This is a genomic window from Candidatus Magnetaquiglobus chichijimensis, from assembly GCF_045865675.1.
Classification (GTDB): domain Bacteria; phylum Pseudomonadota; class Magnetococcia; order Magnetococcales; family Magnetaquicoccaceae; genus Magnetaquiglobus; species Magnetaquiglobus chichijimensis.
Window position 1 is genome coordinate 173,015 of sequence record NZ_BAAFGK010000002.1, and the last position, 115,343, is coordinate 288,357.

At 61.8% G+C, this 115,343-nt stretch carries 86 protein-coding genes, 1 tRNA gene and 1 pseudogene (2 of these 88 running past the window's edge); 52 read left to right on the plus strand and 36 right to left on the minus strand.

What is annotated here, in order from left to right; translation table 11 throughout:
* From ACOY6C_RS02770 to gspK, 9 genes are all read left to right on the plus strand, one after another.
* Nucleotides 1-1,425 carry the 3' portion of a two-component system response regulator gene (locus tag ACOY6C_RS02770; protein WP_420903954.1) on the plus strand. Its footprint begins 633 nt before the window's first position, so the window shows 1,425 of its 2,058 coding nt (coding positions 634-2,058); the start codon falls outside the window, past its left edge; the stop codon is at nt 1,423-1,425.
* A gap of 46 nt (nt 1,426-1,471) precedes the next feature.
* Nucleotides 1,472-2,233: a formylglycine-generating enzyme family protein gene (locus ACOY6C_RS02775; RefSeq protein ID WP_420904251.1), complete on the plus strand. Its 762-nt coding sequence runs from the start codon at nt 1,472-1,474 to the stop codon at nt 2,231-2,233.
* A 220-nt stretch (nt 2,234-2,453) separates the two neighbouring features.
* Entirely contained in the window at nt 2,454-5,105 is a 2,652-nt protein-coding gene (ppdK, locus tag ACOY6C_RS02780) for a pyruvate, phosphate dikinase (protein WP_420904252.1), read from the plus strand.
* Between the two features lie 441 nt (nt 5,106-5,546).
* Nucleotides 5,547-6,764, plus strand: coding sequence for a type II secretion system inner membrane protein GspF (gene gspF / locus ACOY6C_RS02785; protein ID WP_420903955.1), 1,218 nt, complete (start codon nt 5,547-5,549; stop codon nt 6,762-6,764).
* Nucleotides 6,765-6,775: 11 nt separating this feature from the next.
* On the plus strand, nt 6,776-7,255 hold the full coding sequence (gene gspG, locus ACOY6C_RS02790; RefSeq protein ID WP_420903956.1) for a type II secretion system major pseudopilin GspG: 480 nt from the start codon (nt 6,776-6,778) through the stop codon (nt 7,253-7,255).
* Nucleotides 7,227-7,760: a type II secretion system minor pseudopilin GspH gene (gene gspH, locus ACOY6C_RS02795; RefSeq protein WP_420903957.1), complete on the plus strand. Its 534-nt coding sequence runs from the start codon at nt 7,227-7,229 to the stop codon at nt 7,758-7,760. Before gspG ends, gspH begins: the two co-directional genes overlap by 29 nt.
* Nucleotides 7,757-8,137: a type II secretion system minor pseudopilin GspI gene (gene gspI, locus ACOY6C_RS02800; protein WP_420903958.1), complete on the plus strand. Its 381-nt coding sequence runs from the start codon at nt 7,757-7,759 to the stop codon at nt 8,135-8,137. Before gspH ends, gspI begins: the two co-directional genes overlap by 4 nt.
* Before the next feature lie 76 nt (nt 8,138-8,213).
* Nucleotides 8,214-8,900: a type II secretion system minor pseudopilin GspJ gene (gene gspJ / locus ACOY6C_RS02805; RefSeq protein ID WP_420903959.1), complete on the plus strand. Its 687-nt coding sequence runs from the start codon at nt 8,214-8,216 to the stop codon at nt 8,898-8,900.
* The gene (gene gspK / locus ACOY6C_RS02810) at nt 8,897-9,955 is read left to right on the plus strand and encodes a type II secretion system minor pseudopilin GspK (protein WP_420903960.1); all 1,059 of its coding nucleotides are present in this window, start codon (nt 8,897-8,899) and stop codon (nt 9,953-9,955) included. The genes gspJ and gspK overlap by 4 nt, the downstream gene beginning before the upstream one ends.
* 53 nt (nt 9,956-10,008) lie before the next feature.
* On the opposite strand, the gene ACOY6C_RS02815 is transcribed toward gspK, so the two are convergent.
* Nucleotides 10,009-11,994 (minus strand): TonB-dependent receptor domain-containing protein, encoded by a 1,986-nt coding sequence (locus tag ACOY6C_RS02815; RefSeq protein ID WP_420903961.1) that lies wholly within the window; start codon nt 11,992-11,994, stop codon nt 10,009-10,011.
* A 595-nt stretch (nt 11,995-12,589) separates the two neighbouring features.
* On the opposite strand from ACOY6C_RS02815, the gene ACOY6C_RS02820 reads away from it, so the two are divergent.
* Nucleotides 12,590-13,192, plus strand: a complete 603-nt coding sequence (locus ACOY6C_RS02820; RefSeq protein ID WP_420903962.1) for a TMEM165/GDT1 family protein — start codon at nt 12,590-12,592, stop codon at nt 13,190-13,192.
* Between the two features lie 70 nt (nt 13,193-13,262).
* Here ACOY6C_RS02820 and nifA read toward each other — a convergent pair whose 3' ends face one another.
* On the minus strand, nt 13,263-14,861 hold the full coding sequence (gene nifA / locus ACOY6C_RS02825; protein WP_420903963.1) for a nif-specific transcriptional activator NifA: 1,599 nt from the start codon (nt 14,859-14,861) through the stop codon (nt 13,263-13,265).
* A gap of 463 nt (nt 14,862-15,324) precedes the next feature.
* Between nifA and ACOY6C_RS02830 the strand changes: the two genes are divergently transcribed.
* Nucleotides 15,325-16,650: a DEAD/DEAH box helicase gene (locus ACOY6C_RS02830; RefSeq protein WP_420903964.1), complete on the plus strand. Its 1,326-nt coding sequence runs from the start codon at nt 15,325-15,327 to the stop codon at nt 16,648-16,650.
* A gap of 85 nt (nt 16,651-16,735) precedes the next feature.
* Here the strand turns inward: ACOY6C_RS02830 and nifV are convergent, their stop codons facing one another.
* Genes nifV through nifE form a run of 6 tightly spaced genes read right to left on the minus strand, consistent with a single transcriptional unit; the run spans nt 16,736 to nt 21,997 of the window.
* On the minus strand, nt 16,736-17,908 hold the full coding sequence (nifV, locus tag ACOY6C_RS02835) for a homocitrate synthase (protein ID WP_420903965.1): 1,173 nt from the start codon (nt 17,906-17,908) through the stop codon (nt 16,736-16,738).
* Between the two features lie 58 nt (nt 17,909-17,966).
* The gene (fdxB, locus tag ACOY6C_RS02840; RefSeq protein WP_420903966.1) at nt 17,967-18,278 is read right to left on the minus strand and encodes a ferredoxin III, nif-specific; all 312 of its coding nucleotides are present in this window, start codon (nt 18,276-18,278) and stop codon (nt 17,967-17,969) included.
* Between the two features lie 34 nt (nt 18,279-18,312).
* Nucleotides 18,313-18,783, minus strand: coding sequence for a NifX-associated nitrogen fixation protein (locus ACOY6C_RS02845; protein ID WP_420903967.1), 471 nt, complete (start codon nt 18,781-18,783; stop codon nt 18,313-18,315).
* Nucleotides 18,784-18,823: 40 nt separating this feature from the next.
* The gene (locus tag ACOY6C_RS02850) at nt 18,824-19,258 is read right to left on the minus strand and encodes a NifB/NifX family molybdenum-iron cluster-binding protein (RefSeq protein WP_420903968.1); all 435 of its coding nucleotides are present in this window, start codon (nt 19,256-19,258) and stop codon (nt 18,824-18,826) included.
* Nucleotides 19,233-20,630, minus strand: coding sequence for a nitrogenase iron-molybdenum cofactor biosynthesis protein NifN (gene nifN / locus ACOY6C_RS02855; RefSeq protein WP_420903969.1), 1,398 nt, complete (start codon nt 20,628-20,630; stop codon nt 19,233-19,235). Before nifN ends, ACOY6C_RS02850 begins: the two co-directional genes overlap by 26 nt.
* Nucleotides 20,627-21,997, minus strand: coding sequence for a nitrogenase iron-molybdenum cofactor biosynthesis protein NifE (nifE, locus tag ACOY6C_RS02860; RefSeq protein ID WP_420903970.1), 1,371 nt, complete (start codon nt 21,995-21,997; stop codon nt 20,627-20,629). The genes nifN and nifE overlap by 4 nt, the downstream gene beginning before the upstream one ends.
* Before the next feature lie 299 nt (nt 21,998-22,296).
* Between nifE and nifB the strand changes: the two genes are divergently transcribed.
* The 3 genes from nifB to draG all read left to right on the plus strand — a co-directional run bounded on the left by nifB (nt 22,297) and on the right by draG (nt 25,435).
* Nucleotides 22,297-23,259: a nitrogenase cofactor biosynthesis protein NifB gene (nifB, locus tag ACOY6C_RS02865; RefSeq protein ID WP_420903971.1), complete on the plus strand. Its 963-nt coding sequence runs from the start codon at nt 22,297-22,299 to the stop codon at nt 23,257-23,259.
* A 626-nt stretch (nt 23,260-23,885) separates the two neighbouring features.
* Nucleotides 23,886-24,482, plus strand: a complete 597-nt coding sequence (locus ACOY6C_RS02870; protein ID WP_420903972.1) for a nitrogen fixation protein NifQ — start codon at nt 23,886-23,888, stop codon at nt 24,480-24,482.
* Complete coding sequence (draG, locus tag ACOY6C_RS02875; protein WP_420903973.1) at nt 24,479-25,435, plus strand: ADP-ribosyl-[dinitrogen reductase] hydrolase; 957 nt, start codon at nt 24,479-24,481, stop codon at nt 25,433-25,435. Before ACOY6C_RS02870 ends, draG begins: the two co-directional genes overlap by 4 nt.
* 78 nt (nt 25,436-25,513) lie before the next feature.
* Here draG and ACOY6C_RS02880 read toward each other — a convergent pair whose 3' ends face one another.
* Nucleotides 25,514-26,359 carry an NAD(+)--dinitrogen-reductase ADP-D-ribosyltransferase gene (locus ACOY6C_RS02880; RefSeq protein WP_420903974.1) on the minus strand — a complete coding sequence of 282 codons (846 nt, stop codon included), beginning with the start codon at nt 26,357-26,359 and terminating at the stop codon, nt 25,514-25,516.
* Nucleotides 26,360-26,526: 167 nt separating this feature from the next.
* Here ACOY6C_RS02880 and nifH point away from each other — a divergent pair, with 167 nt between their 5' ends.
* From nifH to ACOY6C_RS02920, 8 genes are all read left to right on the plus strand, one after another.
* The gene (nifH, locus tag ACOY6C_RS02885; protein WP_420903975.1) at nt 26,527-27,423 is read left to right on the plus strand and encodes a nitrogenase iron protein; all 897 of its coding nucleotides are present in this window, start codon (nt 26,527-26,529) and stop codon (nt 27,421-27,423) included.
* A 31-nt stretch (nt 27,424-27,454) separates the two neighbouring features.
* Nucleotides 27,455-28,906 (plus strand): nitrogenase molybdenum-iron protein alpha chain, encoded by a 1,452-nt coding sequence (gene nifD, locus ACOY6C_RS02890; RefSeq protein ID WP_420903976.1) that lies wholly within the window; start codon nt 27,455-27,457, stop codon nt 28,904-28,906.
* A gap of 85 nt (nt 28,907-28,991) precedes the next feature.
* Nucleotides 28,992-30,563 (plus strand): nitrogenase molybdenum-iron protein subunit beta, encoded by a 1,572-nt coding sequence (nifK, locus tag ACOY6C_RS02895; RefSeq protein ID WP_420903977.1) that lies wholly within the window; start codon nt 28,992-28,994, stop codon nt 30,561-30,563.
* Between the two features lie 11 nt (nt 30,564-30,574).
* Nucleotides 30,575-30,787, plus strand: a complete 213-nt coding sequence (gene nifT, locus ACOY6C_RS02900; protein WP_420903978.1) for a putative nitrogen fixation protein NifT — start codon at nt 30,575-30,577, stop codon at nt 30,785-30,787.
* 151 nt (nt 30,788-30,938) lie between these two features.
* Entirely contained in the window at nt 30,939-31,667 is a 729-nt protein-coding gene (locus tag ACOY6C_RS02905; RefSeq protein ID WP_420903979.1) for a NifB/NifX family molybdenum-iron cluster-binding protein, read from the plus strand.
* An 856-nt stretch (nt 31,668-32,523) separates the two neighbouring features.
* The gene (locus ACOY6C_RS02910) at nt 32,524-33,048 is read left to right on the plus strand and encodes a GNAT family N-acetyltransferase (RefSeq protein WP_420903980.1); all 525 of its coding nucleotides are present in this window, start codon (nt 32,524-32,526) and stop codon (nt 33,046-33,048) included.
* A 38-nt stretch (nt 33,049-33,086) separates the two neighbouring features.
* Entirely contained in the window at nt 33,087-33,725 is a 639-nt protein-coding gene (locus ACOY6C_RS02915; RefSeq protein ID WP_420903981.1) for a phage tail protein, read from the plus strand.
* Nucleotides 33,726-33,817: 92 nt separating this feature from the next.
* On the plus strand, nt 33,818-34,138 hold the full coding sequence (locus ACOY6C_RS02920) for a DUF6916 family protein (protein WP_420903982.1): 321 nt from the start codon (nt 33,818-33,820) through the stop codon (nt 34,136-34,138).
* Between the two features lie 142 nt (nt 34,139-34,280).
* Here the strand turns inward: ACOY6C_RS02920 and ACOY6C_RS02925 are convergent, their stop codons facing one another.
* Nucleotides 34,281-35,078 (minus strand): hypothetical protein, encoded by a 798-nt coding sequence (locus tag ACOY6C_RS02925; RefSeq protein WP_420904263.1) that lies wholly within the window; start codon nt 35,076-35,078, stop codon nt 34,281-34,283.
* Here ACOY6C_RS02925 and ACOY6C_RS02930 point away from each other — a divergent pair.
* Nucleotides 34,998-36,461 (plus strand): annotated as a pseudogene (locus ACOY6C_RS02930) (DUF4347 domain-containing protein); the annotation flags it as partial. The gene ACOY6C_RS02925 and the pseudogene ACOY6C_RS02930 overlap by 81 nt on opposite strands.
* A gap of 65 nt (nt 36,462-36,526) precedes the next feature.
* Here ACOY6C_RS02930 and ACOY6C_RS02935 read toward each other — a convergent pair.
* Nucleotides 36,527-36,742, minus strand: coding sequence for a hypothetical protein (locus tag ACOY6C_RS02935; protein ID WP_420904264.1), 216 nt, complete (start codon nt 36,740-36,742; stop codon nt 36,527-36,529).
* Between ACOY6C_RS02935 and ACOY6C_RS02940 the strand changes: the two genes are divergently transcribed.
* On the plus strand, nt 36,648-49,646 hold the full coding sequence (locus tag ACOY6C_RS02940) for a Calx-beta domain-containing protein (protein ID WP_420904253.1): 12,999 nt from the start codon (nt 36,648-36,650) through the stop codon (nt 49,644-49,646). The two genes, ACOY6C_RS02935 and ACOY6C_RS02940, sit on opposite strands and share 95 nt — an antisense overlap.
* A gap of 331 nt (nt 49,647-49,977) precedes the next feature.
* Here the strand turns inward: ACOY6C_RS02940 and ACOY6C_RS02945 are convergent, their stop codons facing one another.
* The 3 genes from ACOY6C_RS02945 to ACOY6C_RS02955 form a co-directional block, all read right to left on the minus strand.
* The gene (locus ACOY6C_RS02945; RefSeq protein WP_420903983.1) at nt 49,978-50,427 is read right to left on the minus strand and encodes a YaiI/YqxD family protein; all 450 of its coding nucleotides are present in this window, start codon (nt 50,425-50,427) and stop codon (nt 49,978-49,980) included.
* Nucleotides 50,428-50,575: 148 nt separating this feature from the next.
* On the minus strand, nt 50,576-50,779 hold the full coding sequence (locus ACOY6C_RS02950; protein ID WP_420903984.1) for a DUF4351 domain-containing protein: 204 nt from the start codon (nt 50,777-50,779) through the stop codon (nt 50,576-50,578).
* A 30-nt stretch (nt 50,780-50,809) separates the two neighbouring features.
* On the minus strand, nt 50,810-51,082 hold the full coding sequence (locus tag ACOY6C_RS02955) for a hypothetical protein (RefSeq protein ID WP_420903985.1): 273 nt from the start codon (nt 51,080-51,082) through the stop codon (nt 50,810-50,812).
* Between the two features lie 264 nt (nt 51,083-51,346).
* Between ACOY6C_RS02955 and ACOY6C_RS02960 the strand changes: the two genes are divergently transcribed.
* The 5 genes from ACOY6C_RS02960 to ACOY6C_RS02980 all read left to right on the plus strand — a co-directional run bounded on the left by ACOY6C_RS02960 (nt 51,347) and on the right by ACOY6C_RS02980 (nt 59,047).
* Nucleotides 51,347-51,727, plus strand: a complete 381-nt coding sequence (locus tag ACOY6C_RS02960) for a hypothetical protein (RefSeq protein WP_420903986.1) — start codon at nt 51,347-51,349, stop codon at nt 51,725-51,727.
* Nucleotides 51,728-51,980: 253 nt separating this feature from the next.
* Nucleotides 51,981-54,467 (plus strand): MASE1 domain-containing protein, encoded by a 2,487-nt coding sequence (locus tag ACOY6C_RS02965; protein ID WP_420903987.1) that lies wholly within the window; start codon nt 51,981-51,983, stop codon nt 54,465-54,467.
* 163 nt (nt 54,468-54,630) lie between these two features.
* On the plus strand, nt 54,631-58,308 hold the full coding sequence (locus ACOY6C_RS02970; protein WP_420903988.1) for an ABC transporter substrate-binding protein: 3,678 nt from the start codon (nt 54,631-54,633) through the stop codon (nt 58,306-58,308).
* A gap of 261 nt (nt 58,309-58,569) precedes the next feature.
* Complete coding sequence (locus ACOY6C_RS02975; protein ID WP_420903989.1) at nt 58,570-58,719, plus strand: hypothetical protein; 150 nt, start codon at nt 58,570-58,572, stop codon at nt 58,717-58,719.
* Between the two features lie 16 nt (nt 58,720-58,735).
* Nucleotides 58,736-59,047, plus strand: coding sequence for a hypothetical protein (locus tag ACOY6C_RS02980; RefSeq protein WP_420903990.1), 312 nt, complete (start codon nt 58,736-58,738; stop codon nt 59,045-59,047).
* Nucleotides 59,048-59,193: 146 nt separating this feature from the next.
* On the opposite strand, the gene ACOY6C_RS02985 is transcribed toward ACOY6C_RS02980, so the two are convergent.
* Nucleotides 59,194-61,170 carry an ATP-binding protein gene (locus ACOY6C_RS02985; protein WP_420903991.1) on the minus strand — a complete coding sequence of 659 codons (1,977 nt, stop codon included), beginning with the start codon at nt 61,168-61,170 and terminating at the stop codon, nt 59,194-59,196.
* Nucleotides 61,171-62,221: 1,051 nt separating this feature from the next.
* Nucleotides 62,222-62,297, minus strand: a tRNA-Ala gene (locus ACOY6C_RS02990).
* Between the two features lie 209 nt (nt 62,298-62,506).
* On the opposite strand from ACOY6C_RS02990, the gene ACOY6C_RS02995 reads away from it, so the two are divergent.
* Nucleotides 62,507-63,280: an NRDE family protein gene (locus tag ACOY6C_RS02995; RefSeq protein WP_420903992.1), complete on the plus strand. Its 774-nt coding sequence runs from the start codon at nt 62,507-62,509 to the stop codon at nt 63,278-63,280.
* A 38-nt stretch (nt 63,281-63,318) separates the two neighbouring features.
* Here ACOY6C_RS02995 and hflX read toward each other — a convergent pair whose 3' ends face one another.
* The 3 genes from hflX to ACOY6C_RS03010 form a co-directional block, all read right to left on the minus strand.
* Nucleotides 63,319-64,653 (minus strand): GTPase HflX, encoded by a 1,335-nt coding sequence (gene hflX / locus ACOY6C_RS03000; RefSeq protein ID WP_420903993.1) that lies wholly within the window; start codon nt 64,651-64,653, stop codon nt 63,319-63,321.
* Between the two features lie 33 nt (nt 64,654-64,686).
* A complete protein-coding gene (gene miaA, locus ACOY6C_RS03005; protein ID WP_420903994.1) occupies nt 64,687-65,622 on the minus strand; it encodes a tRNA (adenosine(37)-N6)-dimethylallyltransferase MiaA in 936 nt (311 codons plus the stop codon).
* A 381-nt stretch (nt 65,623-66,003) separates the two neighbouring features.
* Nucleotides 66,004-69,159 (minus strand): Rne/Rng family ribonuclease, encoded by a 3,156-nt coding sequence (locus tag ACOY6C_RS03010; RefSeq protein WP_420903995.1) that lies wholly within the window; start codon nt 69,157-69,159, stop codon nt 66,004-66,006.
* Nucleotides 69,160-69,400: 241 nt separating this feature from the next.
* Here ACOY6C_RS03010 and ACOY6C_RS03015 point away from each other — a divergent pair, with 241 nt between their 5' ends.
* Complete coding sequence (locus tag ACOY6C_RS03015) at nt 69,401-70,552, plus strand: RluA family pseudouridine synthase (protein ID WP_420903996.1); 1,152 nt, start codon at nt 69,401-69,403, stop codon at nt 70,550-70,552.
* Here ACOY6C_RS03015 and rapZ read toward each other — a convergent pair.
* The 6 genes from rapZ to ACOY6C_RS03045 are packed head-to-tail and all read right to left on the minus strand — an operon-like array spanning nt 70,549 to nt 76,129.
* Nucleotides 70,549-71,424: an RNase adapter RapZ gene (gene rapZ, locus ACOY6C_RS03020; protein WP_420903997.1), complete on the minus strand. Its 876-nt coding sequence runs from the start codon at nt 71,422-71,424 to the stop codon at nt 70,549-70,551. The two genes, ACOY6C_RS03015 and rapZ, sit on opposite strands and share 4 nt — an antisense overlap.
* A 19-nt stretch (nt 71,425-71,443) precedes the next feature.
* Nucleotides 71,444-72,910, minus strand: coding sequence for an RNA polymerase factor sigma-54 (locus ACOY6C_RS03025; RefSeq protein ID WP_420903998.1), 1,467 nt, complete (start codon nt 72,908-72,910; stop codon nt 71,444-71,446).
* Between the two features lie 27 nt (nt 72,911-72,937).
* Nucleotides 72,938-73,663: an LPS export ABC transporter ATP-binding protein gene (lptB, locus tag ACOY6C_RS03030; protein WP_420903999.1), complete on the minus strand. Its 726-nt coding sequence runs from the start codon at nt 73,661-73,663 to the stop codon at nt 72,938-72,940.
* Between the two features lie 8 nt (nt 73,664-73,671).
* The gene (locus tag ACOY6C_RS03035) at nt 73,672-74,550 is read right to left on the minus strand and encodes an LptA/OstA family protein (protein WP_420904000.1); all 879 of its coding nucleotides are present in this window, start codon (nt 74,548-74,550) and stop codon (nt 73,672-73,674) included.
* Nucleotides 74,547-75,170: an LPS export ABC transporter periplasmic protein LptC gene (gene lptC, locus ACOY6C_RS03040; protein ID WP_420904254.1), complete on the minus strand. Its 624-nt coding sequence runs from the start codon at nt 75,168-75,170 to the stop codon at nt 74,547-74,549. Before lptC ends, ACOY6C_RS03035 begins: the two co-directional genes overlap by 4 nt.
* A complete protein-coding gene (locus ACOY6C_RS03045; protein ID WP_420904001.1) occupies nt 75,170-76,129 on the minus strand; it encodes a KpsF/GutQ family sugar-phosphate isomerase in 960 nt (319 codons plus the stop codon). The genes lptC and ACOY6C_RS03045 overlap by 1 nt, the downstream gene beginning before the upstream one ends.
* Nucleotides 76,130-76,340: 211 nt before the next feature.
* Here ACOY6C_RS03045 and ACOY6C_RS03050 point away from each other — a divergent pair, with 211 nt between their 5' ends.
* Both ACOY6C_RS03050 and ACOY6C_RS03055 read left to right on the plus strand, forming a co-directional pair.
* On the plus strand, nt 76,341-77,471 hold the full coding sequence (locus ACOY6C_RS03050; protein ID WP_420904002.1) for a CBS domain-containing protein: 1,131 nt from the start codon (nt 76,341-76,343) through the stop codon (nt 77,469-77,471).
* Nucleotides 77,472-77,506: 35 nt separating this feature from the next.
* Complete coding sequence (locus ACOY6C_RS03055) at nt 77,507-77,938, plus strand: CoA-binding protein (RefSeq protein WP_420904003.1); 432 nt, start codon at nt 77,507-77,509, stop codon at nt 77,936-77,938.
* Nucleotides 77,939-78,065: 127 nt separating this feature from the next.
* On the opposite strand, the gene ACOY6C_RS03060 is transcribed toward ACOY6C_RS03055, so the two are convergent.
* From ACOY6C_RS03060 to ACOY6C_RS03070, 3 genes are all read right to left on the minus strand, one after another.
* The gene (locus ACOY6C_RS03060; RefSeq protein ID WP_420904004.1) at nt 78,066-81,719 is read right to left on the minus strand and encodes an SLBB domain-containing protein; all 3,654 of its coding nucleotides are present in this window, start codon (nt 81,717-81,719) and stop codon (nt 78,066-78,068) included.
* 153 nt (nt 81,720-81,872) lie between these two features.
* Nucleotides 81,873-82,361, minus strand: coding sequence for a copper chaperone PCu(A)C (locus ACOY6C_RS03065; protein WP_420904005.1), 489 nt, complete (start codon nt 82,359-82,361; stop codon nt 81,873-81,875).
* Nucleotides 82,361-83,044: an SCO family protein gene (locus ACOY6C_RS03070; RefSeq protein ID WP_420904006.1), complete on the minus strand. Its 684-nt coding sequence runs from the start codon at nt 83,042-83,044 to the stop codon at nt 82,361-82,363. The genes ACOY6C_RS03065 and ACOY6C_RS03070 overlap by 1 nt, the downstream gene beginning before the upstream one ends.
* A 215-nt stretch (nt 83,045-83,259) precedes the next feature.
* Here ACOY6C_RS03070 and ACOY6C_RS03075 point away from each other — a divergent pair, with 215 nt between their 5' ends.
* Genes ACOY6C_RS03075 through ACOY6C_RS03085 form a run of 3 tightly spaced genes read left to right on the plus strand, consistent with a single transcriptional unit; the run spans nt 83,260 to nt 85,745 of the window.
* The gene (locus tag ACOY6C_RS03075) at nt 83,260-84,249 is read left to right on the plus strand and encodes an MDR/zinc-dependent alcohol dehydrogenase-like family protein (protein ID WP_420904007.1); all 990 of its coding nucleotides are present in this window, start codon (nt 83,260-83,262) and stop codon (nt 84,247-84,249) included.
* Nucleotides 84,250-84,288: 39 nt separating this feature from the next.
* Nucleotides 84,289-84,984, plus strand: coding sequence for an HAD family hydrolase (locus ACOY6C_RS03080; protein ID WP_420904008.1), 696 nt, complete (start codon nt 84,289-84,291; stop codon nt 84,982-84,984).
* A complete protein-coding gene (locus ACOY6C_RS03085; protein WP_420904009.1) occupies nt 84,981-85,745 on the plus strand; it encodes a retropepsin-like aspartic protease family protein in 765 nt (254 codons plus the stop codon). Before ACOY6C_RS03080 ends, ACOY6C_RS03085 begins: the two co-directional genes overlap by 4 nt.
* Here ACOY6C_RS03085 and ACOY6C_RS03090 read toward each other — a convergent pair.
* Entirely contained in the window at nt 85,723-86,181 is a 459-nt protein-coding gene (locus ACOY6C_RS03090) for a hypothetical protein (RefSeq protein WP_420904010.1), read from the minus strand. The genes ACOY6C_RS03085 and ACOY6C_RS03090 overlap by 23 nt on opposite strands.
* Nucleotides 86,182-86,210: 29 nt before the next feature.
* Nucleotides 86,211-87,149, minus strand: coding sequence for an exopolyphosphatase (locus ACOY6C_RS03095; RefSeq protein ID WP_420904011.1), 939 nt, complete (start codon nt 87,147-87,149; stop codon nt 86,211-86,213).
* A gap of 453 nt (nt 87,150-87,602) precedes the next feature.
* Between ACOY6C_RS03095 and ACOY6C_RS03100 the strand changes: the two genes are divergently transcribed.
* The 3 genes from ACOY6C_RS03100 to ACOY6C_RS03110 all read left to right on the plus strand — a co-directional run bounded on the left by ACOY6C_RS03100 (nt 87,603) and on the right by ACOY6C_RS03110 (nt 91,606).
* Entirely contained in the window at nt 87,603-88,808 is a 1,206-nt protein-coding gene (locus tag ACOY6C_RS03100; protein WP_420904012.1) for an O-succinylhomoserine sulfhydrylase, read from the plus strand.
* Nucleotides 88,809-89,051: 243 nt separating this feature from the next.
* Nucleotides 89,052-90,026 (plus strand): malate dehydrogenase, encoded by a 975-nt coding sequence (locus ACOY6C_RS03105; RefSeq protein WP_420904013.1) that lies wholly within the window; start codon nt 89,052-89,054, stop codon nt 90,024-90,026.
* 383 nt (nt 90,027-90,409) lie between these two features.
* Nucleotides 90,410-91,606, plus strand: coding sequence for a cofactor-independent phosphoglycerate mutase (locus ACOY6C_RS03110; protein ID WP_420904014.1), 1,197 nt, complete (start codon nt 90,410-90,412; stop codon nt 91,604-91,606).
* Nucleotides 91,607-92,278: 672 nt separating this feature from the next.
* Here the strand turns inward: ACOY6C_RS03110 and rpmB are convergent.
* A complete protein-coding gene (gene rpmB, locus ACOY6C_RS03115) occupies nt 92,279-92,575 on the minus strand; it encodes a 50S ribosomal protein L28 (RefSeq protein ID WP_420904015.1) in 297 nt (98 codons plus the stop codon).
* Nucleotides 92,576-92,910: 335 nt separating this feature from the next.
* On the opposite strand from rpmB, the gene ACOY6C_RS03120 reads away from it, so the two are divergent.
* The 4 genes from ACOY6C_RS03120 to ACOY6C_RS03135 all read left to right on the plus strand — a co-directional run bounded on the left by ACOY6C_RS03120 (nt 92,911) and on the right by ACOY6C_RS03135 (nt 97,171).
* On the plus strand, nt 92,911-93,129 hold the full coding sequence (locus ACOY6C_RS03120) for a DUF1858 domain-containing protein (RefSeq protein ID WP_420904016.1): 219 nt from the start codon (nt 92,911-92,913) through the stop codon (nt 93,127-93,129).
* Between the two features lie 468 nt (nt 93,130-93,597).
* Entirely contained in the window at nt 93,598-95,418 is a 1,821-nt protein-coding gene (locus tag ACOY6C_RS03125) for a tetratricopeptide repeat protein (protein WP_420904017.1), read from the plus strand.
* Complete coding sequence (locus ACOY6C_RS03130) at nt 95,415-96,227, plus strand: lipoprotein insertase outer membrane protein LolB (protein ID WP_420904018.1); 813 nt, start codon at nt 95,415-95,417, stop codon at nt 96,225-96,227. The genes ACOY6C_RS03125 and ACOY6C_RS03130 overlap by 4 nt, the downstream gene beginning before the upstream one ends.
* 5 nt (nt 96,228-96,232) lie before the next feature.
* Complete coding sequence (locus ACOY6C_RS03135) at nt 96,233-97,171, plus strand: 4-(cytidine 5'-diphospho)-2-C-methyl-D-erythritol kinase (RefSeq protein ID WP_420904019.1); 939 nt, start codon at nt 96,233-96,235, stop codon at nt 97,169-97,171.
* A gap of 6 nt (nt 97,172-97,177) precedes the next feature.
* Here ACOY6C_RS03135 and ACOY6C_RS03140 read toward each other — a convergent pair whose 3' ends face one another.
* Nucleotides 97,178-97,687, minus strand: a complete 510-nt coding sequence (locus tag ACOY6C_RS03140; protein ID WP_420904020.1) for a prepilin-type N-terminal cleavage/methylation domain-containing protein — start codon at nt 97,685-97,687, stop codon at nt 97,178-97,180.
* 309 nt (nt 97,688-97,996) lie between these two features.
* Here ACOY6C_RS03140 and ACOY6C_RS03145 point away from each other — a divergent pair, with 309 nt between their 5' ends.
* From ACOY6C_RS03145 to ACOY6C_RS03160, 4 genes are read left to right on the plus strand one after another with little or no spacing between them, the layout of a single operon-like run.
* The gene (locus tag ACOY6C_RS03145; protein ID WP_420904021.1) at nt 97,997-98,536 is read left to right on the plus strand and encodes a hypothetical protein; all 540 of its coding nucleotides are present in this window, start codon (nt 97,997-97,999) and stop codon (nt 98,534-98,536) included.
* 41 nt (nt 98,537-98,577) lie between these two features.
* Entirely contained in the window at nt 98,578-99,933 is a 1,356-nt protein-coding gene (locus ACOY6C_RS03150) for a hypothetical protein (protein WP_420904022.1), read from the plus strand.
* A complete protein-coding gene (locus ACOY6C_RS03155) occupies nt 99,930-100,232 on the plus strand; it encodes a hypothetical protein (protein ID WP_420904023.1) in 303 nt (100 codons plus the stop codon). The genes ACOY6C_RS03150 and ACOY6C_RS03155 overlap by 4 nt, the downstream gene beginning before the upstream one ends.
* Before the next feature lie 25 nt (nt 100,233-100,257).
* Nucleotides 100,258-101,304, plus strand: coding sequence for a lysylphosphatidylglycerol synthase transmembrane domain-containing protein (locus tag ACOY6C_RS03160; RefSeq protein ID WP_420904024.1), 1,047 nt, complete (start codon nt 100,258-100,260; stop codon nt 101,302-101,304).
* A 3-nt stretch (nt 101,305-101,307) separates the two neighbouring features.
* Here the strand turns inward: ACOY6C_RS03160 and ACOY6C_RS03165 are convergent, their stop codons facing one another.
* Nucleotides 101,308-102,426, minus strand: a complete 1,119-nt coding sequence (locus ACOY6C_RS03165; RefSeq protein WP_420904025.1) for a glycosyltransferase — start codon at nt 102,424-102,426, stop codon at nt 101,308-101,310.
* 455 nt (nt 102,427-102,881) lie between these two features.
* Between ACOY6C_RS03165 and ACOY6C_RS03170 the strand changes: the two genes are divergently transcribed.
* From ACOY6C_RS03170 to arsJ, 4 genes are all read left to right on the plus strand, one after another.
* Nucleotides 102,882-103,379, plus strand: a complete 498-nt coding sequence (locus ACOY6C_RS03170; RefSeq protein ID WP_420904026.1) for an arsenate reductase ArsC — start codon at nt 102,882-102,884, stop codon at nt 103,377-103,379.
* A gap of 99 nt (nt 103,380-103,478) precedes the next feature.
* Complete coding sequence (gene arsB, locus ACOY6C_RS03175; RefSeq protein ID WP_420904255.1) at nt 103,479-104,498, plus strand: ACR3 family arsenite efflux transporter; 1,020 nt, start codon at nt 103,479-103,481, stop codon at nt 104,496-104,498.
* A 32-nt stretch (nt 104,499-104,530) separates the two neighbouring features.
* The gene (locus tag ACOY6C_RS03180; RefSeq protein WP_420904027.1) at nt 104,531-105,544 is read left to right on the plus strand and encodes an ArsJ-associated glyceraldehyde-3-phosphate dehydrogenase; all 1,014 of its coding nucleotides are present in this window, start codon (nt 104,531-104,533) and stop codon (nt 105,542-105,544) included.
* A gap of 137 nt (nt 105,545-105,681) precedes the next feature.
* Entirely contained in the window at nt 105,682-106,908 is a 1,227-nt protein-coding gene (arsJ, locus tag ACOY6C_RS03185) for an organoarsenical effux MFS transporter ArsJ (RefSeq protein ID WP_420904028.1), read from the plus strand.
* A 104-nt stretch (nt 106,909-107,012) separates the two neighbouring features.
* Here the strand turns inward: arsJ and ACOY6C_RS03190 are convergent, their stop codons facing one another.
* The gene (locus ACOY6C_RS03190; RefSeq protein ID WP_420904029.1) at nt 107,013-108,596 is read right to left on the minus strand and encodes a formylglycine-generating enzyme family protein; all 1,584 of its coding nucleotides are present in this window, start codon (nt 108,594-108,596) and stop codon (nt 107,013-107,015) included.
* A 388-nt stretch (nt 108,597-108,984) separates the two neighbouring features.
* On the opposite strand from ACOY6C_RS03190, the gene ACOY6C_RS03195 reads away from it, so the two are divergent.
* On the plus strand, nt 108,985-111,108 hold the full coding sequence (locus tag ACOY6C_RS03195; protein WP_420904030.1) for an AMP-binding protein: 2,124 nt from the start codon (nt 108,985-108,987) through the stop codon (nt 111,106-111,108).
* A 35-nt stretch (nt 111,109-111,143) separates the two neighbouring features.
* On the opposite strand, the gene ACOY6C_RS03200 is transcribed toward ACOY6C_RS03195, so the two are convergent.
* A complete protein-coding gene (locus ACOY6C_RS03200) occupies nt 111,144-112,088 on the minus strand; it encodes a diguanylate cyclase (protein ID WP_420904031.1) in 945 nt (314 codons plus the stop codon).
* Between the two features lie 62 nt (nt 112,089-112,150).
* Nucleotides 112,151-115,343 carry the 3' portion of a PAS domain S-box protein gene (locus tag ACOY6C_RS03205; protein WP_420904032.1) on the minus strand. It continues 992 nt past the right edge of the window, so only the last 3,193 of its 4,185 coding nucleotides appear in the window; its start codon lies beyond the right edge, outside the window — the gene reads right to left on this strand; its stop codon occupies nt 112,151-112,153.

A 115,343-nucleotide genomic window follows, 5' to 3' on the forward strand; every position in this document is an offset into this window, starting at 1 on the left:
CGCCGCAAGGATGGCACCATCTATCCGCAGTGGGCCAACATCTCGGCGGTGTTCGCGCCGGGGGGACAGGTCGAAAACTACATCGCGGTCTTCTCCGATCTCACCGAACTGCGCGAATCCCAGGAGAACCTGCTGTATGTCACCGGCCACGACGCCCTGACCGGTCTGCCGAACCGCCATCTGTTTCACGAGCGGCTGAGTTTCGTGCTCGACGAGGCGCGCGAGGTCGGCTCCATGGTGTGGGTGTTGCAGCTGGATCTGGACCGCTTCAAGGTGGTCAACGAAACCATGGGTCACGATGTGGGCGATGCGCTGATCGTGGAGGTGAGTCGCCGGCTGGGGACGATTCTGGGCGGACGCGGCAGTCTGAGCCGTCTGGGCGGGGATGAGTTCGGGGTGATCCTCTCCAAGACCGAGGACTCCCAATCCGTGGCGCAGTTGGCCGGGAATCTGCTCGAGGCGATGCGCGTGCCGCTGGTGATCCACGACGTGGAGTTCTTCGTCGGCGCGAGCATCGGCATCGCCGTCCATCCCCTCGACGGCGAGGATACCAAGACCTTGATGAAGAACGTCGATGCCGCCCTCTATCACGCCAAGGAGCGGGGTCGGAACAATTTTCAGTTCTACCGCAACGAGATGAATTTCCATGCCCTGGCGCGCATGCGCATGGAGGCCAGTTTGCGCATGGCATTGGATCGGGAGGAGTTCGATCTGTTTTTCCAGCCGCAGATCGATCTGGTTTCGGGAGGGGTGGCCGGGGTCGAGGCGCTGATCCGCTGGAAGCGCCCGGGACATGGGATGGTGGCGCCCGCCGAGTTCATTCCGCTCGCCGAGGAGACCAAATTGATCATCCCGATGGGCAACTGGGCCCTGGCCGAGGCGTGTCGTCGCGCCACCCGCTGGTTCGCCGCCGGGATCCGACCGTTTCGGGTGGCGGTGAATCTCTCCGGCATCCAGTTCGAACAGCCGGACTTCGTGGAGCGGGTGACCGAGACGTTGCATGCGAGCGGTCTGGACGCCACCCTGCTGGAGTTGGAATTGACCGAAAGCATTGCCATGGGCGATGCGGTGGAGACGCTGGTGAAACTCAAATCCCTCTCCGAGGTGGGGGTGCGGCTTTCGATCGACGATTTTGGCACCGGTTTTTCGTCGTTGAAGTATCTGAAGAGATTTCCGATCGACAATTTGAAGATCGATCAATCCTTTGTGCGCAACTGCGTGGAGGATCTGGAAGATGCGGCGATCATTCGCACGGTGATCGCCCTGGCCCACGGTTTGGGGCTGACCGTGATCGCGGAGGGGGTGGAGACCCAACCGCAACACGATTTTCTGCGTAGCCACGGCTGCAACGAGGTGCAGGGGTATTTTCACGGCAGGCCGATGTCCGAGGAGTCGCTGTTGGAATTCTTGCGTCAGAGGGGATGAGGCGATGGGTGGGGGGTGGTGGCGTGGGATCGTTCTCTTGTTCGCGATGTTGATCATCCCGCCGCTTTGGGCTGGAGCGGGCATTGAGGAGCGTGAATTTGCCGGCATGCCGTTCGTGCATCTGTCGGGTGGCTGTTTCTGGATGGGGAGTCCGGTGGGGGAGGCGGGACGGGATATCGACGAGGGTCCGCGACACGAGGTGTGTCTGGACGGCTTCTGGATCGGACGGCATGAGGTGACCCAGGGGGAGTGGCTGCGGGTGATGGGCAACAATCCGGCCCACTTCGGCGTGAGTGAACACCATCCCGTGGAACGGGTGAGCTGGGTGGATGTCCAGAAGTATATCCTCAGGCTCAACGAATCGGGCGAGGGGGGATTCCGGTTGCCGACCGAGGCGGAGTGGGAGTATGCCGCGCGTGCCGGCACGGAGTCGCCGTTTGCGTTCGGTGCCAGCCTGGACGCCGGGAAACAGGCCAATTTCCGCGATCAAACCCTGCTCCATCCCGAGGGGATCTTTCGCCGCACCACCACCCCGGTGGAGCGGTTTCCCCCCAATGGTTGGGGTTTGTTCGACATGCACGGCAATGTGACGGAGTGGGTTGCGGATTGGTATCTGGTTGATTTTTATTCAAAGTCATCGCCTCGTCAAAAAAATCCCATCTGCAACGACAGTTCGAGCGGCCTGCGTGTGTTGCGCGGCGGGTCGTGGTACGACAAGGCGGTTAATCTGCGTGCCGCGGATCGCGGCTGGAGCACCCCGGACAACCGGCATGTGAGCATCGGCCTGCGCCTGGCACGCTCGGAGTGATCCGGACCGCGTGGGATATCGATCCGGGAAACGGGTTGCGTTTTGGGGCGTATGAGAGTAGCATTATTGCGATGCGGTAATCTCGGGCTGTGTTTTTGGCCTGGCACGCCCCCGATGGCATGCCAGGGGGTGGGTCAGGGGGGGGATCCCCATCGTGTACGTTATCCAACCTTCGAAAAAATCCTCGCAGCGCAAGGGATCGACAACAGTGAAAAAACGGATGATCTATTTCTTCGGTAACGGCGAAGCGGATGGCAAGGTCACCATGAAACCCATTCTGGGTGGCAAGGGTGCCAATCTCGCCGAGATGTCCAGAATCGGTATTCCGGTCCCGGCGGGGTTTACCATCAGTACCGAGGTGTGTACCTATTTTTTCCATCATGACGGCGCCTATCCGGAGAAATTGCGCGAGCAGGTGGACAAAATGCTCGCCAAGGTGGGCAAGGCCATGGGCAACCGTTTCGGCGACGCCAAGAATCCCTTGCTGCTGTCGGTTCGTTCCGGCGCGCGGGTCTCCATGCCGGGCATGATGGATACGGTATTGAATCTGGGTCTGAATTCGGAGACCCTGCAAGGACTGTTGAAACAGTCTGGAGACGAGCGGTTCGTGTATGACTGCTACCGCCGTTTCATCCACATGTACTCCAATGTCGTGCTCGACCTGCCCCATGAGCGGTTCGAGGAGGCGTTGACCCACATGAAGAAGAGCCTCGGCAAGCAGCAGGATATGGAGGTCACCGCCGAGGAGTGGAAAGGACTGGCCGAGCAGTACAAGGCCGTGGTGCTGGAAGAGACCGGCAAACCCTTCCCCGAGGATCCTCTCGAACAGTTGTGGGGGGCCATCGGCGCGGTGTTCCACTCCTGGAACTCCGACCGGGCCAACACCTACCGTCGGCTCAACAACATCCCGCATGACTGGGGCACGGCGGTCAACGTTCAGGCCATGGTTTTCGGCAACATGGGCATGGACAGCGCCACCGGCGTGGCCTTCACCCGCGATCCGGCCACCGGCGACAACCGTTTCTTTGGCGAGTTTCTCATCAATGCCCAGGGCGAGGATGTGGTTGCCGGCATCCGCACTCCCCAGGAGATCACCCTGGATGGAAAAAATCGCGCCAAGTCCCCGCATCTGGCCATGGAAGAGGTGATGCCCGAGCTGTACCAGGAGTTGGTCACGGTCTACAAGAGACTCGAGGGGCATTTCCGCGACATGCAGGATCTGGAGTTCACCATCCAGAAGGGCAAGCTCTGGCTGCTCCAGACCCGCAACGGCAAGCGTACCGTGCAGGCGGCGTTGCGCATCGCCCTGGACATGGTGAAGGAGGGGTTGATCAGCCAGCGCGAGGCGATTTTGCGCGTCAAGCCCGAGGATCTCAATCAACTGCTCCATCCGATGCTGGATGGCAAGGTGGCGCGCAACGTCATCGCCACCGGCGTGCCCGCCTCGCCGGGCGGCGCGGTGGGCGAGGTGGTTTTCACCCCCGAGGATGCGGTGCAGTGGGTCGCGGAGGGGCACAAGGTGATCCTGATGCGCGAGGAGACCAGCCCGGAGGATATCCACGGCATGCACGCCGCCCAGGGGATCGTCACCGCCCGTGGTGGCGCCACCTCGCATGCCGCCGTGGTGGCCCGCGGCATGGGGCGTCCCTGCGTCTCCGGCTGTCATGATCTGGAGATCGATCAGAAATCCCAGACCTGCACGGTCAAGGGACAGGTGATCAAGAAGGGTGATTGGATCACCATCGACGGGGATCAGGGGCAGGTGATTCTGGGTCGCATTCCGATGATCGAGCCGCAACTGACCGGTGATTTCGACAAGTTCATGAAAATGGCCGACACGGTGCGTCACCTCAAGGTGCGCGCCAATGCCGACACCCCCGTCGATGCCGAGAACGCGGTTCGTTTCGGCGCCGAGGGGATCGGTCTGTGTCGCACCGAGCACATGTTCTTCAAGGACAATCGCATCCTGGCGGTGCGCGAGATGATCCTGGCCCACGACGAGGCCGGGCGTCGTGCCGCCCTCGACAAGATCATGCCGATGCAGCGTTCCGACTTCGAGGAGATTTTCCGCGTCATGAAGGGGCGTCCGGTAACGATCCGTCTGCTCGATCCCCCGTTGCACGAGTTTTTGCCTCACGAGGTCAAGGAACAGACCGATGTCGCCCAGGTGATGGGGGTCGAACTCAAGGAGATTCAGGCGCGCGTGGGGGCGCTCAAGGAGTTCAACCCCATGCTCGGCCATCGCGGTTGCCGGTTGGGCATCACCTTCCCGGAGATCTACGAGATGCAGGTTCGGGCCATCATGGAGGCGGCTTGCAATCTGGTCAAGAACGAGGGGTTTGCCATTATTCCGGAGATCATGATCCCGTTGGTGGGTCTGCCCCAGGAGTTGAAGTTCCTCAAGGAGCGCACCTTGAAGGTGTGCGCCGAGGTGATGGAGGCTTCCGGCGTGAAGATCGACTATCTGGTGGGCACCATGATCGAGTTGCCGCGTGCGGCGTTGGTGGCGGATGTGTTGGCCGAGGATGCGGAGTTCTTCTCGTTCGGTACCAACGATCTGACCCAGACCACCCTGGGCATCTCCCGTGACGATGCCACGCCGTTCATCACCGCCTATCTCGAGAAGGGGTTGGTGGCTGTGGATCCGTTCGTGTCGTTGGATCAGAGCGGTGTGGGTCAGTTGGTCGAGATGGGGGTCAAGAAGGGGCGTGCTGTGCGCAAGTCCATCAAGGTGGGGGTGTGTGGCGAGCATGGCGGGGATCCGGCTTCGATCGGGTTTTTCGAGAACGTGGGGTTGGATTATGTCTCCTGTTCGCCGTTCCGGGTGCCGGTGGCGCGGTTGGCCGCGGCCCAGGCGGTGATTGCGCGGTAATCCCTGTCGCAGGGGACGGGGGACCGAAGGTCCCCGGGGCGGAGGTCCGGAGGCAGAGCCTCCGGGACTTTGCTTTTGAATTTGTCTTGCTGCTTTTGAATGTGTCTTTAGCTTTTGGCGCGCTCTTTATAAAAAAGCGATTTTCACGCCCTTTGTGAAAATCGCTTGCGCGCAGCCTTGGTTTTGTTTGATGTTTTGCGGTTTTTGCAAAACATCAAACAACAGCATCGCCAGAACAGGCCGCCGAATCTGGGTTCTGACAGGTCATGCGCCCCTGCCATGAACGTCGGGAGCGCATGAGACCGCGCGAACGGCAAAAGACAAGATCGAAAGTCAAAGTCGTGGGGCGCCGCCCAACCCCCCGCCGGGGACCTTCGGCCCCCGGTCCCCCGTAAACGTTTTTTTCCCCGTAACGGTTTTGCCGCCACCGGGAGAGCGGATTTGAGTACCTTCGAATACACCGCCCTCGATGGCCGGGGCCGCACCAGAAAAGGGGTCGAGGAGGGGGATTCCCCCCGCGAGGTGCGCGATCGCCTGCGCGAACAAGGCTTGACCCCCCTCACCCTGCAAGAGATCCACAAGGGGAACACGCACCCCCAATCCAGCCTGTTCTCACCCACGCGCGGCATCGGCGGCGCGGAGTTGACCCTGGCCACCCGTCAACTGGCCACGCTTTTGAAGGCCGCGCTGCCGGTCGAAGAGGCGCTGAATACCGTTTCCCAACAGACCGATCACAAGAAATTGCGCGTCATCCTGCTCGCCGTGCGCGCCCGCGTGCTCGAAGGCCGCTCCCTGGCCACGGCACTCGATGACTATCCCGACCTTTTCAACGATCTCTATCGCGAAACCATCGCCGCAGGCGAAAGCTCCGGACAACTCGACCAGGTGCTGGAACGACTCGCCAATCACCTGGAAAAAAGTCGCAAACTCAAATCCGGCGTGGGCCTGGCCTTGATCTATCCGGCGGTGGTGGTGTTTTTCTCCCTGCTGGTGGCCGGAGCGCTGGTCACCTACGTGGTGCCGGAGGTGACACGGGTGTTCGAGGATTTCGGCCAGGATCTGCCCCCCCTGACCCGGGGTCTGATCGCCCTGTCGGAGTTTTTGCGCCATTACGGCGCCTGGCTGCTCGTCGGCCTGTTCGCTGCGGTGGTGGCCATGCGCGCCCTGCTGCGTCGCGAGGGACCGAAACGGGCCTGGCATCGGCTCCATCTGCGCCTGCCGATCGTCGCCGCCCTGACGCGGGGCATCCATACCGCCCGGTTTGCCCGCACGCTGGGGATTCTCACCGGCAGTGGGGTGCCGATCCTGGAAGGGCTGCGCATCGCGGCACGCGGGGTGGGGAACCTGCCGATGCGCGAGGCGGTGAATCGCGCCGCCGAACGGGTGCGAGAGGGGGGAACGGTCCATCAGGCGCTGGCGGAAAGCCGCATCTTCTCCCCGTTGGTGGTCCACCTGATCGCCAGCGGCGAGGCGAGCGGCAATCTGGCCAACATGCTCGATCGCGCCGCCGAGGCCCAGGAACAGGAGGTGGAGAGCCTGGTGGGGGTGCTGACCGGCATGCTCGAACCGTTGTTGATTTTTCTGATGGGCGGTATGGTGTTGACCATCGTGGTGGCGATCCTGCTGCCGATATTCAATCTGAACCAGTTGATCCAGTGAGGTTTAAGGCGATGAGAAAAGGAACGAGCCACACGAGGCGTCCCGGAGATGCCGGTTTCACCCTGATCGAGATCATGGTGGTGGTGGTGATCCTGGCGGTGCTGGCCACGCTGGTGGCCCCCAAGATCATGAGCCGTCCGGGCGAGGCGCGCCTGGTGAAGGCCAAACAGGATATCCTGGCCCTGGAGGCGGCCCTGAACCTCTACAAACTGGACAATCATATCTACCCCACCACGGATCAAGGGCTCGATGCCCTGGTGAAAAAACCGACCCAGGAGCCGCTCCCGCCGAACTGGCGTGAGGGGGGGTATCTGGCGCGTCCGCCCAAGGATCCGTGGGGACGGGCCTATCTGTATCTGAGACCCGGCGCGCATGGCGAGTTCGATCTTTATACCCTGGGCGCGGACGGCGTGGAGGGGGGCGAGGATGTGAACGCGGATATCGGCAACTGGAATCTGGAGGGTGGACAGCGTGAGCCGGGGCGGCGTTGAGCGCGGTTTCACGTTGCTGGAGATCCTGGTCGTTCTGCTGATCATCGGTGTGATGATGGGCATGGTGGTGCTGTCGGTCTCCCCGCGCGATGCCGGCAAGGTGGCGCGCGAGGAGTTGGGGCGGCTCAAGGGGATGCTGGAGCTGGCCTCGCGCGAGGCGGTGCTGGAGGCGCGCGAGTGGGGGATGCGTTTTGGCAAGGATGGCTACGAATTCCTGGTTCAGGATGAGAAGAGAAAATGGCAGCCTCCACCTGCGGGGGAGAGAGTCTTGCAGGCGCGGACTCTGCCCGAGGGGTGGCGGATCGAATGGAACGTGGAGGGCGAGAAACAGGAGAAGGGGGTCAAACCCGAGGATCCGCCCCAGATTTTGATCACCTCGGATGGCGAGATGACCCCGTTCGAGCTGGAGGTCGAGGTCGAGAAACGACGCGGCGTGCTGGAGCGCTATCGGTTGAGCGCCGGGGTGACCGGTCGGGTGCGCGTCGAGAAGGTGGAGCGGCCATGAACGCACGGGGGTTTTCGTTGCTGGAGACCGTGGCGGCATTGGCGGTGCTGGCTGTGGCGCTGGCGGCGTCGATGCGGGTGGTGGGGGAGCATGCCCGCAATGCGGCCTATTTGAAGGAGCGCACGTTGGCCCACTGGGTGGCGATGAACCAGGCCACCGAGTGGCGTTTGCGCCACGAATGGCCCGAGCCCGGCATGAAACAGGGGTTGGAGCGGATGGCGGACCGGGATTGGCATTGGCGGGTGCTGATCTCCACCACTCAGGAGGAGACGGTGCGTCGCCTGGAGGTGCTGGTGCGCACCGAGGAGGGGGAGACGACTCAACCCCTGGCACGGCTGGAGTCCTATCTGGCCAGGCCCGAGGAGGTCAGGAAGTAGGGAATGGATGTTGCCGCACCCACCCCGTTGGTCTGATGCATACCGTTTTCGATACTCCCATCCCTTGTCCGCACCCATGAATTCATCGCGCAAACAACACGGCTTCACCCTTCTGGAATTGCTGGCGGCCCTCGCGGTGTTCGCGGTGATGGCGACGTTGGCCTATGGGGGGCTGGGATCGCTGGTGCAGACCCGTCAGGAGTCCATGAAGCGCAGCGAGGAGTTGGCGGCGCTGCGGAGTTTTTTTCTGCTTTTCGCCCGCGATGTGGAACAGAGCCTGCCGCGTGGCATCATCGACGGCACGCGCACGGCGCGCGCGCCGTTCATCGGCAACGACGGGGCGGAACGGTTTCTGGAGTTGACGCGCGGAGGACGCCCCAATCCGCGTGGTCTGGCGCGCAGCTCCATGGAACGGGTCGAATACGCCCTGGAGGAGGGGAAGATTCTCCGGCGCGCCTGGCCGGCGCTTGACCGGGTGCAAGAGGAGATCCCCAAGGGTGAGGTGGTGCTGGAAGAGGTGGTGGAGGTCGAAATTCGATTTTCAGGCGCGGATGGCAAATGGCGCGGCACCTGGCCCTCACCCCCTCCCCAGCCCGGCCAGCCCGGCCAGCCCGGCCAGCCCGGCCAGCCCGGCGGTCCCCAGGGACAGACCTCGACCGCGCTTCAGGAGACGCCGCCTCCGCCGGCGGTGGAGATCGTGGTGCTCAAGAAGGGGTGGGGCAGGATTCGCCGGGTGTTCGAGATTGCGGGAGGGGCGGGATGAGTCCGGGGGCGCACCTGTTTTGCCGGGTCGAGGCGGCACGGACCGAAGCGCCGGGATGGCGGGCCGGGATCCGGCAGACGATGGACGTTCGCGCGCCGGGATGGCGGGCCGGGATCCGGCAGACGGTGGATGCGCGCGCGGGGGGGCGCGGAGCGGCGCTGTTGACCGCGCTGTTGATCGTCTCCGTGGCTGTGGCGCTCGCCACGTCGTTGTTGTCCGCGCAGCATCTGGAGATTCGCGCCAGCGCCAATCTGTTGGATCGGGATCGGGGCATGCAGTTTGCGCTCGGCGGCGAGGCGTGGGCCATGGGGATCTTGAACCGCGACGCGGCGGATAGCCAATACGACCACCTTAACGAGACCTGGGCCGGGACGCCACCCCCGGTGCCGGTGACCGGCGGTTCGGCGACCGGACGGATCATCGATCTGCACGGGCGGTTCAATCTCAACAACCTGTTGCTGGATGGCAAACAGAGTCCGAACGATTGGGCCCGTTTCGAACGGCTGCTCAAGGTGGTCGGCCTCGAGCCGCGGGTGGCCTTCGCGGTGATGGACTGGATCGATCCGGATGGTCTGGTGAGCGGACCGGGTGGGGCCGAGGAGGAGACCTATCTGGGCAGGCGACCGCCCTATCGTCCGGCCAACCGTTTTTTTGTCAGCACCAGCGAGTTGCGGCTGGTGGCGGGGTTCAACGAGGAGATGACCACCCGTCTGCTGCCGTTCGTGACCGCCCTGCCGGAGCGGACCGAGATCAACATCAACACCGCGCCGATCGAGCTGCTCATGACCCTGGTCGAGAACATGACCCGCGCCGAGGCGCAGGTGTTCGACGACAAACGGCGTCGGGAGAATGGTTACAAAAGTGTGAGCGCGCTTCTGGAAGAGCCGTCCCTCAAGGGCAAGGGGGTGTTGTCTGCGGGTTTGACCGTCAATTCCCGTTATTTTCTGGTGGAGAGCGAGGTGACGCTGGGCCGGGGGCGGACGTTGCTTTCCAGCGTGTTGCTGCGCGGCGGTGGTCACGCCAAGGTGGTGCGCCGTACCCGCGAGGGAGGGTGAGGGTCTCTCCCCAGGGGCAGGAGCGCCGCCGTGCGTTGGATCCGGTTTGACGGTCAGAACGCCGCCATCAGGCGCAGCAGAATGGTTCGACCCGGTGCGTAGGGATTGGTGGTGGTGGGGGTTTGCGGCGGCTCGGCGATGAACTCCCGATAGTTCCGGTCGAACAGATTGGCAAGCTCCAGGGAGAGGCCGAGGTTCTTGGCGGGTTGATAGCCGCCGTACAGATCCATGGTGGCGTAAGAGCCCATGGGGCCGGTCGAATCCTGACCGGTTCCGGTGACCGCCGAGCTGTCCGTGGCCCGTTTGGCGCCCACCCAGCGCAGTCGCGCGCCGGCATTCCAGAGCGTTTCGCTGCCGAACAGATCCACGAACAGATTGGCCTCCAGCGGGGGCACCTGATACAGAGGGTGGCGATCGGTGAGGTCGCGACCATGCTGGCCGACGAGATGCAACCGCAACGCGAGCCAGTCGAGCGCGTTGTGACGCAGATCCGCCGTCACGCCGGTCAACACCGCATCCATGTTGCGATAGATGAATCCCCCGTCGTTGGCGATCGTGCCCGATTGACCGCGCGCATGGTCGAGGAGGATGAAATCCTGGATGTGGTCCGCGAAACCGGAGAGCGTTATCTGGGTGGATCCGGAGGTTCCTCCTCGGCCATGGCGCTTGTAGCCGTTTTGGTGGAGTCTGGCGCCGATCTCGACCTTGTGATGTTTCTCCGCCTCCAGTTCCGGGTTGCCGATCTGCAACAGGACGCCGGTTCCGGTGTTGGCGTAATAGAGTTCGGGCAGTTCCGGCAGACGGACGGCACGACGCAGATCGAAAAAGAGCGTGCTCTCTGGCGCCACGTCGTATTCCAGTTTCAGCCGCGCGCCGATCTCGTGGAACGACTGGTCGGTGTCGCCGGTGAATCCGTAATACTTTCGATAGAGATCGCGCGGGGTGAGGTTGTAGACCACGCCGGCGGGTCCGGGCACGTTCGGGCGGGTATTTGCTTGGGCGATTTCGGTGCGTCGCAGATCGGAACGGATGGCCGCCTCGATCCGCGCGGGGGAGGCTTGCCATTGATGCCCCACCTCGAGCGCCAACTGATCGGCCTGGGCGTCGGGAACCCGGATCGCGGTGATCTGGTTGGGACCGTACTCCCGCGCCAGTCGGTCGGCATCGTAGCGCTCCCGCGATCCCTCCAGCGTGAGCCAGCTCCCACCCGGCGCGGTCAGGCGCGAGGAGAGGAACAGGGTGCGGATTTGTGCGTCCAGGGCGATCCAGGTGTTGATCCTCGGACGCAGGGAGTGGTTGTCCGCGTCGATTTCGACCTCGGTCCAGGTGGCCTTGAGATCCAGACGGTTGAAGAGCCCTTCCAGGGGGATGGCCTCCCCGGAGATCGCCAGGTACATGCGTTCCAGACCTGGGGCGTCCAGGTTGTAGTGGGGAACCTTGCCGTCCGTGAACTGATCCCGGACGGCGATCATTTTGATTTGCGACGGTTTGTCCAGGTTGAATCGGGCGATCAGGTACTCGGAGTCCCGTTTCAGGCCGGTCTGGACCCGTTGGTCCGAAGGGGTTGTGTAGCTGTGCTGCCACTCGTGACGCACGGCGGTGACCAGGGTGAGATCCTGCCAGGCCGCCTGAAGGCGGGTCGCAGCGATGCGCGTGCCCGCCAGTCCGGTTTGGCCGGAAACGGTCAGCGGCAGGTTGACCGCGCTGGTCTCCTCCAGGGCTGGAAGCCAGGGCTCGGCGGCGGGATGGGAAAAGGTGACGGTGCCGGGCGCGGTCAACACCTTGGAAAAGGGGATGACGTCGGGAAAATCCTGCGAGCCGTGCCGCTTGAGCGTCTTGGGCAGAGCCAGGGAGTACTCTTCGCCGTGACCGGTCTGGGAAACGGTGAGCAGGGACAGAAGGGAGAGTGTGCACCAGGGCAGCCGGATCGAGGGTCGTCGGGCTGGTCGGGTGGAACGCACCGCTGGCGAAAGGCGACTCATGTGGGTTGGTTTGGCGCGCAACTCCGGGATGTCGCATGGCTGGGTACCTGAAGCCAAGGACTCCGGATCGGATTTTGGTGGTCTGTATTCAGAAGCAGGAACGAGCATGGAACGATCTATAGGGGAATTCTCGGCTCAGGTCAATGCCAGGGCATGCGCATGGACGGATGCGCGGGCGTCCGAGAGGGGGCGCCGCGTCGCCCTGTCGGTGCATCGCGATCGTTTCGCTTGACAGGCGTGGGGGAAAGGCTTTAATCTTTCAGGGTCTCAAGGGGAGTAGTCGCCTTTCCGCAACGGGAAGGGCATGCGTCAACATGCTTGTGTCGGGTTCCAAACCGACCATGGCGCATGCGGTCGCCTCCGGCTGTCAAGTCAGCCGTGGGGTGAACATGGCGAGACCTTGGATGTGGCGATACGTCTGGCTGGGGGCTGGGCGAGTCTCGCCCCATTCCAAGGTTCGACCATCGCCCGCCCCCCTGTTTCCATCCCATGTATCCATCTCGTGATTCCCCACGCCCGCTCCTGGACCGCGCGTTTTGTCGCGCGCGTTCCATTCTTGAATCCCGGCTCTCCTTCGGTGGGAGTCTCCGGGACCGTTGTGCTTCCGATCTTCAATCCTGTCCCGAAACCACCTTATCAGGAGAATGCAAAGATGTCTGAAGTTGAAACGGCATCCCAAATGGGCATGCTGACCACGATTTTCACGTCGTTCGGGTTGATCTTTCTGGCGGAGTTGGGCGACAAGACCCAGCTGGTCTGCATGACCCTGGCGGCCAAGCACCGTCCCAGGCCGGTCTTGTTCGGGGCCATCGCCGCCTTTATCGTGTTGAACGTTCTGGCCGTGGTTTTTGGGGCGGGTCTGGCCAAGCTCGTGCCGGAGAGGATTCTGGCGGGACTGGTCGGGGTTCTGTTCGGCGTGTTCGGCATTCTGTCGCTGCGGGCCAAAAGCGACGAGGGCGAGGACGAGTCGGTGGAGGAGAAATCCGGGCATGGGATCTTTGTCACCACCTTTTTGATGATCTTTCTGGCGGAGATGGGGGACAAGACCCAGTTGTCGGTGGCGGGACTGGCCAGCACCTTGCCGTTGGTTCCGGTCTGGATCGGTTCGACACTGGCGCTGTCCGCCTCTTCGCTGATGGGCGTGGTGGCGGGGCGCACCCTGTTGACCCGCATCCCCTTGCATCGCCTGCATCAGATCAGCGGGGTGTTCTTTTTGATCCTTGCCGCCTTGGCCTTCTACGAGGCGTTGGGGTGAGCCGGTTTGCCGGCAGTCGTCGTCACGGCGGCGCTGGTGGGATCGGGGAGGTCGGCGCGGTATCGGAACGTCAGAACGACTGGGTTTCGATGCCGTGGATCTTGATGCGGTAGGCGATCTGGCGCGGGGTCATGCCGAGCAGGCGAGCGGCCTTGGCCTTGACCCAGCCGCTTTTGCGCAGGGCGTGCAGCACCCGTTCCCGTTCATCCACCTCGCCGGGGGAGGGGTCCCCGATCTCCCCCCCCTTCAGGGACGGGGGCGGCAGGGGGCTCTCCCGAGTCAGGCTCGCGGGCGCGGTCAGGGAGAGATCGATCTGAATGAAATCCGGGGTGACGGTGGTGCCTGGACAGATCACCGCCGCCCGCTCCAGACAGTTCTCCAACTCGCGCACGTTGCCCGGCCATTCGTGACGCACCAGCAGCCGCAGGGCGGCATCGGTGAGGATCAGCCGTCGTCCCTGGCGCTTGGAGATGCGCGCCATCAGGAAACGGGCGATGTCCGGGATGTCCTCCCGGCGTGCCCGCAGGGGCGGCAGAACGATGGTCATCACGTTCAGCCGGTAGTAGAGATCGCGCCGGAAGGTGCCGCGCAGCACCGCCTCTTCCAGATGACGGTGGGTCGCGGCGATGATGCGCACATCCACCTTGATGGTGTGCTCGCCGCCGACCCGTTCGAACTCCCCTTCCTGCATCACGCGCAACAGTTTGGCCTGGAACACCGGCGAGATCTCGCCGAGTTCGTCCAGAAAGAGCGTGCCGCCGTGGGCGAGTTCGAAGCGTCCCTTGCGGGTGGAAAGGGCGCCGGTGAAGGCCCCTTTCTCGTGTCCGAAGAGTTCCGACTCGAGCAGGTTGTCGGAGAGGGCCGCGCAGTTGAGCTTGACGAACGGGTGGCGCGCGCGCGGTGAATGATAATGGATGGCGTGGGCGATCAACTCCTTGCCGGTGCCGGACTCGCCGCGGATCAGCACCGTGGTGTCCCAGCGCGACACCAGACGGGTCTGCTCGAAGATCTGCCGCATGGCGTCCGAGCGCCCGATCATGTTGTCGAAACCGTAGCGGTTGCGCACCTCGCGCAGCAATTGATCGCGATGATCGGCCAGTTCGCGCTTCTCCTCGGCCACCTTGCGCGCCAAAAGGATGCTCTGCACCAGCAGATGGGCCACCATCTCCAGAAACGCGACATACTGCAACAGCCGGTCTCCATCCATCCAACCCGGCTGGGCCGCCAGCACCCCGACCAGTTCGTGATCCCCGACGCGAATCGGCACGCCGATGAAGGGAAGACGGCGGTCCAGGCGTCCGGACTTGTTGAGAAAACGGGGTTCGTCGCCGGCGCGCGGGATCATCACCGTGCGTCCAGCGGTCAGGATCATGCCGAGCACCCCTTCGCCAGGGCGATAGCGGACGGTATCTTCGCTCAGGGGGTCCATGCCGTCGGGATGGGCGGCGTGGATCGCCAGGGCGCCGGAGATCGGATCGACCAGGGTGATGACCGCGCTGCGCAGATGGGCGTGACGATGCAGTTCCGCCACCACGGCGCGCATGGTGCGTCCGGGGTCCGGCGACTGGTGCAACGCCTGACTGACATGGAACAGGGTGCGCATGAAGATGGTGTTCACCGGAGTGTCCGTCAGGATGTGATCCTCGGTCACGGGTTCCAACATTTTCATGTTGAGCTTCCTTGGTGTGTTGCGGATATCATGAGATCAGAAGCCTGATCTGCGCAAAAGTTCGACATGACAGATGTGACATGATTCCAGCTAGCAATGGTTGTGCCGCGATTTTTTTGTTTTTATTATCCGTTGTTTACACGATAAATAAACAAAAATCTGGGATGAGAGGCAAAAAAATGCATAAGAATTACTCACAATTTTATCAGCTCTGCATGCCAAATCCGAATATTTGATTAAATTTTAGACTGTCATGGGCGGATGTCAGGCCGGTCCGTGGGATCGAAACGGCCCGGCAACGGGTCTGCCGCACGGTTGAGTGAAAACAGGCTTGACAGGGATCCTCCTTATGCTGTATAAATCATTTTTTGTCTGCGTCAGCTTCTTGGCATTTCCTTTCGTCTGTCCCTGTCGCTCCATTCCATCCGAACACCTCGTGTTTCCCAGCCATTAAGGGTCTTTTGTGTCCGAATTCAATCAGTTGAACCTCGTTTCCTCCCTGCGGACCGCCATCCAGCAAGCCGGTTTTCAAGCACCCACCCCCATTCAATCCCAGGCCATTCCCCATCTGCTGGACGGGCATGACCTTCTGGGGATCGCCCAGACCGGAACCGGCAAGACAGCCGCTTTCGTTCTGCCGATTCTCAACCGTCTGATCAGTCAACCCCGGCGTCCCCGAGCGGGCGAGACCACGGTCCTGATCCTCACCCCGACCCGCGAGTTGGCCTCCCAGATCGGCGCCACCATCGAAGCCTTTTCCGCCACGCTGCCGATCCGGCACACGGTGATCTTCGGCGGGGTGGGGCAATATCTCCAGGCCAAGGCGATGTCCAGGGGGGTTCACATCCTGGTGGCCACGCCGGGCCGTCTGCTGGATCTGATCAATCAGGGGATCGTGCGTCTTGCCAGCTTGCAGGTTTTCGTGCTCGACGAGGCGGACCGCATGCTCGACATGGGGTTCATCCACGACATCCGCCGCGTCATCGCCCTGCTGCCCGCAGACCGCCAGACCCTGCTTTTTTCGGCCACCATGCCCCCCGAGGTGGAGGAGTTGACCAAGGGAATCCTGCGCGATCCGGTGCGGGTCGAGGTGACGCCCCAATCCACCACGGTGGAGAAGGTCGATCAGAAGGTGCTGTTCGTGAACAAGGAGAACAAACGGGCGCTGTTGAAAAAGATTCTGGAACAGCAGGATATCCAGCGCGCCCTGGTTTTCACCCGCACCAAGCACGGCGCGGATCGGGTCACCGAGCATCTGGAAAAGAACGCCATTCCGGCCATGGCCATTCACGGCAACAAGTCGCAGAGTGCGCGGGAGAAGTCTTTGGAGTTGTTCAGGAATGGCGAGGTGCGCGTGCTGGTGGCCACCGACATCGCCGCCCGTGGCATCGACGTGGCCCACATCAGCCATGTGATCAACTTCGATCTGCCCAACGAGCCGGAGAGCTACGTGCATCGCATCGGGCGTACGGCGCGTGCCGGCAACGACGGCCAGGCTATTTCCTTCTGCGATGCCAGCGAGAGCCCCTATCTGCGCGATATCGAACGGATCATCCGTCAGAAGGTGCCGGTGGATCGCGATCACCGCTACCACTGCGAGATCGCGGCGGGGATGTTCCCGGAACCGCAGCGTGGCCCTTCTTCCGCCAGGCGTCAGGCGCCCACCCCCACCCGGAGCGCCGCGCCCGCCAAGGGGCGTCGTCCGCCGCCGGTGGTGGCCAGGCATGCCGAGCAGACCGCCCGTCCCCAGGGACAGCGCAACAAGGCCCCCAGGGTTTCCGGGGGCTGAATGATCCGGTTGGGCCGAAGCGCCGTCCGCTCTGGTGGCGGCGTCGGCCTTTCGGGATGGGCGTGACCGGCGGCCAACCCGGCCTTCAGGACGGGGCCCGCTCGCCGGCGCTCCGTTCGCCGGCGGACCCCCTGGACAAAGAGATCAACGCATGCAGGGTGCGCAGCTCCTCGGGCAGGGGGGTGCGTTTCAAACGCATGGCGAAGCGGCGCAGATGGGGCAGCAGCGCATCGGCCTCGCTGGCGGTGATGGCGATGCCCAGCCGCGAGTAGGCCCAACGCACCCCATGCCGCCCCGAGTGCTTGCCGAGCACCAGCTGGTGCTCGCGTCCCACCAGATGGGGATCCAGCCCCTGGTAGTTGAGCGGATCCTTGAGCAGTCCATCGACGTGAATCCCGGATTCGTGCGAAAAAACCCGCTCCCCGACCACGCTTTTGAGCGGTGAGACCGGCATGCCCGAGGCCCGCTCCACCAGCTTGGAGACTGCGGGAAACCGCTTGAGATCGATGCCGGTCTCCAGGCCGTGCAGACGGGAGAGGGCGGTGACCACCTCTTCCAACGGGGCGTTGCCGGCCCGTTCCCCCAGACCGTTCACCGTGGTGTTGACAATCGTCGCCCCGGCCTGGATCGCGGCCAGGGTGTTGGCGGTGGCCAGCCCCAGATCGTCGTGGGCATGCATCTCCAGATCGATGTCCACCCCGGCGCGCAACCGTTTGATCCGTTCGTACAGACCAAACGGCTCCAGGATGCCCAGGGTGTCGGCAAAACGGAACCGCTCGGCCCCGGCCTGTTGCGCCGCCTCGGCCACCTGGAGCAGAAAATCCCCGTCCGCCCGCGAGGCATCCTCCCCCCCGACGCAGACCGACAGCCCCTCGTCGCGGGCGAATGCCACGCAACGCCGCAACCGATCCAACAGCCAGCTCCGATCCCGGTTAAGCTTGTGGCGGATCTGCTGATCCGAGACCGGCAACGACAGATCCACCATCTCCACGCCCAGGCCGCGACAGGCGCGGATCTCCTCCTCGCGCATCCGACACCAGACCAGCAGACGCGCCGAAAGATCCGCCCGCGCCAGATGACGGATCCCCTCGCGCTCCTCGGCGCCCATGGCGGGAATGCCGATCTCCAGCTCCGGCACCCCCATGCCATCCAGCGCACGGGCGATGGCCAGCCGCTCATCCAGGGTGAAGGCCACGCCAGCGCTCTGTTCCCCATCCCGCAGGGTGGTGTCGTCGATGATCACGGTGGGTCTGTTCATGGCCTCTCCTCCTGGCATCCCGGCTTCCATCCGGCGGTCATGGCGACCGCCGTTCCGATCACGCGGCCATCGGCAGGGCCGCATGGGTGTGGCACTTCTTGGGACAGACCCGCGCGCAGGCCGCGCAGCCGATGCAGTCATCCCCGTCGTGAATCACCATCACCTTGTGGGGATCGTCCGAAAAGCCATCCCCCTCGTCATCGTCGTCGTCCGCCACCATCTCCCGATCCACCAGATCGAACACCTGACGCGGACACACCTTGAAACAGCGGCCACAGCCGATGCACCGCTTGCCGTTCAACGCGGTGACATAGGTCGGCGTCCAACTCCGTCCACCCCGGGTGGTTCCCGTCATCACGGCTTGCAACATGGTTCGTCTCCCTTGTCGTGTTTCGAACCCGATCTCACAGCCCGGCCACCACGCCGTGATCGCCGATGCGTTGGAGGGCCACGGCCAGCAGTTTGTCCGCCTCGTCCTTCATGCGCGACAGATCCGCGAATCCGAAGCGGTGCACATCGCGCAACACCCGATCCAGGGCAACCAGCTTGCCCACCACGATCATCATCACCCCGAACCCCTCGTGATTCATGTCGAGCAGGGGACGGGCCATCAGACCGCACTCCTTTTCGATCAGCACCGCGATGGCGTTGTAGAAACAGCGCAACCGCGCCATGGTGGCGTGGGAGGGATCCCCGATCACCGGGATTTCGCGCCGTTTTTCCGGCGACAACAGAAACGGTTCGAGCATCTTGCGCATCGAGGTTCCCTCCGACACCCCGCCATGGGACAACAACTGTCGGCGCATCTCCTGGAAAAAGTCCGTGGCCAGCAGGCGCTCTTCTTCGTCCAGGCCGTTTTCATCCATGTTTTTCATGATTTCTCTCCGGATAGTCTGTTGATGGATACAAGAATCCCTACTCATCCCAACCCGCGGCCAGCATGGCCTCGTAGCGGTTCTCCACCGACGGGGCGACCCCGCCGCGCGGCAGCAACCGTCCGCGCAACACGGGATCGGCCAGACGGGTGAGCAGATCCTGCACGGCGCGGCCCTCCTCGACCACCACGGCGGTGATGCCCGCCCCGGCCAGGCGGCGTCGCGCCGACTCGCCCACGGCCACGCAAAAGAGCGCCCGGCACCCCTGCAACGCCTCCACGCGACGGGCGATCCGCGTTTCGTGCTCCTCCTGGCCATCCACGTTCCGTTCCGCGATGAAACGATCGCCATCGGGGTGGATATCGTGCAGCAGGAAGCGGCTGGCCGTGCCGAAATGGGCATCGACCCGCAACCCGTCGCCGCTGGCGAAGGCGACGGTCAGGGTGGAATCAAGGGTATTGGAGGGTGCCATCATCGTTCGAGGCTCCTTTGTCGAGTTCCGAGCGTCGCGGTCCGGTCAGGCTTGGTGGAATGCCGTGGGGCTGGTGGGCGAGCAGCAGGTTGGCCAACTCGAACAGGGTATCGCGCGCCCCGCGATATCCGACCCGCACCCGGCGGAATTCGCCCAACCGGTCGAAGATCGGATAGCCGGCCCGATGCAGCGGAATCTTGAGACGCCGGGCGCTCTCTTCCAGGGGGGATCCGCCGATCAGAAGCTGTGCGGCGCGCTCCCCGGCCAGTCGCTCCAGATCGTCCAGATCCCCCACCATCCAGCTTTCGTCCGCCGTCATCTGCCCGTCGCGGGGCCACTCCGGCACCACGCAGGCCACGCTCACCGCCCCCATCTCGGCCAGCAGTTGCCGGAATCCCAGCAACAGTTCCGCTTCGCCGGCCAGGGCCACCCGTTTGAGACCCAGATAAAAATGGGTGTCGAGCATGGCGTCGAGCAGTTGCCGGCGCCACCGTTCGATGCGCGCCATGCCCCACCCGTCGCAAAAGGGGATGAGTTCGGAAACCAGGCGATCGCAGGCATCCAGCCCCATCAGGTGATCGAAGCGCAACACCGGCATGGGACAGCGCGACTGCAACAGTTCGGCGGCGGGAAACAGGGGATGACCGATCACCAGCGTGGCCCGTGCCCGATGGAGCATGTTGAAGAAGGTGAGCGGCGTGCCCCCGGAGGTCAACGCGCCGTGGCTCCCGTCGGCCAGATGACCATCCAGCGACGCCGCGAGATCGGGCAGAAACACCGCCTGCAACCCCAACGCCTCCAGCAGCTCGGCGATCTCCTCCAGATCTCCCGGCGTGAGGGTGGACGAGGCCAGCACATTGACCATCGGCAGGGTCTGGTCCGCCTGCCACGGCCTGGCCTCGACCAGCTGGTCGATCATGGCCATGACCGCCGCCGCGTGGCCGTCGCTCATGGAGCCCGCGAAATCGGGTGCCTGCACCGGAATGACCGGGATCTGCCGCCACTGGGGGTAATCGGCGCGGAACTGCTTGATCGCCCGGTTCAGATCGCTGCCCGGCAGGGCGGTCAGACCGGTGGAGACCACGCCGATCAACGCCGGATGGTGTTTGGCGGCCACGGTATCGAGGGCCTCGATGAGGTTGTCGTCCCCTCCCATGACGGTGCTGGTTTGATCCATGGCCGTGGTCTGGATGGCGATCGGCTCGCGGAAGTGGCGCACGAACATCACCTTGGTGAAGGCGCTGCACCCTTGCGAGCCGTGCAGGATCGGCATGGCGCCGGCCATCCCCTGGAACGCCAGCACCGCGCCCACCGTGGGGCTGGATTTCAGGGGTCGGACGGTCAAGGGTTTTCGTTTGCGGATCGGACCGTTCATGACTGCCTCCAGGGGGGCGGACGGCGAACCCGCTCCCAAATTGGGTTATGGAGCGTGACGACCATCTGCCGTGCCAGCTCCACCAGTCCGGCATAGCCGGCGTAGGCGTGTTCACGCTCCTGGTTGATGTCCAGAAACGGCAGGCGGGCCTTGAGGGCGGTGAACATGTTGCGACCTCCGGCCATGAAGAGGTCGGCCCGTTCGGCCTGGAAGATCTCCAGCATGCGCGCCGGATTGCCCTCTTCGATGAGCACCGCCTCGTCGCCCATCAACTCCTGGATCCGCGCCCGGTCCTGCTGGGTGGATTTTTTCACCCCAGTGGCCACCACGGTCATGCCCAGGTCCTGCAACGCCGACACCACGGACCAGGATTTGACCCCCCCGGTGTACAAAAGCACCCGCTTGCCGTGCAACAACGGCAGCCAGGGTGCCAGTCGTGTTTCGAGGAGCGCCTCTTCGCGGGCGATCACCGCTTCCACCCGTTCGGTCAGGCCGGGATCGTCGAGCAGGGCGGCGAAGTGGCGCAGCGCCGCCGAGGTGTCGCGTCGTCCATAGAAGCTTCCTTCGAACCAGGGGATGCCGTAACGGGATTTCAGCCCTCGAGCCACGTTCAGCAGCGCCTTGGAGCAGACCACCATGGTCGCCTCGGCGCGGTGCATGGCCGCCACCTCGGCATAACGGGCGTCGCCGGCCAGGGTGCAGCGCACCCACAGTCCCACCTCGTCGAGCAATGGGGCCACATGCCAGAACTCGCCGGCGATGTTGAACTCGCCGACCAGGTTGATCGCATGCCAGGTGATGCCGGGTCGTTCCGGCATGGGTTCGGGTTCGCGGGTGCCGATCACCTGTTTGAGCAGGGTTTCGCCGGCGATGCGGTTGCCGAGATTCTTGGTGCCGTAGAAGCCCGCCGCGTCCACCGGGATCACCGGCATCCCGAAGGATGCGGTCGCCGCCCGGCACACCCCTTCGAGATCCTCGCCGGTCAGGGCGGGCACGCAGGTTTGATAGACGAATATGGCCGCCGGTTTCCATCGTTCCGCGGTGGTGCGCAGTGCGAAGAGCAGTTTTTTCTCTCCGCGTCCCATGATGATCTCCAGCTCGCTCAGATCGGTGGTCAAGCCGAGGCGGTGCAGCTCCGGGCCGGAAGAGAGGGCGCCGCGTCCGTTCCAGGAACTGCCCGCGCAGCCGATCGGACCATGCACCAGGTGGGCGGCGTCGCTGATGGGGAACAGGGTGATCTGTGCGCCGTCGAAACTGCATCCACCGGCGGTGGCGCCGGGTTTCAGGCGGGCGCAGGTGGATTTCTCCGGGGTGTTGTGCTCGCATGCCGGTTCGTCCAGCAGCGCGGCGATGTCGGCTTGTCGCATGGTGTGGATGCTCCTCGGTGCGGGTTCGAGTGGCTTTCGACAAACAAGGAGCGCAATGGCTGTGCCATCGTTAACCATTTGTTTTATATGATTGTTGAGTGACGGAGGCGTGTCTCGAACCCTACCTTGTCCAACAACGTGGTCCGGTTTGAGACAAAAAGCACACAAAATGTCGTGAAAAACCGGGAGGTATTTTGATAAACTTTATGAAAATCATATAATTGATCGCAGGCATGCCTTTTGCGGACGCTTATGGCAAGCGAAATCGACCCAGTTACCCGAGGTCAAGGAGAGCGGTCATGAGAATCATCCCAGAGAGTGGAATCGGGCCCACCAACGGCCTGATCGACGAGCATCCCTGTTATTCGGAGGGAGCTTCCCATCGGTATGCGCGTTTGCATTTGGCCGTGGCGCCGGCCTGCAACATCCAGTGTCGTTATTGCAACCGTCGTTTCGACTGTGTGAACGAGTCTCGACCTGGCGTTGTTTCGGCGTTGTTGACTCCGGAGCAGGCGTTGGAGCGGGTGCGGGAGGCGCGGCAGCGATTGCCGATGTTGCGGGTGATCGGCATTGCCGGTCCGGGGGATCCGTTGGCCAACCGGGAGCGTGTGTTTTCCACCTGTCGGTTGGTGCGGGATCGGTTTCCGGATTTGCATTTATGTTTATCGACCAACGGATTGAATCTGGTTCCGGACACGGTGGACGAGATTGTTTCGTGTGGCATACGGCATGTGACGCTCACCTTGAACGCCTTGGATCCGCGTGTGGGTGCGAAGATCTACGCCTGGGTGCGTTGGAAGAACTTCAAGATCGAGGGGGTGGAGGGGGCGGGGATGCTTTTGGAGCGGCAGTTGATCGGTTTGCATGCGTTGATCGCCCGTGGGGTGTTGGTGAAGGTGAACACGGTGTTGATTCCGGGCATCAACGCCGATCAGATTGGACCGATCAATCGGTTGGTGAGCGAGGCGGGTGCTTTCAGTCACAATGTGGTGCCGATGATCAGTGCGCCGGAGCATGGAACCGAGTTTGGACTGGCAGGGATGCGTGGTCCGACTTCGGATGAGTTGCAACGGGCGAGGGAGGCGTGTCGGGGTTCGGCGCGGGTGATGACCCATTGTCGGCAGTGTCGTGCGGATGCGGCGGGTTTGTTGGGTGAGGATCGGCATGCGGAGTTGACGGTGCCCGAGCCGAGGCGGGGAAGGGGGCGGTTGATCGCGGCGATTGCGGGTGGGGCGGAGGTGACGGTGCCGGTCATGGCGTGAGGGGGGGGTGTGATGTGGCTGTGGAGGTAACGTGCATGAGGGAGGAGAACCCCTCTCACCCCTCGTACCATGGACCGGAAGGGGAGGTCCATGGTAACTAACTGGCGGGGTCCAGGGGCCAATGGCCCCTGGTGGGGTTCGGGGCGAAGCCCTGAGGTTTTGATTTTTTGTTTTTTATTCTTTTATGACTTTATCCTTTCGCGCGCTTTTCACGATAAGCGATTTTTCGCGTTTTTTGCGAAAAATCGCGCAAGCGCGCGGTCTTATGTGCCCTTTGTCGTTGCCGCTTTTGGGCAACGACAAAGGGCGAATTGCGCTTGGCGGCCCATGCCGCCTCCTGCGGCCTGTTTGGGGCAAGGCGAAGCCGGGTCGTTTTGCCAACACCGCAAAACGACCCGGCTTCCAAGGCTGCGCGCAGCGATTTTCACAAAAGGCGTGAAAATCGCTTTTTTGTAGAGCGCGCTAAAAGCAAAAGCAATCTAAAAAGAAAAAGAATAAAGAAAAAGAAAAGGATAAAAAACAAAGGCAAAACCTCGGAGGCGCTGCCTCCGAACCTCCGCCGGGGACCTTCGGTCCCCGGACCCCTGCGACAGTTGGAACGATCCATTGGCCCCGGGAGCCAGACCATGCAACCTCTCCTTCAACCCACCGTCATTCCACCCAACGTGGTTCGTGCCCGCTCGGCCCCCTATCTGCAACTCTCCATGACCGCCCGCCCGCAACCGCATGGCGAATGGCTGGCCCGCATCGTCGCCTCCTGGCTGGGCGGGGATACCCCCCTGCCACGCTACATGGGATTGGGTGCCGAACAGTGGCGCGCCTTCATGCGCCACCACTTCCCGGAGGTGGAACCCGCTACGCCGAACCGCATCGGCCAACCCGCCGACGCACGTCGCAATTGGGAACGCCAGGCACTGGTCGAGCTGTTTTTGAACCACGCCTCCATCGATCCGCGCGAGGCGACCTGGCTGGCCCGCATCCTGGCCGAGGCGTGCCTGGGATCGGAACACCTGTGGCGCGATCTGGGACTCTGGTCGCGACAGGATCTCTCCAGCCTCCTGAACCTGGCCTTTACCCCCCTGGCCCAGGCCAACACCCGCGACATGAAATGGAAGAAGTTCTTCTATCGCCGCCTGTGCGAGGCCGAGGGGCTGCGGTTGTGTACCGCGCCATCGTGCGAGAGTTGCGCGGATCTGGACCTCTGCTTCGGACCCGAAACGTGAAAATACCCAGCCATTGGAGCCTGGCACGCCAACGGGCGGTGGGGGCCTATCTGGGATTGGCGGTCGGCGATGCCCTGGGGGCCACCGTGGAGTTCATGACCCCACGGGAGATCCGAACGGAACGTGGGGTACACCGGGAGATCGCGGGTGGGGGGTGGCTGCGCCTGAAACCGGGTCAGGTGACCGACGACACCACCATGAGCCTCGCCCTGGGCGACGCCATCCTCTCCGAGGGGCGGATCGATCCCTGGATCGCGGCACGGTCGTTCGATGGCTGGATGCGTACCCGCCCGGTGGATATCGGCAATACCGTGCGCCGGGGAATCCTGCACTTTCGCCACAAGGGGATCCCCTGCGCGCCTCCCTCGGAATACGATGCCGGCAACGGCTCGTGCATGCGGGTGTTGCCGGTGGTGCTGGCCTGCCAGGGGGGATCGGTGGAAAGCCTGACCCTGGCCTGCCTGCATCAGGGACGGGTGACCCATCACAACCCCCTCGCCGAGGCGGGTACTTTGTGCGTGGCGCGCATGACCCGCCTGGCCCTGGAAGGGGCATCCGTGGAGGTGATGCTGCGCGGACCGGTCAAAAATCTGCTCGAGGCCCATCCCGACTTCAAGTTCCGGGTACTGCCGGAGATCTCCAACCCCTCCGGCTACATCGTCGAAACCCTGCGCGCGGTGTTCCAGGGGTTCATCGACTCGGACAGCTTCGAGGAGTGCCTGATCAAAGTGGTCAATCTCGGCGGAGATGCCGATACCACCGGCGCCATCGCCGGCATGCTCGCCGGTGCCCGACACGGCGTCCAGGGGATTCCAGGCCGTTGGCTCGATGCCCTGCAACCGGAGGTGGCCGCCTCCTGCATGCAACAGGCGCTCAACCTGCTCGCCCGCTCCCCGATGCCGGTCATGCCCGCCGAAGGGTGGTCGCAACCCGAACGACGCCCGGCAGCCTGATTTTGGATCACGCCGGGGGATCGCTCGCCCCTTTTGGCCGCACCAAGGGGGCGTGTCGGGTTGTCTCCCCCAGGGTCGTCAACCCGACAACGCCACCTCGTGCAGCCCGCCGATCACCAGATACTCCTCCTCGCCCTTGAGCACCCCAGGCAGCAGCGAACTGTAAAACAATACCTTCACCCGTGGCGCACGCATTTTCAGGATCCGGTCGCCGAACTCGTCCGCGCGCTCGCGGTTGGGGGTGAAGGAGTTGAGATTGTTCAACAACACCACCACACGGTTGCGATCCAGACGGGCCACGATGTCGTGGGATTCCAGCCGGTTGACCCCGCGATAGAGGGTCAGCCAGCGCGCCTCGGGATCCTCCTTGAGCAGCGCGTATTGGCAGAAGGTGTACAAAAGATCCAACTGCGATTCCAGCGCGTTGGCGTTGTAGACCCCGGCCCCCTGCTCGGCCAGAAACCGTTGATACCCCTCGCTGTCCGGGGCTACCCGTCCGCCGAAATAACGCGGCAGCAGCCCGAAACGGGAGGCTACCCACCCCTTCATCACCGCCCCCTCCCGTCCATCGGGATTGAACAGCCAGCCGCGCAGCAGGCTTAAATAATCCGCCTTGTCGCGCCGCACCCGTGAACGGAGGTCGAAACCGGCCTTTTCCGGTGCGTCGAGCTGAAAGTGGACGGTCATGTAATCCTTGAATTGCGCAGCGCGCGCCTCGAGGGTATCCAGCCGTTCCAGACGGCGGAACAGATCCCGGTGCGGAATCATCACCCCGTCGAGTTCCAGAGGCAGAGGACGCTCCTGAAAATCCAGACAGGCGATCACCGACGAAGGGATGTTGCAACGGTTCAAACGCACCCAGCAGTCGCGTGGCGGACGCCAGTATTCGTGGGTTGGGGTCTGTACGCTATCGGACACAGCCATGTGGGTTGTCGGATTGCGGACCTGTTCAGAGAGGGGTTCGTTTATCATAATATTGTTATAAATCATGATGTTGAAATAAATTCCACAATTGGCTTGGTAAATGCGCCATGGAAACGTAACGTTGGTCGCATCGCAACCCCCAGAAACATAAGGAAAGGAGTTCCCCCATGGCAATTCGGCAATGCGCGATTTATGGCAAAGGCGGCATCGGCAAATCCACCACCACGCAAAATCTTGTGGCGGCCCTGGCCGAGGCTCAGAAAAAGGTGATGATCGTCGGCTGTGATCCCAAGGCCGACTCCACGCGCTTGATCCTGCACGCCAAGGCGCAGAATACCATCATGCACCTGGCGGCGGAAGCGGGAAGCGTCGAGGATCTGGAGTTGTCCGACGTGCTCAAGAGCGGCTACGGCGGCATTCGCTGCGTGGAGTCGGGCGGACCGGAACCGGGCGTGGGCTGCGCGGGTCGTGGCGTGATCACGGCGATCAACTTCCTGGAAGAGGAGGGGGCCTACGAGGAGGATCTGGACTTCGTGTTCTACGACGTGCTCGGCGACGTGGTGTGCGGTGGATTCGCCATGCCGATTCGCGAGAACAAGGCCCAGGAGATCTACATCGTGGTCTCCGGCGAAATGATGGCCATGTACGCGGCCAACAACATCGCCAAGGGTATCGTCAAATATGCCAATTCCGGCGGCGTGCGTCTGGCGGGTCTGATCTGCAACTCGCGCAACACCGATCGCGAGGCGGATCTGATCGAGGCGCTGGCCGCGCGTCTGGGCACGCAGATGATCCACTTCGTGCCGCGCGACAACGTGGTGCAGCGCGCCGAGATCCGTCGCATGACGGTGATCGAGTATGACCCGGCTGCCGCCCAGGCCGACGAGTATCGTCAACTGGCCCAGAAGATCATCCACAACAAGAAGCTGGTGGTGCCCAAGCCCCTGACCATGGACGAACTCGAGGAGCTTCTGATGGAGTTCGGCATCCTGGATGAGGAGGATGCGAGCATCATCGGTCGCACGGCGGCCCAGGAGGCCACAATTCCGCTGGTTGCCGCCTGATACCGATACAAACACTCGAAAGGTCGGGAGAATGACCATGTTGACCACGCATGAAGCGGAAACATTGATCAAGGAGGTGCTGGCGGCCTATCCGGTGGAGTCGGGCACGGAGCGGGCCCAGCATCTGGCGGTGCTGGATCCCGAGGCTGGCCAGGAGGGGAGTTGCGTCACGGCGAATCGCAAGTCGCTGCCCGGCGTGATGACCATTCGCGGTTGCGCCTATGCCGGATCCAAGGGGGTGGTGTGGGGTCCGATCAAGGACATGATCCACATCTCCCACGGTCCGGTGGGGTGCGGTCAGTACTCCCGCGCCGGACGGCGCAACTACTACATCGGTCACACCGGGGTCAACACCTTCGGAACCATGAACTTCACCTCGGATTTCCAGGAGAAGGACATCGTGTTCGGCGGCGACAAGAAGTTGGCCAAACTGCTCGACGAGGTGGATACCCTCTTTCCCCTCAACCGGGGGATCACCGTGCAGTCGGAGTGTCCGGTGGGTCTGATCGGCGACGACATCGAGGCGGTCTCCAAAAAAAGTGCCGTCACCCTCGGCAAGCCGGTGGTTCCGGTGCGTTGCGAGGGGTTCCGCGGGGTGTCGCAATCCCTCGGCCACCACATCGCCAACGACACGATCCGGGATTTCATCCTCGATCGTCCGGGAGCGGGCGAGGGGTTCGAGTCCGGACCGTATGACGTGGCAATCATCGGGGACTACAACATCGGCGGCGATGCCTGGTCCTCGCGCATCCTTCTGGAGGAGATGGGGTTGAACGTGGTGGCCCAGTGGTCCGGCGACGGCACCCTGGCCGAACTCGACCGCACCCCCAAGGCGCGCATGAACCTGGTGCACTGCTACCGGTCCATGAACTACATCAGCCGGCACATGGAGGCCAAGTACGGCATTCCGTGGATGGAGTACAACTTTTTCGGTCCCACCAAGATCGCCGAGTCGCTGCGTCGCATCGCGGCCAAGTTCGACGAAACGATCCAGGCCGGGGCCGAGGCGGTGATCGCCAAATACCAGCCGTTGGTGGATGCGATCACCGCGAAGTTCCGTCCGCGTCTGGAGGGCAAGCGGGTGATGCTGTATGTGGGCGGGTTGCGTCCGCGCCATGTGATCGGCGCCTATGAGGATCTGGGCATGGAGGTGGTGGGCACCGGCTATGAGTTCGGCCACAACGACGACTACGAGCGCACCACCGAAGAATTGACCAGGAACACCACGCTGATCTACGACGACGTGTCGGGCTATGAACTCGAGAAGTTCGTCGAGAAGATCCGTCCGGATCTGATCGGTTCCGGGATCAAGGAGAAGTATGTCTTTCAGAAGATGGGCATTCCGTTCCGACAGATGCACTCCTGGGACTATTCGGGACCGTATCACGGTTATGACGGCTATGCCATCTTCGCCCGTGACATGGACATGACCCTGAACAACCCCTGCTGGAAAATGATGACACCCCCCTGGCGTCAGGCGTGATGCGTGACGCGATCGACCAGGTGCCATACGACACCACTCGAACGAAATTCCGCGCCGCGGATGGGCGGCGCGGATGGAGGACGACATGAATCAAACCGTCGAGAAGATCATTCCCTGTTATCCCCTGTTCCAAACCGATGACTACCGCGCGAGTCTCAACAAGAAGGGCGCGGAGTTCGAGGCGCGGGTGCCGCGCGAGACCATCGACGAGACCTTTTTGTGGACCACCTCGCCCGAGTACAAGGCGCTCAATTTCGGACGCGAGGCGTTGACGGTCAACCCGGCCAAGGCGTGTCAGCCGTTGGGGGCGGTGCTTTGTGCCTTGGGATTCAAGAACACCCTGCCGTATGTGCATGGCAGTCAGGGGTGTACCGCCTATTTTCGCACCTACTTCAACCGTCACTTCAAGGAGCCGGTGGCCTGCGTTTCCGACTCCATGACCGAGGACGCGGCGGTGTTCGGCGGACAGAAGAACATGTTCGCCGGCTTGAGAAACGCCAAGGCGCTCTACAATCCGGAGATGATCGCCGTCTCCTCGACCTGCATGGCCGAGGTGATCGGGGATGATCTCAACGCCTTCATCACCAACGCCAAGAAGGAGGGGAGTCTGCCCGACGACTTTCCGACCCCGTATGCCCACACCCCGAGTTTCATCGGCAGCCATCTGACCGGCTGGGACAACATGCTCGAAGGGATCCTGCGTCACTTCACCCTCAACAGCATGGAAGGCAAGTCGCCGGGCAAGAACGGCAAGGTCAACCTGGTGGCCGGCTTCGAGACCTATCTGGGCAACTACCGGGTGATCAAGCGGATGATGGCCGAGATGGGTATTTCGTCAACGCTGCTCTCCGATCCGTCCGCCGTGCTCGATACGCCGGCGGATGGCAAGTATCGCATGTATGCGGACGGCACCACCCAGGACGAGGTGCGCGATGCGCCGAACGCCATCGATACCCTCTTTTTGCAGCCCTGGGGCGCGGACAAAAGCCGGAAGTATGTGAAGGAGACCTGGAACCATGCCGCGACCGCCATCGATGCGCCGATCGGTCTGGCGGCCACGGATCGGTTTCTGATGGCCCTGTCGAGTCTCACCGGGAAGCCGGTTCCTACCTCCCTGGAGCTGGAACGCGGGCGTCTGGTGGACATGATGGCCGACTCCCACTCCTGGTTGCACGGTCGCAAGTTCTCGGTTTACGGCGATCCGGACTTCGTGATGGGCATGGCCCGTTTTCTGATGGAACTGGGCGCGGAGCCGTTGCACCTGCTCTGTCACAACGCCACCAAGCGTTGGGGCAAGGCCATGGAGACCCTGTTGGCCAGTTCTCCGTATGGCAAGGGCGCGGAGGTCCATTTCGGCAAGGATCTGTGGCACATGCGTTCGTTGTTGTTCGATCGCAAGCCGGATTTTCTGATCGGCAACTCCTACGGCAAGTTCTTGCAACGCGATACCCTGCGCAAAGGACGCGAGCACGAGGTGCCGTTGATCCGGATCGGTTTTCCGATCTTCGACCGTCACCATCTGCACCGCCAGAGCACGTTGGGTTACGAGGGGGCGATGACCCTGCTCACCACGCTGGTCAACGCGGTGTTGGAGCGACTCGACGACGACACCCGCGTCATGGGCGAGACCGACTACAACTACGACCTCATTCGATAGGGGAGACGTCGATGCCGGAGATCATGTTGCGACGCAACGATCAGGGACAGCTTCTCTGTTACGTGCCGAAAAAGGATCTGGAGGCCGTGGTCAACGGCATCGAGTTCGACGGGGACGAACAGTGGGGTGGCACCTTGAGTCTGGCCAATGGCGAACGATTCTTTCTCACCCCCTTGCCCGCCCGGCCCAAGTTGCCGTTGACCGCGCGGGTGAGCAAACTGTGACCGCAGCCCCCCGGCATGCCTGACGGCGTGCCGGGGGGGACTCCTGCAATCCTCTTTAACTTGCATGATGGGGGGAGATCCCCCTCACCCCTACCGTGGAGTTCCCTGACGGGCGTTCCACGGTAAAGGTTGGAGCTTAAAGGAGACGACCATGATCCCATCCCGTTTGCCAGCCGAAGAGTTCGACTGGCGTTTGCGTCAGGCCGCCCTCGAATTGGCCCCCTTGAGCGTCGAGGCGTTGTTGGGGCATCTCAAGGCGCTCTGCCAGGATCGGCCCGAGGATCCGGAACGGTTGTCCAAGGTGACTCCCTGTCTGTTGCGGCCCTTGTTGCAGGAGACGTTGCCGGGGATCAACGGCAAGAAGGTGAAAGGGGCGCTGCGCTGGTTGACCGGCGAGGCGGCGTCTGGGGCCGCAATGACGGAGTTGGCGGACGAGGCGCGCGACGACCTGGACGACCAGCCGATTGAAATCGCCGCCCAGCCGCCGGCTGGGGTGGTGCGGGTGGCCATTGCCGACACCCTGGATGGGGGCGCGGAGGGCCATTTTGCCAGCTGCTCCCGGTTCACGATTCACGATGTGGCGCCTGGTTCGACCCGGCGTTTGACCTCCCGGGTCGTGCCCGTGCCAGGGGAGGGCGGGGACAAGGTGGCCGGACGGTTGGAACAGATCCGCGATTGTCGGATCCTGGTGGTGAATGCCATCGGCGGGCCGGCGGCGGCGCGGGTGAGTCGCGCCGGGGTGCTGCCGATCCGGGTGGCCAACGGCATCACCCCGGAGCAGTGGCTGGAGCAGTTGCGTCAGGTGCTGCTCGGCAATCCACCCCCCTGGTTGCGCCGTTGCCTGCTCCCTGCGGAGGCGGCGCGCGGCGCGTGGGGATGAGGTTGGACATGGCCTGCTGATGGATTGCCATCGCACGATTGCAAGGTGCCGGGGGCGATGATCGCCCCCGGTGGAAACCAAGGGCGTTGTCCCTTGGTCTTTTTGTCCGTGGAGCGGGTTTGCGGACGTTCCACGGGAAACCTGCCTGATGGCGGGGATCTCCTCTTCTTCCCCCTGTCGTGGAACGGCCTTGCCGGAGTTTCACGGCAGGAAAGATGTCTCAAAGATCACTCTCCTTGACGCCTCCTGCGTCAACGACCTGCCCGGAAATCTCCCAGACCATCCGTGTGTCGCACCGCAATCCCATTCAGAGAGTGGATCGGATGGGTGCGTGGCGCTTATCCCCTTCCATCGCGACCACGCCGGAAGCGCGCCCGCTGGACATGTGCCCCGGTTTTTAATCCTGGGAAGGCGGAATTGCGACTCCATCAATATCTTAATTCATTAAAATGATGCTGCTTAAAGCATCATGGCAGCGGTAGAATATATTACAATTTTTAATCGTTCTCTTGATATATTCCTTGCCATGTATCATTCAAAACAGCTAATATTGATACGGTATCCAGATTTGTTGGCCTCTTCGGGTGCGTCATGATCTTTAATATCATGTTTCCATTCACTTGAGAGCGCAAATGTGTGGACCCGAAAAACAACTGACAGATGCGGTCTGTGCGCGCCGGAAAAGACGCAGGGTGAACCGATGCAACATGGAAGGTGGTGTGTCTCGCCCTGGTGATGTCTGACCATCGAAGCGCAAAGCATCCTCCCATCTTGTAGCAAACATGCAATGGAGGCTGGGGGGTGCATGCGACCAGGAGTCCCATCCATCCGATGAAGGCAAGGGAGAATCAGCCACATGCTTCCAGGTGTCCAGTCACTGCCCGAGGGATTGCGGTTGCGTCCGGCGACCAGCGCGGATGCGGCTTTCCTGGCCTCGTTGTACCGTTCGACGCGCTGGGATCTGCGTCTTGTCGATGCGGAGCATGAGCGTATCGAATCGTTGATCGATTTCCAGCAACAGGCCCAGACATCCGGATATGGGGAGAGCCATCCGGACGCTTTCACCTTCATCGTCGAAAAACTCGGCGATCGCATCGGACGCGTGATGGTGCTGTTCGGGGAGCAGGAGGTGCGCATTCTGGATATCTCCCTGATTCCAGCCGTTCAGGGGCGCGGATTGGGGGGTGCGGTGCTGCAGGCGTTGCAACGGGCCGCCGAACAGGTCAAGACCCCGTTGACCCTGTGTGTCTGGCGTCTCAATCCAGAGGCCAGGCAGTTTTATGTCTCTTTGGGTTTCCAGCGGGTCTCCCTTGACGCCGTGATGGAGCAGTTGGTGTGGTTGCCAAGCCTGCTGCGCCAAGGTCGTCCGGTGAACCGTTGATCCATCCGCTCATCAACTTGAACCAAAGGAGATTCACCATGGCTGAACCGTTTCTGGGTATGATACTGCCGTTTCCTTACGCCTTCGCCCCCTACAACTGGACCTTCTGTCATGGGCAATTGCTGACGATTGCCCAAAACAACGGCCTGTTTTCCTTGCTCGGCAAGGCCTATGGCGGAGACGGGATCTCCAACTTCGCGGTTCCGGAGTTGCGTGGACGCATGATCGTTGGCGCGGGACAGCGCGCCAATGCGTCCGTTTACCCGTTCGCGCAATATGGTGGCAACGAGACTGTATCGCTCAACTTGGCTCAAATGCCAATCCACAGCCATCCGGCCACCTTCACCGGCACGGGGGGTGGGTCCGGATCCCCCGTCTCCGTGACGGTGAACGTCTCCAAGAATACGACCGGGAATCAATCCAGCCCGGATGCGACCCACGCCTATCTGGGTCCGGTGGAGTCAATGAATGGTGACAGTCTGACCATGTGGTCTGGCACGCTCACCAACCCGGTCAACCTGGCCGGGGTCACGGTTTCCGGCGGTGGGGGCGGAATCACCGGGGGCACGGTCGCGGTTGGCACCGCCGGTGGGGGAGCGTCGGTCAAACTGCTCAATCCCTATCTGGCGCTCAATTTCTGCATCGCCTTGGGTGGAGTGTTCCCAACATCCCAATAGATTCTGTCTGATCATCATGCGGCGCGTCGCAATGCGCGTCGCATGATGACGCTTGAGAACCGTTACGCCCCAGCAAGGAATGGATCATCCCTATGCTCGACACCCTCCGCGCCACCGATTTCACCCCCTTGCTCAACCAATCCGGAACCATGACCACCCCTTCCGGTCTGGATATCCCGGTTCAGGTCGAAGAGGTGACCGAGAACCCGCGCGCCATGCCCTGTCGCCATGCTCCGGAACGACGCATCCCTTTTTCACTCCTGCTCACCTCCCCCCTCTCCGCGCCTCCCTTGACCGATGGCTTGTGCCGTTTGAACCTGGATGGCCTGTCGTTGTCTGATGTTTATGTTGTGCGAATCGTTCCACAGGATGAATCAAACCATCTTGCATGGTATCAAATTGTTTTCAACTGAATTGGGCTGATTCTGACGAATTGTGTCTTATTTGATACCAACTCAACGGTTGTCTCATGTGACAATATTCTTTAATGGTCTCGATCTCCCCCCCTTGTCCCCGTAAAAACCGGCCTGCAAGGCCCTTGATGATCACTCCTGATCAGCATTCCAAGAAATCGTATTTCATATATTGATCATGGATTGTCGATGTGTTTGCTTGCATGGCCTGTCTTTCTGGTCTATGCTTATAGTATTTATTGTGGATATCGTTTTCACTTTGTTTATCATTCCACAAAATGCTCTGCCCCTGACATCGCGCGGGACTGGTGATCCCATGAACAAATTTCTGTTTGCCGGCGGGTTGTCCAGCTTGGGCCCCTTGCCTCAGATCGCCCCGCGCATGCCGTGTGTGAAGTGAGGGCTTGGTGGAAGATGATTGACAACAGCTCCTGGGAAGGCTGGAAGGTTGACTCGGATGGGTGGCGCCTTCGATCCATGTTTTCATAAGACAACCGTATTTCAGGTTTCCCCTTTGTTTTCTTGATGAAACGGCCAATAAAAATGGTGTTTGACGGGAGAAGTCATGAAGAATCGTTTCTTTCTGGCGGGTTGTCTGGCTTTGGAGCCGAGGTTGATGTTCGACGGCGCGGCGGTGACCACGCTGGTCGATTCCGGGCACGATCCCGCCCATGATGCCGCCCCGGCGGATGTTCGGCACGACACCGCGAGCGACTCCGCCCAAAGCGTCGCACCCGCCACCGAGGTTCACCCGGCACTGATCGAGGTGCGTGGCGTGGATCCAAGCCAGAACCAGGGGCGCAAGGAGGTGGCGTTCATCGACACCTCGGTGGCCGATTACCAGATACTGGTCAACGGGGTGCGGGCCGGGGTGGAGGTGGTATTGATCGATGGCGCTCAATCCGGTCTGGCGCAACTGACCCAATGGGCTGACACCCATTCAGGCTACGATGCCATACACCTTCTGTCGCACGGCTCAGAAGCTACAATCCGCCTTGGTACCGACTCTTTAACCAACAATTCTATTGCCACGACATTGATCCATGCGGAACTGACGATTATTGGTCATGCCCTTAAGTCGGATGGTGATCTGTTGATCTATGGTTGCGATGTCGCTGCTGGTGTGAATGGAACCAATTTTCTCAACACCCTTGCTTTGGAAACTGGAGCCGATGTTGCCGCGTCTACAGACAATACCGGAGGAAAAGGCGATACAGGCAATTGGATTTTTGAAAAAACCATAGGAGAAATAAAATCATCTGTTGTCATTGCTGAAGAATCACAGGCAGATTATACTGATATATTAACGGCAAGCTGGTCAAATGCCACCACCATGAATGGAACAACGGCAACGCTGAGCTCCTCCACCCGTTGGGTTCCTGGCGATTTTGATGGGGATGGAGATGTCGATGTCCTTTATCAAACCACCAACACATGGGGTACAGGCATACATTTACTGACAAATAATGGTTCTGGGGTCTTTACTGACCTCCTGGCTGGCACATCGGGCTTTACGAGCGGCATTTTCAATGGGATCAATCTTGGATCTGTGGGGGCCGGTTTGTTAAATCCGGCAGACTATGACAATGATGGTGATCTGGATCTCGTGCGCGTATGGTCCTCTTCCACCAACATGTCGGCTGCATCTTTCGAGTATTTTGAAAACAAGGGCACTTATTTCACCTCATCCACCACCATGAATGGAACAACGGCAACGCTGAGCTCCTCCACCCGTTGGGTTACTGGCGATTTTGATGGGGATAGAGATGTCGATGTCCTTTATCAAACCACCAACACCTGGGGTACAGGCATACATTTACTGACAAATAACGGTTCAGGGGTCTTTACTGACCTCCTGGCTGGCACATCGGGCTTTACGAGCGGCATTTTCAATGGGATCAATCTTGGATCTGTGGGTGCCGGTTTGTTAAACCCGGCAGACTATGACAATGATGGTGATCTGGATCTCGTGCGCGTATGGTCCTCTTCCACCAACATGTCGGCTGCATCTTTCGAGTATTTTGAAAACAAGAGCACTTATTTCACCTCATCCACGACCATGAATGGAACAACGGCAACGCTGAGTTCCTCCACCCGTTGGGTTCCTGGCGATTTTGATGGGGATGGAGATGTCGATGTCGTTTATCAAACCACCAACACCTGGGGTACAGGCATACATTTACTGACAAATAACGGTTCAGGGGTCTTTACTGACCTCCTGGCTGGCACATCGGGCTTTACGAGCGGCATTTTCAATGGGATCAATCTTGGGTCTGTGGGAATCGGTTTATTGAGTCCGGCAGACTATGACAATGATGGCGATCTGGATCTCGTGCGCGTATGGTCCTCTTCCACCAGCATGTCGGCTGCATCTTTCGAGTATTTTTCTCAGGCAGCTTCTCCACCGACTTTGACCTCTTCAACCCCAGCCGATAATACAACCAATTTTTCAACATCCGGGAATCTGGTATTGAACTTTAGTGAAAGTGTCACCAGTGGTTCTGGGACCATGGATATTGTCCGCAGTTCAGACAATACAGTTGTCGAAACAATCGCCACAAATTCCGCTCTGGTCACAGGAGGTGGCACATCGACCATCACCATCAATCCGGCCAATGATCTTGTCAGCGGAACATCTTATTATTTGCGTTTCAGCGAAGGGGCATTCAAGGACCAGGATGGGGAGATTTTTGGTATCTTGCTTGGCTTTGAGCGAACTGCCCTCACCTCTGCCACTTTCCTGAATTTCACCGTCATTTCCTCAGACCCCACCGTCTCGTTGTCGGTGAACAGCGCCTCCATCGCCGAGGCGGCAGGAATCGCCACGGTTACCGCCACGTTGAGCGTCGCTGCGGCCTCGGACACCACGGTCACCATCGCCGCCACCGGCACGGCCACCGGATCGGGCACCGATTACACGCTTGCCTCCACCACCATCACCATCTTGGCCGGAAATACCACCGGAACCGCCACCCTTACGGCAGTTCAAGACACGCTGGATGAGGTGGATGAGACCGTGATTCTCGATATTACCAACGTCAGTGGCGGCGGTGGGGCGACCGAGAACGGCACGCAACAACAGACCGTCACCATCACCGACGACGACAACCCGCCCACGGTGTCGATCAACAGCCCCTCGGTGACCGAAGGGAACAGCGGCACGACCAATCTGACCTATACCGTGACTTTGAGTGCCGCATCCAGCAAAACGATCACCGTCGCTTACGCCACCGCCAACGGCACGGCGACAGCGGGCAGCGACTACACAGCCGCCTCCGGCACCCTGACCTTTGCTGCGGGCGAGACCAGCAAGACCTTCAACGTCACCGTGGCCGGGGATACCACTGCCGAAGGGGACGAAACCCTTACCGCCACCCTGACCAACCCAACCAACGCCACCTTGGACACTGCAACCGGCACCGGCACCATCACCGATGACGAGCTGTACATCTCCTCGGCGACCTACGACGCCAACACCGGCGCGCTTGTGGTCACCGGCAGCAGCTTCACTGCCAACGCCAGCGGCGCGGACGTGGATGTCTCCAAGCTTGTCATCACCGGGCAGAACGGAGAGAGCTGGAGTTTCGACTGGACCAGCGATGTGGAGATCACCAGTTCCACCAGCTTCAGCGTGACCCTGCTCAACAACGACAAACTGGCCGCAGATCGCCTGCTCTGCAAGAACGGCACGACCGCCACGAGCGGAGACACCTTCACGATTGCAACCAATGACGACTGGTTGACCGCGGTAACCTCCGGGGATACCTCTCTCACCAACAAGCCGCTCACGGTCAGCAACGTCGCCAATCCCCTGATGCGCATGCTGGGCACCACCCTCTACGCCGATGGCACGCCGGTGCCGTTGCTTCCGACCAACCATCGGATTTTCGATCCGGACGGCGATGCCGCCTGGAACGGCGGTTCGGTCACGGTGCGACTTTCGGCCAACAGCGAAGCGACCGACCGGATCTATCTGCCCACCAGCAATCCGGGTGGCACCTCTTTTTGGGTGGACAGCAACGGCAACAAGCTGATGAGTGGCGCCACCCAGGTGGGCACCGCCAGCGCTTCCCAGGTGACCGGTTCCTCCACGTTGACCTTCACCTTCAACGCCAGCATGACCAATGATCTGGCTGCGCAGTTGTTGGCCGAGTTGTATTACGAAAACAGCTCTACCACGCCCAGCACGGCGCAACGCACCATCACCGTCACCGCCACCGATGGGGGTGGCGCCAGCAATACCGGCACGGGTTCCCTGTATGTCGCCCCAAGCGACACCCTGGGCGGGGTGGCGGCCACTGGCAACCTCAAGGTGGTGGTGGTCGGAGGTTCCCCTTTGGTCTATCGTTACGATGGCTCCAGTTGGGTCAATCAAAAATACGAGTACCCCCCGTTTCAATCCACCGGCAGCCTGCTCTACACCGGCAGTGGCGCGTATGGCCTGTGGCCGGCGCTCACCAGCGATCCCACTTTGGGTGCGGCCTGGTACGCTCCTGGCACCATCGCCCCCCTGACCGGCCAAACCGCCACCGCCACGGATGTCACCACCACCTGGAGCGCGGGGAATCTCACCGTCAGCCAAAAGATCACCCTGGCCACCACCACGGATCCCTACATCCGTTATGACTGGACGGTGACCAACAACGGCGGTTCGACGATCAACGATCTGCGGCTGTTCCAGTATGCCGATACCTATCTTTCGGGTGGGGATGCGGGCGCCGGGTTCTGGAGTTCCGGAACCAACACCGTCGGTGTGACCAAAACCGCCAGCGGGGAGACGCAACGGATCGCCCTGATCGGCATCACCACCCCCAGCCACTACGAATCGCGCATTTACAGTTCTGTCATCAACAACCTTCTGGCTACCGATCCCAGACTCACCGACGCCATCGACAGCAATGCCGCAACCGATAACGGCTATGCCATGGAGTGGGACAAGACGTCATTGACCGCCGGTTCCTCGTGGACGGTTTCGGCCTTCGAGAGTTTCACCGCCGGCGCGGTGGTGGCCACGGGGGGCAACACCGCCAACATCAATGGCAGCAATGTTTCGGTGACCTACATCGTCACCAACTATGGCAGTACCCAGAACCTCTCTTACAGCGTCAGCGCGCCCACCGGCTGGAACGTCACACTGGACAAAACCTCGGACAGCAACGTGGCACAGAACGGTTCGGTGACCGTGACCGCCACCATCACCGGAACAGGATCATCTGGCGCAGGTGAATATGACCTGGTGCTGACCGCCACCGGCTCGGACGGAAGCAGCAGCCGCGCCGTGGATCTGATCACCTTGACCACGCCCCCGCCCCCTACGGTCACCCTGTCGGTCAACAACGCCTCCATCGCCGAGGCGGCAGGAACCGCCACGGTTACCGCCACGTTGAGCGTCGCTGCGGCCTCGGACACCACGGTCACCATCGGCGCCACGGGCACGGCCACCGGATCGGGCACCGATTACACGCTCTCCTCGACCACCATCACCATCTTAGCCGGAAATACCACCGGAACCGCCACCCTCACATCGGTACAGGATTCAACCTACGAAGGGAGTGAGACGATCATTCTCGACATCACCGGTGTCAGCGGCGGCGGCGGGGCGACCGAAAACGGTACGCAACAGCAGACCGTCACCATCACCGATGATGACCCGGCTCCGACCATTCATGCCGGTACATTATTGATCATCGGATTCAACGCCGATTCGACAGATCCGGACTATTTCTCTCTTGTGGCGCTGGAGGAGATCAGCGTTGGGACAGTCCTCCATATTACCGACACTGGTATACAAAATACGGGTGAGTTTTTTACTGTTGACAGTAACAATAACACGTTGACTGGAGATTCCCAAATAACCTGGACAGTGACATCAACTGTCCCTGCCGGAAAAGTTCTCACCCAAACACTCAAAGGCGTAAGCGGAGCATTAACCGGGCTGGATGATTACGGAACAATTACCTCTCCTGATGCCAACGGCAACAACTGGCAATCGGCAGGAGATCAACTGTTCATATACTCTGGTACCCAAGGAGCAGCCAGCTCGGCAACATGGCTGCTCGCCTTCACCAATGAACAAAACAATTCCCTCTCCGGCGTTGGTGGTTGGCAAGGAGGCTCCACCAGCTTAACTGTTTCATCGTCAAGCTACAAACCTTCAGGCGTGGTTGATGGCACATCCGGATTCTCTCTGGGCAATAATGTTGCCAACACCAGTGCAACCAACACTGTCGGAGCGTTTGGCACCGGCAATTATGGTTTTGACAATATGAGATACAACGGCATCACGTCCGGAACCGTATCTCAACTGCGATCGGCAATTTTTAATGCTGCCAACTGGGTGGGAGACAACACCAACACCTACAGCCTCGGTGTTGGTTCAGGATACACATGGAGCAATGACTTTAACATCACCAGCGGCCCCTCCGTCTCGTTGTCGGTGAACAACGCCTCCATCGCCGAGGCGGCAGGAACCGCCACGGTCACGGCCACGTTGAGCGCCGCTGCGGCCTCGGACACCACGGTCACCATCGCCGCCACGGGCACGGCCACCGGATCGGGCACCGATTACACGCTCTCCACCACCACCATCACCATCTTAGCCGGAAATACCACCGGAACCGCCACCCTCACGGCAGTTCAAGACACGCTGGATGAGGTGGATGAGACCGTGATTCTCGATATTACCAACGTCAGTGGCGGCGGTGGGGCGAGCGAGAGCGGCACGCAACAACAGACCGTCACCCTCACCGATGACGACAACCCGCCCACGGTATCGATCGACAGTCCCACGGTGAGCGAAGGCAACAGCGGCAGCGCCACCCTGACCTATACCGTGACGTTAAGTGCCGCATCCAGCAAAACCATCACCGTCGATTACGCCACCGCCAATGGCACGGCGACAGCTGGCAGCGACTACACCGCCGCCTCCGGCACCCTGACCTTTGCTGCGGGCGAGACCAGCAAGACCTTCACCGTCACCGTGGCCGGCGACACCACGGACGAGTCCGACGAGACCCTCACCGCCACCCTTTCGAACCCCTCCAATGCCACCCTGGGCACGACCAGCGGCACCGGCACCCTGACCGACGACGACAACCCGCCCACGGTGTCGATCAACAGCCCCTCGGTGACCGAAGGGAACAGCGGTACGACCAATCTGACCTATACCGTGACGTTAAGTGCCGCATCCAGCAAAACCATCACCGTCGATTACGCCACCGCCAATGGCACGGCGACAGCTGGCAGCGACTACACCGCCGCCTCCGGCACCCTGACCTTTGCTGCGGGCGAGACCAGCAAGACCTTCACCGTCACCGTGGCCGGCGACACCACGGACGAGTCCGACGAGACCCTCACCGCCACCCTTTCGAACCCCTCCAATGCCACCCTGGGCACGGCCAGCGGCACCGGCACCCTGACCGACGACGACAACCCGCCCACGGTATCGATCGACAGTCCCACGGTGAGCGAAGGCAACAGCGGGACCACCACCCTGACCTATACCGTGACGTTAAGCGCGGCCTCGGGCAAGACGATCACGGTGGATTACGCCACCGCCAACGGCACGGCCACCGCCGGGACCGACTACACCGCCGCCACCGGCACGCTGACCTTTGCGGCAGGGGAGACCAGCAAGACCTTCACCGTCACCGTGGCCGGGGATACCACGGACGAGCCCGACGAGACCCTGACCGCCACCCTTTCGAACCCTTCCAACGTCACCCTGGGCACGGCCAGCGGCACCGGCACCCTGACCGACGACGACAACCCGCCCACGGTATCGATCGACAGTCCCACGGTGAGCGAAGGCAACAGCGGGACCACCACCCTGACCTATACCGTGACGTTAAGCGCCGCCTCGGGCAAGACGATCACGGTGGACTACGCCACCGCCAACGGCACGGCCACCGCCGGGACCGACTACACCGCCGCCACCGGCACCTTGACCTTTGCGGCAGGGGAGACCAGCAAAACCTTCACCGTCACTGTGGCCGGGGATACCACCACCGAGGGCAACGAGACCCTGACCGCCACTCTCAGCAATGCTTCGAATGCCACCCTGGGCACAGCGACCGGCACCGGCACCCTCACCGACGACGACAACCCGGCCCCAACCCTGACCGCCACGGGCGCCACGCCGACCTTTACCGAGGGTGGATCGGCGGTGGATCTGTTCGGCACGGTGTCGGCCTCCACCAACGAGTCCGGGAAGAACTTCACCGGCATGACCCTGACCGTGACCAACGTCGCGGACAGCATCGAATATCTGACCATCGATGGAACCGATGTGGCGTTGACCAATGGCAACAGCGTCGGCGTGTCGGGTGGCGCGGCGGCGGTGGGGGTGACGGCGGGGACGGCGACGGTGACCCTGACCGGGTTGTCGTTGAGCGATGCGGCCATGACCACCCTGGTGGACGGCATCACCTATCGCAACTCCAGCAACGCGCCGACCACCGCGAGCACCCGCGTGGTCACCATCACCGGCATCACCGACAACAGCAGCGCCAACGCCAGCGCCACGCCCAACCGTGCGGCGACGGTGACCCTGGTTGCCGTCAACCCCACGGTTACCCTGTCGGTGAACAACGCCACCATCGCCGAGGCCGCCGGCATCGCCACTGTCACCGCCACCTTGAGCGCCGCCACCACCACCGACACCACCGTCACCCTGACCGCCAGCGGCACGGGTACCGGCGGGGGCACGGATTACACCCTGTCGTCCACCACCCTCACCATCCTGGCGAATCAAACCACCGGCACGGCGACCATCACGGCGGTTCAGGACACGTTGGATGAGGCGGATGAAACGGTCATCCTCGACATCAGCAACGTCACCGGCGGGGGTGGCGCGATCGAAAGCGGCGCCCAGCAATCTACCATTACCCTCACCGACGACGACAACCCGCCCACGGTATCGATCGACAGTCCCACGGTGACCGAAGGCAACAGCGGCAGCGCCACCCTGACCTATACCGTGACGTTAAGCGCCGCCTCGGGCAAGACGATCACGGTGGACTACGCCACCGCCAACGGCACGGCCACCGCCGGGACCGATTACACCGCCGCCACCGGCACGCTGACCTTTGCTGCGGGCGAGACCAGCAAGACCTTCACCGTCACCGTGGCCGGCGACACCACGGACGAGCCCGACGAGACCCTCACCGCCACCCTTTCGAACCCCTCCAATGCCACCTTGGGCACGACCAGCGGCACCGGCACCCTGACCGACGACGACAACCCGCCCACGGTGTCGATCAACAGCCCCTCGGTGACCGAAGGGAACAGCGGCACGACCAATCTGACCTATACCGTGACTTTAAGTGCCGCATCCAGCAAAACGATCACGGTGGATTACGCCACCGCCAACGGCACGGCCAGCGCCGGGACCGACTACACCGCCGCCACCGGCACCTTGACCTTCGCGGCAGGGGAGACCAGCAAAACCTTCACCGTCACCGTGGCCGGCGACACCACGGACGAGCCCGACGAGACCCTCACCGCCACCCTTTCGACCCCCTCCAATGCCACCCTGGGCACGGCCAGCGGCACCGGCACCCTGACCGACGACGACAACCCGCCCACGGTATCGATCGACAGTCCCACGGTGAGCGAAGGCAACAGCGGCACCGCCACCCTGACCTATACTGTGACTTTAAGTGCAGCATCCAGCAAAACGATCACGGTGGATTACGCCACCGCCAACGGCACGGCCAGCGCCGGGACCGACTACACCGCCGCCACCGGCACGCTGACCTTCGCGGCAGGGGAGACCAGCAAAACCTTCACCGTCACCGTGGCCGGCGACACCACGGACGAGTCCGACGAGACCCTCACCGCCACCCTTTCGAACCCCTCCAACGTCACCCTGGGCACGGCCAGCGGCACCGGCACCCTGACCGACGACGACAACCCGCCCACGGTATCGATCGACAGTCCCACGGTGAGCGAAGGCAACAGCGGGACCACCACCCTGACCTATACCGTGACGTTAAGCGCGGCCTCGGGCAAGACGATCACGGTGGATTACGCCACCGCCAACGGCACGGCCACCGCCGGGACCGACTACACCGCCGCCACCGGCACCTTGACCTTTGCGGCAGGGGAGACCAGCAAAACCTTCACCGTCACCGTGGCCGGGGATACCACCACCGAGGGCAACGAGACCCTGACCGCCACGCTCAGCAATGCTTCGAATGCTACCCTGGGCACCGCGACCGGCACCGGCACCCTGACCGACGACGACAATGCTGCGCCAACCTTGACCACCATTTCCAATCTGACCGGGGCCACGGAGGACACCGCCTTCACCATCACCTATGCCGATCTGGCGGCGGCGGCCAACGAGGCGGATGCCGAGAGCGATCCGATTTCGTTCCGGATCGAGACGGTTTCGAGCGGCATCCTCACCAAGGGCGGTGTGTCCGTGGTGGCGGGAACGACGATGCTTGCCACGGGTGAATCCCTGGTCTGGACTCCGGCATCCAACGCCAACGGCACGTTGGGAGCTTTCACGGTCAAGGCCCATGACACCCATACCTTTTCGGCCAGTGCCGTGGCGGTTAACGTGGTGGTGGGCGCGGTCAACGATCAACCGGTGGTGACCGCCGGCGGGACGCTTGCCTACACCGAGAACGATGCAGCCAAGGTGATCGACGCCACCATCACCCTCGCCGATGTGGATGATACCCAGATCACCGGGGCCACGGTGTCGATCGGCAGCGGTTTGACCAGCGGCGATACCCTGGCCCTGACGACCCAGAACGGGATTTCGGGCAATTACAACGCGACAACCGGGGTGCTGACCCTGACCGGGACGGCGACCCTGGCCCAGTATCAGGCGGCGCTGCGAACGGTGACCTTTGTCTCCAGCAGCGAGGATCCCACCGCGACGCATGCCACCCGGACGGTGACCTGGGCGGTCACGGATGCCAATTCGGACAACACCAGCGCCCAGACGAGCAGCGGGGTCACCTCGACCATCCACCTCACCGCCACCGCCGATGCGCCGGTGGTGACCGCCGGCGGGACGCTTGCCTACACCGAGAACGATGCAGCCAAGGTGATCGACGCCACCATCACCCTCGCCGATGTGGATGATACCCAGATCACCGGGGCCACGGTGTCGATCGGCAGCGGTTTGACCAGCGGCGATACCCTGGCCTTGACGACCCAGAACGGGATTTCGGGCAGCTACAACGCGACAACCGGGGTTCTGACCCTGACCGGGACGGCGACCCTGGCCCAGTATCAGGCGGCGCTGCGAACGGTGACCTTTGTCTCCAGCAGCGAGGATCCCACCGCGACGCATGCCACCCGGACGGTGACCTGGGCGGTCACGGATGCCAATTCGGACAACACCAGCGTCCAGACGAGCAGCGGGGTCACCTCGACCATCCACCTCACCGCCACCGCCGATGCGCCGGTGGTGACCGCCGGCGGGACGCTTGCCTATACCGAGAACGATGCAGCCAAGGTGATCGACGCCACCATCACCCTCGCCGATGTGGATGATACCCAGATCACCGGGGCCACGGTGTCGATCGGCAGCGGTTTGAGCAGCGGCGATACCCTGGCCTTGACGACCCAGAACGGGATTTCGGGCAGCTACAACGCGACAACCGGGGTGCTGACCCTGACCGGGACGGCGACCCTGGCCCAGTATCAGGCGGCGCTGCGAACGGTGACCTTTGTCTCCAGCAGCGAGGATCCCACCGCGACGCATGCCACCCGGACGGTGACCTGGGCGGTCACGGATGCCAATTCGGACAACGCCAGCGTCCAGACGAGCAGCGGGGTCACCTCGACCATCCACCTCACCGCCACCGCCGATGCGCCGGTGGTGACCGCCGGCGGGACGCTTGCCTACACCGAGAACGATGCAGCCAAGGTGATCGACGCCACCATCACCCTCGCCGATGTGGATGATACCCAGATCACCGGGGCCACGGTGTCGATCGGCAGCGGTTTGACCAGCGGCGATACCCTGGCCCTGACGACCCAGAATGGGATTTCGGGCAGCTACAACGCGACAACCGGGGTTCTGACCCTGACCGGGACGGCGACCCTGGCCCAGTATCAGGCGGCGCTGCGAACGGTGACCTTTGTCTCCAGCAGCGAGGATCCCACCGCGACGCATGCCACCCGGACGGTGACCTGGGCGGTCACGGATGCCAATTCGGACAACACCAGCGTCCAGACGAGCAGCGGGGTCACCTCGACCATCCACCTCACCGCCACCGCCGATGCGCCGGTGGTGACCGCCGGCGGGACGCTTGCCTATACCGAGAACGATGCAGCCAAGGTGATCGACGCCACCATCACCCTCGCCGATGTGGATGATACCCAGATCACCGGGGCCACGGTGTCGATCGGCAGCGGTTTGACCAGCGGCGATACCCTGGCCTTGACGACCCAGAACGGGATTTCGGGCAGCTACAACGCGACAACCGGGGTGCTGACCCTGACCGGGACGGCGACCCTGGCCCAGTATCAGGCGGCGCTGCGAACGGTGACCTTTGTCTCCAGCAGCGAGGATCCCACCGCGACGCATGCCACCCGGACGGTGACCTGGGCGGTCACGGATGCCAATTCGGACAACACCAGCGCCCAGACGAGCAGCGGGGTCACCTCGACCATCCACCTCACCGCCACCGCCGATGCGCCGGTGGTGACCGCCGGCGGGACGCTTGCCTATACCGAGAACGATGCAGCCAAGGTGATCGACGCCACCATCACCCTCGCCGATGTGGATGATACCCAGATCACCGGGGCCACGGTGTCGATCGGCAGCGGTTTGACCAGCGGCGATACCCTGGCCTTGACGACCCAGAACGGGATTTCGGGCAATTACAACGCGACAACCGGGGTTCTGACCCTGACCGGGACGGCGACCCTGGCCCAGTATCAGGCGGCGCTGCGGACGGTGACCTTTGTCTCCAGCAGCGAGGATCCCACCGCGACGCATGCCACCCGGACGGTGACCTGGGCGGTCACGGATGCCAATTCGGACAACACCAGCGTCCAGACGAGCAGCGGGGTCACCTCGACCATCCACCTCACCGCCACCGCCGATGCGCCGGTGGTGACCGCCGGCGGGACGCTTGCCTACACCGAGAACGATGCAGCCAAGGTGATCGACGCCACCATCACCCTCGCCGATGTGGATGATACCCAGATCACCGGGGCCACGGTGTCGATCGGCAGCGGTTTGACCAGCGGCGATACCCTGGCCCTGACGACCCAGAACGGGATTTCGGGCAGCTACAACGCGACAACCGGGGTGCTGACCCTGACCGGGACGGCGACCCTGGCCCAGTATCAGGCGGCGCTGCGAACGGTGACCTTTGTCTCCAGCAGCGAGGATCCCACCGCGACGCATGCCACCCGGACGGTGACCTGGGCGGTCACGGATGCCAATTCGGACAACACCAGCGTCCAGACGAGCAGCGGCGTTACCTCGACCATCGACGTGACGGCGGTTGACGATGCGCCGGTGGTGACCGCCGGCGGGACGCTTGCCTACACCGAGAACGATGCAGCCAAGGTGATCGACGCCACCCTGACTCTTTTCGATCCGGACGATACCCAATTGACTGGCGCGGTGGTGACCATTGCCACGGGTCTCACCAGTGGCGATCTGTTGGCTTTCACCGAGGCCCATGGGATCAGCGGCGGTTATGATGTCGCCACGGGACGGTTGACCCTGACCGGAACGGCGACCCTGGCCCAGTATCAGGCGGTGTTGCGCGGTGTGACCTTTGCGAGCGCGAGCGATACGCCGACCGTGATCGATGCCACGCGCGGCATCACCTGGAACGTCACGGATCGGGCCGTGACCGGGGCCAACGGGCCGTTGAGCAACGGCGCGGCTTCGAGTGCGATTCAGATCGCGGCGGTCAACGACAATCCTCTGGCTTTCGAGGATGTCGGCACCGCCGTGGAGGCGGGTGGGGTTGCCAATGGCACGCCGGGCAGCGATGCCACGGGCAATCTCTTGACCAACGACACGGATGCGGACGGAGTCACGGATACCAAACAGGTGTCGGGGATTCGCGTCGAGGCGGGGCAAACCGGGACGGTGGGCAGTGGACTGGCGGGTCTGTATGGCACCTTGACGGTGCAGGCGGATGGCAGCTTCGTGTATCGGGTCGATCACGACAATCCTCTGGTGCAATCCCTGCGCCTGAATACGCAAACGGTCACCGATCCCTTTGTCTACACCTTGCGCGACGGGGCCGGGGTGACCAGCAGCGCCACCCTGACCATCACCCTGTTCGGACGCAACGATGCGCCGACCGTGCAAAACATGATTGCCAACCAGACCTGGAACGGCGTTGGAGAGAAGCGTTTTGCGTTCGACGGCGCAGATTTTGGGGATGTGGATGGCGGTGATCTTCTCACCTATACCGCCCTTTCCGGAGATGGCAAGGAGCTTCCGAGTTGGTTGATCTTCCAGGCCGACACCCGCACCTTCAAGGGGGCTCCGCCTTACGGCGGTTACAGTCAGGCAATCACGGTCACCGCCATGGATCGGGCCGGAGCCAGCGTCTCTCAGAGCTTCACGATTGCGGTCAACAATCCGGCGCCGATTCCGACGCCTCCACCGCCGCCACCGGTTGAGAGCCCGCCACCGGTCACCAATGCCGCCTCCTCGTCCACTGTGGAGCAGGTGGTGACCTATCAGGCCACGGGCGAACTCCCGTCGCTCAACACCAACGGCCTGGCGCCGGTGGTGACCTTCTCCTCTTCTTCGCCGCCGCCGACCACCCTGCCGCAAACCCCGAAAACCGGCGGGGAGACGGTGGTCAAGAGCACCACCACCAGCAGCACGGCCACCACCCCGACGGTGACACCACCCCCGCCACCGCCGATCACCGGGACTGTGACCCAGGCCGGCACCCCGGGGGCCTTCCAGATCGTGGTGCTGGCGCCAACGGGTGGTTCGTCGGGTGATGCGGCCCTGGTCGTCAACAAGGGAATTCCGGACGTGGTGACCACCACCGGCGGCGGCAAGATCGACGTGACAATTCCGCCCACCGCCTTTGCCCACACCGACGCCAACGCCACGGTGACCCTGTCGGCGCAGCAGGTGAATGGTGCCGGACTGCCCGGATGGCTGCGATTTGATCCCAAAACCGGGAAATTCAGCGGCTCGCCGCCCGCCGACGCCAAGGGGGAGGTGGTGATTCGCGTCATGGCCCGTGACAATAACGGTCGTGAGGCGGTGACGGTGTTTCGCATCAAGATGGGGAAAGGGGGCGCGCAACGCGGTGCCTGGCTCGATTTGGAGGGTGATGAAGAGGTGTCGCGGGTGGCGTTTGCCGAAACCCGCGAGGGCTGGATTCGACCCGTCAAGCCCCAGGTTCGGGCGTTCGACCCGCGCGATGGCTTTGGCAAGAGCGCCTTGACCCGACAACTGGCTGATGCCGGACGGGATGGCCAGCTCAAGGCTGCCGAACGGTTGCTGCGCGCCGCCGAACGGTTGAGCAGCCGTCATCTGGGGTGATTGGGAAGAGTGGCCTGGTTTGATGTCCAACCACGGAACGCGGGAGCGGGGTGGGGAGAGTATCCCGAACCGGGTTACTGGGCGGCTCCGGGTTGGTGACGGAGATGGGACCAGGGAGGGGATAGGGGAGGGGATAGGGGAGGGGGCAGATCAGGCATCGATCAGGCATCGATCAGGCATCGATCAGGCATCGATCAGGCATCGATCAGGCATCGATCAGGCATCGATCAGGCATCGATCAGGCATCGATCAGGCATCGATCAGGCATCGATCAGGCATCGATCAGGCATCGATCAGGCATCGATCAGGCATCGATCAGGCATCGATCACATCATCGCCCGCGTTTGAGGGCCTGAATGACCTCTTCCAGGGTTTGCAGAAAGCGTGACCGGTCCTTGGGGCCAAAGGGTGGGCCGCCACCCCGGATTTCACCCGCATCGCGCAGGTGGGCGTTGAGATCGCGCATGGCCAGGGCCATGCCGATGCCGTCATCATCGAAGGGTTTTCCGGTGGGACCGAGCACCCGGGCGCCCTTGGCCAGACAGCGGGCGGCCAGGGGAATGTCCGCCGTGATGGCGACATCGCCGGCTTCGATGCGTTCCACGATCCAGTCGTCGGCCTTGTCCAGACCGCCCGTCACCACCTGAATGGTCAGCAGGGGGTGGGCGGGCAGACGCATCCACTGGTTGGTGACCATGAGGACTGCGAGCGCATGGCGTTCGGCCACCCGCATCACCTCGGACTTCACCGGACAGGCATCGGCATCCACGAAGATCTTCATGTCTGATGTGCTTTCAGCGCCTACTTTGGGTGTCGCGATCAAGAGCCTTTTCGAACGAATGCTCTGGCTCTCCAGGTCGAAGGGCGGAAACCGATGCCGATGGTCGCCTGTCGGCGATGATGATCCTCGGAAACGCCCCCACCAGAATTCAGTCCGAAAAGATCTCCTCAAGAGCCTGCGCATCGAAAATTCGCAGGCTCCACGCCTCCAACAAGGGCAAATCGGCTTGGGCGATCCGCTCGCTGGCCCATGATGGAATGGATCCGAAACGACGTTGGAGTTGACGGGTCAGCATGGTCACTTCGCCTTTCTGGCGACTGCGCTGTTCGCCGCGCTGAATACCGGCCAGCATCCCTTATTTCATCCCTTTTTCATGACCAAACTACTCAATACTCGAGATGTAGGGCATTTTCTGATTCTTCTCGAATGCAATGATTTCCATTCCCAATTGTTCGGCCAATGCCTTCGGCAGATGCAGCACCCAGTCGATGAAACGGAACAGATCGATCACCTGTTGGCGGTCGTAACCCTGTTCGTACAAACGACGGATCAAACGACGTTTGGCCTGATAACGCGCATCGGGTCGATGTTGGGTCTGTTTGGTCTGGATAGGCGCCAACGTCACCGTGGCAAACGGGTTGATCGATTCTTCCAACGCCTCTGCCGGGTAATCGATCCGTTTGATTGCCGTGAACCGATAACTCTGCTTCGTCCCCCACAGTTCGTATGGGTACTCCGTTGGTCGCCATGATTCTACTGATACACCGTTCCCAATGTGAAAGCGAGATTTTTTGGAACGGGCGAGACTGCGGAAACGTTTGCGTCATCTCTCCATCCCCCCTCTTGCCAGCGACGACGGCATGTCGGACGACACGTCGGATGGCAGGCCTGGCAAAACGGCTTCCGGAGGGGCCGTGACATGAGCAATCCGCTCGATTCAGGTCTCGGGATCGTCCGGTTGCAGGACAGAAAGGCGGGGATGCGTGTCTTCGGTCATGACCTCAGCCTGTCCGATCCATCCCACAATCGGTCAGCAGGGATCGATGCCTGTTCGGGTTCGCGGTGGCCATCTGTCTGGAAAGGTATTGATCTACAAAAGGTTAAGGGCTTCAAGAGCCGTTTGCATCGGCGGAAGCGGGTGGTATCATGCAGCCATGATCGGCAATCCGACACAGGTCAAGCAGCCCATGTCACCCTGCAATGGATGCCGAGAGCCATTCCTGCTTGCCGCATGAGGTTCATTGACCATCAGACTGAGGGTCGCTTCATCCCCGATTTCTGCTCGCCGACGCAGGGATAAGCGTCTGGCGCGAGGCGTCGCTGGTGCGAGCGGTCCAGCGTGGCCCCCTCGAGCATCCGTTTTTTCGAAGCGTTTCAGGTGCCGTTCGGCCTTGGAAACGTCTGTAATTTGCCTGATGGGGGGAGAGCCACCCCTCACCCCCCGTACCATGGACCTCCTTTCGGGAGTTTCATGGTACGGATAGGCGATCCCCTTGAAAAGTATGGATACCAGAACCGCGATTCGATCGGTTGGGGAGAGAAAGGAGGCGCGCATGAATCCTTTGCGGGGATCGAACCCAGCACGTCCGTTGTCCATGGGTGGGCTGGTTTTGATGGCCTATGCGGTATCCGGATACCTGGGGCTGGTCATGCATTCCCATGTGGATCGGCACATCACCCTGATCTGGCTGCCTACCGGTATTGCCGTGACGGCTCTGCTGCGCTGGGGAAGGCATTTCTGGCCGGCGATCACCGGCGGGGCCATGCTCATCAACATGGGCATGGGCCTGCCTTTTTTCGTGGCGGGCGGCATCGCGGCAGGCAATACCCTTGGGCCGCTCCTGACCGCATGGATCCTGCGACGTGCCGGATTCCATCAGGACTTCGGATATCAGAAAGATGTCCTGCTTTTCACGGTATCCGCCATGATCGGCATGATCGTGACAGCCAGCAATGGCGTCACGATCCTCTGGCTGAGCGGTCAGATTCCATCCCACGAATATGTCCAGGCCTGGCTGACCTGGTGGATGGGAGATACCCTCGGGGTCTTGATCGTCGCGCCTTTGCTGCTCACCCTGTCGAAAAGCAGCCTGAAACGCCTGTCCGACTCGTCTGTGGAAAGTGCGCTTTTCATTCTGATCTTCTGGGGCGTCAACTGGTTGATTTTCTTCTCCCCGTTCATGGCCACCCTGGGCTTCGTTCCGGTGCTGCTGGTGATCTGGGCTGCCCTGCGTCACGGCATCACGGGCGCCTCTCTCACCGTCTTGGCGAATGCGGCCATGGCTTCCTGGGGCACGGCAACGGGTCATGGACCGTTTCATCTGATGGGGGCGCTGGACCAGATCATCCTGACCGGCTACATCCTCACCCACGCCATGGTCAGTCTGGTGGTGACCGCCCTGCATGCGGAAAACCGTCGCACCGCGCGGGAGGTGAACGAAGCCTATCAACGGCTGCGCAAGATCGCCTCACGCCTGCCGGGAATGGTCTATCAGTTCCGACAACGCGCGGATGGCAGTTATTGTCTGCCCTACGCCAGCGAGGCGATTCGCGACCTGTTCCGCATCGAACCGGAACAAGCCCAGAAGCATGCCGATCTCGTGTTCTCTGCCGTCCATCCGGAGGATGTCGATCGGGTGCAACGCTCCATACGGCGCTCGGCGGAAGAGCTGTCCATGTGGCGCGAAGAGTTCCGGGTACGCTACGACGACGGGGAGGAACGCTGGCTGTTCGGAAATTCCATGCCGGAACGCGATGCCCAGGGCGAAGTTCTGTGGCATGGCTTTGTCACGGACATCACGCTGCAAAAAGAGGTCCAGGCGGAATTGCTCAAAGCCAAGGAGCAGGCTGAGTCCGCGAATCGTGCCAAATCGGAATTTCTGGCGGTCATGAGTCACGAAATCCGTACGCCGATGAATGTGGTGCTCGGTATGGGGGATTTATTGTTGGATACGGTCCTGAATGATGAACAAAAGATGTATCTGAACAGATTGCAGAATGCGGGCAACAATCTGCTGGAGTTGATCGACCAGATTCTGGATCTGTCCAGAATCGAATCCGGCCAGATGGTGTTGAAGGAAGAATCGATCGACGTGGCGCAATTGTTTAAAGAAACGGTGAGCCTGTTGGAGGTGTTGGCTTCCGGCAAGGGGTTGCGTCTGGAGGTCATGGTGGAGGAGAGCACACCGGTCTGGGTGCTCGGTGATCGGTTGCGTTTGCGTCAGGTGGTCTTCAACCTGCTGGGTAATGCCGTCAAATTCACCGAACAGGGATCCGTGAAGCTGCGTTGCAGGGTGACGACGGAGGATCCGGACCATCTGCACCTGACCGTGGAGGACACGGGCATTGGCATTCCGGCCAATCATCTGGAGGCCATTTTCAACGCCTTCACCCAGGTCGATTCCAGCATGACCCGACAGTATGGAGGGGTGGGGCTGGGTCTGTCCATCTGCCGGCATCTGGTGGACAGGATGGGGGGTACGATCAAGGTGGTCAGCAATCCAAGCCTGGGGAGCGTGTTTCACATCCGGCTGCCTCTGCGCGTGGTCGAGGCCCCTGCCGCGACCCCGGTGATCAGGTCTCCCGTTGCCGTCGATGCGCCCGAACAGCAGATCCTGCTGGTCGAGGATACCGAGGAGAATCGCGTCCTGATGCGCACCTTTCTCGAAATGACCCCCCATCATCTGACCGTGGCCCAGGATGGCGAGGAGGCGGTGCGCCTGGTACGCGAACGGTCCTTTGATCTGGTGTTCATGGATGTGCAGATGCCGGTCATGGATGGGTATACGGCCACTCGGCAGATCCGTCGATGGGAGCGCGAAACCGGACGCCGCCCACTGTTCATCGTCGCCTTGACGGCCCATGCCCTGGATGGCGAGGAACAACGCAGCCAGGAGGCAGGATGCAATCTGTATTTGAGCAAGCCGATCAAGAAAAAGCGTTTGCTGGAGGTGATTCAAGAACGGATCGGGCAAGCGGACCCAGCCCAAAAGGTGCGCGAAGACAGGCCCCAATGGGAACAAACGGACGGTTGCGCGTGACATTTGCCAGGAGAGCCGAAGCGGTCTATTGTTGTGGATGATCATGGGGCGGATCCTGTCCCAAGCCCGAATCAGGGGGCGGCGGAGCCGGAAGCGTGTTCCATCGATCGAAAGAATGTCTGATTCGTTCGCAGAATTGGCTCTCACATAAGGTAGACCTTCCATGACGCAACCGATACGCCTTGGCCTGATGGCTCCTTTGACTGGTCTGGTGGCACTTTACGGCCCGGAAATTTCATGGGCTGGACGTATCGCCTGCGCTCAGATCAACCAGGACGGAGGCGTGCTTGGAAAACCGCTGGAACTGGTGATCGTCGATGACGGCAGCCTCCCGGAAACCGCCGTGCCCGCCGCGCATGCCCTCATCGATCAGCATCGTTGCGTGGCGATGATCGGCAACCTGTTGTCCAACGCGCGCATTTCGGTCGCCAGCATGGTGGCGGAACCCCGTCGCATACCCTACCTGAATTTTTCGTTTTACGAAGGCAGCATCTCCAGTCGGTATTTCTTTCACTTTGCCGCGCTCCCCAATCAGCAGATCGACCGCATGATTCCGTTCATGGCTCGGGAGTTCGGTCCTAAAATGTTTTTTGCGGGCAGCAACTACGAATGGCCACGGGGTTCCCTCGATGCCGCTCGCCATGTCCTGACCCGCTGGGGTGGTGAAATCGTCGGAGAGGAGTATCTGGAGATCGGCAGTTCCGCCATCGATGACCTGTTGACCAAGGTGGCCCATTCGGGAGCGGATGTTTTCGTTCCCTATTTTGCCGGACAGGATCAGATCGCCCTGCTCACCCGTTTCACCGAACTGGGACTCAAACAGCGCATGGCCGTGGTGATGGGGCACTTCGACGAGGCCATGGCGCGTCGATTGTCGGCTGGGGTGCGTGAAGGGTTCTACTCATCAAACACCTATTTCATGAGTCTTGAGAACGAAGTCAATCACGCCTATTTGCGTCAACTGGCCCGAATGGAGGGGGTGAACGGCATCTGGCCACACGGGAACGGCTTGATCACCAACTTCGGCGAAGGAACCTATCTGTGCGTACACGCCTTCGCCGCAGCGGTGCGACAGGCCGGATCCACGCAGGCCGATGCCCTGCTGGAAGCGTTGAGCACGGTGGAGGTGCAGGGGCTGCAAGGACAGGTGCGCATGGATCCGGTCACTCAGCATGCCCACGTCAACAGTTATCTCTCCCGTTGCAATGCCGACGGAACCTTCACGATCATCGAGCGGTTCGGACAGATTCCGCCCTTCATTCCCGAGCGCTATCGCAGCGTGCGATTTGGCAGCCACGTTTACAAACCGTTGCCCCAAAACACAATGGATGATGAGATCCCGCCGCCGGACGACGCCACGCTTGCGACTGGTGGTGTGGCGGGTGTGGATCGACAGGGACGGATGCTCTTCCACAATGCTCACTTCGCCTCGATGTGGCCGGAATGCGCCTTGGACATCGGTCGTCCGATCCGCCAACTGTGGCGTGACCCGGAGGCGTTCGATGTCGCATTGCAGGAGGCCTTTGCACAAGGATTGTGGCGTGGCGTATTCACGGTTCGCGTCGGATCCGGATCCGAACAGCTCCTTTTGAAGGTCGTTCTGGAGCGATTGCCCTTCAGTACGTCTGAAGCGACCCTCTGCATGCTCTACGTCAATCCGGAAGAGCGTGCGCATCCTCTGTCCGGCGATCCGGCCCGTCGGATTCTCGATATCGCCGACATGGCCGTCATTGCCACAAACGCCGAAGGAACGATTCTGCAAGTCAATACCCGGGCTTGCGAACTGTTCGGATACACGCCCGACGAACTGCAAGGGTTGCCGGTGCATCTGCTCCTGCCGCCCCATCTGCGCGGTCATCACGTCGAATCGATGCAATGGTTCGTGGCGTCGGAAGCCAAAGAGATTCCCATGGGACGACGCGGAGCCGTCTCGGGATACCGCAAGGATGGTTCGGTGTTTCCGGCTGAAGCGAGCATCGCCAAATTTCGCCATGGCTCGGGGTGGATGCTGGTCGTCACCCTCCAGGACATCAGCGAACGCAAACGCGCCGAAGAGGAGATGCTGTGGCGTGCGACCCACGATCCCCTGACCGGTCTGCCGAACCGCGCCCTGATCAAGGAGCGGTTGACCAATGCTCTCCAGCGCACGCGTCGCAACGGGCTGAACGTGGCCCTGTTGTTCATCGATCTCGACAATTTCAAGCTGATCAACGATACCCACGGCCATGAGACGGGCGATCGTCTGCTGGTTGCCGTGGCGAAGATTCTGCTCGACATCATGCGGGCCGGCGATACCGTCGCCCGCCTGGGTGGGGATGAATTTCTGGTGCTGTGCGATCAGACCGAGAGTCTGCAGACCGTGACCAGGTTGGCCGAACGCATCAATCAGGCCCTGCGGGTCTCCATACCCGTGGCCGATCAGCAACTGTTCATCACCGCCAGCATCGGCCTGGCCATCGGCCATGGCGCGACCCATTCCGCCGACGACCTCCTGAGGGAGTCCGATGTGGCCATGTACGCTTCCAAGGAGCAGGGACGCGACGGGTATCGGGTGTTCACGGACGAGGTGCATGCCCTGGTGCAACAGAGACTGACCCTTTCCAACGGACTGCGCCATGCCCTGGAGCGCGACGAATTTTTCTTGTTGTTCCAACCGATCGTGAGCGCGAGTCATGGCCGCATTTGCGGAGCCGAGGCCCTGATCCGCTGGCAGACCGCGACGGGATCGATCTCTCCCGGCGTATTCATTCCGGTCGCCGAGAGTACGGGATCCATCGTGCCGATCGGCGCATGGATTTTCCGGCAGGCATGCCGCGCCCAGACCGGATGGCGCCGCGTACTGACCGGTCGAAATCCGCCTTATGTCTCGATCAACGTCTCCACCAGACAACTGAACGAGGAGAACCTGGTCAACGAATTCGCCAGGATCCTGCACGAAGAGGAGACCCTGCCTGCCCACATTCTGATCGAAATCACCGAAACCTCCCTGATGTCGGACGTGGAACTCAATCTCAAGGCGTTGCGGGGATTGGCGGATCTGGGAATGCGGATCGCCGTCGATGATTTCGGCACCGGGTATTCATCTTTGTTGCAACTGCTGCGTATGCCGGTATCGACGATCAAAATCGATCGGGCCTTCGTGGAGGGATTGGACAAGCGGGAAGACAGTCGCGCCATTACAGCCGCGATCGTGCGCATGTCCAAGTCGCTGGGCAAGGAGGTGATCGCCGAAGGGGTGGAAAACGGGTTCCAGCAACTGGAGTTGCAACATTTGGGCAGTGACCGGCTACAGGGCTTCTATTTTTTTCGTCCGATGAGCAGCGATGCCCTGCTGGATGCGGTCCGCGCCCAGGGGGAACAGGAACCGGGACATACCGGCGCCCCGGTCTATTATACGATCTATCTGAGCGAAGCCACTTGCGAGATGTCCGAAAGCGAATTGGAAGGTTTGCGACGTCAATCGCAGGCGTTCAACAGCCTGCATGGGGTCACCGGTTTCCTGATCTATGCCAATGGTCATTTCATGCAGATGTTGGAGGGGCGCACGGAAATGGTGCACGAACTGATGGAGAAGATCGCCCAGGATCGCCGTCATCGGAACATTCACGTCGTGGTCAGTGGTCAGGCTGAACGCCGTCTGTTTCAGAACTGGAGCATGGGGTTCTGGAACATGGAACAGGCCAACAATGGCGCGGATTTTTCCCAATGGATGGAGAAAACGATCAATCTTCTGGATTTATCGCACAATGCACGGTTGTGTTTTGCCCTGTTCGACGCTCTGTCGAAACAGGACGGCTTGAACGCAATCCAATCCGACCACCTGTCAGGGCATCGCCGGTGATGGTTTGATCCAGTATTCCTGAGCCATGCCGGAATCAAGGCGCAAAAATACCGCATTCCTGAGCCATGCCGGAATCAAGGCGCCAAAATACCGCATGGTCTGGCGGGTGCGGTTGCCGCTTGTTGATAGAGGAGTTTGCAGCCCCGTGGCTCCAATCGGGCTTCACCCTGGCCAGGGATGTCAAGTGGAATGCCTTGGACCTCTTTGGACGATTTCGGCTAACGTATTCATGAGTTGTCGTTCCAGCCAGGAGATGCATCCATGCGTCACGCCGCCGTCCCGTTTGATGCCTTGAAATTCGTCGCAACGCTCCAGGCATCTGGGTTTGATGAGCCACAGGCCAAAGGGATGGCAGCCGCCATTCGGGAGGATGCAGCAGGCCAATCTGAACGAATTGGCAACGAAGCGTGACATCAAGGCGTTGGAAGTGAAGATCGAAGCCGCCGAGGCCGACACCATCAAATGGACGGCAGGCATGTTCGCGGCGCAAACCGCCTTGATCCTCGGTGCCCTGTTCGCCGTCATGAAGTTGAACCAGCCGCCCGCGCCGGTTCAATACGTTTCACCCCTCCCGGCCAGGAGATGCGCCTTCCCGTCCCACCTTCGGCGCGGTGATCAGGATGGCCTCGCGCCCGAGGAAGACACGCCACCCGCCGCATCTTTGTTCATGGTGATGCGGGTGATCGTCGATGAGTTGGAAAAGATTGATGAAGTGATGAAATCCCTGGCCCACGCATGAGCGACGGGATCGCCGGGAGAGAGTATCCGGGGACTGAAATGAAATTGGTATGGTGTCCCCGGATTTTCGGGATTTTCGGATTTACGTGTCCCCGGATTTACGGGATTTCGGATTTCGGGGATTTCCGATTTCCGGATTTTGAGATTTTAACCATCCAAACCAAGAGCTTGGAAAAAAGCAGCGTTACGAGCCTTTGCATCTCGGAGCAATTTTGCAAATGGAATAATTTCAACATATGATCTTGGATTGTCAGTATACCCAAACATTCCTTCGCCATCAGGCGTGCTTTGCAAAGGCAAACCAATCAGATGTTTGCGTAACCCTTCCGTGAGATCAGCAATAATATAGCAATCAAATGAAGTCAGTTCACTGATATTAGACACCACACGTCCTGTTCTATCCTTAAACGTCCGTGACGATTTCATCAGATTGACATATCTCAGCGCTTGCCGAACAGGGTCTTCATCTTTATACACTTCTCTGCCCGGCTGTTTGAATTCAACGATAACAATTTTATCTCCACGCTGTTCTCCTTCACGCCATGCCAGACAGCTATCATAAAGAAAAGTCAGATCTGGGCGCTCACGACTTTCAGTGTTGAGATATTGCTTCGCTTCCTTATCGGAAGCAAAAAAATTAAAGAATGCAAGCCGATCATCAAGTATCCACAGATTATGACTGATCAATTCTAGCTGCGATGAATCAACTTTCATAGGACAAATAAGACTGTGGACGGCATCTTCAAGGTAATGCTTATGACTCTCTGCATCATTATAACCTGTCAAAGTATCCAGGAAATCCAAAATTGCCTTTCTCTTCGCTACATACTCAGCAAGCGCGCCTGTCCGTTCATTATCCACATAACGCATGTATTCATCAACCTTTACACGAATAGCCTCATCGTGGCCGGGAGCATTTTTGATCTCTTTCTCTATCCGTTTAAAGGTTCGTTGCCTACGATAACGGTTCAAACACATCAATGAGTAAACTTCTTCAGTATTACTAGCACTACTGAGTGGCAGGGATGCGATAAAAGTATCGAGCTGGTCATTAAGATAAATAAATTGAGGATTTTCTTGAATAATGCTTTGTGTATTTATTACCATTTTACGTCGCATGTCAGCAACATAGTCTGATAAAAATTCACGGATACTATTGGCTACTCCACGACGAATTTCTGTTTCTTCATTAGATGGAAAAGTGAAACCATCTCGCTCCTGATTGACATGTTGATTCAAATAATCTCCTGCCGCACATCCAACATAAATAAACTCATCATCAAGAGATTTTAGCCCAAGCTGGTCGTCGACACATTGTTCCGTAACACTACGTTCGTCGGCACACAAGTACATCCAGTTATATTTACCGCCTCGTGGACGAATACTTTTATCGCATTTCATGTGGTGAATAATTAGGTTAATTTCATCGTCTTCTAGTTTAACAACTATTCTTTCTTCTTTTTGCTTATTAATCTTACTATTAAAATAATCGCGAAGATCTGTTATTTCATCATTATCGTGCAAGTAGGCTGGAGGGCATGCCCCAGAAGCAAAAGTTGGTAAAAAATGTGCGATTAGACGATGGATAATCGTTTCTGACCTGGTTGGACATCGTGTTTTATATACATCAATAAATCGAGACAATGTGACAGTAGTCCCGGACTTCTTTTCATCAACTGGACCAGAAACTACGTTCCGGATTTGATCATTCGAAGAAAGTACAAAATCAAAAGAACGTGACTGCATCGTCACGCCATCTCCAGCAGATTGATATATACTTTCAATATGAGCACTGCCAAAAATTTTTAACCAAGAAAGACGACCTACGCCTTTCCCCCCAAGAGAAATTTTCAGGCAACTATCAGGAGTCAAAAATGATTTAAAATTCTCATCATTAAAGCCTATTCCATTATCTTCAATGCGAAACCCTATAACATCATCATGTTCGCGCAGAACGTGAATGTTAATTCTACCAAGCTTAACAGCTTGATCTGCGAATTTGTCTCGTACAGTGTGAATAGCATTACTAAAAGCCTCATGTAATGGCATAAGTGCTGCGGCATTGGAAGGTTTTAACGGAAGCCGTGATACGCGTCCCATGATGTCGCTTTTCAGATCAGGCATTGGAACCTTTCATAATATAACACCAAGCAATCTAGAATTTAATACAATCAACATCAAACGCCCTTGTTGTCGAACAATAACATAATGCTATTTATTATAGCGTTCAATAAATAATATTAAATATGGTAACTATTTATGTGTGCCTACTATTCAGGAGATTCGTTCTCTCAACGGGCAATCAACCTGACCCCACTTTCGAATCCTCCCCCCCCATTCTCCGCAACCAAGTTTCACATCGAATCGGACCAACTTAACGCAATGATATTCTCACAATATCATTGCGTTAAGTTGGTCCGTAATTTCCGGACTCACCCAAGGCGGGACCACAGGTTTTGGAGAATGGGACCGGAGAGAGAATGATATCCGCCAATTTCGACTCCCGCAAGTCCGGATCTTGACCAAGTGCGTTTGCGAACCGGCCTGCGTAACTCTTGGAAACATTGGAGTTTTCCAGAAACGCCAAAGCCGCCTTGGGAGGCAGCTTTGGCAACGAGAAAACCTCATACAACTTTAATGGTGGAGCGAGTGATACAGTTTCAAACTCATTCTCTGGGCTTTGTTGCAGTGCGACTGAATTCCGGGGACACCATACTGCGACTGAATTCCGGGGACACCATACTCAATTCAAAATATTCACTCTCCTGAATCTTAACCCATTTCCAATATCCGGGGACCGTATATCCATTAAGCCGAAAATTCTGAAGGTGTCACTGAACCAACCTGGACCCAATTTTAAATCTTCTCGCCATTCTCTACACCCAAGTTTTACATTGAACCAGACAAGCATTAGAAGTCAGTGATATTCTCCAAATATCATGGCGTTAAGTGAGTCCGTAATTTTTGGACTCAACCCAGGCTTGTCCACAGGTTTTTGAGAATATCGCCTTATAGAGAATAGTAACCGATTTTTTCGAATCCTGCAAGCCAAAGTTATGAACAAATGTATTTTCGAACCGTCCCGCGCAACTCTTGGAAATATTGGATTTTTCGGCAGGCACAAAAAAAGCCGCCCCAAAGGGCGGCTTGCGGAGAAATAACTTATGAAAGAAATTGGTGGAGCCGAGGGGGATCGAACCCCTGACCTTCGCATTGCGAACGCGACGCTCTCCCAGCTGAGCTACGGCCCCTTGATACAACGCCACATTCTGCATGATTATTCCGGAAAGCACAAGTGGAAAGATCATCGGAGCGGAAATTGTCTTCAATCGCTCCTCTGCTTTGGCAAGCGGTTTGAATCCTTGGTGTCAGTCCGGTGATCCATGGACAGAGACTGGCCGAAAGCGTGTGGCGTGGAAAGGGGTGCGATGGGGGCGTTGTCGAAACAAGGGGTTATGCCATGTGTATCCTCGTGATCCTGCGTCGTCCGGACCATCCGCGTTGGCCTTTGTTGATCGGGGCCAACCGGGATGAGATGCGTCAGCGCCCCTGGTCGCCCCCGGATGCGCATTGGCCCGAGCATCCCGATATCCTTGGGGGGCTGGATCGGATCGGGCAGGGGAGTTGGCTGGCGATGTCGCGGGGCGGCGTTCTGTCCACCGTGTTGAACCGCACCGGCACGCTGGGCGGTCAGCCTGGTAAACGGTCCCGTGGCACTTTGCCACTCCTGGCCCTGCGGGCGTCCACGGCGCGCGAGGCGGTGGATCGTCTGAAAGCGGGGGTCGATCCGGAGGATTACCAGGCTTGCAATCTGGTGGTGGCGGATCGTGGTGGCGACGCCTTCTGGATCGTCCTCGATCCGGAACGGATCGGAACGCCGGGGATGACCGTGGTGGAGGTGCCTTGTGGCCTTTCGATCCTCTCCAGTGGGGAACTCAACGATACTGCGCAAAAGAGGGTCGTCGCCCATCTGCCCCGCTTCCGGACGGCAGACGCGCCGCGTCCTGAAGTGGGGGATTGGCATGCATGGCGGGCGCTCCTCGGCAACCGTGAGCCGGTGGTGGCGGACCAGAAGAACAGCGCCCTGTGCTTCCAGCTTGCGTCGGGCTTTGGCACGGTTTCAAGCTCCCTGATCGCCCTGGCCGGGGATGGGGGAGGGGATCGCTGGCTGTTCGCCCCCGGACCGCCCGATGTCACGGATTATGTCCCGGTATCCGGGCTGGCAAGGTGGTGAAGGCAGGTCTGTCCATCTCTGCGGGAATCACGAAGGGATCACTCCGGCGCGGAGACGGGCATTTCTCCGTTGGGGGAGAGGGTGATGAAAGGCTGGATGTCGGCTTCCAGGCGACCGCGCGCGATCGGGGAGAGGGCGAGGGTGAGGTGAATGTGGGTCTCGTCGTCGTGCCGCTCCAGCACCTGCCCTTCCCGACAGAGCCGGGCCAGCAGCGCGCCATCCGTGATCGGCAGGCGCAGACACAGCAGACGGCAGTTGCCTCGCGAGCGCTCTCCCAGGGTGGCAAGCAGGGTATCCAATCCTGTTCCGGTCACCGCCGAAATCACCAGGGAATCCACCCGCGCCGCCATCCGTTCGCCCAGGCCAGACTCCTCGGGCGGAAGACGGTCCGCCTTGTTGTAAAGCGTCAACAGCGGCTTGTCGCCCACGTCCAGGTCGCGCAGCGTCTCCTCCACCGACTCCTGCTGCGCCTCCCACTCCGGATCGGACAGATCCACCACATGCAGCAATAAATCCGCTTCCAGGGTCTCCTCGAGCGTGGCGCGGAACGCGGCGACCAGTTGATGGGGCAGATCGCGGATGAATCCCACGGTGTCGCTCAGGATGATCTTTTCGCCGTTCGGCAGACGGATCCGTCGTACCGTGGGGTCGAGGGTGGCGAACAGTTGATCCTCGGCCAACACCCCGGCGCCGGTCAGGCGGTTGAACAGGGTGGATTTCCCGGCGTTGGTATAACCGACCAGCGCCACACTGTAAAAAGGAACCTCCTGGCGCGCCCGGCGTTGCAGGGCGCGGGTGCGTTGCACGGTCTCCAGTTTCTTCTCCAGTTGCCGGATCCGCTCCCGGATCAGACGACGGTCCACCTCGATCTGGGTTTCGCCCGGTCCGCCACGCAGACCGACGCCGCCCTTCTGACGCTCCAGATGGGTCCAGGAGCGCACCAGGCGCGATTGTTGATACAGCAGTGCCGCCAACTCCACCTGCAACCGTCCCTCGCGGGTCTGGGCGCGGGCCGAGAAGATCTCCAGAATCACCCCGGTTCGATCCGAAACCTTGGCCGCCAGCGCTTTTTCCAGATTGCGTTGCTGCACCGGGGTCAGCGCGTGGTTGAAAAGCACCAGTTCCGCCTCGTGTTCGATCACCTCGGTGGCCAGGGTTTCCAGGTTTCCCTTGCCCAGGTAGGTGCCAGCGTGGGGACGAGACAGGGGAAAATAGCGTCGGCCCACCGGTTGCAACCCGGCGCTCACCGCCAGTCGCTCGATCTCATCGGCGAGTCGTTCCGCGTGGTCCCGGCTCTCCCCTTGGGCGATGGTCTGCACCAGCAGAACGCGCATGGGTTTGGGGGAACGGTCGATCTTGGCTTCTTGACTCACGTTATTTTCTCGAACTGGAAAAGGGAGAGCGGTTCATGGGGTCGGATGGGCGCCTGCATCCGGTTTTTTCGGGCAGGCGACTTCCAAAAACAGGGAGATGTGCGCGAGAGCCTCTTCGATGAACGGTTCCTGGGTCAGGAGTATCAACCTTTTCTCGCGTTTGAGCCAGGTCTCCTGACGTTTGGCGTAGCGGCGACTCTCTTGTTTGGCCAGATGGATCGCCTCGGCCAGGGTGTGTTTTCCATCCAGGTATTCGAACAGTTGCCGGTAGCCGACCGCCTTCATGGCGGGCAGGGTGCGGTCACAGCCTTGTTTCAGCAGGGTGCGCGCCTCGTCCAGGAGTCCCCTGTCCAGCATCTGGTCGAAGCGAGCCTCGATGCGCGGATAGAGCAGGGTTCGGGGGGGCAGGAGCGCCAGTTTCAGAATCGGCCAGGGTGGTGGTGGGGGTTGTTCGCGTTGCCAGCGGCTCAATGGAATGCCGGTGGCGCGCCACACCGAGAGGGCGCGCAGGATGCGTTGGGAGTCGTTCAAGGTGATGCGTTGGGCCGACTCCGGATCGACTTCGGCGAGCATCCGATGCACTTCCGGCCAGCCGGATTGGTTGGCCTCGGTGCGGATTTGATCCAGCAGTGTGGTATCGATGGGCGGGGTTGCGGCCAGGCCTTGTTCCACGGCGCGCAGGTAGAGGCCGCTGCCGCCCACGAACAGGGGGATCACGCCACGGGCGTGCAGGTGTGGGATCAGTTCCCAAGCCGCCTCGCGGTAGCGATCCGCAGACCATGGGGTGTCTGGACCGGTCACGTCGAGCAGGTGATGGGGGATTTGGTGACGTTCCTCGGTGGTCGGTTTGGCGGCGCCGATGGTCATGCCGCGATAGATCTGCACGGAGTCGGCGTTGACGATCTCGCAGGGCAGGCGGGTGGCCAGTTCCATGGCCAGGCGGCTTTTGCCCGAGGCCGTTGGGCCCATCAGAAAGATTACCGGCGGGTGGGTGGGGGATGGCTGGTCCATGGTGGTGTGGGTGGTGATGCTGTCAAGCCTGCGTGGGGTGGGATTTTCAACGGTTGCGGGGGACCGGGGGCCGAAGGTCCCCGGCAGAGGTTCGGAGGCGGAGCCTCTGAGGTTTTGTCTTTTTTTTTTGTTTTTAGCGAGCTTGAGCGAAAATTCGTTTATCGTGACAAGGCGCGCGAAAGACATAAAGATACGAAAAAGATAAAGTCAAAACCTCAGGGCTTCGCCCCGAACCCCACCAGGGGCCAATGGCCCCTGGACCCCGCCAATTGTCGAGGCCCAGGGGCCAATGGCCTCTGGACCCCGCAACTGTCGAGGCCGAATCCGGTCACGCTTCCATCAGTTCTCCCACGGTGGGGTCAGCGCATTGGGGGCCTTGTCGCCACCTTCGCCCTTGTCGGCAGCCGGAGCCCCTTCGCCCTCGACACCACCCTCGTCCCCCTCGCCCGAGCCCTGTCGCGCCACGCCAGTCGAACGTCGCCGTCTCCGTCGTCTCGGCGCACGGGTCTTGCCATCCAATGCCCCCTCCTCGGACTCCTCCTCCTCGGCTTCAGTCGGGACGGCGGCCACCGGCTCGATCATCTCGACCACCGACGACAGGGCCGGTTCCGGGGTGGCTTTCGGCTTGCGCGGGGTGCGCCGTCGTGCCGGCTTGGCCTCGGGTTGACCCTCGACCGCCACCGTCTCTTCGACCGCCACGGTCTCGACAACGCCAGACTCCACCGGATCGACGACTTCCGTCGTCTTCGTCTTGGCCGCCGCGCCAGACCTGGTTCTGGGCTTGCGCTTTGAGGCCGGCTTGGGTTGCGGCTCCTGGGGGCTCTCCGGGTTTTTCGTCGGACCGGCTTCGTCTGTCCCGTCTGTCTCGTCCGGCCTGGCCGCGATCGGAGCGGGCTTTGCGCGTCTGGCGGCGGGTTCCGGCTGGGAGACGACCGGAGCCGGCTCCTCGCGCCTGGCTGTCGGCTCGGGTCGGGAGAGAATGAACAACCCTGGCGCCGCCGTGGCACGCACCCCCTCGATCAACACCTCTCCCGCGACAACCGGCTTCTCTTCAGGGGATCCCGCCAGAGTCGGAAGGTCCGTTCCGAGTGGCGCGACCGTCTGTTCCGGGAGCGGGATGGAGGCGTCGGAGGAGTCCATGTCATCCCCGGACGACGCTTCCCCTTCCGGTTCGTTCACGGATTCGGACTCGGCACGGGGGGGCAGGGCACTGGTCTGCTGAGCCGACGACTTGCGGCGTCGACGACGGCGACGCTTTTTCTTTTCCACCGGCTCGCCAGCGGTCGCCGCATCCGGGGCGCTCTCGACGCGCGATCCCTCGTCACCGGGTTCCTCGTCATCCTCGTCGCCATCCGAAGGCTCCGGCACCGGGGATGGCAGAGGCGGCGGGGGTGGGGCTGGCGTCCTGACCGGCGCCTTGGCGCGTCCCTCCTCGGTGGCGGGGGTCGGGCCTCTGGCTCCGCGTCCGGATTGGCTGCGTCCGCCGCTCTTGGCCTCGACGATCTCCTCGCCGCCGCTTTTGGGACGGTCGGTGCGCTCGACGCGATACTCCGGAGTCTGGAGACTCTCGTCACCCTGGATCAACAGCGTCACCTTGTTTTCGGCTTCGAGTTCCGCCAACTGGGCGCGTTTGTGGTTGAGCAGGTAGTTGGCCACGTCCCAGGAGGTGCGGTAGACGATGCGCGTGTAACGGTTCTTGGAGATGTCTTCCTCGAGCAGACGGAACAGGTGGAACGACGAGGATTCCACCGAACGGATCGTGCCCAGCCCCTTGCAACGCGGACACTCCATGCGGTTGGTCTCGCTGAAGGTTGGTTTCATCCGTTGCCGGGAGAGTTCCAGCAGTCCGAACTGCGAGATCTTGCCCAACTGGATCTTGGCCCGATCCAGTTTCAGGGCATCGCGCATCTGCCGTTCCACCTCCAGGTTATGCTTTTTCTCCTCCATGTCGATGAAATCGATGACGATCAGACCGCCGAGATCCCGCAGGCGGAGTTGACGGGCGATCTCGTCGGCGGCTTGGAGATTGGTTTTGAAGGCTGTGGTCTCGACATCCTTCTCCCGGGTCGAACGACCGGAGTTGATGTCGATGGAGACCAGGGCCTCGGTCGCCTCGATGACCAGATAGCCGCCGGCCTTGAGTTGAATCACCCGATCGTGCATGGATTCGATCTGATTCTCGATCTGGAACCGCGAGAAGATCGGTTGCGACTCCTTGTAGGGCTGCACCACCTTCATGTAGCGCGGCATCAGAAGCCGCATGAACTCCTTGCCGCGCCGATAGCCTTCCTGGCCGTCGATGAGGATTTCGCTCATGTCGGTGGCGTAAAGGTCGCGGATCGTGCGCAGGATCAGATCTCCCTCCTCGTGGATCAGGGTCGGCCCGTCGGCCTGGGAGGCGTTTTCGAGGATTTTTTTCCAGAGGCGCAACAGGTAGTTCAGATCGCGGATGATCTCGCGTTTGGTGCGTCCCAGGCCGGCGGTGCGGATGATCAGGCTCACCTGGCCGGGAATGGCGATGGTCTCCAGGATCTCTTTGAGCTTTTTGCGCTCCAGGCCATCGGTGATCTTGCGCGAGATGCCGCCACCCCCCTCGTTTTCCGGCAGCAGCACGGCGTAGCGACCGGCCAGGGAGAGGTTGGTGGTCAGCGAGGCGCCTTTGTTGCCACGCGGTTCCTTGACCACCTGCACGAGCAGTTTCTGTCCGCGGGTGAGGATTTTCTGGATTGGCAGACGCTGCCGGCGCGGAAAACGCTTGAAGGTGTCGGGCAGGGGCGCGCCATCCTCGTCGATCTCCACCACGCCATCCAGATCATCCCCATGGGCTTCGCCATCGGCATCCCCGCCCATGGCGTCGTCGTCCGAGGCGCTCTCCCGAGGGGCGTCATCCTCGCAGACCGGTTCATCAAGCTCCTCCTCGCCCTCGGATGCGGCGGCGGAAGCCGGATCCGATTCGTATCGTCCGTCGTCCGTCGCATCCGACGAACCGTTTTCCGGGGAGTCCGCATCGTCGGCATCGTCGAAAATCCGCTCCGCGATCTCCATGGCGCGCGAGACTTCCAGGGGAAGGGCGACCGGATGGGCGGTGTCGTCGGTTTCGTCGGTGTCGTCCGACGGGAGGGGCGGACGCGAGGGGAGGCTCGTGGTCGTCTCGGCGGAGTCCTCTTCGTCCTCTTCGTCCTCTCCCTCCTCCTCCAGGGGTTCCGGCAGGGGCAGGGGGATGAAATCGAGACGGGGTTCGGCTTTGTCTCCGGTGGGGTAGTATTTCGGGTGGATGTCGTTGACCGACAGGAACCCCTGGCGGCCCGCGCCGAAATCGATGAAGGCGGCTTGTAGCGAGGGTTCGACGCGCGAGACGCGCGCCAGATAGATGTTGCCTTTGATTTGTTCCCGGCTTGATGTTTCAATGTCCAGATCGATGAGCTTGTTGTCCTGGACGATGGCAACGCGGATCTCTTCCGGATGGGTGGCATCCACCAGCATGCGCTTGGTCATGGTCGTGCGGTTCTCCTTGCATGGTAAGGCCCGTGATCCTTGGTCGAGTCGCGCGGAAGGAATCACGGCTCGCAACGAAGCGTGCACCGTGGTGCGCCTCCCAGAGGACGGACGGATCGGGCCAGGGGTTCGAGTGATCCGGTGGCAGGGCCACTGGAGTGAAATTCCATAAAAATTCGATAAAAAGCGGCTGATTTTCCTGGCCGCGTCAAATAAGGATCAAGTATAGGACTTTTCTGCCATGGAAGCAAACCCGCTTGAACAGAACCTTGCGCAACGCCTTCCGGTCCGACGCATTCTGGTGACCCCGGATGAGGCCGGCATGCGTTTGGATCGTTTTCTGCTCGTTCACAACCCTGGTGCGCCACCTGCCCTGGCACAGCGCTGGCTGCGCGCCGGCGAGGCGCGGGTCGATGGCGCCAGGGCGAGCGGCAATCACCGTCTGGAGCCCGGACAGGAGGTGCGGATTCCCCCTTTCGAGAGCCGGGAGCCCGCCGCGCCGGAGACCGGCGTTCCGGAGTGGGCCTTGCGCGCCCTGCACGGGCGGATTCTCTGGCGGGATCGGTCGTTGCTGGTGCTCGACAAGCCCCACGGCATGCCGGTACACGGGGGGAGCGGACAGACATGGGGGGTGGTGGATGCCATGCGGTTGATGCTGGCTCGCGAGGGGGCGGGGGAGGTGCCGGAGTTGTGTCATCGGCTCGACAAGGAGACCTCCGGGTGTCTGCTGTTCGCCCTGGACAAGACGAGCGCGCGCCGCATGAGCGCGGCGTTCAAGGGGGGCGCGGTGGACAAGACCTATTGGGCGCTCATCGCCGGAGAGCCCCGTGCGACCACCGGGATGATCGATCAGCCGTTGATCAAGGGGAACGCCCGCGGGGGGGAACGCATGGTGATCGCGGGGGGCAGGGAAGGGGATCCGGCCCGCACCCGTTATGAGATCCTGGAGCGTTTCGGGGCGTGGAGCTGGGTGGCCGCCTATCCGGACACCGGACGCACCCACCAGATCCGCGTCCACTTTCAGTGGTTGGGCCATCCGTTGGCCGGGGACGGGAAGTATGGGGATCCGGCGTTGAACCGGAATCTGCGGGACGGAGGGTTGAAGCGGATGTTCCTGCATGCCCGCGCGATCCGGTTCCGGCATCCGGTGACCGGGGCCGAGGTGGTGGTGGAGGCGCGACTGGATGAGGCGTTGGAGGGGATTCTGGCCTGGTGTCGGCGGGGCGTCGCCGCCCCTGGCGGGCCGGCCACGCCCGGCGCGCGCATCGCCCCCAAGCCGGACGTGCGCATCGCCTCCAAACCGGACGTGCGCATCGCCCCCAAACCGGACGCGCGCATCGCCCCCAAGCTGGACGCGCGGAGCGTCTCCCGCTTTCGACGGGGGCGTGATTAGCGGATCTTCAGATCGCGATGGCGCACCCGCACCTGGAAATCGTGGCGCTTCAAGCGCGTGGCCAGTTGCTCCACCAGATAGACCGAACGGTGCTTGCCGCCCGTACACCCGATGTCCACGGTGAAATAGCGTTTCTTCTCCTGACGATACCGGGGGATCAGGTATTCGAACATCGATTCGAGCCGGTCGAGGAACAGACTCGCCTCCCCATCCTGTTCCAGAAAACGGATCACCGGTTCATCCCGTCCGGTCAGATGGCGCAACGCGTCGTCATAGTGGGGATTGAGCAGAAAACGACCATCCAACACCATATCGGCGTCGGTGTTCACCCCGTGCTTGAAGCCGAAGGAGCGCAGGAAGATCATCAGATCCGCGTCCACCCCGGAGTGGAACAACTGGTCGAGATGCTCCTTCAACCGTGGGACGGTCAGCGACGTGGTGTCGATGATGATGTCCGCGCCGGCGCGCAAGGCGCACAGGTCGTCGATCTCGCGGCGCACCGCCTCGGCCACGGTCATCTCGTCGGCGAGGGGGTGACGGCGCCGGGTCTCCCGATAACGCCGGATCAACACGTCGGCATCGGCCTCGAGAAAGATCGTCTCGACCCGCTCGACGGTCTCGCTCCACGCCTCCCGGTACTCCTGGAAACGGGCCCGCGCCGCCGCGTCGCGCAGATGCACGCCGATGGCCAGATGGCCCGTGGTTTCGGGGTCCTGGGCAAAATGGGTCAAACAGGCCGACATCAAGGCGAACGGCAGATTGTCCACCCAGAAATAGCCAAGATCTTCGAGATATTTGAGCGCGCTCGACTTGCCCGCGCCCGACAGCCCGGTGACCAGAATCAAGTGGCGGATTTTCTTGGTCCAGGGCATGGGGCGTGCTCCCTTGGGATTACTTGTCGGGTGAGAGTCGCTTGCGGCGCGAGGAGGAGGGAATGTTCAAGGCATCCCGATATTTGGCCACCGTGCGCCGGGCCACCGCGATGCCTTGATCCTGGAGGATCTTGGCCAGTTTTTCGTCGGAGAGCGGTCGGCGGGGCGACTCCCCCTCCACCAGTTTGCGGATCTTGAACTTCACCGCCTCGGAGGAGTGGTTTTCGCCCGTGTCCGAGGCCAGGGACGAGGAGAAGAAGAACTTCAGCTCGAAAATGCCCCGGTTGGTGTGCATGTACTTGTTGCTGGTCACCCGCGAGGCGGTGGATTCGTGCACGCCGATATCGTCGGCCACATCCTTGAGAATCAGGGGGCGCAGATATTCGGGGCCGTACTCGAGAAAATCCTTCTGAAATCGGACGATGCTTTCGGCAACCCGATAGATGGTGCTGGAGCGTTGTTCCAGGCTCTTGATCAGCCATTGCGCGGAACGGGCATTTTCGGTCAGAAAACGCTTGTCCCGCTCGGACATGCGGTCGTTGATCGCCTTCTCGTAGGCGCGGTTGATGCGCAGACGGGGCACGGTTTCGGGATTGACCTCCACGACCCACTCCCCCTCCTGCTTGCGCACGAAGACATCGGGAATGATGTAGTTGGCCTGCTCGACCCCGAAGGCCAGTCCTGGCTTGGGGTTCAGGGATTGGATCAGATCCACCGCGTCGGCCAGTTCGTCGTCGTCGAGGCGCAACAGACGCTTGAGCTTCCGATAGTCGCGCCGGCCCAGATCCTCCAGACGCTCCAGCAGCGAGGTGTAAGGCGGGACCGCCTGTTTGCGGGCCTTGAGTTGCAGCAGCAGGCACTCGGCCAGGTTGCGCGCCGCGATACCGGGCGGATCGAAGGACTGCACCAACACCAGGGCATCCTCCATCTCTTCGAGGGAGGCGCCGGTCATCTCCGCGAGCACCGACAGATCGGTGCCCAGATAGCCGTTGTCGTCGATGGCGTCGATGATCGCCATGCCGAAGACCCGTTCGCGGTTGTTGATCGCCGTGACGCCGAGTTGCCAGCTCAAGTGATCGAACAGGGTGTCGCCACGGGTGAGGGTGTTTTCGAGGGGTGGGGCTTCGCTGCCTGCCGGGGATTCGAACTGGGCCGCGCCGTAGCTGTCGCCGGAGTAGACATCCGACCAGTCCGCGTCCACCGGCAGATCGTCGGAGATGGTGGTCTCCATGATCGGCGCGGCGGTATCCAGCAGGTCATCGCTCTTGGCGATCTTGTCCGAGGGCAGGGGCTCTTCGCCCTCGAGCGTGCCTGACGGGCCGTCGTCCCTTTCGAGCAGCGGATTTTTGTCCAGCTCCTCCTGAAGGTATTCGGCCAGGTCCAGACTCGACATCTGGAGCAAACGGATCGCCATCTGCAACTGGGGTGTCATCACCAGTTGCATGCCCATGCGCAGCTTCAGTTCTTGTGTCAGACCATACGCCATGCCAACAACCCGGTTGCCCTGATAACCCTACAATTGAAAATCCATGCCCAGGTACATGGTGCGCACCTGATGATCTTGCACGACCTCCTCGGGTCGGCCCTTCGCCAACACCATTCCTTGGCTTAGGATATAGGCGTGATCGCAAATTCCCAAGGTTTCACGTACATTGTGATCCGTGATCAGAATGCCGATGCCCAGGCCCGCCAGATGGCGGATGATCGTCTGGATGTCGGCCACCGCCAGGGGATCCACGCCGGCGAACGGCTCATCCAGCAGAATATAGCGCGGTTCGATCGCCAACGCCCGCGCCACCTCCACCCGACGCCGCTCTCCGCCTGACAGGGCATACCCTTTCGTGTTGGCCAGATGATCGACGCCCAGTTCCTGCATCAGCCGGTCGAGCCGTTCCAGACGCTCGCGCCGGTTCAGGGGGCGGGTTTCCAGAATGGCCAGGATGTTGTCGGCCACCGTCATCTTGCGGAAGATGGACGGCTCCTGCGGCAGATAGGCGATTCCGGCCCTGGCGCGCAGATGGATCGGTTCGCTGGTGATCGGCGTGCCGTCCAGCCAGATCGATCCGGAATCCGGTACCACCAGCCCCACGAACATGTAGAACATGGTCGATTTGCCCGCGCCGTTGGGTCCGAGCAGTCCCACCACCTGCCCGGGCTCCACCGCCAGGGAGACCGCGTTGACCACGGCCCGGCCCTGATAGCTCTTGCCCAGATCCCTGGCCTCCAGGCACGGATTCACCGAAGCGCTCACCGGCGTGCCGCGGGCGGTTGCAGCACCCGACGCCTGGGTTTGGGCGAGGGTGGCTCCAGTTCGGTCGTTGGCGAACCGTTCTCGACCTCCTGGGGCGTCGCCGCGCTTTCCGGGAGGCGGTTCGGGCGCGGATCGCCATTCTCCCGCGAGGCGGCGGGGAGCGGAGCGGCGGGAGTGGTCTGGCCCCGTCCCTCGCCGGTCGCGTTTTTTCCGCCGGCTGGGGCGACCGGATGACCGGGGGCGGGGAGGGTGATTTTCTCTCGCGCCATGGCCGGTCCTGAGGCGGGGTGCGACTCCGCGCCACCCGTTTCCGCGGCTGCGGGGCTTTTTTCGACACGCGGCGGGCCGCCATCCTGACTGATCACCCCGGAGGGGGTGATGCGCGCGCTGACACGGCGGTTCTCGGCACCCTGCACCGATACCTTGTCGATGCGCTGCTGGGGATTCAGGGTCACCAGAATCCGCTTGCCGGTCAATTGATCATCACCACGCCGCACCGTGGCGTCACGCTCGTTGCCGATCAGCTCCACGACCCGTTTGTCCACCTGATAGAGCGCGACATCCGCCGTGCCATGGTCGCGCTCCTGCTGGATCGTCACCCGCCCTTCGGCCTTGACCTCGCGCACGCCGCCGTTGCCCTTCATCCGCTTGTCGTAGCGCACCGTCATTTTTTCGGAGGTCAGACGCATCCGTCCGTCGTCGGCGACCACATGTCCGGAGAAGATCGCCACCTGGTTCTTGTCGTCCATCTCCAGACGGTCCGAGGTGATCGACAACGCCAGCATGCGCGGCGAAGCCTGGGGCGCCGCCACCGTTTCCGTTGTCGTCAGCGCCAGCAGGGCCAGCATCCATCCAGCCAGAATCCTGGGTTTCATGGTTGCTCCGTCATGAGTATCGCCGAGGGAAAGGTCATCCGGACATGGGACTCGACCTTGAGAATCTGCGCTTCTTGTTCCACCGTCAAACCTTGTCCCTCCAGACGCATCTCTTCGCGTTCCATGCGGAACGCCAGCTCGGTATACAAGATCTTCCTTTCGGGGTCAAAGCGCAACTGTTCCGTCATCAGACGCCCCATGGCCGGGTCGCCGGCCACCACGCGGCCCGCGAAGTTCATCCGGCCCGTGGCCCCGTCCACTTCGCCGCTCTCCGAGGTTACCACCACCTCTTCCTGACCTTCCAGGGCAAAGGCGAGGCGGGGATGGTGGATCAGGATCCGTTTCTCCTCGCCACGCTGGGCGCTCGGCGCATCCAGGGTCCAGCGGGTGCGTTGCTTGTCGAACTGGGTCAGATGCACATCCGTCACCATGGTCCCTTCCCGTCCGGCCAGGGGATCCAACCCCGAATCGTCACGGTCACGCAAACCATGCGGCTGCTTGAGATACCACAATACGCTCGCCACGATCAATAGCGCGAACAACAAAAACAGATGCTTGCCATGGCGTCGCAGCAGGCCGGGGCGCCCCGTTTCCGTCTCCAGGCGTGTTCCGGAACGCATCACATCAACCCCGCTTCCAGAAGATCGTGCAAATGGATCACCCCGACCGGAACCTGCTCTTCGGAGAGCACGAACAGGCTGGTGATCTTCAACCGTTCCATCAGACGGGTCGCCTCGACCGCCAACGCCTCTGCGGCGATCACCTTCGGATCCCGTGTCATGATCTCCCCGGTCACCCGGTTCAAGGGATCGGCATCCCGTTCCATCAGGCGGCGCAGATCCCCATCCGTGATCACGCCGGTCAGACGGCCCCGTTCATCGACGACGCCGGTCATGCCGAACCGTTTGGCGGTCATCTCGATGAGCGCGTCGCGCACCGAGACCTGTTCGGAGACCTGGGGGATGCGCACTCCGGTGTGCATCTGATCCGCGACCCGAACCAGCAGCCGACGGCCCAGGGAGCCACCAGGGTGCAGGAAGGCGAACTGCTCGGGACCGAAATCCCGTTTTTCGAGCAGACAGACCGCCAGGGCATCTCCCATGGCCAGGGCGGCGGTGGTCGAACTGGTCGGAGCCAGCCCCATCGGACAGGCCTCGCGCTCCACGCCGATGTCGAGCGCCACATCGCTCATGCGCGCCAGGGTCGATTCGGGCTTGCCCACCAGCGCGATCAGCGGCACTCCGAGCCGTCGGAACACCGGCAGCAGCGCCAGCACCTCGCCGGTTTCCCCGCTGTTGGAGAGGATCATCACCACGTCCTGGCGCGTCACCATCCCCAGATCCCCGTGGCTCCCCTCGGCGGGGTGGAGAAAAAAGGCCGGCGCGCCGGTGCTGGCCAGGGTGGCGGCGATTTTGCGTCCGATCATGCCCGATTTGCCGATTCCGGTCACCACGATCCGTCCGCGACAGGCGTGCAGGGTCTCCACCGCCCGTTCGAATCCGGCGTCGAGCCGGTTGCCCATGGCCAGGATCGCCTCGGCCTCGATGCCCAGAACCTCGCGTGCCCGCTCCAACATCATTTTCAGAGTCTTCTCAGCGTTTTTTGTTGCCTGTGCGATTCAGGATCATGCAGGGATCCACCGTCGGGATTTTCATGCAGCTCCCTTCGGGAGTTCCATGAAAAAAAAACCGGGACATCACCCCAATCCGTTGAGCATAATACCAGTCGGTCCACAAAAGGCCATGGCCGTTGTTGACCGTCACCCACGATTCTTCGAGGTCCAGCCTGTCATGAAACTCGTTCGCGACTGCATGTTTTCCAACGTCGTCACCCTGACCCCGCATGCCACCCTGGTCGAATCGATCCGGCGCATGACCCGCGAGGCCGCCGGGTTCGCCGTGGTGCTCGAGAACATGGTCATCACCGGAATGATCACCGAATACGACTGCATCAAATGGATGATTCAGGGCGTGAAGCCCGAGTCGGCCCGCATCGGCGAACTGCCGGTCTCGCTCCCCCAGATCGTCCACGAGAGCACTCCGTGCCAGGAGTTGCTCCAGATCTACTATCGACGCCGCTTCCGCCGTTTCCCGGTGCTCAACGAGGATGAGATGCTCTCCGGCGGCATCACCGAAAAACAGATCCTGCGCGCCTTTCCCCGTTCCAATCTGCTGGCCCACTACCGGGTCGCCGACATGATCGCCTCGGATCTTCCGGTCGTTCCGCCGGAGATGACCTACTGGGATATCGCCCGTCAGATCGCCCAGCGCCATCGCGGTTGCGTCCTGGTGCGGGAGGGGGAGAATTTTCTCGGCATGATCACCGAAGGGGAGATCCTGCGCCATTACGTCTCCCCCACCTTCACCCCCGCCGCGACCGCCCGTTCCCTGGCCAAAAGCAGACCCGAAAACATCGAACCGGAACGGGATCTGCTGCATGCCCTCGATCTTTTCACCAGCACCGGCCATCGCCGCATGCCGGTCGTGGCCGCCGATGGACGTCTGGTCGGCCTGTTGACCCAAACCGATCTGCTGCGTCAGGTGGCCCATTCGACCCGTTCGCGCCAACCGGTCCTCAACCCCGAGGATATCGCCGAACCGGCCATCTGGTTCGAACCCGATGGCGACCATCGCATCCTGGCGGTCAACGAGAAGGGGGCCAGGGCCATGGAGATCGATACCACCACCTGGGTGGGTCGTTCGGTGCGTGAACTCTCCCAGGATCCGGCCATCTGGGGGGCCATCGCCATCCTGCTCTCCTCCAGCGGACACATCAATCAGATCAACCTGCCCCTGCGTACCGGCAAGGGGGATGGGGTCTGTCTATCCTGTCGTTTCAAACTGGTCCATACTCCGGCTGGCGAAGACCGGATCTTTTGGGCCATGGCCGCGCCCGAGGGGGGGCGCGATTCCTGTCGATAGAACAACATACCATTCAGGAGAAGGAAAAACAAACCATGTCCGAACCTACCGACCACGCGCTCGTCACCCTGCTTTCCACGGCGCGCGTCATCGCCGTGGTGGGGCTTTCCCCCAAGCCCGATCGTGCCTCGTTCCGTGTCGCATCCTACATGCAGCAAGCCGGCTATCGCATCATTCCGGTCCGTCCAGGTGGCGGGGAGATCCTGGGCGAAGTCTGCTACGACTCCCTGGAGGCGATTCCGGAAGAGATCCACGTCGATATCGTCGATCTCTTCCGGCGCGCCGAGGAGACCCCGCCCCTGGCCGAGGAGTCGGTGCGCATCGGTGCCGGTTGCCTTTGGCTGCAAAGCGGCATCTTCAACGAAGAGTCCATGGAGATCGCCCGTCAGGGTGGACTGCTCGCCGTTCAGGATCGCTGCCTGATGGTCGAACATCGCCGTCTTGCCGACCAGTTGTCCGCCGCCTGACCGATCGGACCCGCTCCGATCGCGCCCCGTGCCTGGCGGGACGCGATCGGAGCGGGCATCCCGCTTCACCCCGCCCCGATGCCGCGTCCGTACCCGTTCGTCATCCCGATGCCGCGTCCGTACCTGCTCAACGGTTCAACACCGCCAGGGAGGCGATCGTGATGGCCCACTGACTGATGATCTGGCTCATGTCCTTCAGGGAACCGACCAGCTCGAATGGCTTGGGATCCAACGGTACGATGATCGAACTGCCCGGAACCAGGGCGCTCGACTGTTGATCCCACCAGGTGGTCAGACTCCACAGGGTTTGGGCCTTCCCATCCGGCATGACCACAAAGGTGTCCCCCTTGCTGGCGTTCTCCTTGAATCCGCCCGCCCACTTGATGTAATCCATCGGCGTGTGCTTGGCCATGAACAGGAACGATCCCGGATTGAGCACAGCCCCGGAGACCGAGATTTCGCTCGGTTTTTTCGGCATGAACAACCGGTCCCCGGCCTCCAGGTAGATGTCCAGATCCGGATTGGTCTTGAGATTCTTCAAATTTGCCTCGACCGTCATGCGTCCCAAGGGTTGCACGGAACGCAGCGAGGTGATGATGCCGCGGGTGCTCTCCAGGATGGCTGCGGCCTCCCCCTTATCCTTCCCGCTGGTGCTCACCAGAGCGGCAAGGCTCATCTCCATCTCCCGCGCCACCCGCTCGAAGCTCTCCTTCTGGTTTTTCTGGATGCTGGTGCGGGTGAAGATCGCCCCGTATGGGAAGGCGTGAGGCGTGACCCCGCCCGCCCGTTCGATGATATCCGACAGTTTGTCGTCGCGGCGCAGGTCATACAGGCCGGCGCGGATGAACTCCCCTTCCAGCCGCACATAACCGATCTCGCGATCCGAGAAGATCGGGCTGAAACGCAGCACGTCACCAGGGGTCAGAGAAAAATCCTCCAGACTCTTGCCACTGGAAAAATCCAGCACCGAACGTTTGGTTTCCGCTCTGCCACGGTCAAGATCGGGGGTGGCGCGGGCCAGTTCCACCTGTTTGAGATCCGCGCGGCTGGTCATGCCACCGCCGCTCTGCACCAGGGCGGCCAGACGGGTCCCCTCCTGGATCGGGAAGACTCCGGGGGTGCGTACCTCCCCGGTGAGGATGGCGGCATTTTCGAGCACGAAAGGCAGGAGCTCCGGGAACCGTTCGTAGATGGCCGGACACTCGGTTTTGCGAACGCCGGGCCCTTCGGTCACGATCATGGTGTTGCTTTTGTCGGCGGTTTTTCTGGCCGAGCTGCGATCATGCTCGAATTCGGAGAGCGAGAGATTGATCGCCGAGGAGAAGCGGTAGGCATCCGAGGAGGACATCAACTCGGCCAGGTGGTACAGGGAGGTACACTCCTGACGCGGGGACTTGCCGAGCAGGATCGATTGCACCAGGGGATTGGAGAGGAAGCGCACGTCCTGCTGGGACAACACCACCAGCTCATCCTTGTCCATGAGCTTCAGATCGCTCGTGGCATCGCCGCGAATGGCGGACTCCAGATTGATTCCGGTCAGGACGCGGGCGCGACTGGTGGGATCGACCCGGCGCACCACGCCGAACAACAGATAGGGATCGGTCTTGAGCACGTCGGGATCGAGCAGGAAGTGGCGTGCCGAGGGTACGGATTGCAGGGAGCGATGCTGTTCGCGGGTTACATGGCCGACCAGGTGGACCTGTCCGAGCTTGAAGCGCAGAACATCGCCGGGTTGCAGATCGAAGGTGGCGATGTCGCTGGAGGGCAGGGTGATGACCCGGCGCGTGGCGTCGCGCGTTCCGGTTTTTCGGTCGATCTGGAACTCCAGGGAGAGACTCTTGTCGAACCGGGCCGCGCCGATCACCCCTTGCGCCATGGCGACGATATCGCTCATGCGCGCGCCGGGCAGCACCGGGAAGAGGGTCGGGTAGTCGGTGTTGCCCTCCAGGAGCACGGAGTTGTCCAGAAGCAGGGGGAGCAGATCCGGATATTTGTTGAAGATGGTTGGACAGCTGACCGGCTGGGTATCCCGATTGTTCTGAGGAGCGACCGGAATGGCGGGTGCAAGGCGTGGTGCGGCTTTCAAGTCAGCCATTTTTCCATCCAGAGGACCGGCTGAATCCTGCAACTGCGTGGCGGTTGTCAGGCGCAGGGATTCGGCGGATTCGGCGTTCAGTTGGGGCGAATCGGTTTTGCCCTTGCCCGAGATGACCCCCATCTCCTTCAACTGAAAGAGATTGGAAAAGCGCAGAGGATCGGAGGCGGCGGCCACCGCCTCGAGGCGCGTCAGGGCGACGCAGGAATCCTTGGCGGATTTTTTCTGCAACACCGCGGCCACCCGTTCGGAGGAGAGGAAGCGGATATCCTCGTGGCTCAAGACGATGAGGACATCGTGATTCATGAGCGGTTGATCGATCTCGTGACGTGCATGGATCAAGCCCAGATCGATGGGACGGAAGGTTCGGTTGCGGGTTTTTGGATCCGTGCGGTAGATGACGCCGAACGGCAGATAGGGGTCAGGGAGCAGCAGTTCGGGATCGTTGAGCAGGGAGCGGACGGTGGGTGCCGAGGCGAGGGAACGGGTATGGCCGCGGGAGACGTGTCCCTCGATGGCCACCTCGCCCATGAGTGTCGGACCGCCGAGCGCCTCGACGAGGACAATGTTGCCGTTGACGATTTTTTCCTGTTTTTGTCCCTTGAGTTCGACCAGGGACTCGCGTTCCCTGGCGTCCGGCTTGAGCAGGGAGAAGCGGTTGCCTTGCGGGGAGACCGTTCCGCCGGAGAGTTCCAGAAGCGCGTTCAGGGGGATGGATCTTTCGCCCGAAGCCAGTTCGTAGATGCCCGGACGTTTCACCAGTCCGGAGATGGCCACCACCGGACCGATGGGCGGCACGACGATGCGGTCGCCGACCGCCAGGGTGGGATCCTCGCCGCCGCCTTCCTTGTTCAGCAGGGCATAGAGGTCGATGGTGCGCACCACGCCATCGCGATGGAGTTGGACCGTGCGCAGCGAACCGGTCTTGCGCACCCCTCCGGCGGTGCTCAGGGCGTCGAGCAGGGTGGAGAGTCCGGTCACCCGGTGGACGCCGGGTTGGGTGACCTCTCCCATGACATAGACCGAAAAGAAGCGGAACGAGCCGATGGAGACGAACACTTCCGTGCCGACCTGGGTGGTGCGGATCTTGTCGCGCAGCTCCTCGCGGAACTCGCCGAATGGCCGCCCCATGGCCATCATGGGTTCGGGCAGGGTGGGGATCATCACCTTGCCTTCCAGATCGATCTTGGCCACCGAGCTTTTTTCGTTCTTGCCCCGGAAGGAGACCAGCAGTTCATCGCCCACGCCCAGGACGTAGGAGTCCGGCGCCGAGCCAACCACCGGCGCGGTTCGATCCTTGACCTGACGGAACATGTTGTAGCCGAACTGGATCAGGGAGCTTTTGGCGCGCAGGGAGAAATCGGCCTCCAGGAGCGAGAATCCCTTGCCCGTTGCGTCCAGGGGGAGATCCGTGGCGGGCTTTCTGGCGTTCCTGGCGCGCAATTGGTCCAGGTTGCCACTGCCTGTTCCGGGAGTGACGCGGGGTTTGAGTTGGCGCAGAAACTCCGCCTCCTGTCCGCCGGTCGCCAGGTCTTCCGGAATGGCGATCTCTTCTCCCCCTTGGGGTGCCTCGCCTTCCGCGGCGAGGAGCGGCGTGGCTGGCAGCAACCAGACGGCCAGGAGCAGCCAGACCATGCGGCGCCAGAAAAAGGAGGCGGATCGGGAGGGAGGGAGGGCGTGGTTCATGAGAGACTCAGGTCCATTGGCGCTTGGAATGGTTGCGGTCATGCGGTCGGGGCGGGGACTCCCCCGCCCGCCCCATGGGTCGGATGCTCCGCGTGCGTCCCATGGGGTCCTGGCAGCGATCAACATGACTCGAATCGCGAGAGTCGCGGTTGATCAATGGTGGTGTTCGTGCATCTCGTCCTTTCCGGCTGGGGGCTTTTCTTTCTTGACGCCACTGCCGGCGCGCACCTCGGCGGTGATGGCCTGCTCGGTGCCATCGGCGAACTTCAGGGTGATCGTGATCTGATCCTTGGGTTGCAGGGGATTCTTGGGGCCGATCAGCATGATGTGCATGCCGCCAGGGGTCATCTGGATGCTGGCGCCGGGGGCGACGGCGAATTGGGGTTTGGGACGCATCAGGCTTTTGCCGTCCTGTTGGACGGTTTCGTGGATCTCGACCTTGGAGAAGTTCGGGCTGGAGGCGCCGACCACCTTGAGTTCCCGGCTTCCGGCGTTCTGGAGTGTCATGTAGCCGGCCAGTGCCTGGGCGACCGGCGGACCCGCGCGCACCCAGGGATCCTGAACCTGGAGTTGATCGGCGGCGAAGGCCGGGGTGGCGAGCAGGGCGGAGCCGAGCAACAACGAGGCGATAAAGGGTTTCATCAGGGCTCTCCATAGTGTTTGCGGATTTTCAGGAACAGGTCGGCCATGGTGGCCGGCTGGTGCAGCTGGGGCTGGAAGAGGGCGGTGAATTTCCCAGCCGGATCGAGCAGAAAGAAGACCGAGGAGTGGCTGATCAGTTGGGACTCATCCCCCTTGTCCGATTTGGGTGGAATGGCGTAATAGGCTCCCAGTTGCTTGGCAAAGGCGTGAATCGCCTCTTGTTTGCCGGTCACCCCCAGGAAATCGGGGTTGAAGTAGGGGACATAATTCTTGAGCTGTTCCGGCGAGTCCCGATCGGTGTCCACGGAGACGAAGATGGATTGAACCTTGTTCAGGCCACCGGGTTGTTTGCCGAGGATTTCGTAGGTTTCCGCGAGCAGTCCCATGGAGAGCGGACAGACGTCCGGGCAGTGGGTGTAGCCGAAGAACAGGAAGGTCCACACGCCCTGTACCTGTTCCGGTCCAAAGGGGCGTTCGTGATGATCGATCAGGGAGAAGGGTTGCAGTTCGCGCGGCGAGGGGAGCAGTACGCCGATCAACTCCTTGGGCATGGTCAGGGTGGGGTCTGTCGGACGTCCCATGAGGGCGCTTTGCAGACGCATGCCGATCAGCACCAGGGCCGTGCCACCCAGAGTGGCGAGAATCGCCTGACGACGATTGATCTTGGATGGGAAAACACTCATGAATCGATCTCTCGCGTGGTGGTCGCATGATCAAGGGGAGGGTTCGATCGTTGGTGTTCAGACCTGCCCTTGTCCTTTCAATCGATCCATTCTAGCCTCTTTCCTTTCGACAAGCCACCCTGTTTGCGATAAGAGGCTGTTTGGTTTGCCAAACAGCCGACGCGGACCCTGGATGGCATCGCCAGAACCCCTTTTAACCTGGAGCTGAACGTTCCATGCATCACGCCTCTTTGGATCGGGAGGGCATGCGGGCCCTGCGCTACGCGGGTGGCGCGGTTCGTCTGGAGCGCGGTTGGCCGGTTCCGGTCCCGGCGCGCGGCGAGGCGTTGATCCGGGTGACGCTGGCCGGGGTGTGCGCCACGGATCTGGCGATATTGGGCGGATATGCCGGATTTGACGGAACTCTGGGACATGAGTTCACGGGACGGGTGATCGCGGCGCCGGATGCGCCCGAATGGGTGGATCTCCGTGTGGTTGGCGGGATCAACGTGGCGTGCGGGGCCTGTCCGGCCTGTTTGCGGTGGGAGCGGAGTCACTGCGAGCAGCGCCGGGTGATCGGGATTCGTGGTCGGGACGGGGCCTTTGCCGATTTTCTGATCCTGCCGGTCGCCAATCTCCATCCGGTGCCGGATGGGGTGTCGGACCGGCGGGCGGTGTTCGTCGAGCCGTTGGCCGCCGCCCTGGAGATCCTCGAACAGACCCATCTGCGACCTTCCGATCGCGTGGTGGTGGTGGGCGATGGGAGGCTCGGCCTGCTGGTGGCCCAGGTGTTGGCGTTGACCGGTTGCGAGATCCGGGTGATCGGACGCCATTCCCGCAAGTTGGGAATCCTGGCGGCGCGCGGGATTCCGGTCCATGCGGGGGAGACGGTCGATCTGTCGGGATGGGCCGATCTGGTGGTGGCCTGCGGGGGTGGGCGGGAGGGGCTGGCGTTGGCGCGGCGTCTGGTGCGCCCCCGCGGACGTCTGGTGGTCAAGAGCACCCTGCCGGAACCCGCGCCGTTCGATTTCGCCTCCCTGGTGGTCGATGAGATCACCCTGGTCGGATCCCGTTGCGGACCGTTTCCGGCGGCATTGCGGTTGTTGGCCGCAGGGGTGGTGGAGGTGGAGCCGTTGATCGACGCTGTTTTTTCATTGGAGCAGGGGGTGGAGGCGCTGGCGTGCGCCGCCGGGCCGGGAACGCTCAAGATCCTCATCCAACCTTGATCATCACGCCAGCCTGGCGTCAACCCCTGGGAGAGTCTTATGTCCCTCCGTTATGACCTGGTGATTTTTGACTGCGACGGCACCCTGGTGGACAGCCTGGATGGGATTGTCCGTTCGGCCAACCTGTCGCTGGCGGAGGCGGGTGGCGTTTCTCCGCTCTCCCATGCCTGCATTGCCGCCGTGGTGGGGCTCTCCCTGCACGAGGCGATGGCCGTGCTCATGCCCGAGGCCTCCGAAGCGCGCCGCGACCAGGCGGTCGCGGCCTACAAATCCCATTACCAGCGGCTGGCGGATGGCGGGGAGTTGACCACCCCGCTCTTTCCGGGGGTGCGGGCGACGCTGGACGCCCTGCGCCGCCAGGGAGTCACCCTGGCCGTGGCCACCGGCAAGTCGTTGCGCGGACTGGAGCGCACCCTGCGCGAGCAGAGCCTGGAGGGGTATTTCATGGTGCGGATGACCTCGGATCATGCGCCCAGCAAGCCCCACCCCTCGATGATCGAACAGATTCTCGCCGCCACCGGTCATGCGCCGGAGCGAACGTTGATGGTGGGCGATACTGTCTTCGACCTCGACATGGGACGCAACGCCGGGGTGCGGACCGCGGCGGTCACCTTCGGCTGTCACGGGCGCGAGGAGCTGGCCGGTTCGCGACCCGATCACTGGCTGGAGCGCATGCCTGACCTGTTGCCGGTGGTCGGGGTGGCCGATTCGGACGCTGCCGGGGCGCTGTCGTGAGGTTGTCGGTCCCGCGCGGATCGTTGCCGATGCGCCTGGCGCGCTGGATGGCGTTCCTGCTGTGCCTGGTTCCGAACCTGAACCGGGGCGAGGGGCGCCTGTACCACTGCATCGATGCCAAGGGGCGCACCATCCTCAAGGATCAGCCCTGCGCATCCGGCGAACGCGACCGCCATCCCTCCCCCCCGGAGGAGGTGGTTCCTCTGTTGCCCAAGGGGGCGCGCGGGCAGTACTGGATTCCGGTGGTGCTCAACGATCGGGTGATCGTGGAGTTCCTGATCGATACCGGCGCCAATGTGGTGGTCTTGCCAGGGGATATCGTGGATCAGATGACCGGGATGGGATTGATTCGCGCCTCGGACTGGCTGGGGACCGTGCATTCGACCCTGGCGGACGGCTCCACCGGGCAGTTGGCCGTGGCGCGTCTGGAGAGCCTGCGCATCGGTTCGCGGGTGCTGCGCGAAGTTCCCTTCACCGTGACCGGCGCCCGGGGGATCCCCCTGCTCGGCACCCCGGTGCTCGAGCAGCTCGGCGCCTGGCGGATCGATCATCGCGCGCGCAAACTGCTGCTTCCACCCGCCCCGCCTGGTGTCGCGGATCGCGAACAGGAGAGGATCCAGGCGTTGCGACAGGGCGCGGGTGGCGGTGGGGGAAAATGGTTGCGGCAGTGCTGGCGCGTCGATGGCTCGGTCTATCTGGCGACCCCTCCCTGTCCAGGCGGAGGGGAACAAGCCCCGATCAACGACAGGCGTAGTCGATGACCTTGTTTTTCTCGCTGCTCACGATGAACTGGTGAATGCACCCTTTGCCATCCTTCGGGTAGTAGAGATACCCCTCGGCGGTCTGGTTGTTGGGCAGACGGAGATCCAGGGTGATGTTGGGCGGACCGAAACGGGCGATCAGTTCCTTGCCCGTGGAGCCGATCAACCCTTCGGGTTTCACCTGGGAGGGGTGGCTGGGTGGCGTGGGCTTGGGCAGGGGCGGGGTCACGCTTCCCTTGATCTCCTTGGCCGCGCTTTTGGTTTCCGGAGCGCTGCCCGTGTCGGTCTTGCCGGGATCCGGGTCGAGGACCACCGTGGCCGTTGCCGGAGGGGCATCGGGCGCGCGGCTGGGGCCCGGCGAATCGAGGGTGACGCAGCCGGAAAGGAGCAGAGCGGCGGCGAGTGTGGTCCCAAAAAGGTGCGATGCGTTCGTCATCCTGAGAGAATACCTTTAAAATCGCCCGTTCACCCATCCGCCAGGATACGGTTCTCGAGCGCCTTGCGAACCTCGATGGCCTTCTCGGTGGGAACCTGACAGGTTCCTGCTGCCGCGTGGCCACCGCCGCCGTATTGCAGGCACAAGGAACCGATATGGGTGTTGGAGGTTCGGTTGAAGATGGATTTGCCCAAAGCGAAAACCGTGATCTTTCGGGTCTGGCCCCAGAGGATGTGCAGGGAGATGTTGCACTGGGGATAGAGCGCATAGATCATGAAGCGGTTGCCTGGATAGATGATGTCGTCGTGGCGCAGGTCGAGCACCGCCAGGTTGCGATGGATTTTGGTGTGGGCCTGGATCTGGGTTTTGAAGTACTCTTCCTGTTCGAAGTAGTAATCGAGCCGTTCCTTCACGTCCGGCAGTTCGAGCACCTCCTCGACGGTGTGACGGCGGCAATATTCGATCAGATCCATCATGAGGTTGTAGTTGGAGATGCGAAACTCCTTGAAGCGGCCCAGGCCGGTGCGCGGATCCATGATGAAGTTGAGCAGCATCCACCCTTTGGGATAGAGCACGTCATCCTCGAGCAGTTGTCCGGAGTCGGCCTTGTCCACGGCGTCGAGGATGTCGTCGCGGACATTCGGGAAGGCTGCCTTGCCGCCGAAGTGCTGGTAGACCACCCGCGCGGCCGAGGGGGCGTCGGGATGGATGATGTAGTTGTCGTGGGGTTTGTCGGCGACCCGTTCCATTTCGCTGGCGTGGTGATCCAGCACCAGATGGGCTCCCGGCACGTAGGGGAGGTTGGTGATGATGTCCCGTTCGTTGATGGGGATTTTGCCATCCTGCATGTCCTTGGGTTGCACGAAGAGGATGTCGTCGATGATGTCCAGTTCGCGCAGGAGCATGGCGCTGACCAAGCCATCGAAATCGCTGCGCGTGACGAGACGGTACTTTTGCTGTTGCGACATGGAAGCGGCTCCTTGGAAAACTTGCATGATCGGGGAACACCCCTCACCCCCGTCCGCGGGACTCTTTCGGGATTCCTGCGGTAAAAACCAAGAGGGAACGGATCTCTCGTTCGCACCATTCAGTATAGGGGATTTTTCCTGTCGGTTCCATTGCTAAACCGCACGAAGCCACAGAATTCCACGAAACGGTTGTTTTGTCGGGTTGGGGTCTGGGATGCGGAGGGTGATCCGGGTTGTCGGGCCGTGTGGAGGCGTGGTCCGTCCGGGGTTGCGGCGGAGGGTAAATGCGGCATAATGGTCTTTGGCTTTCTGCCGGCTCGTTTACCATGGAACTCCCGAAGGGAGGTTCATGGTACGGGGGGTGAGGGGGTTCTCTCCCCATCATGCAAGTTAGGCACGGGGAGCGTCATCGGGGTTCGGAGCGGATGGACAATTGTCGAAAGGGGGGGGTGCATGGCTGGGGATGGGGGTGGCATGGAGGGACGGGGCTGGGGCATGGCGACCACGGCGTTGCACACCGGTCGGGAGACCACGCCGGAGCGGGAGAACAGTCCGCCGCTCTTTTTGACCTCGAGTTTTCGTTTCGAGAGCGCCGAGCAGGCGCGGGCGATTTTTGCCGGCGAAGAGGAGGGGAATCTCTACAGCCGCTTCACCAACCCCACGGTGGCGCTGTTCGAGGAACGGGTCGCGGCCCTCGAGGGGGCCGGACACGCGGTGGCCACCGCGAGCGGCATGGCGGCCATCACCATGACCTTTCTGGCCTATCTGTCGGCGGGCGACCATGTGGTGATCAGCCGTTCGGTGTTCGGCTCCACCACCAACATCGCCAACTCCCTGCTCAAACGGATGGGGATCGCCGTCACCCGTGTTGCGCTGTCGGATCTGGCGGCCTGGGAGGCGGCCATCACCCCGGCCACCCGTTTGTTTTTTCTGGAGACCCCGGCCAATCCTACCCTGGAGATGGTCGATCTGGCGGCCTTGTGTCGCATCGCCCATGACCGGGGGATCCGCGTGGCGGTGGACAACGTGCTGTGTACCCCCTGTCTGCAACGGCCTCTGGAATTGGGAGCCGATCTGGTGGTCCACTCGGCCACCAAGTACATGGATGGCCAGGGACGGGTGCTGGGCGGGGTGATCGCCGGGGAGAGGAAATCCCTTATGGATCATGTCTATCCCCTGTTGCGCAATACCGGTTCCTCCCTTTCCCCGTTCAACGCCTGGGTGCTCTTCAAGGGGCTTGAAACCCTGCCGCTGCGCATGGAGCGCCATTGCGACAACGCCGAACGGGTGGCATTCCATCTGGCCGCGCGCCCCGAACTGTCCGGTCGGGTGCTCTATCCGGGGTTGCCCGATCATCCCCAACGGGAACTCGCCGTCCGGCAGATGCGTCGCTTCGGGGCCCTGGTCTGCCTGGATCTCGGTTCACGCCAACGGGCCCATCGCTTCCTCGATGGCCTGCGACTGGCGATCATCACCGCCAACCTGGGGGATTGTCGCACACTCTCCACCCATCCGGCCACCACCACCCACGCCAAGTTGACCGATGCCGAACGCCAGGCCTCCGGCATCACCGAAGGGTTGGTGCGTCTCTCCATCGGACTGGAGGAGATCGGGGATATCCTGGCCGATCTGGATGAGGCGTTGGAACGATCCGCGTAGTCCGCGGTTCTCTTTTGCGGTCCGTGGTTGCTCTTGCAGTCCCTCTTTCGCGGTCTGTGATCCCTCTTTTTGAGTCGCGCGCGTGGCAAGGGTTGCACGCGCGTTCCCCTTGCGTCATTTTATGCATTCCGTGAAACTTTCTTATGGGGTCCGGGGCAGGGGGCAGGCTTGTCCAAACGAGCAAGACGCGCCAAAATGGCGGCCTGAACCAACACATCCATTGCAATCAGGGAGGAAAACAGCATGGCAGATCCAGTTCGCGTGGCGGTCACCGGGGCCGCTGGTCAAATCGCCTACAGCGCCATCTTTCGTTTGGCGTCGGGCGCGGTTTTCGGTCCGGATCGTCCGGTACACCTGAAATTGTTGGAAATCACGCCGGCGATGAAGGTTTGCGAAGCGGTGATGATGGAACTGGATGACTGCGCGTTTCCGACTTTGGCCAGCGTCGAGGGAACCGACCAGGCCGAAGTGGCCTTCGACGGCGTGAATGCCGCGCTCCTGATCGGCTCGCGTCCGCGCGGACCGGGCATGGAACGGGCCGATCTGATCCGGGTCAACGGACCGATCTTCGTGGGGCAGGGCAAGGCCCTCAACCGTGCCGCCTCGGATGTGCGCGTGGTGGTGGTGGGCAACCCCTGCAACACCAACTGCCTGATCGCCATGAGCAACAGCGATGTGCCCAAGGATCGCTTCGGCGCAATGATGCGTCTCGATTACAACCGCGCCAAGACCATGCTCGCCAACAAGGCCGGCGTCACGGTCAACGACGTGACCAGGCTGGCGGTGTGGGGCAACCACTCCAACAACCAGTATCCGGACTTCGAGAATGCCCTGATCAAGGGGCGTCCCCTCACCGAGGTGATCACCGACGAGGCGTGGCTCAAGGATACCTTTGTCCCGGATGTGCAGAATCGCGGCGCTGTGGTCATCAAGGCCCGTGGCGCCTCCAGCGCCGCCTCCGGCGCCATCGCCGCCCTGGATCACCTGGTCTCCTTCGGCGCGCCGACCCCGGCGGATGACTGGTTCGTGGCTGCGGTGCAATCCGCCGGTCAATACGGCGTGGATCCGGGTCTGGTCTTCGGCTATCCGCTCCGCTCGGACGGCGAGCGCTGGGAGGTGGTCGAGGGTCTGTCCATGTCCTCCTGGGGTCGCGCCAAGTTCGAGAACGTGCTCAACGAATTGCGCCAGGAGCGCGAGGTGGTGAAGGATCTGCTGTAACGTGCCTGATGGGGGAACCCCCCGCATCCCCAACCGTGGAACTCCCGTCAGGGGGTTCCACGGTAACATCCGGGATGGCGGGAGAATCCCCCGCGCCCCGACCGTGCCCCCCTTGCGGATGTGCCACGGGAATTTGCATGATGGGGGAAAGAACCCCCTCACCCCCCATACCATGGACCTCCCTTTGGGAGTTCCATGGTCAATTTCCGGACGGGCGGAATGAAACTCTTTCTCGTTCGGATGGTCTGATGATGTATCCGGGCTGAACCGTCCGTGCATTCCGGTAGCCCACCCACATGCCAGGGCGCATCGCCTCGGAGCAGGCCTTATCGGATCCGTGGCCTTCCGGCCTGTCCTGATGCCCCAGAAAACGGGAGTTGGCGATGAAATACGTGATTTTTCTTGGGGATGGCATGAGTGACCGTCCCCTGGAGGCGCTCGGGGGCCGCACGCCGCTGATGGCGGCCCGCACCACCAACATGGATCGCATGGTTCGCGAGGGGATCGGTGGATGGTCCCTCAACACCCCGGATGGGTACTATCCGGGCAGCGACATCGCCAATCTCGGCGTGCTCGGCTACGACGTGACCCAGAGTTACACCGGGCGCAGTCCGCTGGAGGCCGCAGCCATGGGGGTCGAACTCGGTCCCGATGACATCGCCTTTCGCTGCAATCTGGTCACGCTGGCGGACCAATTCTCGGTCATGGGCGATTTTTCCGCGGAACACATCTCTTCAGCCGAGGCTTCGAAAATTATCGAAACCTTGAACGAGCGGCTCGGTTCAGAGCGGTTTCAATTCTACCCTGGCGTCAGCTACCGTCATCTGCTGGTGTGGCGCAACGGCGGGGATCGGTTGACAAGCCGTCCGCCCCACGACATTTCGGATAAACCGATCGAGGGCGCCACTCCGGAGGGACCGGACGCGGAGCCGATTTTTGCGCTGATGCGCGCTTCGTGGGAATTTCTCGCCGACCATCCGGTCAATCTGGCGCGGGTGGCCCAGGGTAAGCGACCGGCCAACTCGATTTGGTTGTGGGGGCATGGTCGCAAGCCGGTCCTTCCCCGTTTTCAGGAGCGGTTCGGCAAGAGCGGTGGGATTATTTCGGCGGTGGATCTGATGCGCGGCATCGCGGCCCACATCGGTTTCGACGTGCTGCATGTGCCGGGGGCCACGGGTTGGATCGACACCGATTACGAGGGCAAGGCTCGGGCCTGTCTGGAGGGGTTGGAGACGCGCGACCTGATGTTCGTGCATGTGGAGTCCCCGGACGAGGCGGGGCATGCCGGGCGCATGGATTACAAGCTCAAGGCGATCGAGGATTTCGACGCGCGGCTGGTGGGACCGGTGCTCGAGGCGTTGGCCAGGCGAGGTCCGTTCCGGGCCATGGCTCTGCCGGACCATCCGACGCCGCTGGTGACCAAGACCCACGATCCGGGTCCGGTTCCTTTCGCGATGGTCGGGCATGGCATCGCGCCGGATGGCAACCAGGTCTATGACGAGAATCTGTTGCGGAGCGCCTCGGTGACCTTTGATCCGGGCATCCGGTTGATGCCTTATTTTCTCAATCACGGGTTGTGAGTAACGGGGATGATGGGGGGAGACCCCCTCATCCCCTGACTGTGGACCTCCCTGGCGGGAGTCTTACGGTAACGATGAGGATCTCCACGATTGCAGGGGGCGGGGGACCGAAGCTCCCCGGCGGAGGTTCGGAGGCAGAGCCTCCGAGGTTTTGTTTTTGACTTTTCTTTTGAGCGCGCTCTACAAAAAAGCGTTTTTTCGCGTCTTTTGCGAAAGAACGCTGCGCGCCGCCTTGGCTGCGGGAACGTTTCGCGTTTTTTGCGACACGTTCCCGCGAACAGGGCCCGGAGTCATGCTGCCGGAGGCGACGCGTCTTCCGCGAGCCATGTGCCTCCTCGATGGCCCTGGCGGGCAACGGAAAAGTCCAAAGGGCTTTGCCCTTGGATTTTCACCAGGGGTCAATGGCCCCTGGCCCCCGCCCAAAATGCAGGGAACCTGAATGGTTACGGTTGTGATCGTGTTTCAACGGCCAGGTCGCGGAGGTTCCGAACGGGCATCCGACCTGGCTGGCAGGATGGTTCTGGTTGGATCCGGGTTAAAAAAAAGCGGGCCGTTTCGCATGATTGCAGAACGGCCCGCTTTTTTTGGATGCCTGGAGACGTCGGGCCTGGAAGGGATGACGACCTCGACAATTCCAAGGATCGGATGGTACGGAGATCGGATGTCGCGGGATCAGGCGGTGGCCTCGCGGGTGGCGCGCTCGCGGATGCGGGCCTGGAGGCGACGCATCGGCTCGTTGAGCAGCCCGGTATCGATTTGCAGGAGGAAGTTGTCCAGGCCGCCGGCCTTGTCCACGGAGCGCAAGGTCTCGGTGGGAAGGGTCATCTGGAAGCTCTGCCGCAGAGCCATGCTGAACAGCGACCGTTTTTGGATGTTGGGCAGCCAGACATGTTTGGTTCTCCGGTGGGAGTGGGAGACCCGGTAACCGGTTTGAGGGGCTTTGCCGCCCATGGTCAGTTTTCTTGTCACGAATGCTCTCCCGTGAATCAGAGCAGAGGGTTGAAATGGTCGAGGTCTGAGTCTGAACTCAAAAAACGAGTATCGCATATTGTGGCCCTGGATGCAAGGGTGGGTTCTGATTTTGTCCGTTCCGGGTTTTCGATTCAACGGGCGATCCGGTCGTGTGGAATCTTGTTGCCATGCGGTGGCGGGAATGGCACACTATTCTCCAATTAAGGAAACCCGCAGAAGCGCGACGCGCGCCATTCGACCGTGACGCGTCCGAAGGGGGTGCGCTCCGGGGGAGAGGGGCGCCCTCATCATGCACATTTCGATCGAAAAGGGTGGTAGGGAAGGGGGCTGGGATGGGTGGCATCGACGCGAACAAAACCATGGCCCATTTGATGCGGGAACATCCCGGACTCGCGCGGATGTTGGCGCTCAAGGGGATCGATTGCGGAGAGTGTCTGGCCTCCGAAGTGGATACGTTGAGCGATGTGGCGCGCATGTATGGATTGGACCTGGCCAAACTGATCCAGGAGATCCAGTGGGCCGACGACGGACAGGTCAGCGAAGAGACATGAATTTCCGCATGGAGCCAAATGTCGCTGGAAAGGCCTTTGGATCTGTGCTATGCTGTCTGTTCGGAAGGGTCGCAAAAAGATTTTCCCGCACGGTTGTTCCAGGCGGTCATCTCACGGCGTTTACCTTGAAATCGATTACAATTCCATGATCGTTCCCGGTGCTCGACCTGCTTGTCTCGTCCTGCGCGCGCGTTAGCGCGCGGGTTGTGGGCGGAAGCGGTCCGGTTCCGTCACACGATCGCGCTTCAGGGATGGAACTCTGGTCAGGGAGCGATACGGGTGTGGTGATGCCGGGTCTGTTCGCATCGTGCCGCGATTCCGTGGAAGCCCGTCAGGATTGTCCAGGGTTGGGGGTGAGGGGTTCTCCTTCCATCGAGCACGTTCATATCGGTAACCGGTCACGGGTTCCGGTGGCAAAGGCATGGCATGATGAGACGATTGGTGGGTGGTAAAAGGGGCGTTCGGTGGTTGAGCCTGTTCTCCGGACTGGTCATGTCCGGTTGCGTGGCCGTGGGACCGGTGAATGGCACCCCAACCGCATCCGCAGAGGTTCCCAAGGACGAGAAAAACCAGAGCGACTCGGTGGGGGCTGCCGGAACATCCCAGACGCCATCCCCGGAAAAACCGAGCGCGGATGGCGTCTATTATTATTATGTCCTGGGGCACATGATGATGGGCGACCGGCGCTGGGAGGAGGCCGAGAACGCCTTCGTCCGGGTGGCCGAGGGGGATCCCAAGTCGGTCGAGGCGCGGCTGATCGTCTCGCATCTGGCCACACAGCGCGGTGAACTCAACGTGGCGGCCCGCTATGCCCAGGAGGCGGTCGCCCTCGACGCCGACAACGTGAAGGCCCGTTTGCTGCTTGCGGGGCTCCTCAATGCCCTGGAACGCTATCCGGAGTCGGCCAGCCACTACGAGGCGTTGATCAAAAAGCAGCCCGATCATCTGTCGGCACGCCTGATGCTGGCCCAGATTTATGGTCGGCTCAAGGATCCGGCCCGTGCCAAGGGGGCTCTGGCGCCGCTTTTCGCCAAGTCCGACGTGGCCTGGAAGGCCAATCTGGCCATGGGCCGCGCCTATGTGCACATGAACGACCTGAAGAAATCCCTCGAGTATTTCCGCAAGGCGCGCAAACAGGCCCCGGATCAACTCGAGCCGATCCTGGCCCTCGGTGCGGCCCTGCAGGAGATGGACCGACCCAAGGAGGCCGAGACCATCTATCGGGAGTTCCTGTCGCGCAATCCGGAGAGCGAGACCATCCACAGCCGGCTGGGTCGCCTGCTGCTCACCCAGGAGGATCGCGCCGCCGCGCTCGAAGAGTTCCGCACCATTGCCCGTCTCTCTCCTGGCAGCGTGCAGGCGCGGCTGACCTCGGCGCTCATCCTGATGAGTCAGCGTCACTTCGAGGATGCGTTGCAGGAGTTGCGCCTGGCGGATGCGGTGCGTCCGGGCAACAGTGGCGTGGCCTACTACATCGGTCAGACCCTCGAAGCCCTGGACCGGCTGCGCGATGCCCGCAACGCCTACGAATCGATCAAGCAGGACGACCCCTTCTATCTGGAGGCCCAGGTGCGCATCGCCTTCCTGGATGCCAGCGAGAAAAAGGGCAAGGAGGCGGCCAGTCGCTTGAAATCCCTCAACGATGCCTATCCGGACCGGATCGAGGTTCTGCTCGCTCTCACCGTGATTCTCTTCCAGGAGGAGGAGTACGACGCGGTGGTGGATACCGCCTCCAAGGGGTTGCATCTGGCCCCGGATCAGAGCCGCTTCCTGTTCAACCGCGCCATGGCTCTGGATAAACTCCAACGTTGGCCCGAGGCCGAGCAGGATCTCCAACAGTATCTGGGCAAGAACCCGGACGATGCCCACGCCTTGAACTATCTCGGTTACACCTGGGCGGAACGCAACGAAAAGCTCGAAGAGGCCCACAAACTGATCATCAGGGCCTCCCAGTTGGCACCCGGCGATGGCTTCATCCTCGACAGCCTCGGTTGGGTGCTCTACCGCATGAACCGCCTGGACGAGGCGTTGACCCGCATGCGCGAGGCGGTGCGCATGGAACCCAAGGATCCCACCATTCGCGAACATCTGGGGGATGTGTTGGCCGCCTCGGGCCGGATCAAGGAGGCGTTGACGGTCTGGCGTCAGTCCCTGGAACTCAACAGCGCCAACGATGCCTTGCGGGCCAAGATCGACCGTCACGTCCAGGAGGGCCATGGGTCCACCAAGAGCAGCGATGCCCCTGGCGGAACCAGGCCCGATCTCTCCGGTAACGGTGCGACCCGTTGATCCGTCTCGATTCCCGCGCGTTCATCCGTGCCGTGGCGATCGGTTGTGGCGTGCTGCTGTCTGCCTGCGCCGTCCTTGAGGATCCGTCGCGCGAGTCGCCACGCACCGTTCCGGGCGGCGTGGTGGTCGAACGCTACCAGAAGGAGCAGGGGTTGCGTCGCGAGGGATCTTCCTTCTGGGCGGTCGAGGGCGCCCTGGAGATCGAAACCCCGGACCAGGGACGACGCAACCGCATCGAGCTTCTGGGCAGCGGCTGGTCGCGGGTGCGCATGCGCGTGCGCGGTCCGTTCCGAGAGGTCGCGGCGGAGTTGCTCGCCCGTGACGGGCGGGTACGCTGGGTCGATCCCGACAAGCGCATGGTCACCGAGGTGCCGGCCACTTCCGAGGGGTTGCACCATCTGATCGGCGTGCCGATTCCTCCGGAGCGTCTGTTTGCCTGGATCATGGGACAGGCCGAGGCGGTCGAACCCGCCGCCACGTTGCCCCTGGAGCCCTCCGGCGCACGGATCGAGAGCCGTTCCGGGGAGCGGTTGTGGCTCGATCCGGAGAGCGGACGGATCCGTGAACGAACCGGCACCGTGGCCCCCGGATCCCGGTATCGGACCGTCTACACCTGGCCCGATCCCCTCGCGCGGCGCGCCAGCGCCCATCTGATGCCTGAGACCATCCTGGTCACTCTGGACCAACCGAAAATCCGCATGGAGTTCGTGTTGCGGAACTGGCGGTTCCCGTCCGAAGGTCCCACCAAAGCCCAGTTCGAACAGGCGTTGGACGCGGGTTTCACCCTGTCGCGTCCCCTGGAGCCGTAGTCCGCATGACCGGACGCGCGGTCATCGGTGCAACGGCCCGTTTCCAGGCCCCGGCCAAGCTGAATCTGGCCCTGCGGGTGGTGGGGCGTCGCGCGGATGGGTATCACCTGCTCGAATCGTGGATGGTCTTTTTCCCTCTGTATGACGAATTGAGCGTGACGGTCACCGACGGCGGGATGTCGTTGACGTGCGATCCGCCGGTTACCGGATCGGTGGAGGAGAATCTGGTCTGGCGCGCCGCCCGTCTGCTGGCCGAGCGTTATGCGGTGTCATGCGGCGCGCGGCTGGAACTGGTGAAACAAATCCCGCATGGCGCGGGTCTGGGTGGGGGATCGTCGGATGCGGCGTTGACGCTTTTGGCCTTGAACCGGCTGTGGGGACTGGAGCGGAGTCTGGCGGAGCTGATCGAGCTGGGGGTACGGTTGGGTGCGGATGTTCCCTTTTTTCTTGGTGGGCGTTCCGCCTGGGTCGGGGGAATCGGGGAGCGGTTGATGCCGTTTGCCGAGGGGTTGACCGGGGCATTGGTGTTGGTGTTTCCCGGCGCGGGGGTGGCGACCGGACGGGTGTTTCAACGGTTGAACGGTCGATTCCCGGTACGCGCTGCCCCGCTTGGCATGCCAGCGGCGGGCGAGGGGTGGATCGGCGCGTTGGAGAACGATCTGGAAGCGCCGGCCTTGGAGATCGAGCCGAAGATCGGAGCGGCGCGCGCGGCGCTTGAAGCAGCGGGCGCGCGGGCGACGTTGATGTCTGGCAGCGGTTCGACGGTGTTCGGGGTGTTTCCGGATGTCGCACAGGCCATGGAAGCGGTGGCCGGAATCGGTGTCAACCATACGGATTGGCGGGTTTTTTCAGGCGGGATTCTGAATCGGCACCCGTTTCATGCGGGCTGGGGAGACGAGCGGGATCCTGACCGTGGACATCCCGGATCGGGAGGTCCACGGTAGGGTGGATCAGTTGGCGGCGGCGCCGATGTTGACGGCGGGCACGCGGAAGGTGGCGGAGAGCAGGGCATTGGAGGCATTGACCGTGGAGGAGCCGTTGGCGTCCAGGGTGGTGCCGGCCAGGGCGTTGCGGAAGACATTGGCCAACTCGCCGCCCTGATCGCCGGAGAGTCCGGTGAGCTTGAAGGCCACGGTCAGCTGGCCGGAGGCGGTCGCCTTGGTGTTGGCGGCATCGAGTTCGATGGAGCCGTCGCCGTACTTGTAGGAGGGCAGAAGCTCTTTTTGGGTGGAGGCGCTCAGGGTTGTGGTGCCGGTGCCCTGATAGTTGCTCAACACGGCCTGGATGTAGGGGTTGATGTACTGCTGAAAGGCTTTGGTGGCCTCACCCTTGGCCATGGTGGTCTTGCCTACGGCGATGGCCGAGACGATCAGGCCGATGATCACCAGAACGATGGCCATTTCCACGAGGGAAAAGCCCTCTTCCCGGCGCTTGAGGAGTTTGGCGCGGATGGTATTCATGTTCGATAATGTTTCTCTTGTGAAGGTGGTGGGTTCCGTGGAGCGCAAACACACGATCGACCAAATGGTAGGGTATTGAATTATATTGTCAATGAAAAAAAATGCCCCTGCGCTCCATGCATTCGTGTGGGCAATGGTGTGGGAGCGGGGCCGTGCGGGGCATCGGGTTGACGGGATGACGGAGGGATGGTTATCCTCATGGAAAGGGGTGGCCAAGGTTGCATTCTGGTTGATTTCCGGTGATCATGGGGCCGGTCGGTATTCCCTCGGCTTCCATCATGCTCGAGATCAGGCTTGGAGTGGCGGACGATGAACCTGTTTGATCGGCTGCGCGCGTTGGCGCAACGTTTTCCCTTGTTCATGGCCGTGGGGTTGATGGTGGCCATGCCGGGCGCCGGGGCCTATCTGGTCTCGGCCCAGGAGACCCATCGGGTCGCATCGGTGCGGATGGATCAATCCCGCAACCGCTCCGCGGAGTTGGATGCCGCCAGAACCCGCGCTGCGGAGTATCGGAAATCCCTCGATGAACTCAAAAGTTTCGCCGCGTCGGTCACCGAACACCGGCTCGACGAACGCCAGGGGTGGACCCGTTACGCCGTCGAGATCAAAGAGCGTCTCGTTTCGGAAGAGGAGTTGCGCACCCTGTTGAACCATCTGACCTCCTCCGCCCGTTACCATTTCAAGCCCGGCAAGCTCGAGATCACCGCGCTCACCGCCCGCGAGGGGTTGCCGCCGCGACTGCTGGCGCGCATGCGGGGGACGGAGAAGGGGACGGAACCCGCGCCGGTGCCGGGTGAGAAGGTGCTGATCTCTTTGACCGGGCACTATCTGGTCTCTCCACCGGGTTGAGGGGAGGGAGCGTTCGCAATGGTCAATCGCGTGGGTGGACGATGAACATCTCCGAGTCGGATGCATGGATCGTGGATCTGGATGGGCTGGCCCACCGGTTGGGGGAGGGACGGGCGGAACCGGTTGCCGATCCCGCCGCGATCCAGGGGGATAAATGGGTCGTGAGCGACCTGGGTGGGGCCATGGCCCGGTTCATGATCGTCGAGGCGCCGAAGGCCTATGCCGAGGTGGTGGCCCGGCGTCGGCTCCAGGAGAGCGGCGAGGCCCAGGAGCATGCCCGTCTGCTGACCCACTGGAAACGGGCGCGTGGCAAGACATCCACCGAACTTTATTGCACCGTGGCCGAGGGGGAGAGGCTGCGGGTCCACGAGGATCGCGCCCATGACGATCCGCATCACCATCTGCTCTTCTCCGTGCATGTTCTGCCGTATCTCCTCTTGAACCAGCAGCCCAAGGATCGCACCGTGGCGGTGCTCTTCGAGCACGATCGTCATGTGGATATCCTGATCGGGCGTGCCGGTCAGGTGCTGGCGGCCAGCCGCGTCTCCAGTTACGGCAGTGGCCGCGCCGCCAAGGAGAATCTCGCCGAATCGATCGCCAGCGAGCTGCGTGCCCTGGTGATCGGCGCCAAGGCCACCCTGAATCGCATTCTGCATTTTGGTTGGCTGCTCGGGGAGGGCGCGGACGAAACCGAACGCGCCGGAGAGCAGCAACGGCTGAGCGAGGCGGCCTGGGTCGGGGAGCTGGGACGGACTCTTCAGCTCCCCTTCGAAATTTTGCCGGCCACGGTTTTGAAACGTTCGGACGACGGCTTCATCGTCAGCGCCGTTCCGTCGCTGCTGCGTGAGTTGACGGTCTCCCAGGCCTCCTTGCCGGTGGTGGAGCGGCTGCAATATCAGGCCCAACGACTCCTGCCGACCGTGCTGGCGATCGCTTTCGGCCTGACCGTGCTTCTCTTTCTGACCGGCGTGTGGTTCAACACCCGCGCCGGACTCCTTGATGCCGAGGCCAACCGGATGGAGCGGGAGTTGACGGTCGCCACCGCCAAACCCGAACCCGTGGATCCGGCCCTGGGCAAGATGGTCACCTTTGTCGATGGTCTGGCGCGACTGCGCGAGGCGCCCTCCTGGCGGGAGCTGCTCAAGGAGTTGCACGACGCCGCGGAAGGACGCCGAATCGTTTTCGATCAGGTGACGATCGAGCAGGACGACGCGGCCAGGATCCAACTGACCCTCAAGGGTCGGGTCCAGGAGCTTTTCGACGTGGCCAGCGCCGACTTCGAGGCCATGGCCGGACGTCTGCGCGAGCGGGGGTATGGGATTCTCTCCCGTGAACTCTCCACCGATGTCACCGAATTGCGTTTCAACCTGAAACTGGAACGGGGGGCGCGTCCATGAAGGTCAAGCAAACCGCTCTGATCGCCGTGGCGGCCCTCGGCGCGGGGCTTTTCATCACCGTGTTGATCGGGCTTTTGGTCCGTCCGGGGGCACCGGCCCCGGTCTTCACCCTGCCCATCGCGACCAACCCCTCACCCCATGCCCAGCCGATCGATCCCGCCCTCGGCAAGATCATCCGCGAACGGCAATCCCAGCTCTCCGGCCTGCGCACGCCGGTCGTCCGGGAGGTCGGGCCGATCCCGTTGACCATGCTCGGTTTTTCCGAGACGACCGCGGCGGGTGCCCGGGACTCCCGGTAACACTCCGGGCGCGCGCTCATCGATCATGCACGGGGGGACCGAAGCGGTGATGCAAGGTGTGTGGCAACGGCTGGTGCCGTGGTTGAAATTCATCCTTTCATCCGGTTTGATCGTTTTGTTGTGGCAGCAGGGCAAGCTCGATTTCACCGCCCTGGGTCAGCTCTCCGCCGCGCCCTGGACCATTCTCGCCGTGGTGTTGCTCAGTCTGATCAGCTACTCCCTGATCTCCCTGCGTTGGGTGATCCTCCTCCGTTCCCAGCAGATCCCGCTCTCCTTCGCCTGGGGACAACGGATCACCTATCTGGGCATCTTCTGCAATCTGGTGTTGCCCGGCGGCGGCATGGCCGGCGATGCGGTCCGCATGGCCCACGCCATGCGCGTGGCTCCCGATCAGAAACTGGAAGCCCTCTCCACCCTGCTCGTCGATCGACTGGTGGGGTTGCATGTCATGCTGGTCATTGCGCTTTTCGTGGTGGCTTTTCAGCCTCAACTGGTGCTGGGTTCCGTCACCCTGCGTTTCATGGCGATCACGGTGGTGGTGTTCGTGCTGGCTCTGCCGCTTGGGGCGTTGTTGATCTACCGGTTGGCCAAACATGTGGGCCGTTCGCCCCGCTTTGCCGCCTTTCTGGTCTCCGGACGTCTCGGACGCCTGACCGCCCGCATGATCGAGATCGTGCGTCTTTACCGCAACGCGCGCCGACAGTTGGCCCAGGCGTTCCTTCTTTCGGTGGTGGCCCAGTCGTTGATGCTGGTCGCCCTCGTCCTGGTGGCCCAGTCCCTGGATCTCGGTCCGCTCGCCTCCCTGGATTATGTCTTTGCCACGCCCTGGGCCTGGATCGCCAATTTTCTCCCCCTGACCCCCGGTGGCATCGGGGTGGGCGAGGCGACCTTCGATCAGGTGTGCCGCTGGATCGAATCCTCCCCCTCCGGGGCTCCCTACGGCACCATCTTTTTGATGTATCGCATGCTCACCATGCTCGGGAGCTTTCCCGGTTTGATCCTGTTCTTTTTCGCTCGCCAGGAGGTGCGGGATGCCATGCATCCGCGTGATCCCCTGGATGCCTCCGGGTAGGGGTCACCGCCTCCGGTCGCGACGCCGCAACGCCTCCTGAATCACCCCTTCCATCCGATCGAGCATGGTCTCCGTGGAGCAGCGCGCACGCGCCACCTCAAGGGCCGCCATGCCCAGCGCCCGTCCCCCGGACGGATTCTCCAGAACGCTCCCCATGGCCGCGCTCAAGGCCGGCACATCCCCAGGCGTCACCAGCACGCCGCTCACCCCGGATTCGATCATCTCCGGAATGCCGCCGATCGGTGTCGAAACAATCGGCAAGGCGGTGGCCATGGCCTGGATCAACGCCTGGGGCACCCCTTCGTTGGCCAGTGACGGCAGCACGAAGAGATCCAGGGCGCGCAGCCAGAGGGGTACGTTCTCCTGACGCCCGGTCATGCGCACCCGCTCGGGGGAGAGACCCAGGGCGGCGATGCGTTGTTTCAGAAACTCCTCCCGCGGACCATCGCCGACGATCACCAGCAGGGCTCGGGGATGGTTGAGTCGCGCGAAGGCGTCGATCAGATCGTGATGTCCCTTCCAGCTGCGGAGGGTGGCGACGATGCCGATGATCGGAATCTCCGCCGGCAGTCCGAGGGTGACACGGGCCGCCTGTCGATCTCCGGGGGAGAATCGTGCCAGATCGATGCCGGTGGGAATCGAGTGGACCTGATCCGCCGGGATGTGGTTGATCCGGATCAGCCGTTCGCGGATCCCTTCGCCGGTGGTGACTACCTGGAGGCTGGCCGTTCCGTAGAGCCAGCGGTTGGCCGGATTGACCGGCACCGGGGCCGAGATGTGACGCAGGCGGATCAGCGCGGGTCGATTGGCCAGGAAGCGGGTTGCCAGAGCGGTCAGCCACGAGTCGGTCGAGCTGTGGGTGATGATCACGTCGGGTTGCAGGGTCTGGATCCGCTCACGCAACGTGATGAGACCGGGGAGATTTTTCCGGGCGATGGGCACGGCCTCGACCGGAAGTCCCCGTTTTTGGGCCTCCTGGAAGATGGTCGCCTCCCGAGGGGTCAGCAGGCGAAGATCCAGGCCACGCTTCATCATGCCGAGGGACTCGGTGAGGATGCGCAGCTCCTGTCCGCCCCAGCCGAGGGAGGATTCGGTGTGCAGGATCTTGAGTGGCGTGTTCATGGACCTTCTTCCAAGGGGCGATGGATCCGCGTGGACGGGCAGGGTGGGGGGCGGAGGATGGGGCGGGCCGCATCGTAACCGTCGGCGTTCGATCTTGCCGCCGCGCCGGGGAGGGGTCAAGTTTAAAAGTTACCATGAAACTGCCGAAGGGAGCTCCATGGCACGGGGGTGAGGGGGTTCTTTTCCCCCCATCATGCAAGTTACGGTAACATTTTTTGTCTTGGAAAACCCAAAGGGAACTCCACGGTCCGGAGGTGAGGAGCCTTTTTGGGTAAGATTTGAATTTTTTTGATCGGGACGCAAGTCAGACATGGGGGGTTAAAAAATATGGTTGACCAAATATCCTTATAAAGATATATTCGCATAAGCAGATATCGGAGAGCGCCGTGTGGGCTTCAGAAAATCCATCGGCATCTGTTCGGTCGTTATCGATCACCCAGGGAGGTCTGATCGCCATGTCCCGCTTGAACGTGCTTTTTTTGTGTACCCATAATTCCGCGCGCAGCATCCTGGCCGAGGCGCTGCTCAACCACCACGCCGGAGGTCGGGTCGGTGCGTTCAGCGCCGGAAGCCATCCGAGTGGCCAGGTCCATCCCCTGGCTTTGCGCGCCCTGGCGGAACGGGGAATCTCCGTGGAGGGGGCGCGGAGCAAGGTTTGGGATGTGTTCGCCTTGCCCGAGGCCCCGCGCATGGGGGTGGTGATCACCGTGTGCGATGGTGCCGCAGGCGAGATGTGCCCCATTTGGCCAGGGGCGCCGCTCAAGGCCCACTGGGGGGTGGCGGAGCCGGGCCGTTTGGCCGAGGGTTTGGATGATCGTGCGGCCCTGGGGGTGTTTCGCACCACCCTGGAGCGGTTGGAACGGCGGGTACAGACCTTTCTGGGGTTGTCCCTGGAAACGCTGGATCCCGATGCGTTGAAACGGGAGCTGGATCGCATCGGTGGCATGGATTGAGTTGGCGGTGGTGAGATGTCCGTCACCGGATTTACTAAGGAGTGGATCGTCATGAGTCGGCAGTGCGCGGTAACGGTTGAAAAAGAGAATGGGGCTTCCCTGGGTTTTTTCGAGCGGCATCTGTCGGTCTGGGTGTCGCTCTGCATCGGGGTCGGGATTTTCCTTGGACATGCGCTGCCCGCGCCGTTCCAGGCCATCGGCGCCATGGAGATCGCCCGCGTCAACCTGCCGGTGGCCCTGCTCATCTGGCTGATGATCATCCCCATGCTGCTCAAAATCGATTTCGGGGCTCTTTCCGAGGTGCGCGCCCACTGGAAGGGGATCGGGATCACCCTGTTCATCAACTGGTGCGTCAAACCCTTCTCCATGGCGGTGCTGGGATGGTTGTTCGTGCGGCATCTGTTCCACGCCTGGTTGCCGGTGGCGCAGATCGACTCCTACATCGCCGGATTGATCATCCTGGCGGCGGCGCCCTGTACCGCCATGGTGTTTGTCTGGAGCCGGCTCTCGGACGGGGAACCCCACTTCACCCTCACCCAGGTGGCCTTGAACGATTTGATCATGATCGTGGCCTTTGCGCCGATCGTCGGGTTTTTGTTGGGGCTTTCAGACATCGTGGTGCCTTGGGAGACCTTGCTGATCTCGGTGGCGCTGTTCATCGTGGTGCCGGTGGTGGTGGCCCAGTGGTGGCGCATGCGGCTTCTGGCCGGCGGTGGGTCGGCGGCCCTGGAGGCGTTGCTTGTCCGCCTGCATCCTGTCTCCCTGGGCGCGCTGTTGGCCACCCTGGTGCTGTTGTTCGGGTTTCAGGGGGAGCAGATTCTCCGTCAACCGGTGGTGATCCTTCTCCTGGCCGTGCCGATTCTGATCCAGGTCTACTTCAATGCCGGACTGGCCTATCTGCTTTCCCGAAAATTGCGGGTGGACCACTGCGTGGCGGCTCCGTCCGCACTGATCGGCGCGAGCAACTTTTTTGAGTTGGCTGTTGCCACGGCCATTGGACTGTTCGGCTTTGAGTCCGGCGCGGCCTTGGCCACGGTGGTCGGCGTGCTGGTGGAGGTTCCGGTCATGTTGTCTGTGGTGCGCATCACCCAGCGCACCCGTGAATGGTATCACTCTTGATCATCACTCGAAATGAATGGGAGATAATGAAAATGACGATCCGCGTGGGCATCAACGGGTTTGGTCGGATGGGACGTCTGGGACTGCGGGCGGCCTGGGGACGGCTGCCGGAGCTGGAGTTCGTGCATGTCAACGAGATTCTCGGGGATGCCACCTGCGCCGCGCATCTGCTGAAATACGATTCGGTGCATGGCCGCTGGGACCGTGAGGTCTCCTCGGACGGTTCCGGAATCGTGGTGGATGGCCAGCGCATGAGCTTTTCCAACGCGCCTGCCAATGGTGGCGTGGACTGGAAGGGGCTCGGGGTGGACCTGGTGCTGGAGTGTACGGGCAAGTTCAAGACCATGCCGGCCTTGCAACCCTATTTCGACGGCGGGGTCAAGAAGGTGGTGGTGGCCTGTCCGGTCAAGGATGCCCAGGCCTTCAACGTGGTGATGGGGGTGAACGACCACCTGTACGACCCGGCCAGGCACGATGTGGTCACCGCCGCATCCTGCACCACCAACTGTCTGGCCCCGGTGGTCAAGGTGATCCTGGAGAAGATCGGCATCGTGCGCGGCTCCATGACCACCATCCACAACATCACCAACACCCAGACCATCATCGATCTCGGTCACAAGGATTTGCGCCGCGCGCGGGCCAATTCGCTCTCGCTGATCCCCACCACCACCGGTTCGGCCAAGGCGATCACCCAGATCTTTCCGGAACTGACCGGCAAGATCAACGGCACGGCGGTGCGGGTGCCGTTGCTCAACGCCTCCATCACCGACATGGTGTTCGAGGTGCCCCGGCCCACCACCGTCGAGGAGATCAACGGTTTTCTCAAGGAGGCGGCGCAGGGTCCGTTGCGGGGGATTCTCGGCTACGAGGAGCTGCCTCTGGTCTCCATCGACTACAACAACGATACCCGCTCCTCGATTGTCGATGCCCTCTCCACGATGGTGATTGACGGCACCCATGTCAAGATTCTCTCCTGGTACGACAACGAGGTGGGTTACGCCAACCGCATGGTGGAGTTGGCTGCCCAGGTGGCCCGTTCCATGTAGGACGGTTGCCGGTCGGTTTGATCGGTTCGGGGAAGGGGAATGAGCCTCTTTTGCGCACATTCCCACCTTGGAACGCCCGGCAGGGTGGCCCACGGTCGGGGGCTTTCCCATCATGCACGTTCAGGCAGGAGAAAAACATGTCCACCGAAACCGAAAATGGCGGCACACTGGGGTTCAGGCTCTACCTCGTGATCACCCTGGCGTATTGGGCCTTCACCCTGACCGATGGGGCGATCCACATGCTGGTGGTGCTCCATTTCAACGGTTTGGGTTATACGCCCATGTCCATCGCCTTTTTGTTTCTCTTTTATGAGGTCTTCGGCATCCTCACCAACGGTGTGGGCGGGTGGATCGCCAGTCGCATCGGACTGAACCGCACCATGGTGATCGGTGGGTTCATGCAGGTGTTCGCGTTGGGCATGCTGGCCATGGATCCGTCGTGGTTGACGGTGGGCTACGTGATGACCGCCATGGCCATCTCGGGAGTCGCCAAGGATCTCAACAAGATGAGCGCCAAGGCCGGGGTCAGGCTGGTCACGCCGAAGGGAGCGGACTCCGAATCGCGTTTGTTCAAGTGGGCGGCGGTGCTCACCGGTTCGAAGAACACGTTGAAGGGCGCGGGTTTCTTTCTGGGTGCGTTGTTGTTGCAACTGCTCGGTTTTCAGCACACGCTGATGGCCATGTCGGGTCTTTTGTTGGTGGTCTATCTGCTCACCTGGTGGGCGTTGCCCGGCAGTATGGGGGTCACAAAGGCCAAAGCCAGGATTTCTCAGCTCTTTTCCAATACGCGGGAGATCAATCTGCTCTCTGCCGCCCGTTTTTTTCTGTTCGGTTCACGGGATGTGTGGTTCGTGGTGGGGTTGCCGGTTTTCTTGCAGTCGGTGGTGGGCTGGAGCCATGTGTCTGTCGGCAGTTTTCTGGCGATGTGGGTGGTTTGTTACGGATTTGTCCAGGCCGGGGCGCCGTTGCTGTTGCGGGGCAGGTGGCATCCTGCCGGGACCACGGCGCGCAATGTCGCCTTTTTGTTGGCCGCCGCCCCGGCGGGCATCGCCCTGGCCTTGCTTCAGGGGTATGACCCGGCCCTGGTATTGATCGTCGGTCTGGGGGTGTTCGGGGTTTTGTTCGCGATCAACTCCTCGGTTCATTCGTATTTGATCTTGTCGTATTCGGACAACGACAAGGTGGCGATGAATGTGGGATTTTATTACAGCGCCAACGCGGCGGGACGTTTGACCGGAACGTTGTTGTCGGGTTGGGCGTTTCAGAATGATGGGTTGACGGGATGTTTGTGGTGGTCCACCGGGTTTGTGTTGGGCGCGGCGTTGCTGTCGATGCTTTTGCCGGGAGAACGGAAGGCGGGGTGAGATCAAAGGAAGGTCAAAACGGCTCGGGTCCAGGGACCGATGGTCCCTGGTGGGATCCAAGGGCAAAGCCCTTGGGACGTTTCTTTTCCGACGAGGCCTCGACGTTACGGCATCATCACCAGTCTGAACCCCACATGCACGTCCGGGTGGGTGGGGTCGATGCCGGTGCGGTTGGCGGTGCGGGCGTAGTCGGGCCAGACCGCCCAACTGCCTCCCCGGGCGGTGCGGAAGAACCCTTGCGCCGGCCCCTTCGGATCATCCTTGGGTGAGCTGGCGTAGTAGCTCGGGGAGTACCAGTCGGCCACCCACTCCCAGACGTTGCCGATCATGTCGTACAGACCAAAACCGTTCGGCATGAACATTCCCACTGGCGCGGTCTCCGCAAAGCCGTCCTCGCAGGGGAAGACGTTCCACTTCGGCCAGGCCTTCTTGGCGGTGGCATCCCCCACATTGGCGTGGCGGCAGCCGTCGCCAGGGGGATCCCCCCAGGGAAAGGCGCTTTTGGAACCGGCCCGTGCCGCATACTCCCATTCGGCTTCGGTGGGCAGACGGAAATGGACCCCGCCGCGACCCGACATCCACCCCGCGAAGCGGTTGGCCTGATCCCAGGTGACATTCACCACCGGTTGCAGATCGCCGTTCAGGTCATGCCCGTCGTAGGCGCCGCTCACATGCTTTTCATCGAAACGATGATACTGGCCGTTGGTCACCTCGGTGCGGCTCATCCAGAAACTCTGCACGCACACTTCGTGAACCGGTTTCTCGTCCGGATCGTTACCTTCACTGCCCATCTGGAAACAACCACCCGGAATCTCGACAAACTCCAACCCGGTCACCGGCTCGGCCTGTACCCGCCACTGGCCGTTCACCTCCCCCTTTTTCGACACCTTGGGGGTGGTCTCGGGAAGTTTTGGCTCTTGGTGGGGCGTTGTTTTCGACGGGTCGGACCCGTCCGGGCCGCTGGTCGCGGGGCTGTCCGGGCCCGGTGTGGGCGGGGAGACCGCCGGGGCGGCGCCATCCGGTTTTGATGCATCAGCCGGTTTACGTGTTTCGCCAGTTTGCGCCAGGTCGGTGGCGGGTTTGTCGAGTGGGGGAAGGGGTTCGGTGACCCAGGTTGCGTCCGGGCCCGGCAGAGGCAGGGGCGGCGGTGGGGCAGGACGCTTGCTTTCGGGAGTCTCGCCGGATTTGGCTCTCTTCTCCGGTTTGGCGAGCTCCTCCTTGCCGGCGTCCGCCATGGACTCCGGTTCCGCCTTGGGTTTCGAGGGTTTGGCGGGCGGGTTCTTGGGCGTGGATTCGGCCTTGGCCCGGCTTTTGTCGCTGGCTGCGATCCGGTCGATCATGGCCTGGATCCGTTTGGCCTTTTCGCTGCGCTGGCGGGCCAGATTGGGATTGCCTTCGGTTTCCGCCTCCTTCGACAACTCCTGGAACGAGGAGACGATCTTTTTCAACCCTTCGCGACCTGCCGGATTTTCCGGATCGATGGCAATGATTTTCTGGTATTTTTCCAGGGCATTCATCCCAACGGGTTGCGTGAACCGGTGACCGCGCAGATCCTTTTCGGCGCTGGCCGCCAGGGCGCGGATGGTCTCTTTGGGATCGGCGGCGTTGGCGTCACCCCACAGGAGCGGGGTTGCGAGCGCGAGCAGGGACAAAATCGAACCGGTCGATCGGGGCAAGGATGAATTCATGGGAAGTTTCCGCGCAGCGCAATTGAAAGACGATTGAAATTCTGTAACCATTCAGGATCCCCACGGTTGCAGGGGACGGGGGACCGCAAGATCCCGGGCTTCACGTGCGGAGAGGGAGTCTCCGAGGTTGGCTGTTGACTTTGGCTTTTTAGAACGTTCTTCAAAAAAGCGTTTTTTGCGAAAATCGCTGATTCGTAAAAGCGCGCAAAAGGCAAAAGAAGCCTCCGAAGGGCTTTGCCCTTGGATCCCAGGGGCCATTGGCCTCTGGAGACCACCCCATGCAGGGGGGGGCTGAATGGTTACGAAATTCTTTTATTTTATGACTGGTTGAAACCGTTTTGCAAGGATTGCCGCATCCCTATCCCAAACCTTGAGCAAGGATGACGACGTGGCTACATGGCGCAAGCGATTCACCGCCTGGTTGATCCGGCGGCGGGCCCATATTTATGGGGCGGAGATCCTTTCCACGACCACCGGTGGTTGGCTGGCCGTCGCCAATCACGATCACCGCCTGGACTGGCTCCTCATGGCCCCATTCCTGCCCGATGGCTGCCGGTTCGCCCTCCATCCCGGCGAAATGCCCCCGGCCTGGCTGCGCGCCTGGTGCCATTGGCTGGTCTTCATGCCTCTCGACCCTCTCGAGCCCGAACAGCTCAAGCCCCTGGCGCGACACCTGAAGGAAGGGGGCAGGGTGGCGCTCTTTCCCACCGGAGGCGGCTTCGGCGATGGCGCGGTGGGACGGATCCATGCCGGTCTGGCCCGCCTGCCGGAGTTGGCCGGCGTGCCGGTGATCGGCCTGTGGATCGATCACACCGCCTGGTGGCGCGTGAAAGGGTATCGCCCCTCCCCAAACCTCACCATCATGCCGCCGCGCCATCTCGATCCCGGTCACGGCTCCGACCGCACCCGCGCCGCCGAGTTGGCTCTGGCAACCCTCTTGGAAGAGGCGGCACTCAACGCTCGTGGTCACCCGGCCACCCCCTGGCAGGGTCTGGTCCACATGGCCGAAACGTTGGGGCGCGCCTTTCCCATTCTCGCCGACTCCACCGGCGCGCGCCTCGACTACGGCGGCGTGCTGTTTCGCGCCCGGCTGCTCGGTCGTCTGCTGGCCGAATGGACCCAACCCGGCGAACGGGTCGGGGTGCTGCTTCCCACCTCCGCCGGATCCCTGGTGGTGCTCTTCGCCCTGTTCGCCATCGGTCGCGTGCCGGCCCTGCTCAACTTCACCGTCGGACCCGGCGCGGCCCGTTCCGCCTGTCGCACCGCCCACATCCGCCTCGTGCTCACCTCCCGGCGCTTCGTGGACAAGGCCAATCTTGCCCCCCTTGTCGCGGAGTTGGCCAACGAAACCACGGTGCGCCACCTTGAGGATCTGGCCGGTGCGGCCCGTCGTCCCTGGAACCTGCTCCGCGCCTGGCTGGCCTCTTTCAGCCGTTCATGCCCCCCGGTTCACCCCCATGACGAAGCGGTGATCCTGTTTACCTCCGGCACCGAAGGCGAACCCAAGGGGGTGGCCCTCTCCCACGCCGCGCTCATGGCCAACATCCGTCAGGTCCAGGTGCGGGTCGGGCTGCTCTCCGCTCCCGGCCAGGACCTGATGCTCGACGTGCTGCCGCTCTTCCACGCCTTCGGCCTCACCGTCGCCGGACTGGCGCCGCTGCTGTCCGGTTTCAAGCTCCATATGCACCCCTCGCCCCTCGACTACCGCGCCATCGCCGAAATGGCCCAACGCCTGCGGCCTACCCTCCTGGTCGGTACGGATACGTTTCTGGCCGGTTACGGACGGGTGGCCCACCCTGGTGATTTTCAATCCTTGCGCCGGGTCTTCGCCGGGGGCGAACCTCTGCGCGAACGGACCCGCCACCTGTGGTTGGAAAAATTCGGCGTGCCGGTCTATCAGGGGTATGGCGCCACCGAGTGCGCTCCGGCCATCGCGGTCGATACCCCGCTTTTGAAAGGGGATTCGGGTTGCGTGGGTCTGCCGCTGCCCGGCGTTTCGATCAGGCTCGAACCGGTTGCCGGGGTCCACGAGGGCGGACGTTTGCTGGTGAGCGGTCCCAACCTCATGCTCGGCCATATCCCGTCGCGCGGGGATGGAAGGGTGGTGCCGGTTCACGCTTCCGGACCGGGCGCCGGGTGGCACGATGTGGGCGACGTGGTGACCGTGGATGCGCATGGCTTCATCCGGATCGTGGGACGGCTGAAACGGTTTGCCAAGATCGGTGGGGAGATGGTCTCCCTGGCGGCGGTGGAGTCCCTGGCCGAGATCGCCTGGCCCGACCATCGCCATGCCGCCGTCAGCCTCTCCGACTCCCGCAAGGGGGAGCGGATCGTCCTGGCCACCGAGTACCCGACCCCGGATCGCGACACCCTGATCGCGGTGGCCAAACGGGAAGGGATGTCCGCGCTGTTCGTGCCGGGTCGCATCGAGCACATGGAGACCATTCCCCAGCTCGGACCGGGCAAGATGGATTATCAAACCGTGATCCGGTTTATGGAAACCGGTTTATGATATAGTGGGAAGAGAGGTCGATTCGACAGGACGGATCAGGCGTTTGCGGCGGTTTCCGCCTCCCAGGCGTGCAGCCCGGACTGGATCTGATTGCGCCCCGAGAGCTTGGCCATGTACAGAAACTGGTCTGCTGCGGCCAGGATCTCTTCGGGCTCGTGTCCGCGTTTGGGCGTCACCGAGATCACCCCCATGCTTAGGGTCACGATGTCGGCCACGTCCGATTGGGGATGGGGAATGGCCAACGAGGCTACCGCCTGTTTGATCTTTTCGGCGGTGTGAACCGCCCCCTGCAAGGGGGTCTCCGGCAGGATGCAGGCGAACTCCTCCCCGCCGTAACGGGCCACCAGATCGGTTTTGCGCTCCAACGTCCGTGACAAGGCTTCTGCGATTTGGCGCAGACAGACATCTCCGGCCTGATGGCCTTGAACATCGTTGAACTTCTTGAAAAAATCCACGTCGATCAACATCGCCGAGAGCCTGGATTCGTGACGCAGACCCCGATGCCACTCCTGGCGCAGGAATTCGTCCAGACTGCGGCGGTTGGGGATGCCGGTCAGACCATCCAGGGAGGCCAGACGCCGCAACAGGTCGCTCTGGCGTTTCAGATCGATGTGGGTCTTGACCCGGGCGCGCAACAAGAAAGGCTTGACCGGCTTGGTGATGTAGTCCACGCCGCCCGCCTCGAATCCGATCGCCTCGAACTGCTCCTCGCCCATGGCGGTGACGAAGATCACCGGAATGTCCCGTGTCGAGGCGCGGCTTTTCAACCGCCGGCACACCTCGTAGCCGTCCATGTTCGGCATGATCACATCCAACAGGATCAGATCCGGTCCTTTCATCTCGGCCAGGTTCATCGCCTTGGACGGGTCGGTGGTGAACAGCACCCGGTGATCCGGTTGCAGAAGCTTGGCCAGCACCTCGATGTTGGTCGCTTCGTCGTCCACCACGAGGACCGTGGGTTGTACGTTCTCTCGCGCCATGCTTCGTATTCCTTAAAGATCCGTCGGAACCGGTGATGCCCACCGATCCCCGCATCCGCTTCTCATTTCTGTTCGGCCCATGCCGCCATTTCATCGGCTACCTCTCTGGCCGCCTCTTCGAACTCCAGCATCTCCAGATGCTGTTGGATGCGATCCAGACGACCGGTGTCCGCCCGACCTCTCAAATGAGGGGCGAGCCTGCCAAACAGTTCACGGGCCTCGAAATCCCCATCGATCAGAAGATCCAGCAACCGTTCCATCTCGCCGGGCGGGAGGGTGGATTGCTCCAGAGGTTCGATCATCGGAGCCGGGATTGGTTCCCTGTCGGCCTGCCGCTCGATCGCCGCGATCAGGGTGGAAACTTCTTCGCGCAACCCTTCCAGTTGATGCCGGGCACCGTCCAGATCCCCCTCCTTGACCAACATCTCCAGCCGCGCGGCCTGCTCCGCGACCTGGTTGGCCGAAAGATTGCCCGCCACCCCTTTCACGCCATGGGTCAACGCCCGCGCCGTCTCCGCGTCGCCATCCGCGAGCGCCTCGGCGATCCGTTCCACCGTGTTTCGATGGGCGGTGATGAACTGACGGGTCAAGCGCATGAACAGATCGACATCCCCATCCAACCGCTCCAGGGCCGCGTGGATATCGATCCCCTCGATCTCGGGAAGCGGCATTTCGGCAACGACCCCCGCCGCATCCGTCGGCAACCGCTCCGGGGGCGCCTTTTTTGGTCCCTGTGCCTCGGGGGCCAGCGTCGCCCCCGTGGCCGGGATCAATCCACCCAACACCGCGAACAGATGCGCGACCACCACCGGTTTGGTCAGGTAGTCGTTCATGCCGATCGCCAGACATTGATCCTTTTCGCTTTTTAACGCATTGGCCGTCATGGCGACGATCGGCAGTCGCCCGGCGTCCAGGCGAAGCCGCAAGCGGCGCGTCGCCTCGTAGCCATCCATCACCGGCATCTGCAGATCCATGAGCACCAGATCGTAGCGATCCGGATCCGCGAAAACCCGTTCGAGCGCCTCTTTTCCGTTGCTGGCATGCTCCGAGGCGATGCCGGCCTTGGCCAGAATTCCCTCCGCCACCTGCCAGTTGATCTCGTGATCCTCGACCACCAGAATGCGCTTGCCTTTCAGATGGGCGGGAATGCGCTCCTGGCTTTTGACCGGGCCGGACATCTGGGCCACCATCCCACGCCCGAACGTCTCCTGGATGGTGTTGAGCAGCGTGGAGGGGGTGACCGGTTTGAGCACGAAACCGTTGATGCCCACATCCTTGGCCTCGCGCATCACCTCCTGACGCCCGTGGGCGGTCACCATGATCACCAGCGAGGAGTTGTTGGCGGCGATGTCGCGAATGTGCCGCGCGGTTTCGATGCCATCCATGTCCGGCATCTGCCAGTCGAGCAGCACCAGATCGTAGGGCCGTTCCCAGGAATCGACGGCCCGACGCATCTCCTCCAGGGCCTCTTCGCCGGAGGCGACCGCATGAACCGTGCAATCCAGACCACGCACCATCTCGCTTAAGATCAACCGCGAGCTGTCGTTGTCGTCCACCACCAGCACCCGCAGAATACCCGAATGGTGGCCGGCAAGCGAGATCTGTACCGGTTCTTGCGGGAATTGTCGGGCCATGGGGACCGTGAAGGCGAATTCGCTCCCCTTTCCAGGCGCGCTGATCACCGTGAACGAACCGTTCATCTGATCGACCAGACTCTTGCAGATCGCCAGTCCCAACCCCGTGCCGCCGTAATGGCGCGTGGTCGAGGAGTCGGCCTGCACGAACGGCTGAAACAGGCCGGTGATCTGCTCCTTGGTCAGACCGATGCCGCTGTCCTTGACCGAAAAACGCAGATGGGCTGTCTTGTCGGTCATCTCCTGCGCCTCGACCCGGAAGACGATCTCCCCGGCATGGGTGAACTTGACCGCGTTGGTGCCGAGGTTGATCAGGATCTGTTCCAAACGCAGCGCGTCGCCGATCAGGGAGCGGGGCAGATCCGGCGGGATCGAGAAAAGAATCTCCAACCCTTTTTCCTCGGCGCGCATCGACACCATGCTGGCCACCTTCTCCATCACCTCGCCGAGCTGGAAGGGGTGGAGTTCCAGCTCCATGCGTCCGGCCTCGATCTTGGAGAAGTCCAGAATGTCGTTGATGATCCCCAGCAGGGTCTCCGCCGCGTACTGGATTTTGCGCATGCGCGCTTGCTGACCCGGCGTGAGCGGCGTCTGCGACAACAGATAACCCAGGCCGATGATGGTGTTCATCGGGGTGCGGATTTCATGGCTCATGTTGGCCAGAAAGAGGCTTTTGGCCCGATTGGCCGCCTCGGCGTTCTCCTTGGCCGCCAGCAGGGCTGCCTCGGCCTGTTTGCGCTCGGTGATGTCGCGGATCACCGCCGAGAAATACCGGCTTCCATCGGCATGGGTCCAGGCGTTGAGCGACATTTCCAACGGGAACTCCTGGCCATCCTTGCGCCGTCCGCTCATCTCCGTGGTCAGCCCGAGCATCGGGGCGTGTCCGGTCTGGAGGAACCGCTCGAAACCCATCCGATGGGCTTCGGCATGGCGATCCGGAATCAGGGGACGCAGGGTCTGTCCCAGGATCTCCTCCTTGGAATATCCGAACAGCGACTCGGCCCCCTTGTTCCAGAAGATGATCTTCTGCGCGCAATCCACGGCGATGATCGCATCGCGAATCGACAGGGTGACCGAACGGAACCGCTCCTCGCTGGATTGGAGACGCGCCAGGGTCTGTTCGTGGCGGATCATCTCCTGACGCATCTTGAGGTTGCTCGATTCGGCCTGGGCGATGGCCTCGTTGAGCGAGGTGAGCATTTGTTTGCGTTCGGAGATGTCTCGCAGAAAGGCGGTGAAGAAGGTGAACTGTTCGCCGGGGATCACCGTGATGGCGATCTCCGTGGGAATGCGCACTCCCCTGGCGTTGATGGCGTGGATTTCGATGTGCTGGTTGATGACCCTCTGTTCCCCGGTGGACAGATAACGGACGATGCCCTGGCGGTGGGATTCGCGCAATTCCGGGGGAATGATGGTTTCGGCGATGTCGTGACCCAGCACATCCTGCTTGCGAAAGCCGAAGATCCGTTCGGCGGCCTTGTTGAATTCGAGGATGCGACCCTGGGTGTCGATGGAGATGATGGCATCGAGGGCCGTGTCGAGGATGGCGCGGTTGCGTTCTTCGCCGTGTCGCAGTTCGGCGGTGGCCTTGCGCAGGTTGCCCTCGATCCGCGACAGCAGA

What these genes read in the sequence shown, in the direction of transcription:
- ACOY6C_RS02910 (WP_420903980.1), top strand. Translation starts at nt 32,524, where the DNA reads ATGCTTCCAGGTGTCCAGTCACTGCCCGAGGGATTGCGGTTGCGTCCG.
- ACOY6C_RS03090 (WP_420904010.1), bottom strand. Translation starts at nt 86,181, where the DNA reads ATGACGAACGCATCGCACCTTTTTGGGACCACACTCGCCGCCGCTCTG.
- ACOY6C_RS03150 (WP_420904022.1), top strand. Translation starts at nt 98,578, where the DNA reads ATGAACATCTCCGAGTCGGATGCATGGATCGTGGATCTGGATGGGCTG.
- ACOY6C_RS03155 (WP_420904023.1), top strand. Translation starts at nt 99,930, where the DNA reads ATGAAGGTCAAGCAAACCGCTCTGATCGCCGTGGCGGCCCTCGGCGCG.
- nifN (WP_420903969.1), bottom strand. Translation starts at nt 20,630, where the DNA reads ATGAACGGTCCGATCCGCAAACGAAAACCCTTGACCGTCCGACCCCTG.
- ACOY6C_RS03160 (WP_420904024.1), top strand. Translation starts at nt 100,258, where the DNA reads ATGCACGGGGGGACCGAAGCGGTGATGCAAGGTGTGTGGCAACGGCTG.
- arsJ (WP_420904028.1), top strand. Translation starts at nt 105,682, where the DNA reads ATGTCCACCGAAACCGAAAATGGCGGCACACTGGGGTTCAGGCTCTAC.
- ACOY6C_RS03075 (WP_420904007.1), top strand. Translation starts at nt 83,260, where the DNA reads ATGCATCACGCCTCTTTGGATCGGGAGGGCATGCGGGCCCTGCGCTAC.
- ACOY6C_RS03080 (WP_420904008.1), top strand. Translation starts at nt 84,289, where the DNA reads ATGTCCCTCCGTTATGACCTGGTGATTTTTGACTGCGACGGCACCCTG.
- ACOY6C_RS02985 (WP_420903991.1), bottom strand. Translation starts at nt 61,170, where the DNA reads ATGCCTGATCTGAAAAGCGACATCATGGGACGCGTATCACGGCTTCCG.
- ACOY6C_RS03065 (WP_420904005.1), bottom strand. Translation starts at nt 82,361, where the DNA reads ATGAAACCCTTTATCGCCTCGTTGTTGCTCGGCTCCGCCCTGCTCGCC.
- ACOY6C_RS03070 (WP_420904006.1), bottom strand. Translation starts at nt 83,044, where the DNA reads ATGAGTGTTTTCCCATCCAAGATCAATCGTCGTCAGGCGATTCTCGCC.
- ACOY6C_RS03010 (WP_420903995.1), bottom strand. Translation starts at nt 69,159, where the DNA reads ATGACCAAGCGCATGCTGGTGGATGCCACCCATCCGGAAGAGATCCGC.
- gspG (WP_420903956.1), top strand. Translation starts at nt 6,776, where the DNA reads ATGAGAAAAGGAACGAGCCACACGAGGCGTCCCGGAGATGCCGGTTTC.
- ACOY6C_RS03135 (WP_420904019.1), top strand. Translation starts at nt 96,233, where the DNA reads ATGACCGGACGCGCGGTCATCGGTGCAACGGCCCGTTTCCAGGCCCCG.
- ACOY6C_RS02850 (WP_420903968.1), bottom strand. Translation starts at nt 19,258, where the DNA reads ATGATGGCACCCTCCAATACCCTTGATTCCACCCTGACCGTCGCCTTC.
- ACOY6C_RS02920 (WP_420903982.1), top strand. Translation starts at nt 33,818, where the DNA reads ATGCTCGACACCCTCCGCGCCACCGATTTCACCCCCTTGCTCAACCAA.
- ACOY6C_RS02845 (WP_420903967.1), bottom strand. Translation starts at nt 18,783, where the DNA reads ATGAAAAACATGGATGAAAACGGCCTGGACGAAGAAGAGCGCCTGCTG.
- ACOY6C_RS02960 (WP_420903986.1), top strand. Translation starts at nt 51,347, where the DNA reads ATGAGCAATCCGCTCGATTCAGGTCTCGGGATCGTCCGGTTGCAGGAC.
- ACOY6C_RS02975 (WP_420903989.1), top strand. Translation starts at nt 58,570, where the DNA reads ATGCGTCACGCCGCCGTCCCGTTTGATGCCTTGAAATTCGTCGCAACG.
- ACOY6C_RS03180 (WP_420904027.1), top strand. Translation starts at nt 104,531, where the DNA reads ATGACGATCCGCGTGGGCATCAACGGGTTTGGTCGGATGGGACGTCTG.
- nifK (WP_420903977.1), top strand. Translation starts at nt 28,992, where the DNA reads ATGAATCAAACCGTCGAGAAGATCATTCCCTGTTATCCCCTGTTCCAA.
- rapZ (WP_420903997.1), bottom strand. Translation starts at nt 71,424, where the DNA reads ATGCCCTGGACCAAGAAAATCCGCCACTTGATTCTGGTCACCGGGCTG.
- ACOY6C_RS02905 (WP_420903979.1), top strand. Translation starts at nt 30,939, where the DNA reads ATGATCCCATCCCGTTTGCCAGCCGAAGAGTTCGACTGGCGTTTGCGT.
- ACOY6C_RS03035 (WP_420904000.1), bottom strand. Translation starts at nt 74,550, where the DNA reads ATGAAACCCAGGATTCTGGCTGGATGGATGCTGGCCCTGCTGGCGCTG.
- ACOY6C_RS03060 (WP_420904004.1), bottom strand. Translation starts at nt 81,719, where the DNA reads ATGAACCACGCCCTCCCTCCCTCCCGATCCGCCTCCTTTTTCTGGCGC.
- gspJ (WP_420903959.1), top strand. Translation starts at nt 8,214, where the DNA reads ATGAATTCATCGCGCAAACAACACGGCTTCACCCTTCTGGAATTGCTG.
- nifB (WP_420903971.1), top strand. Translation starts at nt 22,297, where the DNA reads ATGAGAATCATCCCAGAGAGTGGAATCGGGCCCACCAACGGCCTGATC.
- ACOY6C_RS03140 (WP_420904020.1), bottom strand. Translation starts at nt 97,687, where the DNA reads ATGAATACCATCCGCGCCAAACTCCTCAAGCGCCGGGAAGAGGGCTTT.
- ACOY6C_RS03120 (WP_420904016.1), top strand. Translation starts at nt 92,911, where the DNA reads ATGGGTGGCATCGACGCGAACAAAACCATGGCCCATTTGATGCGGGAA.
- gspI (WP_420903958.1), top strand. Translation starts at nt 7,757, where the DNA reads ATGAACGCACGGGGGTTTTCGTTGCTGGAGACCGTGGCGGCATTGGCG.
- ACOY6C_RS03045 (WP_420904001.1), bottom strand. Translation starts at nt 76,129, where the DNA reads ATGATGTTGGAGCGGGCACGCGAGGTTCTGGGCATCGAGGCCGAGGCG.
- ACOY6C_RS02915 (WP_420903981.1), top strand. Translation starts at nt 33,087, where the DNA reads ATGGCTGAACCGTTTCTGGGTATGATACTGCCGTTTCCTTACGCCTTC.
- ACOY6C_RS02950 (WP_420903984.1), bottom strand. Translation starts at nt 50,779, where the DNA reads ATGCTGGCCGGTATTCAGCGCGGCGAACAGCGCAGTCGCCAGAAAGGC.
- nifA (WP_420903963.1), bottom strand. Translation starts at nt 14,861, where the DNA reads ATGAAAATGTTGGAACCCGTGACCGAGGATCACATCCTGACGGACACT.
- ACOY6C_RS02820 (WP_420903962.1), top strand. Translation starts at nt 12,590, where the DNA reads ATGTCTGAAGTTGAAACGGCATCCCAAATGGGCATGCTGACCACGATT.
- nifT (WP_420903978.1), top strand. Translation starts at nt 30,575, where the DNA reads ATGCCGGAGATCATGTTGCGACGCAACGATCAGGGACAGCTTCTCTGT.
- ACOY6C_RS02970 (WP_420903988.1), top strand. Translation starts at nt 54,631, where the DNA reads ATGACGCAACCGATACGCCTTGGCCTGATGGCTCCTTTGACTGGTCTG.
- nifD (WP_420903976.1), top strand. Translation starts at nt 27,455, where the DNA reads ATGACCATGTTGACCACGCATGAAGCGGAAACATTGATCAAGGAGGTG.
- ACOY6C_RS02940 (WP_420904253.1), top strand. Translation starts at nt 36,648, where the DNA reads ATGGATATTGTCCGCAGTTCAGACAATACAGTTGTCGAAACAATCGCC.
- lptC (WP_420904254.1), bottom strand. Translation starts at nt 75,170, where the DNA reads ATGCGTTCCGGAACACGCCTGGAGACGGAAACGGGGCGCCCCGGCCTG.
- ACOY6C_RS03095 (WP_420904011.1), bottom strand. Translation starts at nt 87,149, where the DNA reads ATGTCGCAACAGCAAAAGTACCGTCTCGTCACGCGCAGCGATTTCGAT.
- ACOY6C_RS03105 (WP_420904013.1), top strand. Translation starts at nt 89,052, where the DNA reads ATGGCAGATCCAGTTCGCGTGGCGGTCACCGGGGCCGCTGGTCAAATC.
- ACOY6C_RS02935 (WP_420904264.1), bottom strand. Translation starts at nt 36,742, where the DNA reads ATGGTGATGGTCGATGTGCCACCTCCTGTGACCAGAGCGGAATTTGTG.
- ACOY6C_RS02880 (WP_420903974.1), bottom strand. Translation starts at nt 26,359, where the DNA reads ATGGCTGTGTCCGATAGCGTACAGACCCCAACCCACGAATACTGGCGT.
- ACOY6C_RS02775 (WP_420904251.1), top strand. Translation starts at nt 1,472, where the DNA reads ATGTTGATCATCCCGCCGCTTTGGGCTGGAGCGGGCATTGAGGAGCGT.
- ACOY6C_RS03055 (WP_420904003.1), top strand. Translation starts at nt 77,507, where the DNA reads ATGTCCGAACCTACCGACCACGCGCTCGTCACCCTGCTTTCCACGGCG.
- ACOY6C_RS03025 (WP_420903998.1), bottom strand. Translation starts at nt 72,910, where the DNA reads ATGGCGTATGGTCTGACACAAGAACTGAAGCTGCGCATGGGCATGCAA.
- ACOY6C_RS03145 (WP_420904021.1), top strand. Translation starts at nt 97,997, where the DNA reads ATGAACCTGTTTGATCGGCTGCGCGCGTTGGCGCAACGTTTTCCCTTG.
- ACOY6C_RS02965 (WP_420903987.1), top strand. Translation starts at nt 51,981, where the DNA reads ATGAATCCTTTGCGGGGATCGAACCCAGCACGTCCGTTGTCCATGGGT.
- ppdK (WP_420904252.1), top strand. Translation starts at nt 2,454, where the DNA reads ATGATCTATTTCTTCGGTAACGGCGAAGCGGATGGCAAGGTCACCATG.
- ACOY6C_RS03170 (WP_420904026.1), top strand. Translation starts at nt 102,882, where the DNA reads ATGTCCCGCTTGAACGTGCTTTTTTTGTGTACCCATAATTCCGCGCGC.
- ACOY6C_RS03015 (WP_420903996.1), top strand. Translation starts at nt 69,401, where the DNA reads ATGGAAGCAAACCCGCTTGAACAGAACCTTGCGCAACGCCTTCCGGTC.
- ACOY6C_RS02870 (WP_420903972.1), top strand. Translation starts at nt 23,886, where the DNA reads ATGCAACCTCTCCTTCAACCCACCGTCATTCCACCCAACGTGGTTCGT.
- miaA (WP_420903994.1), bottom strand. Translation starts at nt 65,622, where the DNA reads ATGGGCCCAACGGCCTCGGGCAAAAGCCGCCTGGCCATGGAACTGGCC.
- nifV (WP_420903965.1), bottom strand. Translation starts at nt 17,908, where the DNA reads ATGAACAGACCCACCGTGATCATCGACGACACCACCCTGCGGGATGGG.
- ACOY6C_RS02995 (WP_420903992.1), top strand. Translation starts at nt 62,507, where the DNA reads ATGTGTATCCTCGTGATCCTGCGTCGTCCGGACCATCCGCGTTGGCCT.
- ACOY6C_RS02925 (WP_420904263.1), bottom strand. Translation starts at nt 35,078, where the DNA reads ATGGGTGTCAGCCCATTGGGTCAGTTGCGCCAGACCGGATTGAGCGCC.
- ACOY6C_RS03100 (WP_420904012.1), top strand. Translation starts at nt 87,603, where the DNA reads ATGGCTGGGGATGGGGGTGGCATGGAGGGACGGGGCTGGGGCATGGCG.
- nifH (WP_420903975.1), top strand. Translation starts at nt 26,527, where the DNA reads ATGGCAATTCGGCAATGCGCGATTTATGGCAAAGGCGGCATCGGCAAA.
- gspK (WP_420903960.1), top strand. Translation starts at nt 8,897, where the DNA reads ATGAGTCCGGGGGCGCACCTGTTTTGCCGGGTCGAGGCGGCACGGACC.
- ACOY6C_RS03165 (WP_420904025.1), bottom strand. Translation starts at nt 102,426, where the DNA reads ATGAACACGCCACTCAAGATCCTGCACACCGAATCCTCCCTCGGCTGG.
- ACOY6C_RS03050 (WP_420904002.1), top strand. Translation starts at nt 76,341, where the DNA reads ATGAAACTCGTTCGCGACTGCATGTTTTCCAACGTCGTCACCCTGACC.
- nifE (WP_420903970.1), bottom strand. Translation starts at nt 21,997, where the DNA reads ATGCGACAAGCCGACATCGCCGCGCTGCTGGACGAACCGGCATGCGAG.
- fdxB (WP_420903966.1), bottom strand. Translation starts at nt 18,278, where the DNA reads ATGTTGCAAGCCGTGATGACGGGAACCACCCGGGGTGGACGGAGTTGG.
- ACOY6C_RS03200 (WP_420904031.1), bottom strand. Translation starts at nt 112,088, where the DNA reads ATGGCGCGAGAGAACGTACAACCCACGGTCCTCGTGGTGGACGACGAA.
- ACOY6C_RS03110 (WP_420904014.1), top strand. Translation starts at nt 90,410, where the DNA reads ATGAAATACGTGATTTTTCTTGGGGATGGCATGAGTGACCGTCCCCTG.
- ACOY6C_RS02945 (WP_420903983.1), bottom strand. Translation starts at nt 50,427, where the DNA reads ATGAAGATCTTCGTGGATGCCGATGCCTGTCCGGTGAAGTCCGAGGTG.
- ACOY6C_RS03190 (WP_420904029.1), bottom strand. Translation starts at nt 108,596, where the DNA reads ATGAATTCATCCTTGCCCCGATCGACCGGTTCGATTTTGTCCCTGCTC.